At 65.2% G+C, this 112268-nt stretch carries 113 protein-coding genes, 4 pseudogenes and 1 riboswitch (2 of these 118 only partly in view); of the genes and pseudogenes, 45 read left to right on the forward strand and 72 right to left on the reverse strand.

What is annotated here, in order from left to right; translation table 11 throughout:
- Positions 1–790: the 5' portion of a ParB/Srx family N-terminal domain-containing protein gene (locus QCE62_RS25280; RefSeq protein WP_309924386.1), read on the reverse strand. It extends 386 nt beyond the left edge of the window; the window shows 790 of its 1176 coding nt (coding positions 1–790); it begins with the start codon at positions 788–790; its stop codon lies beyond the left edge, outside the window.
- Positions 791–1005: 215 nt separating this feature from the next.
- Positions 1006–1193, forward strand: a riboswitch (FMN riboswitch).
- Positions 1194–1280: 87 nt separating this feature from the next.
- Between QCE62_RS25280 and QCE62_RS25285 the strand changes: the two genes are divergently transcribed.
- A complete protein-coding gene (locus QCE62_RS25285) occupies positions 1281–1778 on the forward strand; it encodes a 6,7-dimethyl-8-ribityllumazine synthase (RefSeq protein ID WP_309924388.1) in 498 nt (165 codons plus the stop codon).
- A gap of 30 nt (positions 1779–1808) precedes the next feature.
- Here QCE62_RS25285 and QCE62_RS25290 read toward each other — a convergent pair whose 3' ends face one another.
- From QCE62_RS25290 to QCE62_RS25330, 9 genes are read right to left on the reverse strand one after another with little or no spacing between them, the layout of a single operon-like run.
- Complete coding sequence (locus QCE62_RS25290; RefSeq protein ID WP_309924391.1) at positions 1809–2603, reverse strand: glucose 1-dehydrogenase; 795 nt, start codon at positions 2601–2603, stop codon at positions 1809–1811.
- A gap of 19 nt (positions 2604–2622) precedes the next feature.
- On the reverse strand, positions 2623–4083 hold the full coding sequence (locus tag QCE62_RS25295; RefSeq protein WP_309924393.1) for an FGGY family carbohydrate kinase: 1461 nt from the start codon (positions 4081–4083) through the stop codon (positions 2623–2625).
- A gap of 10 nt (positions 4084–4093) precedes the next feature.
- A complete protein-coding gene (locus tag QCE62_RS25300) occupies positions 4094–5176 on the reverse strand; it encodes an ABC transporter permease (protein ID WP_309817168.1) in 1083 nt (360 codons plus the stop codon).
- A gap of 19 nt (positions 5177–5195) precedes the next feature.
- The gene (locus tag QCE62_RS25305; protein WP_309817171.1) at positions 5196–6731 is read right to left on the reverse strand and encodes a sugar ABC transporter ATP-binding protein; all 1536 of its coding nucleotides are present in this window, start codon (positions 6729–6731) and stop codon (positions 5196–5198) included.
- Positions 6728–7363: a DUF2291 family protein gene (locus QCE62_RS25310; protein ID WP_309817174.1), complete on the reverse strand. Its 636-nt coding sequence runs from the start codon at positions 7361–7363 to the stop codon at positions 6728–6730. Before QCE62_RS25310 ends, QCE62_RS25305 begins: the two co-directional genes overlap by 4 nt.
- Positions 7364–7420: 57 nt before the next feature.
- A complete protein-coding gene (locus QCE62_RS25315) occupies positions 7421–8365 on the reverse strand; it encodes a D-ribose ABC transporter substrate-binding protein (protein ID WP_309817177.1) in 945 nt (314 codons plus the stop codon).
- A 60-nt stretch (positions 8366–8425) separates the two neighbouring features.
- Positions 8426–9223, reverse strand: coding sequence for a GolD/DthD family dehydrogenase (locus QCE62_RS25320; protein ID WP_309924395.1), 798 nt, complete (start codon positions 9221–9223; stop codon positions 8426–8428).
- 18 nt (positions 9224–9241) lie between these two features.
- Positions 9242–10186 (reverse strand): transketolase C-terminal domain-containing protein, encoded by a 945-nt coding sequence (locus QCE62_RS25325; RefSeq protein WP_309924397.1) that lies wholly within the window; start codon positions 10184–10186, stop codon positions 9242–9244.
- Entirely contained in the window at positions 10179–11030 is an 852-nt protein-coding gene (locus QCE62_RS25330) for a transketolase (protein ID WP_309924399.1), read from the reverse strand. Before QCE62_RS25330 ends, QCE62_RS25325 begins: the two co-directional genes overlap by 8 nt.
- Positions 11031–11209: 179 nt before the next feature.
- Here QCE62_RS25330 and QCE62_RS25335 point away from each other — a divergent pair, with 179 nt between their 5' ends.
- Entirely contained in the window at positions 11210–11977 is a 768-nt protein-coding gene (locus QCE62_RS25335; RefSeq protein ID WP_309924401.1) for a DeoR/GlpR family DNA-binding transcription regulator, read from the forward strand.
- Positions 11978–11981: 4 nt separating this feature from the next.
- Here QCE62_RS25335 and QCE62_RS25340 read toward each other — a convergent pair whose 3' ends face one another.
- From QCE62_RS25340 to QCE62_RS25355, 4 genes are read right to left on the reverse strand one after another with little or no spacing between them, the layout of a single operon-like run.
- A complete protein-coding gene (locus QCE62_RS25340) occupies positions 11982–12710 on the reverse strand; it encodes a GGDEF domain-containing protein (RefSeq protein ID WP_309924403.1) in 729 nt (242 codons plus the stop codon).
- 2 nt (positions 12711–12712) lie between these two features.
- Positions 12713–13108, reverse strand: a complete 396-nt coding sequence (locus tag QCE62_RS25345) for a DUF1987 domain-containing protein (protein WP_309924405.1) — start codon at positions 13106–13108, stop codon at positions 12713–12715.
- 19 nt (positions 13109–13127) lie between these two features.
- Positions 13128–13691, reverse strand: coding sequence for a SiaB family protein kinase (locus QCE62_RS25350; RefSeq protein WP_309924407.1), 564 nt, complete (start codon positions 13689–13691; stop codon positions 13128–13130).
- Between the two features lie 12 nt (positions 13692–13703).
- Positions 13704–14819, reverse strand: coding sequence for a SpoIIE family protein phosphatase (locus QCE62_RS25355; RefSeq protein WP_309925304.1), 1116 nt, complete (start codon positions 14817–14819; stop codon positions 13704–13706).
- A gap of 471 nt (positions 14820–15290) precedes the next feature.
- Here QCE62_RS25355 and flhD point away from each other — a divergent pair, with 471 nt between their 5' ends.
- From flhD to QCE62_RS25405, 10 genes are all read left to right on the forward strand, one after another.
- Positions 15291–15608 (forward strand): flagellar transcriptional regulator FlhD, encoded by a 318-nt coding sequence (gene flhD / locus QCE62_RS25360; protein WP_309924409.1) that lies wholly within the window; start codon positions 15291–15293, stop codon positions 15606–15608.
- 12 nt (positions 15609–15620) lie between these two features.
- Positions 15621–16235 (forward strand): flagellar transcriptional regulator FlhC, encoded by a 615-nt coding sequence (gene flhC, locus QCE62_RS25365; protein WP_309924411.1) that lies wholly within the window; start codon positions 15621–15623, stop codon positions 16233–16235.
- Between the two features lie 156 nt (positions 16236–16391).
- Positions 16392–17138, forward strand: coding sequence for an SDR family oxidoreductase (locus tag QCE62_RS25370; protein WP_309924413.1), 747 nt, complete (start codon positions 16392–16394; stop codon positions 17136–17138).
- 74 nt (positions 17139–17212) lie between these two features.
- Positions 17213–18127 carry a transcriptional regulator GcvA gene (gcvA, locus tag QCE62_RS25375; protein ID WP_309924415.1) on the forward strand — a complete coding sequence of 305 codons (915 nt, stop codon included), beginning with the start codon at positions 17213–17215 and terminating at the stop codon, positions 18125–18127.
- Between the two features lie 155 nt (positions 18128–18282).
- Complete coding sequence (locus QCE62_RS25380; protein ID WP_309924417.1) at positions 18283–19302, forward strand: MoxR family ATPase; 1020 nt, start codon at positions 18283–18285, stop codon at positions 19300–19302.
- Positions 19303–19317: 15 nt separating this feature from the next.
- Positions 19318–20181, forward strand: coding sequence for a VWA domain-containing protein (locus QCE62_RS25385; protein ID WP_309924419.1), 864 nt, complete (start codon positions 19318–19320; stop codon positions 20179–20181).
- Complete coding sequence (locus QCE62_RS25390) at positions 20178–21038, forward strand: hypothetical protein (RefSeq protein WP_309924420.1); 861 nt, start codon at positions 20178–20180, stop codon at positions 21036–21038. The genes QCE62_RS25385 and QCE62_RS25390 overlap by 4 nt, the downstream gene beginning before the upstream one ends.
- Positions 21039–21042: 4 nt before the next feature.
- Positions 21043–22023: a vWA domain-containing protein gene (locus QCE62_RS25395; protein WP_309924422.1), complete on the forward strand. Its 981-nt coding sequence runs from the start codon at positions 21043–21045 to the stop codon at positions 22021–22023.
- Positions 22020–22568, forward strand: a complete 549-nt coding sequence (locus QCE62_RS25400) for an MxaL protein (RefSeq protein ID WP_309924424.1) — start codon at positions 22020–22022, stop codon at positions 22566–22568. The genes QCE62_RS25395 and QCE62_RS25400 overlap by 4 nt, the downstream gene beginning before the upstream one ends.
- Entirely contained in the window at positions 22565–23473 is a 909-nt protein-coding gene (locus tag QCE62_RS25405; RefSeq protein ID WP_309924425.1) for a vWA domain-containing protein, read from the forward strand. Before QCE62_RS25400 ends, QCE62_RS25405 begins: the two co-directional genes overlap by 4 nt.
- A 28-nt stretch (positions 23474–23501) precedes the next feature.
- On the opposite strand, the gene QCE62_RS25410 is transcribed toward QCE62_RS25405, so the two are convergent.
- Positions 23502–24467, reverse strand: a complete 966-nt coding sequence (locus QCE62_RS25410) for a hypothetical protein (RefSeq protein ID WP_309924427.1) — start codon at positions 24465–24467, stop codon at positions 23502–23504.
- Positions 24468–24701: 234 nt separating this feature from the next.
- On the opposite strand from QCE62_RS25410, the gene QCE62_RS25415 reads away from it, so the two are divergent.
- On the forward strand, positions 24702–25076 hold the full coding sequence (locus QCE62_RS25415) for a hypothetical protein (RefSeq protein ID WP_309924429.1): 375 nt from the start codon (positions 24702–24704) through the stop codon (positions 25074–25076).
- Between the two features lie 15 nt (positions 25077–25091).
- Positions 25092–25283, forward strand: coding sequence for a helix-turn-helix transcriptional regulator (locus QCE62_RS25420; RefSeq protein WP_309924431.1), 192 nt, complete (start codon positions 25092–25094; stop codon positions 25281–25283).
- A 17-nt stretch (positions 25284–25300) separates the two neighbouring features.
- Here QCE62_RS25420 and QCE62_RS25425 read toward each other — a convergent pair whose 3' ends face one another.
- The 3 genes from QCE62_RS25425 to QCE62_RS25435 are packed head-to-tail and all read right to left on the reverse strand — an operon-like array spanning position 25301 to position 26637.
- Complete coding sequence (locus tag QCE62_RS25425) at positions 25301–25816, reverse strand: zinc-binding dehydrogenase (RefSeq protein ID WP_309924434.1); 516 nt, start codon at positions 25814–25816, stop codon at positions 25301–25303.
- A gap of 57 nt (positions 25817–25873) precedes the next feature.
- Positions 25874–26182 carry a putative quinol monooxygenase gene (locus QCE62_RS25430; protein WP_309924436.1) on the reverse strand — a complete coding sequence of 103 codons (309 nt, stop codon included), beginning with the start codon at positions 26180–26182 and terminating at the stop codon, positions 25874–25876.
- Between the two features lie 14 nt (positions 26183–26196).
- A complete protein-coding gene (locus QCE62_RS25435) occupies positions 26197–26637 on the reverse strand; it encodes a hypothetical protein (protein WP_309924438.1) in 441 nt (146 codons plus the stop codon).
- Between the two features lie 62 nt (positions 26638–26699).
- Here QCE62_RS25435 and QCE62_RS25440 point away from each other — a divergent pair.
- Together QCE62_RS25440 and QCE62_RS25445 are read left to right on the forward strand one after the other, a co-directional pair.
- A pseudogene (locus QCE62_RS25440) lies at positions 26700–27083 on the forward strand (SDR family NAD(P)-dependent oxidoreductase); the annotation flags it as partial.
- Positions 27084–27452 carry a hypothetical protein gene (locus tag QCE62_RS25445; RefSeq protein WP_309924440.1) on the forward strand — a complete coding sequence of 123 codons (369 nt, stop codon included), beginning with the start codon at positions 27084–27086 and terminating at the stop codon, positions 27450–27452.
- Positions 27453–27499: 47 nt separating this feature from the next.
- Here the strand turns inward: QCE62_RS25445 and QCE62_RS25450 are convergent, their stop codons facing one another.
- From QCE62_RS25450 to QCE62_RS25500, 11 genes and pseudogenes are all read right to left on the reverse strand, one after another.
- The gene (locus tag QCE62_RS25450; RefSeq protein ID WP_309924442.1) at positions 27500–27853 is read right to left on the reverse strand and encodes a BON domain-containing protein; all 354 of its coding nucleotides are present in this window, start codon (positions 27851–27853) and stop codon (positions 27500–27502) included.
- 44 nt (positions 27854–27897) lie between these two features.
- Entirely contained in the window at positions 27898–28146 is a 249-nt protein-coding gene (locus QCE62_RS25455; protein WP_309924444.1) for a DUF4148 domain-containing protein, read from the reverse strand.
- A 178-nt stretch (positions 28147–28324) separates the two neighbouring features.
- Positions 28325–29344: a GntR family transcriptional regulator gene (locus QCE62_RS25460; protein WP_309924446.1), complete on the reverse strand. Its 1020-nt coding sequence runs from the start codon at positions 29342–29344 to the stop codon at positions 28325–28327.
- A gap of 14 nt (positions 29345–29358) precedes the next feature.
- A complete protein-coding gene (locus QCE62_RS25465; RefSeq protein ID WP_309924448.1) occupies positions 29359–30357 on the reverse strand; it encodes an alpha/beta fold hydrolase in 999 nt (332 codons plus the stop codon).
- A 2-nt stretch (positions 30358–30359) separates the two neighbouring features.
- Positions 30360–31469: a Zn-dependent alcohol dehydrogenase gene (locus QCE62_RS25470; RefSeq protein WP_309924450.1), complete on the reverse strand. Its 1110-nt coding sequence runs from the start codon at positions 31467–31469 to the stop codon at positions 30360–30362.
- A 7-nt stretch (positions 31470–31476) separates the two neighbouring features.
- A complete protein-coding gene (locus QCE62_RS25475) occupies positions 31477–32313 on the reverse strand; it encodes a phytanoyl-CoA dioxygenase family protein (RefSeq protein ID WP_309924453.1) in 837 nt (278 codons plus the stop codon).
- A 26-nt stretch (positions 32314–32339) separates the two neighbouring features.
- On the reverse strand, positions 32340–33542 hold the full coding sequence (locus QCE62_RS25480) for an alpha-hydroxy acid oxidase (RefSeq protein WP_309924456.1): 1203 nt from the start codon (positions 33540–33542) through the stop codon (positions 32340–32342).
- Between the two features lie 5 nt (positions 33543–33547).
- A complete protein-coding gene (locus QCE62_RS25485; protein ID WP_309924457.1) occupies positions 33548–34813 on the reverse strand; it encodes an MFS transporter in 1266 nt (421 codons plus the stop codon).
- A 233-nt stretch (positions 34814–35046) separates the two neighbouring features.
- On the reverse strand, positions 35047–36000 hold the full coding sequence (locus QCE62_RS25490; protein WP_309924460.1) for a dienelactone hydrolase: 954 nt from the start codon (positions 35998–36000) through the stop codon (positions 35047–35049).
- A gap of 166 nt (positions 36001–36166) precedes the next feature.
- Positions 36167–36586, reverse strand: coding sequence for an SRPBCC family protein (locus QCE62_RS25495; protein ID WP_309924461.1), 420 nt, complete (start codon positions 36584–36586; stop codon positions 36167–36169).
- Between the two features lie 9 nt (positions 36587–36595).
- A pseudogene (locus tag QCE62_RS25500) lies at positions 36596–37417 on the reverse strand (aldo/keto reductase); the annotation flags it as partial.
- Positions 37418–37751: 334 nt separating this feature from the next.
- Here QCE62_RS25500 and QCE62_RS25505 point away from each other — a divergent pair.
- Positions 37752–38144: pseudogene (locus tag QCE62_RS25505) on the forward strand (glycoside hydrolase domain-containing protein); the annotation flags it as partial.
- A 135-nt stretch (positions 38145–38279) separates the two neighbouring features.
- Here QCE62_RS25505 and QCE62_RS25510 read toward each other — a convergent pair.
- From QCE62_RS25510 to QCE62_RS25525, 4 genes are all read right to left on the reverse strand, one after another.
- Entirely contained in the window at positions 38280–39068 is a 789-nt protein-coding gene (locus QCE62_RS25510; RefSeq protein WP_309924463.1) for an SDR family oxidoreductase, read from the reverse strand.
- Positions 39069–39081: 13 nt separating this feature from the next.
- Positions 39082–40284: an alpha-hydroxy acid oxidase gene (locus QCE62_RS25515; RefSeq protein ID WP_309924465.1), complete on the reverse strand. Its 1203-nt coding sequence runs from the start codon at positions 40282–40284 to the stop codon at positions 39082–39084.
- 68 nt (positions 40285–40352) lie between these two features.
- Positions 40353–41657 carry an MFS transporter gene (locus QCE62_RS25520; protein WP_309924467.1) on the reverse strand — a complete coding sequence of 435 codons (1305 nt, stop codon included), beginning with the start codon at positions 41655–41657 and terminating at the stop codon, positions 40353–40355.
- Between the two features lie 70 nt (positions 41658–41727).
- Positions 41728–42867 carry an iron-containing alcohol dehydrogenase gene (locus tag QCE62_RS25525; RefSeq protein WP_309924469.1) on the reverse strand — a complete coding sequence of 380 codons (1140 nt, stop codon included), beginning with the start codon at positions 42865–42867 and terminating at the stop codon, positions 41728–41730.
- A 179-nt stretch (positions 42868–43046) separates the two neighbouring features.
- On the opposite strand from QCE62_RS25525, the gene QCE62_RS25530 reads away from it, so the two are divergent.
- Positions 43047–43985: a LysR family transcriptional regulator gene (locus QCE62_RS25530; RefSeq protein ID WP_309924472.1), complete on the forward strand. Its 939-nt coding sequence runs from the start codon at positions 43047–43049 to the stop codon at positions 43983–43985.
- Positions 43986–44225: 240 nt separating this feature from the next.
- Positions 44226–44858, forward strand: a complete 633-nt coding sequence (locus tag QCE62_RS25535; protein ID WP_309924475.1) for a dihydrofolate reductase family protein — start codon at positions 44226–44228, stop codon at positions 44856–44858.
- Between the two features lie 24 nt (positions 44859–44882).
- Here the strand turns inward: QCE62_RS25535 and QCE62_RS25540 are convergent, their stop codons facing one another.
- The 3 genes from QCE62_RS25540 to QCE62_RS25550 form a co-directional block, all read right to left on the reverse strand.
- Positions 44883–46250, reverse strand: coding sequence for a lipase family protein (locus QCE62_RS25540; protein WP_309924477.1), 1368 nt, complete (start codon positions 46248–46250; stop codon positions 44883–44885).
- Between the two features lie 346 nt (positions 46251–46596).
- Positions 46597–49125, reverse strand: coding sequence for an ATP-binding protein (locus tag QCE62_RS25545; RefSeq protein ID WP_309924479.1), 2529 nt, complete (start codon positions 49123–49125; stop codon positions 46597–46599).
- 160 nt (positions 49126–49285) lie between these two features.
- The gene (locus tag QCE62_RS25550; RefSeq protein WP_309924481.1) at positions 49286–49477 is read right to left on the reverse strand and encodes a hypothetical protein; all 192 of its coding nucleotides are present in this window, start codon (positions 49475–49477) and stop codon (positions 49286–49288) included.
- Between the two features lie 450 nt (positions 49478–49927).
- Between QCE62_RS25550 and QCE62_RS25555 the strand changes: the two genes are divergently transcribed.
- The 12 genes from QCE62_RS25555 to hutG all read left to right on the forward strand — a co-directional run bounded on the left by QCE62_RS25555 (position 49928) and on the right by hutG (position 63273).
- Positions 49928–52810 (forward strand): hypothetical protein, encoded by a 2883-nt coding sequence (locus QCE62_RS25555; protein ID WP_309924483.1) that lies wholly within the window; start codon positions 49928–49930, stop codon positions 52808–52810.
- 1008 nt (positions 52811–53818) lie between these two features.
- Positions 53819–54535 (forward strand): ABC transporter permease, encoded by a 717-nt coding sequence (locus tag QCE62_RS25560; RefSeq protein WP_309924485.1) that lies wholly within the window; start codon positions 53819–53821, stop codon positions 54533–54535.
- Positions 54532–55434, forward strand: a complete 903-nt coding sequence (locus QCE62_RS25565; protein WP_309924488.1) for a glycine betaine ABC transporter substrate-binding protein — start codon at positions 54532–54534, stop codon at positions 55432–55434. The genes QCE62_RS25560 and QCE62_RS25565 overlap by 4 nt, the downstream gene beginning before the upstream one ends.
- Before the next feature lie 19 nt (positions 55435–55453).
- Positions 55454–56107: an ABC transporter permease gene (locus tag QCE62_RS25570; protein ID WP_309924489.1), complete on the forward strand. Its 654-nt coding sequence runs from the start codon at positions 55454–55456 to the stop codon at positions 56105–56107.
- Entirely contained in the window at positions 56104–57309 is a 1206-nt protein-coding gene (locus QCE62_RS25575) for an ABC transporter ATP-binding protein (protein WP_309924491.1), read from the forward strand. Before QCE62_RS25570 ends, QCE62_RS25575 begins: the two co-directional genes overlap by 4 nt.
- Positions 57310–57478: 169 nt before the next feature.
- A complete protein-coding gene (locus QCE62_RS25580) occupies positions 57479–58234 on the forward strand; it encodes an IclR family transcriptional regulator (RefSeq protein WP_309924493.1) in 756 nt (251 codons plus the stop codon).
- Positions 58235–58276: 42 nt separating this feature from the next.
- Positions 58277–59047 carry a transporter substrate-binding domain-containing protein gene (locus QCE62_RS25585; protein ID WP_309924496.1) on the forward strand — a complete coding sequence of 257 codons (771 nt, stop codon included), beginning with the start codon at positions 58277–58279 and terminating at the stop codon, positions 59045–59047.
- Positions 59048–59064: 17 nt separating this feature from the next.
- Positions 59065–59733 (forward strand): amino acid ABC transporter permease, encoded by a 669-nt coding sequence (locus tag QCE62_RS25590; RefSeq protein WP_309817295.1) that lies wholly within the window; start codon positions 59065–59067, stop codon positions 59731–59733.
- Positions 59730–60494, forward strand: a complete 765-nt coding sequence (locus QCE62_RS25595; protein ID WP_309924498.1) for an amino acid ABC transporter ATP-binding protein — start codon at positions 59730–59732, stop codon at positions 60492–60494. The genes QCE62_RS25590 and QCE62_RS25595 overlap by 4 nt, the downstream gene beginning before the upstream one ends.
- Positions 60491–61039, forward strand: coding sequence for a HutD family protein (locus QCE62_RS25600; protein ID WP_309924500.1), 549 nt, complete (start codon positions 60491–60493; stop codon positions 61037–61039). The genes QCE62_RS25595 and QCE62_RS25600 overlap by 4 nt, the downstream gene beginning before the upstream one ends.
- Positions 61036–62436 carry a formimidoylglutamate deiminase gene (locus QCE62_RS25605; RefSeq protein ID WP_309924503.1) on the forward strand — a complete coding sequence of 467 codons (1401 nt, stop codon included), beginning with the start codon at positions 61036–61038 and terminating at the stop codon, positions 62434–62436. Before QCE62_RS25600 ends, QCE62_RS25605 begins: the two co-directional genes overlap by 4 nt.
- Positions 62437–62463: 27 nt before the next feature.
- Positions 62464–63273: an N-formylglutamate deformylase gene (gene hutG, locus QCE62_RS25610; RefSeq protein WP_309924505.1), complete on the forward strand. Its 810-nt coding sequence runs from the start codon at positions 62464–62466 to the stop codon at positions 63271–63273.
- Positions 63274–63288: 15 nt separating this feature from the next.
- Here the strand turns inward: hutG and QCE62_RS25615 are convergent, their stop codons facing one another.
- Positions 63289–64161, reverse strand: a complete 873-nt coding sequence (locus tag QCE62_RS25615; protein ID WP_309924508.1) for a LysR substrate-binding domain-containing protein — start codon at positions 64159–64161, stop codon at positions 63289–63291.
- Between the two features lie 97 nt (positions 64162–64258).
- Here QCE62_RS25615 and QCE62_RS25620 point away from each other — a divergent pair, with 97 nt between their 5' ends.
- Positions 64259–65455 (forward strand): YbfB/YjiJ family MFS transporter, encoded by a 1197-nt coding sequence (locus tag QCE62_RS25620; RefSeq protein WP_409017925.1) that lies wholly within the window; start codon positions 64259–64261, stop codon positions 65453–65455.
- A 6-nt stretch (positions 65456–65461) separates the two neighbouring features.
- On the opposite strand, the gene QCE62_RS25625 is transcribed toward QCE62_RS25620, so the two are convergent.
- Positions 65462–66655 (reverse strand): GGDEF domain-containing protein, encoded by a 1194-nt coding sequence (locus QCE62_RS25625; RefSeq protein ID WP_309924512.1) that lies wholly within the window; start codon positions 66653–66655, stop codon positions 65462–65464.
- A gap of 343 nt (positions 66656–66998) precedes the next feature.
- Here QCE62_RS25625 and QCE62_RS25630 point away from each other — a divergent pair, with 343 nt between their 5' ends.
- Positions 66999–67253 carry a hypothetical protein gene (locus tag QCE62_RS25630; RefSeq protein WP_309817314.1) on the forward strand — a complete coding sequence of 85 codons (255 nt, stop codon included), beginning with the start codon at positions 66999–67001 and terminating at the stop codon, positions 67251–67253.
- Positions 67254–67313: 60 nt separating this feature from the next.
- Here QCE62_RS25630 and QCE62_RS25635 read toward each other — a convergent pair whose 3' ends face one another.
- A complete protein-coding gene (locus tag QCE62_RS25635) occupies positions 67314–68303 on the reverse strand; it encodes a molybdopterin-dependent oxidoreductase (RefSeq protein ID WP_309924514.1) in 990 nt (329 codons plus the stop codon).
- A 140-nt stretch (positions 68304–68443) separates the two neighbouring features.
- On the opposite strand from QCE62_RS25635, the gene QCE62_RS25640 reads away from it, so the two are divergent.
- Positions 68444–68581, forward strand: coding sequence for a hypothetical protein (locus QCE62_RS25640; RefSeq protein WP_309924516.1), 138 nt, complete (start codon positions 68444–68446; stop codon positions 68579–68581).
- Between the two features lie 2 nt (positions 68582–68583).
- Here the strand turns inward: QCE62_RS25640 and QCE62_RS25645 are convergent, their stop codons facing one another.
- The 3 genes from QCE62_RS25645 to QCE62_RS25655 form a co-directional block, all read right to left on the reverse strand.
- Positions 68584–69342, reverse strand: coding sequence for an SDR family oxidoreductase (locus tag QCE62_RS25645; RefSeq protein WP_309924518.1), 759 nt, complete (start codon positions 69340–69342; stop codon positions 68584–68586).
- Positions 69343–69459: 117 nt separating this feature from the next.
- Positions 69460–72213 (reverse strand): ATP-dependent Clp protease ATP-binding subunit, encoded by a 2754-nt coding sequence (locus tag QCE62_RS25650; RefSeq protein ID WP_309924520.1) that lies wholly within the window; start codon positions 72211–72213, stop codon positions 69460–69462.
- A gap of 169 nt (positions 72214–72382) precedes the next feature.
- Complete coding sequence (locus QCE62_RS25655) at positions 72383–73219, reverse strand: helix-turn-helix transcriptional regulator (protein WP_309924522.1); 837 nt, start codon at positions 73217–73219, stop codon at positions 72383–72385.
- Positions 73220–73311: 92 nt separating this feature from the next.
- Between QCE62_RS25655 and QCE62_RS25660 the strand changes: the two genes are divergently transcribed.
- The 3 genes from QCE62_RS25660 (at position 73312) to QCE62_RS25670 (ending at position 75441) form a co-directional block, all read left to right on the forward strand.
- The gene (locus QCE62_RS25660; RefSeq protein WP_309924525.1) at positions 73312–74211 is read left to right on the forward strand and encodes an SDR family oxidoreductase; all 900 of its coding nucleotides are present in this window, start codon (positions 73312–73314) and stop codon (positions 74209–74211) included.
- A 66-nt stretch (positions 74212–74277) separates the two neighbouring features.
- Entirely contained in the window at positions 74278–74976 is a 699-nt protein-coding gene (locus QCE62_RS25665; protein WP_309924527.1) for an SDR family NAD(P)-dependent oxidoreductase, read from the forward strand.
- Between the two features lie 207 nt (positions 74977–75183).
- Positions 75184–75441: a hypothetical protein gene (locus tag QCE62_RS25670; RefSeq protein WP_309924530.1), complete on the forward strand. Its 258-nt coding sequence runs from the start codon at positions 75184–75186 to the stop codon at positions 75439–75441.
- Between the two features lie 84 nt (positions 75442–75525).
- Here QCE62_RS25670 and QCE62_RS25675 read toward each other — a convergent pair whose 3' ends face one another.
- On the reverse strand, positions 75526–76464 hold the full coding sequence (locus QCE62_RS25675; protein ID WP_309924532.1) for an AraC family transcriptional regulator: 939 nt from the start codon (positions 76462–76464) through the stop codon (positions 75526–75528).
- Between the two features lie 98 nt (positions 76465–76562).
- On the opposite strand from QCE62_RS25675, the gene QCE62_RS25680 reads away from it, so the two are divergent.
- Positions 76563–77306, forward strand: coding sequence for an SDR family oxidoreductase (locus QCE62_RS25680; RefSeq protein ID WP_309924534.1), 744 nt, complete (start codon positions 76563–76565; stop codon positions 77304–77306).
- Positions 77307–77333: 27 nt separating this feature from the next.
- Here the strand turns inward: QCE62_RS25680 and QCE62_RS25685 are convergent, their stop codons facing one another.
- The 4 genes and pseudogenes from QCE62_RS25685 to QCE62_RS25700 all read right to left on the reverse strand — a co-directional run.
- Entirely contained in the window at positions 77334–79229 is a 1896-nt protein-coding gene (locus QCE62_RS25685; RefSeq protein ID WP_309924536.1) for a hypothetical protein, read from the reverse strand.
- 98 nt (positions 79230–79327) lie between these two features.
- Positions 79328–80122 (reverse strand): hypothetical protein, encoded by a 795-nt coding sequence (locus QCE62_RS25690; protein ID WP_309924538.1) that lies wholly within the window; start codon positions 80120–80122, stop codon positions 79328–79330.
- Between the two features lie 60 nt (positions 80123–80182).
- On the reverse strand, positions 80183–80473 hold the full coding sequence (locus QCE62_RS25695; RefSeq protein WP_309925306.1) for a hypothetical protein: 291 nt from the start codon (positions 80471–80473) through the stop codon (positions 80183–80185).
- A gap of 12 nt (positions 80474–80485) precedes the next feature.
- Positions 80486–80734: pseudogene (locus QCE62_RS25700) on the reverse strand (helix-turn-helix domain-containing protein); the annotation flags it as partial.
- Between the two features lie 198 nt (positions 80735–80932).
- Here QCE62_RS25700 and QCE62_RS25705 point away from each other — a divergent pair.
- Positions 80933–82303, forward strand: a complete 1371-nt coding sequence (locus QCE62_RS25705; protein ID WP_309924541.1) for a DUF308 domain-containing protein — start codon at positions 80933–80935, stop codon at positions 82301–82303.
- 13 nt (positions 82304–82316) lie between these two features.
- Here the strand turns inward: QCE62_RS25705 and QCE62_RS25710 are convergent, their stop codons facing one another.
- From QCE62_RS25710 to QCE62_RS25720, 3 genes are all read right to left on the reverse strand, one after another.
- Positions 82317–83531: an NYN domain-containing protein gene (locus tag QCE62_RS25710; protein ID WP_309924545.1), complete on the reverse strand. Its 1215-nt coding sequence runs from the start codon at positions 83529–83531 to the stop codon at positions 82317–82319.
- 77 nt (positions 83532–83608) lie between these two features.
- Entirely contained in the window at positions 83609–83998 is a 390-nt protein-coding gene (locus QCE62_RS25715; RefSeq protein WP_309924550.1) for a cupin domain-containing protein, read from the reverse strand.
- A 95-nt stretch (positions 83999–84093) separates the two neighbouring features.
- Entirely contained in the window at positions 84094–84933 is an 840-nt protein-coding gene (locus QCE62_RS25720; RefSeq protein ID WP_309924555.1) for an AraC family transcriptional regulator, read from the reverse strand.
- A gap of 147 nt (positions 84934–85080) precedes the next feature.
- Between QCE62_RS25720 and QCE62_RS25725 the strand changes: the two genes are divergently transcribed.
- Positions 85081–87243, forward strand: a complete 2163-nt coding sequence (locus QCE62_RS25725) for a hypothetical protein (protein WP_409017914.1) — start codon at positions 85081–85083, stop codon at positions 87241–87243.
- A gap of 9 nt (positions 87244–87252) precedes the next feature.
- Here QCE62_RS25725 and QCE62_RS25730 read toward each other — a convergent pair whose 3' ends face one another.
- From QCE62_RS25730 to QCE62_RS25785, 12 genes are all read right to left on the reverse strand, one after another.
- Positions 87253–87660, reverse strand: coding sequence for a polyketide cyclase (locus QCE62_RS25730; RefSeq protein ID WP_309924561.1), 408 nt, complete (start codon positions 87658–87660; stop codon positions 87253–87255).
- Between the two features lie 7 nt (positions 87661–87667).
- Positions 87668–89317 (reverse strand): chromosome partitioning protein ParA, encoded by a 1650-nt coding sequence (locus QCE62_RS25735; protein ID WP_309924569.1) that lies wholly within the window; start codon positions 89315–89317, stop codon positions 87668–87670.
- Positions 89318–89550: 233 nt separating this feature from the next.
- Complete coding sequence (locus QCE62_RS25740) at positions 89551–89871, reverse strand: DUF4148 domain-containing protein (protein ID WP_309924578.1); 321 nt, start codon at positions 89869–89871, stop codon at positions 89551–89553.
- A gap of 193 nt (positions 89872–90064) precedes the next feature.
- Positions 90065–90445, reverse strand: coding sequence for a VOC family protein (locus tag QCE62_RS25745; RefSeq protein ID WP_309924585.1), 381 nt, complete (start codon positions 90443–90445; stop codon positions 90065–90067).
- A gap of 52 nt (positions 90446–90497) precedes the next feature.
- Positions 90498–91349 (reverse strand): amidohydrolase family protein, encoded by an 852-nt coding sequence (locus tag QCE62_RS25750; protein ID WP_309924593.1) that lies wholly within the window; start codon positions 91347–91349, stop codon positions 90498–90500.
- A 23-nt stretch (positions 91350–91372) separates the two neighbouring features.
- Positions 91373–93022, reverse strand: a complete 1650-nt coding sequence (locus QCE62_RS25755; RefSeq protein ID WP_309924601.1) for a class I adenylate-forming enzyme family protein — start codon at positions 93020–93022, stop codon at positions 91373–91375.
- A gap of 68 nt (positions 93023–93090) precedes the next feature.
- The gene (locus QCE62_RS25760) at positions 93091–94179 is read right to left on the reverse strand and encodes an ABC transporter ATP-binding protein (protein ID WP_309924623.1); all 1089 of its coding nucleotides are present in this window, start codon (positions 94177–94179) and stop codon (positions 93091–93093) included.
- Between the two features lie 34 nt (positions 94180–94213).
- On the reverse strand, positions 94214–95803 hold the full coding sequence (locus tag QCE62_RS25765; RefSeq protein ID WP_309924634.1) for an NAD(P)/FAD-dependent oxidoreductase: 1590 nt from the start codon (positions 95801–95803) through the stop codon (positions 94214–94216).
- Between the two features lie 17 nt (positions 95804–95820).
- Entirely contained in the window at positions 95821–96672 is an 852-nt protein-coding gene (locus QCE62_RS25770) for an ABC transporter permease (protein ID WP_309924644.1), read from the reverse strand.
- Complete coding sequence (locus QCE62_RS25775) at positions 96669–97502, reverse strand: ABC transporter permease (RefSeq protein WP_309924655.1); 834 nt, start codon at positions 97500–97502, stop codon at positions 96669–96671. Before QCE62_RS25775 ends, QCE62_RS25770 begins: the two co-directional genes overlap by 4 nt.
- A 16-nt stretch (positions 97503–97518) precedes the next feature.
- Entirely contained in the window at positions 97519–98598 is a 1080-nt protein-coding gene (locus QCE62_RS25780; RefSeq protein WP_309924665.1) for an ABC transporter substrate-binding protein, read from the reverse strand.
- Positions 98599–98634: 36 nt separating this feature from the next.
- Positions 98635–100128: an aldehyde dehydrogenase gene (locus QCE62_RS25785; protein WP_309924674.1), complete on the reverse strand. Its 1494-nt coding sequence runs from the start codon at positions 100126–100128 to the stop codon at positions 98635–98637.
- A 142-nt stretch (positions 100129–100270) separates the two neighbouring features.
- Here QCE62_RS25785 and QCE62_RS25790 point away from each other — a divergent pair, with 142 nt between their 5' ends.
- Entirely contained in the window at positions 100271–101167 is an 897-nt protein-coding gene (locus tag QCE62_RS25790; RefSeq protein WP_309924683.1) for a LysR substrate-binding domain-containing protein, read from the forward strand.
- 18 nt (positions 101168–101185) lie between these two features.
- Here the strand turns inward: QCE62_RS25790 and QCE62_RS25795 are convergent, their stop codons facing one another.
- Genes QCE62_RS25795 through QCE62_RS25805 form a run of 3 tightly spaced genes read right to left on the reverse strand, consistent with a single transcriptional unit; the run spans position 101186 to position 104063 of the window.
- On the reverse strand, positions 101186–102451 hold the full coding sequence (locus tag QCE62_RS25795) for a patatin-like phospholipase family protein (protein WP_309924691.1): 1266 nt from the start codon (positions 102449–102451) through the stop codon (positions 101186–101188).
- Positions 102452–102478: 27 nt separating this feature from the next.
- Entirely contained in the window at positions 102479–103261 is a 783-nt protein-coding gene (locus QCE62_RS25800) for a 3-hydroxybutyrate dehydrogenase (protein WP_309817389.1), read from the reverse strand.
- 25 nt (positions 103262–103286) lie between these two features.
- Positions 103287–104063 (reverse strand): acetoacetate decarboxylase, encoded by a 777-nt coding sequence (locus tag QCE62_RS25805; RefSeq protein ID WP_309924699.1) that lies wholly within the window; start codon positions 104061–104063, stop codon positions 103287–103289.
- 233 nt (positions 104064–104296) lie between these two features.
- Here QCE62_RS25805 and QCE62_RS25810 point away from each other — a divergent pair, with 233 nt between their 5' ends.
- Entirely contained in the window at positions 104297–104581 is a 285-nt protein-coding gene (locus QCE62_RS25810) for a hypothetical protein (protein WP_309924706.1), read from the forward strand.
- A gap of 70 nt (positions 104582–104651) precedes the next feature.
- Here the strand turns inward: QCE62_RS25810 and QCE62_RS25815 are convergent, their stop codons facing one another.
- The 3 genes from QCE62_RS25815 to QCE62_RS25825 form a co-directional block, all read right to left on the reverse strand.
- Positions 104652–105209, reverse strand: a complete 558-nt coding sequence (locus QCE62_RS25815; protein WP_309924713.1) for a hypothetical protein — start codon at positions 105207–105209, stop codon at positions 104652–104654.
- A gap of 11 nt (positions 105210–105220) precedes the next feature.
- Positions 105221–106072 carry an oxidoreductase gene (locus QCE62_RS25820; RefSeq protein ID WP_309924720.1) on the reverse strand — a complete coding sequence of 284 codons (852 nt, stop codon included), beginning with the start codon at positions 106070–106072 and terminating at the stop codon, positions 105221–105223.
- Positions 106073–106202: 130 nt separating this feature from the next.
- A complete protein-coding gene (locus QCE62_RS25825; RefSeq protein WP_309924728.1) occupies positions 106203–106817 on the reverse strand; it encodes a hypothetical protein in 615 nt (204 codons plus the stop codon).
- Positions 106818–107247: 430 nt separating this feature from the next.
- On the opposite strand from QCE62_RS25825, the gene QCE62_RS25830 reads away from it, so the two are divergent.
- Entirely contained in the window at positions 107248–108411 is a 1164-nt protein-coding gene (locus tag QCE62_RS25830) for a porin (protein WP_309924736.1), read from the forward strand.
- A 53-nt stretch (positions 108412–108464) separates the two neighbouring features.
- Here the strand turns inward: QCE62_RS25830 and QCE62_RS25835 are convergent, their stop codons facing one another.
- Positions 108465–109100, reverse strand: coding sequence for a TetR/AcrR family transcriptional regulator (locus tag QCE62_RS25835; RefSeq protein WP_309817410.1), 636 nt, complete (start codon positions 109098–109100; stop codon positions 108465–108467).
- An 86-nt stretch (positions 109101–109186) separates the two neighbouring features.
- Between QCE62_RS25835 and QCE62_RS25840 the strand changes: the two genes are divergently transcribed.
- Positions 109187–110305, forward strand: a complete 1119-nt coding sequence (locus QCE62_RS25840) for an MBL fold metallo-hydrolase (RefSeq protein ID WP_309924743.1) — start codon at positions 109187–109189, stop codon at positions 110303–110305.
- A gap of 1 nt (position 110306) precedes the next feature.
- Here the strand turns inward: QCE62_RS25840 and QCE62_RS25845 are convergent, their stop codons facing one another.
- Positions 110307–110915, reverse strand: a complete 609-nt coding sequence (locus QCE62_RS25845) for a TetR/AcrR family transcriptional regulator (RefSeq protein ID WP_309924745.1) — start codon at positions 110913–110915, stop codon at positions 110307–110309.
- A 14-nt stretch (positions 110916–110929) separates the two neighbouring features.
- A complete protein-coding gene (locus tag QCE62_RS25850) occupies positions 110930–111634 on the reverse strand; it encodes a glutathione S-transferase family protein (RefSeq protein WP_309924747.1) in 705 nt (234 codons plus the stop codon).
- A 150-nt stretch (positions 111635–111784) separates the two neighbouring features.
- Between QCE62_RS25850 and QCE62_RS25855 the strand changes: the two genes are divergently transcribed.
- Positions 111785–112243, forward strand: a complete 459-nt coding sequence (locus QCE62_RS25855) for an MEKHLA domain-containing protein (protein ID WP_309924751.1) — start codon at positions 111785–111787, stop codon at positions 112241–112243.
- A gap of 6 nt (positions 112244–112249) precedes the next feature.
- Here QCE62_RS25855 and QCE62_RS25860 read toward each other — a convergent pair whose 3' ends face one another.
- Positions 112250–112268: the 3' portion of an NmrA family NAD(P)-binding protein gene (locus tag QCE62_RS25860; protein WP_309924757.1), read on the reverse strand. Its footprint extends 842 nt past the window's final position; the window shows 19 of its 861 coding nt (coding positions 843–861); its start codon lies beyond the right edge, outside the window — the gene reads right to left on this strand; it ends in the stop codon at positions 112250–112252.

Here is a 112268-nt window from a genome sequence, read left to right on the forward strand (position 1 = left end):
GCGAGCGGTACACGTCGTTCTGCATGCCCTGCTTCAGGCCGAGACCGGTGGGCAACTGCGCCGCCGCGATGGGCGCGCCGTTGGCGTCCTTCAGGCGCGTGTAGCCGCGGTTCTGCATCTCCGACCAGAACGTCGTGCCCGAGTACGCGCTCAGGTTGTCCTTCACGATGACATGCACATGCAGCGTCGGACCGCCGTCGGGGACTTCGTAGTAGGTCGAGAGACCATGATGGCCGTCGGTCAGATACAGCGAGTCGCCGTTCGGGCCGATCACGACCGGGTTGAGGACCGTCGTGTCGCGCTGGGCGGTGTCGGTGGTCGTGCAGGTGAAGCTGGTGGAATCGGTCAGCTTCGAACTGGCCGACGAACCGTCCGTCGCCAGGCTGTCGAGACCTTCGTCGGCGCAGAAGTCATCGAACTTCTTGGTCGGATCCGCCTCGTAACGGCCGAGCTTGTAGTAGATCTGGTCATAGCCGAGCGCGGCCTGCGTCGGATGCAGTTCGCCGAGCGTGACGTCGAGCATCTGGCCCGCGCTCGCGGCGGCCCATTGGCCGGCTTGCGGCGGCGTCGAGACTTCAGGGGACGAAGCCGAGGTGGGCGCGGAGGCTTCCGTCAGCGCGGAGGCCTCGACGGGCGACGATGCGCTCGCGGGCGTCGAAGCGCTGGCGGGCGCGGAAGCCGTATCGGTTGCGGCGGCCCCGTTCGCGGTCGGGGTCGTCGAGTTGCCGCCGCAAGCGGCAAGCGCAATCAGCAGTGGCAGTGTGGTGCTCAGGGCGATCTTGCTATACACAGGTTGATCCCGGACGGAGAAAGTAAGCAGGCTTGTCAGAAACCCGCGAGCTTGCCGTAGGGATGTGAAAGACGCGTGAAACCAGCCGGATTGTCGTCCGATTTGTGTGGCCGATCCGGCAAAACGAAGCCCGACAAGCCCAAGGGGCATCCGGCGCACGCACGCGGATCATGATAAGGTACGCCTCGTTTCCCGAATCTCGATTCTTTCGGGGAACACGTTCTCGGGGCGGGGTGCGATTCCCCACCGGCGGTAATCGTTTCCTGTTGCGGGAGACGTAGCCCGCGAGCGCTCACCGGTTGTTCTGCCTGTCCAATCCCATTGGACCCGGCGCACCGGCGAGGTCAGCAGACCCGGTTGGATTCCGGGGCCGACGGTATAGTCCGGATGAAAGAGAACAGGACGGCTCGCGCCGCCCTTCGTCACGCTGCGCGCGTGCGGGGGCTAACGGCTGTCCTTCGCCCTGTTCACACCAAACAGGCTGAAGTCCATGAACATGAATCACTCCATCGAAGCACAGGCTGTCTCTTCCGCAGGTTCCAACCGTCCGCGCGTCGCCTTCGTCCAGGCTTGCTGGCATCGCGACATCGTCGATCAATGCAAGACCGCCTTCATCGAGGCCATGCTCACGAAAGGCTATACGCGTGAAGACATCGATCTTCATGAAGTGGCGGGCGCCTTCGAAATCCCGCTGCACGCCAAGCATCTCGCGCAAAGCGGACGCTATGCGGGCATCGTGGCGGCGGGACTCGTGGTCGACGGCGGCATCTACCGTCACGAGTTCGTCGCGCATGCAGTCATCGACGGCCTGATGCGCGTCCAGCTCGATACCGGCACGCCGGTGTTCTCCGCGGTCCTGACTCCGCATCACTTCCATCACGGCGAAGAGCACGTCCGCTTCTTCAGCGAGCATTTCCTTGTGAAGGGCGCCGAGGCCGCGCATGCCTGCGCCGACACCATCGCCAAGCTGAGCGCGCTGCCGGTCTGAGCATCGCGCTCCTGCCGCCGGTTGGCATGCTCAGGACATGAACATGCCGCCGTCGACGTTGACGGTCTGGCCGGTAATGTACGCCGCGTCTTCCGAAGCGAGGAAGGTCACGAGTCCGGCCACGTCCGCGCCGTTGCCCGCGCGCTTCATCGGAATGTTGGCGACCCACTCCGCCATCAGTTCGCCGGGCTTGTAGTCGCCGAGCAGCTTGCCCCAGGCTTCGTCGTTGTATGACCACATGTCGGTGGTGATGATGCCCGGGCAGAACGCGTTCACGGTGATGCCGGTGGGCGCCAGTTCCTTCGCGAGACTCTGCGTGATGCCGAGCACGCCGAACTTGCTGGCCGCATAGTGCGGCGTGTACACGAAGCCCTGCCGCGCCTGCCCCGACGCCGTATTGATGAGCCTGCCGGTCTTGCCCGCCCGCAGCATGCGCGTCGCCGCTTCCTGGCAGCACAGGAACACGCCCTTGGTATTCACGGCCATGACCTTGTCCCACTCGCCTTCGGTCAGTTCCGGCAGCTTCGCGATGGTGATGACGCCCGCATTCTGCACCGACACGTCCACCTCGCCGAAGGTGGCCGCCACTTCCTCGTAGAGCGCCACGACCTGCTGCTTGTCCGTCACGTCCATCTCGACGGCCAGCGCCTCGAAGCCTGCTTCCCGCAGGTGCGCGGCGGCATCGTGCACGCTTTTCTCGTTCGCGGTCACGCAGACTTTGGCGCCTTCCCGCGCGAACCGCTCCGCGATGGCGAGTCCGATACCCCGGCTGCCGCCGGTCACGACCACGACCTTGCCTTCGAAGCGCTTGGCTTGATAAGTCACGTTCCCTACTCCCAGGTTTTCAAAGTCGATTGATCCAGCGCAGCCATTGCGCATGATTGTCCGCGGCCGCCGCGACGCCGCTTCCCGGCTCCACGCGCCGCGCCACCACGCGCTTGGCCTGATACGCATCCAGCGATTCCGCCAGTCCCGCCTGACATCCCGCCAGCGCCGCCGCGCCCGCCGCCGAGATCTCGCTGACGGCAAGCGTGCTGACGGGCCGGTCCAGCGTGTCGGACAGGTATTGCAACAGGAACGGCCGCTGCGTCAGGCCGCCGTCGAGATACAGTTCGGCGAGCGGCACATCGGCGGCCTGTTCCATGACCGTGATGACGTCCTTGATCTGATACACGATGGATTCATACGCCGCGCGCGCCACGTGCTGCCACGACGTCGAGAAATTCAGCCCGACGATCTGCGCCCCGCCCGGATACTTCCAGTGCGGACAGCCGATGCCCGAGAACGCCGGAATCAGGAACACGCCGCCGTTGTCGTAGTCGGTGAAGGCCTGTTCGGCGTGGGCGAAGTCGTCGAAGAGATGCAGCTTTTCCTTGAGGAACGCGGGCGTGGAACCCGCGCTGATGACGATGCCTTCCAGCGCGTAATCCACGCGCTCCCCGATGGCGAAGCACAGCGTGGACACGAGTCCGTGCTCCGGTTCGTGCGCCTTCGCGCCGACGTTCATCATGATCGACGAGCCCGTGCCCATCGTCGCCTTGGCGACGCCCGGACGCAGGCATCCTTCGCCGACAGCGGCCGCGTGCGAATCGCCGATCATCGCGAGAATCGGCAGCGGGCGGGCGAGCAGGCCGTCGAAATCGGTCGAGCCGAAGTCGGAGGCCGAGGGCCGCAGTTCCGGCAGCCGCAGTCCTTCCAGCCCGAACAGCGCGACGAGTTCGCGATCCCATTCGAGCGCGCCGAGATTGAGCAGCATCGTGCGCGACGCGTTGGTGTAATCGGTGCGATAGGCCGCGCCCTTCGTCAGCCGGTACAGCAGCCAGCTGTCCACCGTGCCGAAGAACGCCTCGCCCGCTGCGATGCGCGCGCGGACGCGTTCATCGTTCTCGTTGAGCCAGACGAGCTTGGTGCCGGAAAAATACGGATCGATCAGCAGGCCGGTCTTCCGCGCGATCAAAGGCGCGAGCCCGTCGCCCTTCATGCGTTCGCAGATGCCGAGCGAGCGCTGGCACTGCCACGACACCGCCGGCACGATGGGCTCGCCCTGCCGGTCCCAGAGCACGACCGTCTCGCGCTGGTTCGAGATGCCGATCCCGGCGATCTCACCTTGATATCCGCTCAGGCATTGGCGCACCGCCACGAGCACCGACTCATACAACGCATTCGCATCCTGCTCGACGAAACCCGTGCGCGGCGTGTCGCAAGTCACCGGCGCGAAACCGCGCGCATGCACGTGGCCTTCGTTGTCGAAGATGAGCGCCTTGGTGCCGCTCGTGCCTTGATCGATTGCGAGAATGGTCTTCATCGTCCGGGCCTCATGCGGTGAGCGACACCATGCGCGACTGGAGACGCTGCTGCAACTGGTCGACGACCACCGCGAAGATGATGACGAGGCCCTTGATGACCATCTGCCAGAAATCGCTGATGCCGCACATCACCATGCCGTCGCCGAGAATGCTGATCACGCACGCGCCCACCACCGAGCCGAACACCGTGCCGCGCCCGCCCATCAGCGCGGTGCCGCCCAGCACCACTGCCGCGATGGCGTTCAGTTCATAGGTCTGGCCGGTCAGCGGATGCGCGGTCTGCAATTGCGCCGTGATGACCAGCCCGACAATCGCCGCGCAAAAGCCCGAGAACATGTACACGAACAGCTTCACGCGATTCGTGCGGATGCCCGAGAAGCGCGCGGCCTGCTCATTGCCGCCGATCGCGTAGATGCGCCGTCCGAGCGGCGTCTTGCGGGCGATGAAGATGGTGATGGCGGCGAGCACGATCATGATCCAGACGGGCATCGAGAGGCCGAGGATCGTGCCGTTGCCGATGAACTCGAAACCCGTGTTGCCGAGCGCCGGATTGCCTTCGAGGTCGGCGAAGGTGCTGCCGTTGTTGACCAGCAGCGCCGCGCCGCGCACCACGTAGAGCATGCCGAGCGTCGCGATGAAAGGCGCGACGTTGAGCATGGTGATGAGATAGCCGTTCACGGCGCCGATCAGCGCGCCAAGCAGACAGGCGATGAGCGCGACGCCCCACGGATTGAAGAAGACCACGTGATGCCCGATCTTCACGCCTTCGAGCAGCAGATAGCCCGCCGCCATGCCGCTGATGCCGACGATCGACCCGACCGACAGATCGATCCCGCCGGTGAGGATCACGAGCGTCATGCCGATGGAAAGAATCGCGACCACGGTGACGTGCTTCGCCATGATGAGCAGGTTGCCGGTGGAGAGAAAGCTTTCCGTGGCCAGCGAGAACACGATGATGATCGCGAACAGCGCGATGAAGATGCGCAGCTTGAGCAGGTTGACCGCGATGCGCGCCGCGGCGTAGGCGCCCTGGCGATTGTGCTTCGCGTGGACCGGCGTCACCGGCGGATTGCTGCTGTTGGGTGTATTCATGGTTCGGATCTCGTTCCTTTCACACTACGGCGGTCGCGGGCGTCGAGGCGCGCACGATGCGCTCGCTGTCGAACTGCCCGCGCTCCAGCACGGCGGTCAGCCGGCCGCTCGCCATGACGAACACGCGGTTCGACACCGCCATGGCCTCGTCCAGCTCGGAGGTCGCATAGATCACGGCAATGCCGGATTGCGCGAGCAGACTGATGGTCTTGTAGACGTCTTCCTTCGCGCCCACGTCGATGCCGCGCGTCGGTTCGTCCATCAGCAGCACCTTTGGCTTCGTCAGCAGCGCCTTGCCGATCACGACCTTCTGCATGTTGCCGCCCGAGAGCGACGTGATCGGCGCATCGACGGAAGCGGCCTTGATGGCGAGCTTCTTCACGATGTCGCCCGCCGCCTCCACTTGCCGGTCGCGCGTCAGCGCACCGACGAAGCGCCGCGTGAACTTGCCGAGGCTCGACAGCGTCATGTTTTCGAGGATCGTCATCAGCTGCACCATGCCTTGCTTCTGCCGGTCTTCCGGCACCAGCGCGATGCCCGCTTCAATGCGCTTCGGAATCGGCATGTCCTCGATGGCCTTGCCCGCCAGTTCGATCTCGCCGAGCGCGAGCGGATTGGCGCCCAGCAGCGACTCCAGCAGTTCGGTGCGGCCCGCGCCCATCAATCCATAAATGCCGACCACCTCGCCCGCCTTCACCGAGAACGACACGTGATCCACCGCGTAGATGCCGTTCGAACGCTTGAGCGCGAGGTCCTTCACCTTGAGCACTTCCGCACCGATGCTGTGCTGCTCGAAGGCGAAGCGCTTCTTCGAGGAGCCGACCATCGCTTCGATGATCCACGGAATGTCGATGTTGGCGATCTCGTCCTCGGCCACGAGCCGGCCGTTGCGCAACACCGTGATGCAGTCGCCGATGGCCATGATCTCTTCCAGCCGGTGCGAGATGTAGATGACCGTGACGCCTTCTTCCTTCAGCTGGCCGATGATCTTGAAGAGAATCTCCACTTCCGTCTTCGACAGCGCGGAAGTCGGCTCGTCCATGATGAGCACCTTGATGTGCTTGGACAGCGCCTTGGCGATCTCGATCAGCTGTTGCTGGCCCACGTAGAGATCGCCCAGCCGCGTGCGCGGATCGATGGCGATATGCAGGCGGTCGAGCAGCACCTTCGCCTGATGATTCTCCCGCTTCGACACGATCACGCCCGAGCTCGTGATCTCGTTACCCGCGAAGACGTTCTCGGCCACCGTCATGTCGGGAAAGAGATTCAGCTCCTGGAAAATGATGCCGATGCCGTGTTTCTCGGCGCTGCGCACGTCGCTGATCTGCGCGAGCTGTTCGTCGATCCAGATCTCGCCCGAAGTGGGCGTCTCCGCGCCGGCCAGCAGCTTCATCAGCGTGGACTTGCCCGCGCCGTTCTCGCCGATCAGCACGTTGACCTTGCCGCGCCGCACCTTGTAATCGACGTCGATCAGCGCGGCCGTGCCGGGATACTGCTTCGAGAGACCGCGCGTCTCGATCACGTTCACCGGGTTCAGGGTTCGGGGTTCGCTCATTTCCAGACCACCGGAATCGCGCGGATCTCGCCCGCAGGCTCGCTCCAGCTGCTGTAGACGGCGGCGGCGTCCACGCTGTCGCCGGCCTTGAGCTTCAACGACTGCTGCACGCGCGCCACGACCAGCTTGTTCAGCTCCTGGCCGAACGCGGCGAAGCGGGTCTGGTCGTCGAAGTCGCTGTACTTGACGCCGGGAAAGCCGTCGCGCACGCCGGTGCCGACCACCACCGGTCCCATCTCCAGCACCACGTTCACCGGCTCGCCGCCGCCCGCCGGCGCCACTTCGACATAGGCCTTGCCGACCCGCGAAGTCGAATCGATGCGCGTCACCTTGCCCTGCACGCGCAGCCAGAAATTGCACGGAAACGCATTGCTCTGACGGAAGCCGAACTGCTTGCAGGCATCGTCGAAATTCTGGTTCAGCGCGCCGATCACCTGCGCCGCCGGCTTCGCGTTCTTGTCGGCGTAGGGAATGAGCTGGTCGCTCAGCATCTTCGCGGCGTCCGGGCCCTTGTGCTGGCCCTGGCTGCGGATTTGCGCCAGCTCGGTATCGGTCACGACGTGACACGCGGCGAGGCTCAGCACGCACAGCGTCAGCAGCGCGCGCCAGCCGGTGGAAACGGGATGAACCATGACGACCTCACTTGACAAACCCTGGCAGCGGGCCGCGCCCGCTGCCGTTCACGCACCTTACTTCGTGTAGTAGAAGTCCTTGACCTTCGATGCGTTGTCTTTCGTGATCAGGATGCCGCGCGTCAGCTGGCGCTCCGGCTCGCCGGTCTTGCCGGTGGTGATGTACTTGTCGAGCAGGTCCACGCCATGGATCGCGATGCCCTGCGCCTGCAGCATCACCGTGGCCTTCAGCTTGCCGGCGAGGACCGAATCGCGCTCGTCATTGCTGCCGTCGATACCCATCACGACGACATCCTTGTGCCCCGCCGATTCCAGCGACGCAATGGCGCCCAGCGCCACCGGCCCGTTGCCGCAGATCACGCCCTTGATGTTCGGATGCTCCTGCAGGATCGAATCCATCGCCTGCTTGCCGGGCAGCAGCGCGCCCTTGGCGTCCTGGCGCGCGACCATCTTGAGATCGGGATATTGATCCAGCACCTGATGGAAGGCTTGCGAACGCGTGACGCAGTTCTTGTCGGCAAGATTGCAGGTCAGCTCGACATACTCGCCCTTCTCGCCGATTGCCTCGACGAAGCGCTGCGCCACTTCGGTACCCGCCTGCAGGTTATTGTGACTGAGCTGCGCGATGGCGATGCCGTCCTTCGGAATCTCGCGATTGATCAGCACGACCGGCACTTTCTTGTCCGCCGCCGCGCGCACCGTGGCGACGCTTGCATTCGAATCCGCGTTGTCGAGCACAATGCCCTTCACGCCCTTGCCGATCACCAGGTTCACGAGTTCGTTCTGCTTGTTCACGTCCTCGCCGTGCGAGAGCACGATGGTGTCATAGCCGAGCTTCTTTGCCTCGGCCTCCGCGCCCTTGGCTTCGGCGGCGTAGTAGGGGTTGTCGAGCGCGTTGACGAGAATCGCGATGGTGCCCTTGCCCGCTGCATACGCACTGCCGGGCATCACGGCGGCGCACGATACGGCCACCGCGGCTGCGACTGCAAGCTTCTTCCACATGTTGTTGTCTCCGGTTTGGTTTGTCTTTCTGGAACAGCGTGGTCTTGCTCGGGTAACGACTCAGGCGATCGTGTAGCCTCCGTCGATCATGATGTCGGCGCCCGTGATCATGTCCGCGCCGTTGGACAGCAGGAAGAGAATCGCGGCCGCGATTTCGTCGGTGTACGCGAAGCGTCCGACTGGAATCAGCTTCTTCATGTTCTCGCCCTTCTCGCCTTCCCAGGCAGCGGCGCCCATCGGCGTCAGCACGACAGTGGGCGATACCGTGTTCACCGTGATGCCGCGCGGCGCCCATTCCTTCGCCAGCACCTTCGTCATGCCGATCAGTCCGGCTTTCGCCGAGGTATAGGCGCAATGCTGGTCGATGGCGACCGTCGCCGCCTGCGACGCGATGTTGACGATCTTGCCGCCATGTCCGCTCGCGAGCACGATGCGCGCGAAGTGTTTCGAACACAGGAACGGCCCAGTGAGATTCACGCCGATCTGCCGCTGCCATTCGTCGAAGGTGATGTCTTGGGCGCGCGTCAGCGTGATGCAGCCAGCGGCGTTCACCAGCAGATGCAGGTCGCCGAAATGGTCGCGCGCGGCGGCCATCGCCTGCTCGACCTCGGCTTCGTTGGCGACATCGCAGGCAAAGGCGCATGCGTTCTCAGCGCCCAGTTCCGCCAGCGCGGCCTGCACGCGCGGTTCCTCGAAGCTCGGATAAAGAATCGCCACGCGCGCGCCCTTGGCGATCAGCGCGGCGTTGGTCGCCATTGCGATGCCGCCCAGGCCGCCCGTGACCACGGCCACCTTGCCGTCGAGGCGAAAGTCGAAATCGACGCCGTGGCGCAGCGACATGTCGTATTGAATGCTCATGTACGTGTCCCCCTGTTCTTATTGCGCGCACAACGCGCGCACGGCGTCGGCGATGCCCGCCGCGTCGATGCCATAGTGCTTGCGAATGCCTTGCCGCGTGCCGTACTGCGCGAACTCGCCTTCGGTGATGCCGAGCGTGGTCAGCGGGCGGTTGAGGCGACGGCGCGCCATCAGCATTGCCACGGTGGCGCCAATGCCGCCGTGCAGCGAATGCTCTTCCACCGTGACGATGGCTTCGTGACGCTCAACGATCGCCGCGAGCGCGTCCTGATCGAGCGGCCGCAGCGAGGACAGGTTGACGAGCGTCGGATCGAGCACGCCGTCGCGGCGCAACGCCTCGCACGCATCGAGCGCTTCTCCGACCACCGAGCCGAGCGCAATGACCGCGACCTTCGAACCCTCGATCAGCACATCGGGACGGCCCGGCTCGAAGCGGTACGACGCGTCGTGCACCACGGGGAATTTGGCGTTGTCGAGGCGGATATAGACCGGCCCGTCCACCGACACCGCATGATCGATCACCTGCGCCGTTTCCATCTCGTCGCACGGCGCGAAGATCTGCACGGTGCCGAAGCCGCTCATGATGGAGATATCGTCGATCGCGTGATGGGTCGAGGCCAGTGGACCGTAGGCGACGCCCGCGTTGAGTCCGAGCATCTTGACGTTGGTCGCGCTGTAGCAGACGTCGTTCTTGACCTGCTCGTTGGCCCGGCCGACGAGAAACGGCGCGGCGTTTGCCGTGAACACGATGTGCCCGCCGAGCGCGAGGCCCGCGGCCATGCCGACCATGTTCTGCTCCGCGATGCCCACGTTGATCACGCGCTCCGGAAAGCGTTCGAGATAAGGACCGATCTTCGAGGTCGAAGTGGAATCCGCCACCACGACGATGATGTCGCGTCCCGCCGAAGTCAGCCGGTCGATTGCGCTCACCGCGCCGTCACGCAAGTCCGCGTAGTCACGCATGGTCGAGCTCCTGCAACGCCTGCTTGAGTTGATCTTCAGTGGGGAACTTGTGATGCCACGCCGGCACGTTCTCCATGAAGGAGACGCCGCGTCCCTTGATGGTGTGCGCAATCACCACCTTCGGCTTGCGATTGTCGTAGTCGAGACTTTCCAATAGTTTCCAAATGGAATCCACCTGGTTTCCATTGACGTCGTGAACCTCGAAGCCGAACGCGCGGAATTTCTCGTCGAGCGGATCGAGATCCATGATGTTGTGGGTGAAGTCCGCCAGTTGCAGGCGATTGCGGTCCACGATCACCACCAGGTTCGAGAGCTCGAAGTGCGCCGCCGCCATCGCGGCTTCCCAGTTGGAGCCTTCCTCGAGTTCGCCGTCGCCGGTCAGCACGAACACCCGTCCCGTGCCGCCGCTGCGCGCGGCGTGGCGCTGCTTCGCCATCGCCAGGCCGGCGGCGATCGGGAAGCCATGGCCGAGGCCGCCGGTATTCACCGTGACCCACGAAGGCAGCTTCTGCCGCACCGGATGGCCCGGCAGGCGGCCATCGTCCTTCAGATAGGTCAGCAACTCGCGCTCCGGCAGCCAGCCCAGTTCCGCGAAACACGCATACAGGCCGCCCACGCCGTGCCCCTTGCTGAGAATGAACTCGTCATGCCAGCGCACGCGCTGTCCTGCCTCGACCTCATAGCGCAGCACATGAAAATACAGCGCCGCCAGGATGTCCGCCTCCGACATGTCGCCGCCCGTGTGACCGCTCTTCGCGGTGGCGTTCATCACGCAGATCTTCTTGCGGATGTCCTGCGCCCGGCGGTGTAGCGCGCCGCCGGACTGCTTGAAAGGGTTTTCCATTCCTGCTCCCAGACTTCCCGTTTGCCTGAAAGCAAGTTTCTTTTACTTTCTTTCGAAAGTCAAAGGGAAGCAAAGCAAAGAAGGGAAAACACCTAAGCGGGGCGCGGCGGCGGGCTTGATGAGGCAGAATAGCGCCTGTAGACGCGCGTGCTGGGCGACGTGTCGGCGGGAATACAAAAATGGATCAACGGACCCGAACAGAAAAAATTTTCGAACGCGTGCAGGCCGCGAAACTGGTGAAGCTGTCGGAGCTTTCCAGCGAATTCGGCGTGTCCATGCCGACGATCCGAAAGGACATCGACGAGTTGCAGCGACTCGGCCGCGTGGAACGCGTGCATGGCAGCGTGCGGCTGACGTCGACGCAACCCGAACCCGCGCGCCGCGCCGACCACGCGCCCGTGCTGCCCACCAGCCCGGAAAAGGCGTTGATCGGCAGGAAGGCGGCGAGCCTGATCTCGAACGGCGACTCGCTGATTCTCGACTGCGGCGCCACCACCACCGAACTCGCGAAGAACCTGCTCGACCGGAAGAACCTGCGGATCGTGACGAATGCGCTGAACATCGCCATCCTGCTCGGCGCGGAGCCGACCAATCGCGTGATGCTCACCGGCGGCATCTTCAAGGCGGAAACGGTGGCGGTGTCGGGCGAGAAAGCGTCGGCGTTCTTCGAAGGCATGTTCGTCGACAAGCTCTTTCTCGCGGCAGGCGGCGTGTCGATGGAGTCGGGCATCTCGTATCCGGACTTCATCGACCTGCATGTGAAGCGCGCGATGATCGACGCCGCGAAGACCGTCTATCTGCTCGCGGATTCGAAGAAGTTCGGCAAGCGGGAGTTCGCCGCGTTCGGCGCGATGGAGAGCATCGATTGCCTGGTGACGGACGAAGGCCTCGGCGACGAGTTCGTCACCTGGCTGAACAGCAGCGGCACGCGCATTCTCTACGCGTGAGCGGTCACGATTGCGCAGCGAATTCCACGCGATTGCGTCCCCCGCGTTTGGCGCGATACAGCGCCTCGTCGGCAAGACCATAGGCGGTATCGAAGCCGGTTCCGGCGCGGTTATGACTGACGCCGAAGCTGACCGTGATGCGCCGGTCCAGTGACGGCACCACGCGCGCCTCGCTGATTGCCGCCCGCATGCGTTCGGCGAGCGAGGCAGCGGCGGCGTGATCGTCGCCGGGCACCAGCACCGTGAACTCCTCCCCGCCCACGCGGCCGATGAAACCGCGCTCGCCCACGATCCGGCGCAGGCAATCGACGACACCCAGAATCACGGCATCGCCGGTCGGATGACCGAAGTCGTCGTTGACGCGCTTGAACTCGTCGATGTCGAGCACGATCATCGTCGCGCTGCGCTCCTTCAGCGTGCGCGTGGCCTGCTCGATCACGGCGCTGCGATTGAGCACGCCGGTCAGCGCATCGTGCGAAGCGCGGTGCGCGAGTTGCTGGGCCAGCACCTGCATCTCGCGTTCGGCGCGGTCGCTGCGGCCGATCAGGCGGCGCGTTTCACGCATCAGGCGCTCGAAGTGATCGATCAGCGCGCCCAGCGACTGATGCAAGGCTTCGGCATCGGCACCGTCCGCTGCATGCACGCCGCGCGCTTTCTCCAGCGCGGCGGTCTCGTTCTCGAACAGGTCGGGGGCGTGGGCGGGCGTCGTGTCGCCGGAGGAGTTCGAAGTCATCCTCAGCGTCCCGGGTAAGCCACCGGACGATCGGTGAACTCGATGGCGTCGAAATCCGCCTTCAGTTCCTCGCCGAACTCGGCGATCGTCTCGTCTTCTTCGTCGTGATACCAGTTCATCAGCACGCGGCAGCCCGACTGCGCGGCCTCGTTCAGCGCATCGAACATGCTGAACAGCATCTTGGTGCTCGAACTGTTGAAGTACGTGAGCGCGACGTCGATGGTGACGGCCGCGTCCGTATTCACCGCGAGATACTTGCGCATCCGCTCGATGACGGGCGCATAGAAGGCCGCCGCGTTCTCCGGATACGACTCACCCTTCAGCAGCAACGCATGCTGATCGAAACGAAAATCGACCTCGGGCGACGTGGTCGTGGCGGCAATAAAGAAGTTATCCATGATTTCTTGCGCCTTGTGCTCAGATGATGGCCATGAGGCAAAACAGCGTGGTTCCGGGTTCGTCGGCACGCGGATGAAAAGCGAATTCGAGCGGCGCGCTGGCATCGCGCGCCATCGTGAGGAAGCCCATGCCGGCGCCCTTGCTGTCCTCCGGCGTCTCGGCGCGCAGCGATTCCTTGTAGGCTTGCTTGATCTGCTCGAGCGACATGTGACGCAAGGGCTCGAGCCTGTTGCGCAGGCTTTCCACTTCGGCGCTCGATATCGGGTTGACGCACAGCATGACGTGACGATCGCCGTCGCGCGAGATGCAGACCGCGCCCTCGCGAATGGAGCCGTCTTTCTCGCCGTCGCGCGCCAGCGCATTCGACGAGTAATGCACGATGTTCTGCGACAGCTCGACGAACGAAGAGAACAGCTTGCGCCGCGTCGGGCCGTTCACGCCGGCCACTTCCAGCTGCAGTTTGACGACCTCGCCCATCGCCGCGACGATGTTATGCGAGAAGTAGCCCTTGTGATAGAAGAGCACGTTGCGTCGCTGCGCCAGGTCGAAAAAGGCGCTGTCTTGATCGAGTAGTTGGGACATGCCTGGGAAGAGCTAGAGTCGCACACAAAAGAACGTTACGTCGTCGCGCCGGGGCTGCACGCTCTGCCAGTCCGCAAGCGTCAGACGCAGCCGTTCGCAGAGGGCCGCCGCCGGTTCGGCCCGATGTTCGCGAATCACATCGAGCGCGCGGCGCCGGCCAAAGGAAATGCTGCGCGGTCCGCCGATCTGGTCGGTCAGCCCGTCCGTGCAGATGAACAGCAGGCTGCCGGGCGGCACCGCCACCGAGTGCAGGTTCCACGCATAGTCCGCGTGGCTGTCCACGTAGCCGACGCCCATGCGGTCGGCGGCAAGCGTCTCGAATTCGGCCGCGTCCGGCCGCAGGATATGCAGTGCGATCCGCGCGCCCGCGAAATGCAGCACGTTCTCGCGCGTGTCGAACCAGAGGAACGCGGTATCGAGGCCGTCGTTCGAACGGGCTTCGCCGGGCGCGCTGTTCACCTGACCGAGCAAACCCTTGACGTTGCGGTTCACCGCCGAGAGCAACGCGGCGGGATCGCGCGGACCCATCTGTTCGAGCGCCTGCGACAGCGAAGCCGAAGCCAGCAGCGTCATGAATGCGCCGGGCACGCCGTGGCCGGTGCAATCGGCGATGGCGCCGAACCAGCCATGCGGAAACGCGGCGAAGTGGTAGAAGTCGCCGCCGACGACATCGCGCGGCTCCCACTGCAGCGCGGCGCCCGGCAAATGCATGGCCAGCGCTTCGTCGGAGGCGCGCAGCATCGCGCGCTGGATCACGCTGGCGTACTCGATGCTCTGCATGATCTGGCGGTTTTTCTCCGCCTGCATTTCCGCCACGGCGCTGACCAGTTCCAGACCGCTGCCCACGCCCGCAAAGCGCCCGCCGCGCGTCACGATGAAACCGTCCACCAAGGCTTTCTCGCCGGCTTCGACCGTCCTGAACGCAAGCGTTTCGATGCTTTCATCCGCATCGACGATCAACGGCTCCTTGTCCATGAAAGCGATGCAGCTTTTCTTGTCGTAAAGCTCGCGATGAAAAGGCTTGCTCATCTGCGACATGAAAATATCGCGGTTGATCAGTCCGATCGGGCGCAGATTTTCAATCACGGCCAGACTTCCCATATCGCGGCGCGCCGAGAAGATTTCCATCACGAGGGAATTCGAATCCTCGGCGTCCACGAATGGAACTTCCTGGGATAAATCTCCCGCGACGCGTAAATTGCGCTGGCCGGAGAAGCGGTGAAACCTTGAAAACGCAGGGTGCATCGGACGTCGAAGGTAGAGAAAACAGAGCACGCTAAGGCTTCTGTGTGAAGTTTCGGTGACAAGAACACAGGTGATGCTTTCACCACACCGTGCAAACGTTTGCAGGATACGACCCTTTGTCTTCGCCTTGCTTTCTTTCCGCATCCGCGAAATTTGCCGCCAATTTCTCCAACAGGCAGAAATAAATCCCGAAGCGCTTCTTTGCATCAAGCGGATTCTATTGATTAATACTATTCGTCTGAGTATTGAAACGGTTTCAGCGAGTGTCTAAACTGAAGTTAATGATTCTTCACGGAGAAGCGTGAATGAATCGACTGGCAACAGCCCTCTTATAAATCTCAAAGGCTGAATACCATGGACAATCAGGACACACAGGAAATCATTCGCGAAATCAATCTTTCCTATCTCATTCTTGCGCAGAGGCTGTTGCGCGAAGACCGGGCCATCGGCATGTTCCGGCTCGGCCTGTCCGGAGACGTCGCGGATCTGCTGAGCGGCCTCTCGCTGCCGCAGGTCGTGAAGCTCGCATCAGCGGACCAGTTGCTGTGCGCATTCCGCTTCAACGACCGCATGCTGCTCTCGGCGCTCACGCAGGCGCCACGCCATGCCGACGTCGCCTCCACGCATGCCGCCATTCTCATGGCCGGGCAATCCGCCCGCCAGTTCGCCTGACGCGGGGACTGCATGAATACGCCAGCCAAGAAGACCGTCACCGAGGACGCCCAGGAAGTGTTTCGCGCCATCGCGCTGATTCAACTGGGCGCGCGCATGCAGGTGCTCGAAAGCGAACTCAAGCTGTCGCGCGATCGCCTGATCCGGCTGTATCGCGAAGTGCGGGGCGCATCGCCGCCCAAGGGCATGCTGCCTTTCTCCGCGGACTGGTACATGCCCTGGCTGCCCAATATTCACGCGTCGCTGTTCTTCAATACCTACCAGTTCCTCAAGAACGATGCGAAATGCTCGCACCTCGATGCGCTCACCAAGGGGTATCGGCTGTATCTCGAACATTGCGCGCGCACCGGCACCGAACCCGTGCTCGATCTCACGCGCGCGTGGACCCTGGTGCGCTTCTTCGAAGCCGAATTGCTGCAACTGACGCCCTGCTGCCGCTGCACGGGAAAGTACATCGCGCACAAGCACGACTTGCAGCATGGCGTCGTGTGCGGCGCATGCCAGCCGCCGTCACGGGCGGGCAAGACGCGCAAGGCAGCGGCGCGCGCCGCGGAGCAGACCTTCGCCGCGGTGGCCGAAGACGAGCTTGCGGCATCGCCGGATTTCATTCCGCCGCAGGCCGCGTGAGGCTTTCCGGCGCCTTTCACGGGGCGGCGTAGATTTTCTTCTCCGCCCGCACAGATCATCTCGTTTGTCGGGGACGGACCGTTCGTCGATAGTGAAGTCACGGGCAACGCAACACAGCGAAGCCCTTCACCTCACCCACTATCGAAGGAGTCGGTCATGAAGCTCAACGACAAGGTTGCACTGATCACGGGCGGAACCTCGGGCATCGGTCTGGAAGCCGCCAAGCTGTTTCAACAGGAAGGTGCGAAGGTCATCGTGACGGGCACGCATCTGGGCCGTCTCGAAGAAGCCGCGCAGCTTCTCGGCGACTCCGCGATGACACTCAACGTCGATCTGCGCGACCCGGCTCAGCTCGACCGGGCGATCGTCGAGATCGTGGAAACGCATGGACGCATCGACGTCGTGTACGCCAACGCGGGCGCCGCCACCGCCGCGCCGCTCGAAGCCGTGACGCCCGAGCAGATCAGCGAGCAGTTCGCCCTGAACTTCAACGGCGCGTTCTTCACCATTCAAAAAGCCGTGCCGCATATGCCGAAGAGCGGTGCGATCGTCGTCACCACGTCGTTCCTGAATGAAACCGGCACGCCGGGTCTGTCAGTGCTCGCGGCGACGAAAGCGGCCTTGCGCTCGCTGGTCCGCTCGGCCGGCGCCGAACTCGCACCGCGCGGCATCCGCGTCAATGCCGTGAGCCCCGGACCGATCGCCACGCCCTTTCACGGCAAGCTCGGTCTGTCGGACAAGGAACTGGCCGCCGCCGGCGAAGGCATTCAGGCCGCCGTGCCGCTGAAGCGTTTCGGCGAAGCGCGGGAAGTGGCGCAAACCGCGCTGTTCCTCGCCAGCGACGACGCCGCCTTCATCACCGGCACGGAGATGGTGGTTGACGGCGGCCTGACACAGTTCTGACGGCGCGCGTCGCGCTCTGGCCGGGCGCAGCGCATTTCGGTAGATTGAGCGCACTTCCCTACGCAGGAGTCGTGATGCGAGCGCCCGGCAACCTGAACGCGCTGCGAGCCTTCGAAGCGGTCGCACGGCATCTGAGCTACACCGCCGCAGCCAATGAACTCAACGTGACGCCCGCGGCGGTCGGTCAGCTGATTCGCGGGCTTGAGGGCACTCTCGATGTCGAACTGTTTCATCGCTCGACATCGGGTGCGTCGCGGCTCACGCTGACCGACGCCGCCCGTGCCGCCCTGCCCGACCTGCAAGGCGGCTTCGATCTGCTTTCCAACGCGATGGAGGCGCTCAAGGCCAGCAAGTCGCGCATCGTCTTCACGGTGACCGTGCCACCCGCCTTCGCGGACAAGTGGCTGTTGTGGCGGGTCGAACGCTTTCAGCGCCGGCATCCTTATTACGATCTGCGCATCGACACGAGCGGACGTCTGACGGACTTCACCGCCGAACGTATCGATGCCGGCATCCGCTACGGCGCGGGCGTGTGGCCCGGTCTCGATGCCACTTTCCTGCTGCGCGACGAGTTCTTCCCGGTGTGCAGTCCGGCCCTGCTGCACGGCCCCCACGCGCTCAAGTCTCCGCTCGATCTGCAACATCACGCGCTGATACACGATACGTCGATGAGCGGCTTCGGCGTCTTCCCGACCTGGCGTTCGTGGCTGCTGCATGCGGGTTGCCGCGACGGCGTGGACACGCGGCGCGGCTTGCAACTCAACGACTCCGCGATGGCGCTTCAAACGGCCATCTCCGGCAACGGCGTCGCGCTCGGCAGGACCACGCTGGTCGAGCGCGATCTCGCCGAGGGCCGCCTCGTCAAGCCCTTCGATACGGTGCAGAGCTGCGAGCTGGCTTACTTCCTGGTGCATCGCAAGGGCGGCGGCGAACAGGCGCCAGTGCTCGCGTTCAAGGCCTGGCTGCTCGAAGAGGCCGGCTTGCGCTGATCCGCTTTGTCCGCGACACACTGTCATCGCGCAAGGACACTGTGCTCCCTCGTGCCGCGCCCGAGCGGCTTTGCACTGTGGGCATGTCTTATGCATCCCCTGACGCCGGCTCGATCAAGACACCCTTCATTCGAAGCAAGGCGCGGCGCGACTTCATGGCATCCGAAACCGAACTCGAAGACTGGCGCGGCGAAGCCCGCAACATGGAGGCAGCGGTCGCGAACGCCGTCGTCGGGCAGGAAGCGATCTCGCATCTGATCAACATCGCGCTGTATGCGCGGGGCCACGTGCTGCTGGAAGGCGGCGTGGGCGTCGGCAAGACCACGCTGCTGCGCGCCTTCGCCCGCGCCACCGGAGGCGACTTCGAGCGCGTGGAAGGCACCATCGACCTGATGCCGGGCGATCTCATCTATCACACCTTCGTCGATGCCGACGGCAAGCCGCGCATCGAACCCGGTCCCCTGCTGCGTCACGGCGAAGGACTCAGCACCTTCTTCTTCAACGAGATCAACCGCTCGCGTCCGCAAGTGCAGTCACTGCTGCTGCGCGCGATGGCCGAGCGCACGGTGTCCGCATTCGGCCGTGACTACCGCTTCCCGCATCTGACGGTGTTCGCGGATCGCAACAAGGTGGAGAAGGACGAGACCTTCGAGCTGGCGTCGGCGGCGCGGGACCGCTTTCTCTTCGAGCTCAACATGCCGACGCCGCAGGACGACGACGTGCGCCGCGCGCTGGTCTTCGAGCCGAGGTTCCATGACGTCGATGCCCTCATGGAAAGCGTGCCGCGCGCGGTGATCGACGCCACGCGGCTCAACGCCATCGGCGCGGCGATCCAGCGCAGCGTCACGCTGAGCCCGCGCATCGAACGCTATGTGCTCGACATCTGGCAGGCGACCGAAACGCCGCAGCGCTTTGGCATCGAGTTGCCGGACGTCGACATGGACCGCCTGATTCTCGCGGGCGCCAGTCCGCGCGGCATGAGCGCGCTGGTGCGCGCGGTGCGCGTGCGTGCGTGGTTCGAAGGACGCCTGCATGTGCTGCCCGAGGACGTTCACGCAGTGCTGCTGCCCGCGCTCGGTCACCGGGTCTTCTTCACGCCCGTCTATGAAATGCGCCGGCAGGAACTCGCCGATGCGCTGACCGCGATGATCGTCCGCACGATCGCGGTTCCCTGATCTGCACGCCGGGTCATGAAGGATCCCGTCGAATTCCACTACCGGCTGCCCGGGCGGGCGCGCGGCTTCCGGCCCGGCTCGCATCCGGGCACGAGCTTCGGCGCGGGACAGGAGTTCGCGATGCACGCGCGGCTGTTCGATCACCCCGATCCACGCCGGCTCGACCTGCGCGCCAGCCAGCGCGCCGTGCCGCAGCAATGGCTGGTGCGCCTGCATTTGCAGCGCGTCGCGGTGCCGGTGCAGGTGCTGGTCGATGTCTCCGCGTCGATGCGCTTCGGCGCGCGGCGGCCGAAGCTCGATCTCGCCGCCGAGTTCGTCGAGGCGCTGTGCTACAGCGCGTTCCGGGCCGGCGATCAGGTCGGCCTGCTCGGCTTCGACGAAAACGTGCGCGAAGACCTGTTCATGCCGGCGCGCCATGGCCGGGGTGTCGGCGATGAAATGGCGCAGCGGCTGCGCACGTGTTCCGTATCCGCGATCTCCGCGAAGCCGGCGGCGGGACTGGTGCGCGCGCTCGAACGTCTGGCGGGACGGCGCGGTCTCGTGTTCCTGGTGTCCGACTTCCACTGGCCGCTGACGGCGCTCGACGCCGCGCTCGATCGGCTGGTCCATGCCCGGCTCGTGCCGATGGTCATCTGGGACAAGGCCGAAACCGAGCCGCCGGCCAGCGGCCGGTTCCTCCAGGTGCGTGACATCGAAGACGGCAGACGCCGTGCGCTGTGGCTGCGGCGTTCGATGGCGCAGCAGTGGCGCGACAACGTCGCGAAGCGCCGCGCCGAGTTGAGCGGCGTGTTGCGCAAGCGCGGCGCGACGCCGTTTTTCATCGAGGGTGCATTCGATGCCGAAGCGCTCTCGCGTTACTTCCTGGAAACGACGGCATGAGCCGCGGCACAGGCTCGATCGGCGCGGCCGCGTTGCTGCTGGGCGCGATGCTCGCCCGCGCCGAACCGGCCGTGACCGCCGCCGTCGCGCAGCCGCGCGCGTTCGGCTATGCGCTCGGCGACGTGCTGACGCAGCGCGTGCTGCTGTCCTCCGACGGACACGCGCTCCACGGTGTGCCGCTGCCTTCGGCGGGCCGCGTGGGCGTGTGGCTCGAACGGCGTCCGGCGCGCATCGAGGAAGACGCGCAAGGGCAGCCGTGGATGGTGATCGAGTATCAGGTCATCAACGCCGCGCAGACGCTCACGCAAACCGGTCTGCCGGCGCTCGAACTGACGCCCGCCGAGGGCGCGTCGTTGAATGTGGCTGCATGGCCGATCAGCGTCGGGCCCTTGACGCCGCGCAATGCGTTCCGCAGCGGCGCGCTCGAAGCGCTGCAACCCGACCGCATCATCACGCCGACGGATGGACCGGCCGCGCGACGCCGCATGATCGCGATGCTCACGCTGTTGGCGCTGACCGTGCTGGCGTGGGCGGCTTGGTGGACATGGCGGACGCGCAAGGACGCGAGGACGCTGCCGTTCGCGCGTGCGTGGCGGGCGATACGCCGCATCGAAAACGACGGTGACGCCCCCTGGGTCCACCTTCACCGCGCCTTCGATGCCGCCGCCGCACAGGTCGTCCATACCGCGTCGCTGCCCGCGCTGTTCGCGCGCGCGCCCTATCTCGAAGCGCTTCGACCGCGCATCGAGCTTTTCTACGCGCACTCGCAGCGGCGCTTCTTCACGCCCGACGCCGCGCCGCCCGAAGACCTGCGCGACCTCGCCCGGGCGCTGCAGCGTGCGGAACAGAGGCGCTGACGCGATGCCCGTCGATTTCCTCCGGCCCTGGCTGCTCCTTCTGCTGCCGCTCGCGCTGCTGCCGTTGCTGCCGAAACCCGCCGATTCGTTCGCCTATTCGTTCGTCGACTGGCTGCCGCGCGATCCGCTCGGCTCGGCCATCGATCACGCCCGGCGCCTCTGCGCGCTGCTGGCGATGGCGGGCATCGTCATCGGGCTGGCGGGTCCAGGGCGCTCGCACGTGCAGGCGATGCGCACCAGCAGCGCCGCCGAAATCCTCATCCTGATGGACCGGAGCGCGAGCATGGACGCGGTCATGTCGAAGACGCCGGTGAGCGAGCCGAGCGGGCAGTCGAAGAATGCGGTGGCGCGCCATGCGCTCGAACACTTCGTCGCCGTGCGGCCCGACGATCGCCTCGCCTTCATGATGTTCGGCATCAGTCCGATTCTCGCCGTGCCGTTCACCGCCGATCACCGCATCATCGACGCGGCGCTCGACGGCACCGGCATCGGGCGCGGCATGCCGGATACGCGGCTGGATCGCGGCCTGATCGCGGCAATCCGGCAGTTCGACGGACGCGCGTACGCAGCCCGCCGCGCCATCGTGCTGGTCTCCGACGGCGGCGCGAATCTCGACGCCGCCGCGCGCGAGGCGATCCGCAGCGGGTTGGCGCGCAACCGCATCGCGCTGTACTTCGTGTACTTGCGCAGCGGCGTGTACAGCCCCGATCTGACCAAGCCCGCATCCGCCGACGATCACTCCGAGGAAGCGGAGCTGCATCGTTTTTTTCAGGGGCTCGCGACGCCCTACCGGCTCTATCAGGCCGAGGACGCCGCCGCCATGGCCGCCGCGATGGCGGAGATCGACAAGCAGCACAGCACGCCGCTGTCGTTCTCCGAACGGCTGCCACGGCAGGACGACAGCGCGTTCTGCTTCGCCGCCGCGTTGCTGGCGAGCGCGCTGCTGCTGGCTCTGCGCGGAGTTCAGGTGCGGAGCTGGACATGAGGCGCGGCGCGATCCATCTCGCCTTCGGGACCGTCGCCATCGTCTTTGCGGCGCTGGCCTTGTACGACTGGAGCGTGTTCCGGCACGCGCAGACCGTGACGCGCGAAGTGCATGACATGACGATCAACAAGTCAGACACGCAAGACACGCCGGACGCAGCGGGCGAAGTGCGGCTGGCGCGTGCGGCGGCGCTTGCGAAAGCCGGACGCGTCGATGACGCCCAGCACCTGCTCGACCCGCTCGCGGCGCAATCCGCCGATCGCACGCTGCAGACGGCCGCCCTCTTCAATCTCGGCAACCTGTATCTGCGCGAAGCGGCGGGCAGCGAGGCCACCGGCCCGATCCGCTCGCTGCCGCTGCTGGAACAGGCCAAGGACCGCTACCGCACGGCGCTGCGCATCACGCCCGGCGACTGGGACGCGCGCTACAACCTCGAACGCGCGCTGTGGCTCGCACCCGAGATACCCGGCGATCAGGATGAACTCGACATCAAGCATCAATCCACCGTAAGGCTGCGCGGCGCTCAAAGCGAGGATCTGCCATGAGCGCCGCCCTTGCCCTGACTCGAGCGCCGGGCGGACGACGCAACTGGGCGCTCGCCGCCGCCGCGCTGCTGCTCGCCGCCGCGGTCTGGATGCCACCGCTGATGCTGCCGAGGAATGTCGTCAGCACTATCGTCACCTTCGACATCACGCAGAGCATGGACGTGGAGGATGTCGGCATCGGCAATGCGCCCGTGAGCCGGCTCGAGTTCGCGCGCGCGGCCATGCGCGATACGCTGGAACGCCTGCCGTGCGGCTCGCGCATCGGCTGGAGCATCTTCACCGGACAAGGCACGCTGCTGCTCATGCCGCCCGTCGAGGTGTGCGGCAACTTCGACGCCTTGCAGGCTTCGCTCGACGGCATCGGCGGCGACATGCGCTGGACCAACTGGAGCCGCATCGCGGAAGGCGGCGTGTTCGCCGCCGTGCGCACGGCGAAGACCATCGGGCACGAGACGGGCGTGCTGCTCATCACCGACGGTCAGGAAGCGCCGCCGGTCCTCGCCGACGAACCCGTTCGCGACGTGCCGCGCGGGCAGGTGAAGGGCTGGCTGATCGGCGTCGGCGGGGATCAGCCCGCGCCCATTCCGCGCACGAACGCCGATGGCCGGCGCGTCGGCTACTGGCAGGCGGATCAGGTGATCCAGGTGCCCGCTCATTCGAACCCGGGCGTCAGCGCGCAGAGTCACGAGGAGCTTTCGGCCTTGCGCGGGGAGTATCTGGCGTCGGTGGCGCAACAGATCGGCTTCGATTACCGGCGCCTGCGCACGCCGCAGGATCTGTTCGCGGCCATGACCGACCGTCGCTACACCCATCGCGACAGCGTGCCGACCGACATCAACTGGCTTCCCGCCGCGCTCGCATTGATGTTGCTGACCTGGCGCTTCCTGCCGCAACGCAATGCATGAGCGGCCGACGTCACGCCGGTCACGCCCGTCACGCCGCCTTGCCGCCCACGGCCTGTTCCTGTTCGATCCAGATCTGGCTGTCGGGAAACCAGAATGCGTCGGGACGCGGCGGCACGGCAAGAGTGATGGGCAGATCGGGATTGAAGATCTTCGACCACGCCGACAGATAGGACGGCGTCTTCACGAGGTGCCCGCAACGGGCCAGCAGCAGGCTCGACACCAGCGCTTCGCGGCCGATCGCAAGGCCCGGATAGCCGCTGAAATGTATCGCGGCATCGCCTTTCGAAAGCAGCTGCGCCGGCGCCACGCTGATCGGGCGTTTGAAGGGCCAGGCAAGAAAGAAGTCGATGAAGGCCTGCTCGTCGCTCGACACATAGAGATTCGTGAGATGCGGATTGAGCGCGAGCGTCTGTTCGACGAGCCGGCAGAAGTCGCTCCACGCCACCAGGAACGCTTCGAACTTCTTGTCCGTGCCGCGGAAGTGGACGCCGAGCGTGCTGGCGGAGATATCGAGCGTCGCGCACGCCGCCGCGACTTCTTCGCGAATCGATGCAGCCGGCCGGTAATATGAATTGAACAATTCGCTCGCACTGCGCAGGCGCAGCGCGCTTTCGTAGCGCCGCCTGAAACCCAGTTGCTCCAGATCCCGCACGACGGATGTGCGGACCCGGCGCGGCGGCATCGCGCCCGCGGACGCGCGCACGTTCTCGAACAGCGCCGCGAACCAGTCGATCCTGCCTTCCGCGTCGCCATACAGCCCGCCGCGCGCGGACACTTGCGGCGTCAGCCGCTTTTCCTCGCAATGCACGAGGATGAACAGCACCATCTGCATCACGGAGAAGAAGCCCGATGTCTCCCTGATCTCGATCGCAAACACACTGCGATTCAGCCGCTGCCGCGCATGCAGCGAAAAGCGAACCGGCGTGGCCAGCGAATGCTTGAAGCCTTCGCTGCGCCGGAACTGTCTCACGCGCTCCACCACCCTTCGCAACATGTGCGGCCCCGATTGATTTTTGTTCGCTTCGTGTTCGCTTCGATTGTGCTGACGATCAGGCGGCTGCGGTAACTTTGAGCGCCAAGCGTAGCATCGGAGGCCGCCGGCAAGAATAAATTACGCGATCGTTCTGTTGGCTAACAAACGCGGTCATGGTCATGTAAAGCACGCTTTACATGACCACAACGGTTCGCTATGCTGTAAAGCATCCTTTACACGCAGAAAGAAGCCGTCATGAACCGATATCGCAAGGAAATGACCGCAGCCATGCTGGCCTATGTGGTCTTGCTGATGGCTTCGGTGTGGTGGCTGCGCTCCGGCACGCTCGACAACCCGACGGCCCGCATCGCGGTCGCGCTGTGTCCGATGATCGCCGGCCCGTTCATCTGCTGGGTCGTCTTGCGGCAGTTGCGGCGCGTGGACGAACTGTTCCGGCGCGTCCAGCTCGAAGCGCTCGCCATCGCGTTCGCGGGCACGGCGCTTATCACCTTCAGCTATGGCTTTCTCGAAGGCGTCGGCTTTCCGAAGCTGTCCCTGTTCGTCGTGTGGCCGGTGATGGCGGTGCTGTGGATCCTGGGCAGCGTGTTCAGTGCGCGCCGCTATCGTTGAGCGGATGCGGCGCTCATGAAGAACCGCATCCGTGCGCTACGCGCCGAACGCGAGTGGTCGCAGACGGATCTCGCCGGCGCGCTCGGGGTGTCGCGCCAGACGGTCAATGCGATCGAGAACGGCAGGTACGATCCGAGCCTGCCGCTCGCGTTCGCCATCGCCCGGGTCTTCGGGCTCAGGATCGAGGAGATCTTCGAGGACGCGTGAAAAACCCTCAGCCGTGTTCAGAACTTCATCACGGCCCGGCCTACTACGTCGCCCACGCGCAGGCGGTTGATGTAGTCGTTCAGTTCCTCGAAGCCGAAGGTCTTGACCGTGTGACGGATCTTGTCCTGCGCGGCCAGCGCCATCACTTCGCCGAGATCGGTGTTGTTGCCCCAGAACGACCCATGCAAGGTCTGCTCGCGCGAGACACGCGGAAACAGCGGAAGGTCGATGCGATCGCCCACCAGACCCACATCGGCATAGTGGCCGCCGATCGACAGAAGACTCATGGCCAGTTGCACCATCTCGGGGGCGCCGGCGCAGTCCATGGCGGCGTCGATGTCGTTGCGGCCCACCAGCTGATGCAATTCACGGCCGATATCGGCGGCTGGTTTGCCCTTGATATCGACGATGTCATCCGCGCCATATTCACGCGCGATGGCGAGCTTCTCCGGATTGCGCGCGAACGCAATCACCCGCGCGCCCGCGCCGAGGATCTTTGCGTACTGCACCGCATAGCATATGACGGCACGCATGCGATCGGAAGTCTGCTCGTCACCATTCGACGAGTGTGACAGCGCGACGCCTGCGAATCAGGCGTCGCCCGGAAAGACATCCAACGCATTGACGACCACCGCCGTGCGCTCCGCTAGTTCGCCGATACGCGACAGATAGTGCTGGAAATGCGCCGTGCTCCGGTGCGATGCGATGGCATCATGGCTCAGATAGAGTTCGTCGAGCACGAACTGGCCGGCGTTGTCGACGTCCCGCCAGAGGTCATAGCGCAGATTGCCGGCTTCCGCGCGCGATGGGCCGGTCATGCCGTGCAACAGCGCAGCGAGTTCCTCCTCTCGTCCCGGTTTCGCTTTCAGGATGGCGACGACTTTCACATTCGAGGTCACTGGAGTGGTCTCCTTCAGGTTGAGCGCGCCTGCGCGCACGAGGTTTCCGCTTCAATGTACCCGATGCGCGGCCAGAAATTCATGAACCTGCGCGACGACGGACACGCCCTCTCCAGGCCGCCGATACCCGCTTGATCGAGCCGAAGCGCGCATCGCCGATGGCGAACACGCCGTTTCACGCTGGTTTCGACCAGACACGGCTGCTGTTCGAGACCGCTGCGCGCCGCATTGCCCGTCAGCACGAAGCCCTTGTCGTCGGTGTCGACGCTGCAATCCCTGAGCCAGCGCGTATTGGGTTCGGCGCCGGTGAACAGGAACAGATGCCGGACCTTGAAGCTGTGCCCGCCCTGCGGGCCGCGCGTGTTGACGCCCGTAAGTCCGGCGCTGTCGCTGGACAGCGAGAGCACCGCGGTGTCCGAGAGGCTCGCGATGCGATCGATCAGGTACTGCGACATGTGCTCCTGGAGACTATGCCCGCAAATCAGCAGATGCACCGGCTGGGCCCGCCACGGAAGGGGCGCAACTGCTGATCGCCGGGATGAACCCGGCACGCCTCGAACACGCCGCGAAAGAACTCGCGGGTCACGCCTCGCGCGTCGAGATCTTCGAATGCGACGTGACGGACCGCAATCAGGTCGAAGCGCTCGCGGACTTCGCATGGAGCAAGTTCAGGCAGGTGGATGTGATCGTCAACAACGCGGGTGTCGGTCCCGTGCCGTCGAGCGTGATCGACGCGCGCCCCGAAGACGTGCAGAGCGTGCTGGCGGTGAATCTTTTCGGCGTGCTGCACGGGGTCTCGGTGTTCAGGAAGCGCTTCATCGCGCAGAAGACGCCGTGCGCGATCTATAACGTCGGCTCGGAGAACGCATTCTTCTATGCGATTCCGGAAGGCGCCGGATAGGTGGCGAGCAAGCACGCCGTGCTCGCCGTGACGGTGGCGCTGCGCGAAGAAGCGCCCGACTTCATGGATGTCGCGCTCATCTGCCCGGGACTGGTCCGCTCCGAACTCGCCAAGGGAACCCAGGAAGGCATGGACACGGACAAGTACGCGGCCATCGTCATGAAACAGATCAAGGCCGGCGAGTTCCACATCATGTCCCACGCGTACAACTTCGTGCGCATCAGCGCGCGCTGGCGCGAGGTCGAGGCGGCCTTCAGGAAATATGCGCCGCGCTATGAAGGCGACATCGAGTTCGACGTGCGGACGCTCGGCGTGAAGAACGGCTGGTATCCGCGCTATCCGGATGCATCGGAGAACCTTCCTGTGTAGCAAGCAGGCGCGGCGAGGCACTCATGTCCTCGCCGCGCCGCTTCCGCTCAACCGTTGCCGCCGTGGAACAGGCCGAGCTTGTTGTTCACGGAGGTCACGCCCTTCACCGAGCGCGCGACATCGCCCGCCACGGGGATCTGGTCGCCGCTCCTTACCGAACCCGACAGCGTCACCACGCCGCTGCGCGCGCGGACGAACACGCCGGAACTGTCGAAGCCCGGCGTCTTCCCCAGCGCGCGCCGGACCGCCTTCGCCAGCGCGCGGTCGGCGCTCTTCTGATTCGTCACATTGGTGCCCGCGGCGCCCTGATTCATGGGTGCATCCGTGGTCTGCGCCATGAGTGCCGGCGGCGCCAACAGGCAGGCGCAGGCGAGCATCATCGATACGGTTCTGACTCTCATGCCAATCTCCTTCAGGTTGAGCGCCACGCCGGTCCAGGTGTGGATCAGCGCTTCCCACTGATGCGCGCGGCTTCCTGACGCCGCTTCTCCGCGACACGCGCCTCTGCGTCCTCGATGTCGAAGGGAAACCGGTGACTCGATGCCTGCGCCGGGTGGTAGCCCACCGCAGCCAGTTCCTCGAGCTCCTTGCGGGCCTGCGCGCGCGTCATCGGCTGGTCCGGCGACTGCGCGTACGCACCGGATGTCATCAGCATAGTCATCGGAAAGCCAAACGTCAGTTGCGGGAACCCCATGGTCGCCTCCGTGCTGCTTTGGAGACGACGATACGGGCAAGCCGTGCGGGTCGCGCGATGCCGTGGGTTTGTATAACGAGCGTCGGGGTATCGGGGAAGGGCGAACTTCTGATGAATGCATTTGGCAGGCGTTCGTTAGCTCCGGCGAGACATCGGAGACGAGCACGTCCGCCGTTGGTCAAGCCGCACCGAGCGCCGTCAGATACGCAGGAAAGTCCGGCTGCTTCATGCGCCGGATGATCTCGAAACGCAGCACCCAGCGGGTATTCGCTTCGCGGATATGTTCCGTCAATGCCTGCGCTGCGCGCTCAGGCTGGCCAGCCAGTATGTCGTCCACGATCTGCAGATGCTCGGTGAACGCATCGCTGATGAGCTGATACGGGATCTCGAGGTAGGGGTCGCTCAGATAGCGTGTCGGCACGAACAGGACGTGCGTGCGTGAGAGGGCAAGCACGATCTCCTTGTTCGGGCAGTGCGACAGGAGATCGATATGCAAATCGGTTTCGGCGGCGTCCATCTCGGCACCCCCGCGATGCCCCGCCTCGATGACACCGACGAGACGTGCGCGCACCGCTTCGAGGAACTCGCGCGGCACATGCTGCGCGGCGTGCAGCAGCGCGGTCGGTTCAAGCAGGCGGCGTATCTCGAACAGGTGCTCGATGCGCTCACGCGTCACCTGCTCCGCAATCCAGTGCCCGTTGCGGTCCTGCGACAGCTGCCCGACGCTGTGCATGCGCGCCATCGCGCCGCGGGCGACGGTGCGGCTCACGGCGAAATGTTCAGCGAGCGCTTCTTCCGTGATGCGCACCGAACCGAACAGCACGCGAGTGCATAGCTCGCGCTCCAGTTCGGCGTACATGCGCTGCCATTGCGGCGCGCTCGTGATTTCCAGCTTGTCGAGCACGGCCGGCTTGCCGGCACGATCGCCCGAAGCCGCACCGGCCACGCGATAACCGCGCCCCTCGCTTTCAACGATGATCCCGTCCGCGCACAGCGCGGCCAACGCAATGCGCGCAGGCGAGCGGCTGATACAGAACGATTTCGCGACCTGCGCTTCGAGCAGCCGTTCACCCGGCGTAATGCGCCCGTCTTCGATCATCTCGCGCAACAGCCGATACGTGCGATGCTGAATGGAACCGCCCGCCTCGGACGTGGAATGCGAATTCGTCGGTGCGATGTCCTCGACCTGAGGATTCATGACACGGGCCTCTGCTAATACGCCATGAACGAAGCGATCTCCGCATTCAGCCGTGCGGCGGAAGTAGGATCGGCCTCCGAGGCCATCATATGGCCGCTCGTCGAAGGCACCCGCAGCAGTCTGGCGTTTCCGATCTGCCCGGCCGCGCGTATGCCCTCTTCCACGGGATTGTAGAGGTCCAGCGCCGGCACGCCAATCAGCGTGTGCGCCTCGATGCTCGCGAGCGCGCGTGCCGTATCCCCTTCGAAACCCGGCGTCGTGCCGACGTCGTGAGCATCGTAAGCATGCGACTGCCAGATCCAGTCGAGCGGATCGAGCCGCTGCGTGCGAAACCACGCGGCGCGCTTCTCGAACCACGCCTGCGTGCCGCCCGCCTGTGTCGCGTCTTCCTCGAAACGCTCCGGCGTGCGCATCGCCAATACATGCATGATCCCGAGCCACGCACTCCAGTCGCCGCCCGAGGTTTCGAGCGCGCGCCGGCCCGCCTGATTGACCGCCTGCGACCAGGCCGTGGTCTTCGCCATCGGCACGAGCGCGACCAGCTTCTTCATGAAGCGCGGATACGACACGCCCCATTGCAGCGCCTGCATGCCGCCCATCGATGCACCCACCACTGCGTCGAGCGTCGCGATGTTGAGGTGATCGAGCAGCGCCTTCTGGCTGCGTACCATGTCGCGAATCGTGAAACGCGGGAAGGCCGCACCGCCCTGCGTCGGTGAATTCGACGGCGAACTGGACAGGCCGTTGCCTAGCGCATCGGCGACGATCACGGTGACGCGCGCGGGATCGAACGCGCGTCCCGTACCGATCAGGAAGTCGAGCCGGTGATGCGTGCTGCCGATGGCACACACGCCCAGTACGACAGGGCGCGTACGATCATCGAGATCGCCGTGGACGACGTAGGACATCAGCAGATCGTCGATATGTTCGCCCGATTCCAGCCTGAAGCGCCCGAGCGATGCGCAGCGATGCGGCGTGTCGATCCAGCCGGGTTGCAGGTCGGGATGACTCATGATCAGAACTCGATCACCGAGCGGAGCTCGACACCTGCCGCAAGACGTCGCATCCCTTCATTGATTCCATCGAGCGTGATGCGCGAGGTCACGTATTCGTCGAGCCGCAACGTGCCGTCGAGATAGGCATTGGCGAGCATCGGAAAATCCCGTGCCGGGTTCGCGCCGCCATAGCTCGAACGCACGATGCGCTTCTCGCCCATCAGCGCGCCCCAGCGGAACGACGCTTCGTCGTCGGCGGGGAGTTTGCCGAGCCACACCACCTGACCGCCCGGACGCACGATTTCAACGCTCGCCCTGAGCGCCTGACGATTGCCCGCGGATTCGATCACGCAATCCGCGCCGCGTCCGCTCGTCAGGTCCGCGACGGCCGCCACCAGCGATTCATCGGCGCACAGTGCGTGGCTCGCCCCCAGCGCACGCGCCGTCTCGAGCCTGTCCGGCGCGCGATCGACCGCGACGATCCGCGCGGCGCCCGCGTGCCGCGCGCCCTGTATCGCGGACAGACCCACCGCCCCGCAGCCGATCACCGCAACCGTGCTGCCGGGCTCGACCTTCGCGATGTTGGTCGCTGCGCCAAAACCGGTCATGACGCCGCAGCCGATCAGACAGGCGCGGTCGAACGGCATGGCTGCGGGAACGGGCACCGCGCACTCCTGCGACACGACGCAGTATTCCGCGAAGCTGCCCATGTAGGCCAGTTGATGCACAGGCGCGCCATCGTCGAGAAAGAGACGCGGCGCGCCGTCGAAATGAAACGACTGCGCCATGTGACTGCGATACGGCTGGCACAGGATCGACTGTTGCCGCGTGCAATAGAAACACTGGCCGCAGTGCGGATTCCACGACATCACGACGTGATCACCCTTCGCGACTCGCGTGACCGATGCGCCAGTCCACTCGACGATACCGGCCGCCTCGTGTCCGGGCACGAACGGCAGCGGCGTGCCCAGGTCGCCGCGCATCGCTTCGAGATCCGTGTGACACAGGCTCGCCGCCTTCACCCGAACGACGACGTCGGTCCCGGCGAGATTGCGCAGCGACACGCGCGCGATGCGCAGCGGCTCGCCGGTGCGCTCCATGAGTGCGGCATCGAAGGTCAACGCATTCATGCGCGGTTCAGCGCTGGGCCGACGCATTCTGCGCCGCGCCCTTGTAAAGAATATTCAGGTTGCGTTCGCCGATCTGCTGATGCAGCGCGACGAATGCAGGATCGAGATCCTGTGTCGGACGCGGCTCGTGCTCGAACGTGTTGAACGTATCGACACCGCGTACGAGCGTGGCGCTGTCGGCGCCTTCGAGCTGACGCACATAGGTCGGGATGTAGCGGATCGCATACCCGATGCGCCGGTTCGGCGATGCGTTCGGCGGCGAGCCGTGCACGATCCGCACGTGATGCAGGGACATCTCGCCCGGCTCGAGTTCGATCGCCACCGCCTGGGATTCGTCGACGTCCACCGCGACTTCCTGCCCGCGCGTCAGCAGATTGCTTTCGTTGAAGGTGTCGCGATGCGGAATCTGGTCGAGCAGATGCGTGCCGGGGACCACCTGCATGGCGCCGTTCGCGCGGTTGCTCTCCGACAAGGCGACCCAGGCCGTCACCACATCGGGCTTCGAGAGTCCCCAATAGGTCGAGTCCTGATGCCACGACACATACGCCGGATCATTGCCGTTCTTGATGAAAAAGCTGCTCGCCCAGACCAGCAGATCCGGTCCGTACAGATCCTCGATCGCATCGACCACCTTGTCGTTGCGCACGAGTTCGTTCAGCCACGAGAACAGCAAATGGCTCTTCACGTTCAGCGCCTTCTTCCTGAGCGGATTGCTCGATTGCTCGAAATCTTCGAGACGTTTGCGCAACTCGAGGGCGGTCCGCTCCGACATGACGCGGATCGGCGCGACATAGCCGTACTGTCTGAAATGTTCGAGCTGATGGGGCGTCAACGACTTCAACATGATGCAAATCTCCCTGTATGAGGCCGCTAGGCGACCTGGATGCGAACCGGCGCCGTACCGTGGTTCACTGGCTTTCGCTCCCGGACGAAACCGCCCGAGCGGAGCACGGCGCCGTCCACGTGACGAACGTCCGTGACGCCCGCCAGCGCCATCGTCGTGTCCAGTTCGTCGCGGATGATTTCAAGGCAGCGCGTCACGCCGGCCTCGCCTTCCGCACCGAGCCCGTAGAGAAAGGCGCGCCCCGCGTAGACCGCCTGCGCGCCGCATGCCAGCGCCTTCAGCACGTCCTGTCCCGAGCGGATGCCGCCGTCCATGTGCAGCTCGATCTCGCCGTCCAGCACGTCGGCGATGCGCGGCATCATCGAAATGGTGGACGGCGCGCCGTCGAGCTGACGCCCGCCATGATTCGACACGATCACCGCATCGGCGCCGACATCGCGTGCGATGCGCGCATCTTCCTCGTCGAGGATGCCTTTCAGCACCAGCTTGCCGCCCCAGCGCTCCCGCACCCAGTCGATGTCCTTCCAGGTGAGTGTCGGATCGAACTGCTTCGCGGCCCAGTCCGCCATCGATGCGATTCCGGTCACGCCCGGCGCATGTCCGACGATGTTGCCGAAGCTCCTTCGCGACGTCCCGAGCATCCCCGCGCACCAGCGCGGATGGCGCGACAGATGGGCGAGATTGCGCAACGTCAGCTTCGGCGGCGCCGAGAGGCCGTTGCGTTTGTCCTTGTGACGTTGTCCCTGGATCTGGAGATCGAGGGTCAGCACGAGCGCGGAGCACTGCGCGCTTTTCGCACGCGCGATCAGATCGGCGATGAAGCCGCGGTCCTTCATCATGTAGAGCTGGAACCAGAACGGCTTCTGCGTGAACGCGGCCACGTCTTCGATCGAACACACGCTCACGGTGGACAGCGTGAACGGCACGCCGAAACGCTCTGCCGCACGCGCCGCGAGCATCTCGCCGTCGGCGTGCTGCATGCCCGCGATGCCCGTGGGCGCGAGCGCGACCGGCATCGATACGGGTTCGCCGAGCATGGTCGTCGCGAGATTGCGCCGGCTGAAATCCACGGCGACGCGCTGACGGAACTGCAGGCGGGCGAGGTCGTCGCTGTTGGCGCGATAGGTCGACTCGGTCCATGAGCCTGCATCGACATATTCGTAGAACATGCGCGGCACGCGTCGTCTGGCGGCAACGCGCAGTTCCTCGATGGTGGCGTAGTGACGCATGTCGATCAGGCCAGCTCGGGTTGAAGTTGCAGCTCGGCGGTCGGGGCCCGCACGAAGATCGCGACGAGCAGCGCGCCCAACGCCGCGATGATGCCCGTCAGCACGAACGCGCTCTTGAAGCTGCCGGACGATTGCACGAGAAAGCCCGTCAGTGCCGGCGCTACGATGCCGGCCAGGTTGGCGATGAAATGCACGAAGCCGCCGACCGCGCCCACGCGGCGTTTTTCCACCGTGTCGAGCACGATCGCGAAGTAGGTGTTGAAGGACGCGTACATGAAGAACACGGCCACGGCCATCAGCGCGACGGCGCTCGTCAGCTCGCTCACCGCGCCCGTCAAGGCGATGCATACCGCGCCCGCGCCCAGACTCGTGATCAGCACGATCTTGCGCGAGAAGATCGCGCGTCCCGTCCTGCGCACGAGCCAGTCGCACGCATAGCCGCCCGCAACCAGCCCCGTCACGCCCACCGCCCACGGAATCACGCTGACGATCGACATCTTCTGGATGCTCAGGTGATGCGCCATCGTGAGATAGGACGGAAACCACGACAGGAAGAAATAGAGAATGTACGCATAGCCGAAGAACGCGAAAGCGGTGGCGAGGATGGCGGGCCGACGCAGATAGGTCGAGAGCGGCGCGGGCGCGGCGCCGTCATCGGCTGCCTCAGGAAGCTGTGCGTTCAACTGCTCCTGCCCGGCAATCGGCGTGGAGGGCTTGTCCTTCGCGAGCCATAGCCACGCAACAACCCATAGCACGCCCACTGCGCCGATGATGACGAAGGATGCACGCCAGCTCGTCGCCAGGGCGAGAAAGCCGACCACCGGACCTGCGATTGCCGCGCCGATGGATTGCCCCGAGTTCGCGAGGCCGAGCGCGCTGGCCTGTTGATCGCGCGGATACCAGTTCGACACCAGCTTGTTGATGTTGGCGCAGAAAGGTCCCTCGCCCATGCCGAAGATCACGCGCACCAGCAACAGACTCGCGATGCCGACCGTCGCCGCCGTCAGTCCGCAAAACAGCGACCACACGAGCATCGACACGCTGAGTACGACCTTGGGGCCCCAGCGGTCCGCCGAGTAGCCGCCGACGAAACAGAACAGCGCATAGCCCACGAAGAAGCTCGAGAACACGATGCCGAGCTGCGCGGGGTCGAGGTTGAGCTCCTTCGAGATCAGCGGCGCGGTGATCGACAACGCCGCCCGGTCCAGGTAACTGATCATGCCTCCAGCGAACAGCAAACTGACGAGCGTCCAGCGAGCGCGTGTCTCCATCACTTTCTCCGGTGGTCTGCTTCAGGCCTCAATCGCGGCACATCCTTCAGCGGCAACCAGAATGTTCAATGGATCCACTGTACATAAAGCGTAGTGGATGCTTACGACCGATGTCAACGCGCGTCTTGCCGGTGTTAACCCTCGACCGGGGCGCGTGGGTTCGCGTGCGCGCTCAGTGGGCATATCGTGGAGTTGACCGCTATTGTCGGAGGCGCAAGCAAGGCGCCCGGGGTCTATCGGAGTTGCGTCCGGAAGAACTGCAATACAGCCTCGTTGAGTCTGGCGTGAAATGCGACGCGGTCGAATCCACCCTCGTCGACGCACAGGCGAGGAAGCCTCGCAGCCTGCTTTGGCGCACACGGTGCGAGAAACGCGAAATGGCCAGCGCCTGCGACCAGGTGGTACTCGGTCGTCCTGGGCAGCAGTTTCGAAAGCGCGGGGGTCGTCTCCGGCAACACACCATCGCCACCGTATTCCGAGGCCCATAGTTGAATGGGGGCGTTGATGTCCTGAACGGTCGTGGCCGTCGGAAAAGCGTCGAGCGGGTCCGCCAGGACGAATGTCTTGATGCGCGGATCGCGAATCCAGTGTTGCGGTGGCAGTTTCCCCTCGCGGATGGTTTCGCAAACGGGAAGCTCGTCAGGGCACGGTATGTCAGCATGCTGAAAGTCAGGCACGCCTCCAGCCAGAACAAGGCCGGTATAGCCGCCCCGGGAAAAGCCGAAGAACCCGATGCCGCGAGCGTTGATCTTCGACGCTTCCGGCGATGCATCCAGCATGTAGTCGATGAGCCGCTTGATGTCCATCGGGCGTTCGACAAACTCCGACGGCTCCGACGCGCGCGACATGTCCGATGATGTGTCGCCGGGGTGACTGATCGCCGCAACGATGAATCCTGAATCCGCGAGCTTTTCGGCAAGGTCGTGGTGACCGAGGCGCGAACCGCCGTGCCCGTGCGATATCACGACCAGAGGAAGATGGTCGCCGGCAACCGGGCAGTTCTTCGTCCCTTGCAAAAGGGTGGTTCCTACTTCGATGGGTTCGGGTTGCTCAGCACACGGCGTCCACACGGCTGCGTGGAGCGCGGGCCCGTTGGCGTCCGCCGGGATGTCGAAGAGTCTCACTCCCGCACCATGACAAGTCGAAGCCAGGAGACAAAGAGAGACCGCCGCAATCAGCGCCTTCATGAGCTTCTCCCTTCATGCCAACGTGGCCGCACCCGATGTTAGCAAGCATGGAAGACGCGGGAAACACTTCTGCTTGAAGTTCACAAAAGGCTTTCGCTCAAGCAAGCATCTGTTCAGGTTTGGATGCCACCTGCCCCGCTCACCGTCGAAGCAGGCGGCGCTCCCCTCACGTCCTCTTCGCCACTTCCGCAGCAAGCGCCTTCAGCCCATCCTCATAGATGCCCTGAAACAAGCGCGACACTTCCGCGTCGCTCACGCCCTTGGGCTGGAACCGCCCCGACCATTCAACGCGCGAACCTTTCGCGCCGAGGTCCACGACCTTGATCGTCGAAAGATAGTCAGTCACCGGAAACGGCGCCTGGAGAATCGCATAGCTATAGCTCTTGCCGGCGTGATCGAAAGCGATGAGCCGCTCGACAATCGCCTCGCCTTCCGGATTGGCGAGATGCCTCACGCGGCCGCCTTCGCTCAGTCCGCTCTTCGGTATGTAGGGCAGCCAGTCAGGCAGGGACCCGAAGCCGCCGATCAGTTGCCAGGCCTGATCGGCCGGAAGATTGATATCGATGCTCGTGGATGCTTCAGCCATGACGCCTCCTTATTTCTTGTCGATGGGCAAGGGAGCGAGCGGCGACACCAGGCCCTGCTCGCGCATCTCGCGCCAGAAATCGTCGGGAATCTTCGTCTTGAGCGCCGCTGAATCTTCGGCGATGCGTCCCGGATGACTCGCGCCCGGAATGACCGCGGCCACCGCCGGATGCGCCAGACAGAACTGCAACGCGGCTGCCTTGACCGGGATGTCGTATTGCTCGCTCAGCGTCTTGATGCGCTCCACATTCGCGAGGATCTTCGGTGTCGCGGGGGCATACTCGAAGTGCGTGCCGCCCGCCAGCACGCCCGAACTGTACGGACCGCCGATCACGATATCCACCTTCTTCTCCTGTGCCGCCGGCATCAGGCGCTGCAGGCCGGCCTCGTGGTCCAGCAACGAATAGCGGCCCGCCACCAGCATGCCGTTCGGATGCGCGTGATCCAGTCCGAGCGTGAGTTTGATCGGTTCGACCCGGTTCACGCCCAGACCCCATCCCTTGATGACCCCTTCCTTCTGCAAACGGGACAGCGCCTTGAACGCACCGGTCCGCGCGGTCTCGAACTGTGCGAGCCACGCGTCGCCGTGGAAGTCCTGGGCGATGTCGTGAACCCAGACGAAATCGATCCGGTCGGTCTGCAAGCGCTTCAGACTGTCCTCGATGGATTTGAGCGTGCCGCTCTCCGTGTAGTCATAGACGATCTTGTTCTTGCGACCGTACTGGAACAGCGTGCCTTTCTCGCCGAACTCCTGCGCGCCTTCCACCACTTCATCGAGGATGATGCGGCCTACCTTGGTGCTGAGCACATACGTCCATGACGGATCACTAGACCACTATTCACTTGTCAGAGTGAAGGCTTCGGCTCGGCAGCCGGACGCAGACAACATGCAGATCAACCGGGGAATGGCAGGCGCCTTATTGGCGCTGTGCGTGACATTGGCGTCTTGCGGGGGCGATTCAACTTCCCTGAGTGCCACAAGCGCGGCACACACGACGCAAAGCGCCCCGCCTCCCGCTTCAGCGCCGATTGCTTCGTTATCGCCCGTATCGGCTCCCGTGAATCTGCCGTCTCCTCCCACTTCCACCAACGCTGCCAGCATTGCCACTCCGCCCGCCGCGACCGCATCGGCATCCGTCGCCCCTGGCCCCGCGATTCCACCGGACATGCAGCTCGCCCGATTCGTCAACCCGTTGATCGGCACGGATTACGCAACCGACAAACCCGCCGCGGTGCCCTGGGTCCATGCATGGGCCGGTGCGCCGACTCACACGCAGCAGGTCCTGCACACTGCGCTCACGACCGAGTTCGGCACCGGCGCGAGCGGTCTGCCCGGCAACGACGATCTCGGCGCGATCTCGGCCTGGTACGTCTGGGCTTCGCTCGGACTCCATCCGGAAGTGCCCGGTGTGAGCGGCGTCGTGCTGTCGAGCCCGCAGTTCGCGCAGATCGACGTGCGCGTCGGTCAGCTGGACGGCAGCCAGAAGCTGCTGCATATCACGGCGCCGGGCGCGGGCTCGGGCGATAGCGCGTCGTACTACGTGCAGTCGCTGCAACTGAACGGCGCGTCGCACGCTTCCACCTGGATGCCGCTTGATGACCGCCAATCCGGCGGGCAGCACATGGGGCACCGATGTGTCGGCGTTGCCTTCGTCTGCTCCCACGCCGGCCACTCACTAGCGGGACAAGCAGCTTCAGAACGTGCCAGGATAGGCGCCGCCATCCATCAGCACGTTCTGGCCGGTGAAGTAGCCCGCATGCGCGCTGCACAGGAACGCGCACATCGCGCCGAATTCCTGCGCCGTGCCGAAACGCGCCACGGGAATGGCCTGCCGCTTCGCGTCGAGCACGGCGTCGAAGCTCTTGCCCTGCGACGTGGCCGCCGCTTCGGTGGATTGCTTCAGGCGGTCGGTATCGAACAGGCCGGGCAGCAGGTTGTTGATGGTCACGTCATGAGCGGCAATGCGCTTCTGCCGCGCCAGACCCGCGACAAAGCCGGTCAGCCCGGAGCGCGCGCCATTGGAGAGGCCGAGCACGTCGATGGGCGCTTTCACGGCCCCTGACGTGATGTTGACGATCCGCCCGAAGCCGCGCGCGGCCATGCCGTCCACCGTGGCGCACATCAGTTCGATGGCCGTCAGCATGTTCGCGTCGAGCGCGGCGATCCAGTCGTCGCGGGTCCACTCGCGAAAATCGCCCGGCGGCGGGCCGCCCGCGTTGTTCACCAGTATGTCGATGTGCGGCGCCGCGCCCAAGGCCTGCTCGCGTCCCGCGTCCGTCGTGATGTCGCCGGCCACGGCAATCACCTGCACGTCCGGGTTCAGCGCCCGCAGTCCGGCAGCGGTGGACTCCAGCGCCTCCTGGCCGCGCGCCGTGACCACCACGTTGACGCCTTCGGCCACCAGCGCCTCGGCGCAGCCTCGGCCCAATCCTTTGCTCGCGGCGCACACCAGCGCCCATTTATCCTCGATCTGCAAGTTCATTGCGTGTCTCCCATCAGATGACCGGTTCTTCGAATGGCGCCACGGCCTCGGCCGCGCGTGCGTGGCGAGCCTGCGTGACACGCGGCTCATGAAAGTTATGCAGCCCGATCTCGCCGATGGAACGCACGCCGGTGAGCGCCATCGTCACGTCGAGCTCGTTTCTCAGGATCTCGAGCATCCGCGATACGCCGGGCTCGCCCATCGCGCCGAGCGCATACATGAAGGCGCGGCCGATCATCGTGCCCTTCGCGCCCAACGCCAGCGCCTTCATCACATCCTGGCCGGTGCGGATGCCGCCATCGACCCAGACTTCGGCGGCATCGCCCACCGCGTCCACCACGGCGGGCAAGGCCTCGACCGTCGATGGCGCGCCGTCCAGCTGCCGTCCGCCATGATTGCTGACGACGATGGCATCCGCGCCCAGCGAAGCCGCCATGCGCGCATCCTCGGCGCACATGATGCCCTTCAGCACGAGTTTGCCGGGCCACAGGCTGCGGAGATGTGCGATGTCGTCCCAGTTCAGGCTCGGATCGAATTGCGATGCCACCCACTTGCTGATCGCGATCACGTCGTCGCCGCCCTTGATGAAGCCGGCAAGATTGCCGAAGTTACGCCGGCCCGATGCCGCTCGCAGCGCCCAGCCCGGCTTGCGCAGGAAGTCCAGCAGGTTCGCGGCTGTCAGGCGCGGCGGTACGGTCATGCCGTTCCTGAGATCCTTGTGGCGCTGGCCGTTGATCTGCAGATCGAGCGTGACCACCAGCGCCGAGCAGCCTGCGGCCTTCGCCCGCTCGATGAGCGACTGGTTGAAGCCCCGGTCGCGCATCACGTACAGCTGGAACCAGAATGGCGCAGTCGTATGCTGCGCGACGTCCTCGATCGAACAGATGCTCACGGTCGAGAGCGTGAACGGCACGCCGAAGCGCTCCGCCGCGCGCGCACCGAGGATCTCGCCGTTGGCCCACTGCATGCCCGTCAGGCCGGTCGGCGCGATGGCCACGGGAATCGCGACCGGCTGGCCGAGCATCGTGCTTGTGGTGCTGCGCCCTTCGACGTTCACGCCCACGCGCTGCTTCAGCGTCAGCCGCGCGAACGCGCGGCTGTTCTCGCGATAGGTCGATTCCGTGTACGAGCCGCTGTCGACGTAATCGTAGAACGCCTTGGGCACCCGCTTCTTCGCGATGAGGCGAAGGTCTTCCACACACGTGACTGTCCGCATTGGAACTCAAACTCCGACAGAAGATCTTTTCAAAAGGCCCGCAGGCCCGGCATCGCGTCGCGTGCGAATCAGGAAAGCGCGCCGACGGCGCTTTGCTCGACGTCATCCGCTATCGCGACGGGCCGATGCACGAGCAGCAGATACGCGACGGCCGAGAGCAGCGCAATGACCGCGCTCACGATCAGCGATGCGACGAACGAATGCGTCCGGTCCACGACGATGCCGGTGACGATGGGCGCAGCCGAGCCGGCGAGGAAGCCGCCGAAGTTCTGGATGCCGCCGAGCGAAGCCACGGCCTGGCGCGGCGCGGCAATCGAGATCAGCGACCATGCGCCGCCCGAGGCGAGATTGATGAAGAACATCGCGCCCGAGATGTAGATCACGGCAAGCAGGGTGGAAGGCGTCAGCGCCGCCGGCACCGTGAACGCCGCCGCGCCGATCAAGCCGACGCAGATCGGCCACTTGCGACTCGTGATGGCCTGCATGCCGCGTCGGTACAGGCGGTCTGCCGCGAAGCCGCTGCTCAGCATGCCGAGCGTGCCGAAGACATAGGGAATCGAGACGACCCAGCCTGCCTTCGCGATGCTCAGACCGCGTTCGTGTTCGAGATAGGCCGGCAGCCACGTCAGATAGAGCCACACGGTGTAAATGACGCCCATGAAGCCGAAGAAGATGCCCCACGTCGTCTTCTGCCGGAACAGGCTGCGCCACTGCGCGCCGCTGAGCGGCTGGCTGTTCGCATCGTCCTGCGAGTCCTGGTCCAGGTAGGCGGTTTCCTCCGCCGCGAGCTTCACTTCGTCGCGATTGCGATAAGCCACATACCAGCCGATCGCCACGAGAATGCCGAACACGCCCGTCGCGAAGAACATGTTGCGCCAGCCGAGCGCGAGCATCATGCCGGTGAGGATCGGCGGCGCGATGGCCGGGCCGACCGTGGTCGAGGCGACGAAGATGCCGGTGGGCGTGCCGCGGTCACGCACCGCGAACCATTCGCCGATGACCTTCGCGCCGGCGGGAAACTGCGGCGCTTCGCCGACGCCCAGGCACACGCGCGCAATGAAGAACTGCTGGAGGTTGCCGACCAGTCCGCAGCATGCCTGCGCGACCGACCACAGGATCATGCCCCAGCCCAGCATGACGCGCGCACCGAAGCGGTCGAGCATCATGCCGACCGGCAGTTGCGCGAACGCATAGGCCAGCGAGAACGCCGACAGCAGCAGTCCCATCTGCGATGCGCTCATGCCCATCTCGCCGCGAATCACGCTGTTCGCGATGGACAACGCACTGCGATCGAGATAGTTGATGCTGCCGGCCAGGGTCAGAAAGAAAATGGAAATGCGCTGGATCCGTACGATCCGTTTGCTCTTGTTCATGCCGTGTCTCCGTGCGTGTCATGCGCGGACGCCTCTTCGCCGGGCGTCCGTTCGTTGATCCGTTGCTTCGTCAGTACGACGCTTCCAGCAAGCCGAGATAATCGGCTTCCGATGCCTCGCGCGGATTGGTCTTGTGACTGTGATCCCTGAGCGCGCCCTGCGCGATGCGCGGGAACATGTCGCGCGTCACGCCCAGCGCCCGGAGACCGGTCGGCAAGCCGAGGCGCGCCGTCATGTCGCGCAGCGCCGCGGATAGGTCCGCGTCGTGACGCAGGCGCATGGCGTTCGCCATGCGCGCCATCTTGTCTTCGTCGCGCATGGACGGCGCGCTGCGGTTGAACTCCACGACTGCCGGCAGGAAGATCGCGTTGAGCGTGCCGTGGTGCAGGCGCGGGTCCATGCCGCCCAGCGCATGACTCAGGCTGTGCACGCAGCCCAGTCCTTTCTGGAACGCGAGTGCGCCTTCCATCGAGGCCATCATCATGTTTTCGCGCGCGGCCTGATCGGTGGGCGCGTGCGTGGCCCGCTCGATGTGCGCCCATGCGCGCCGCAAGCCGTCGAGCGCGATGCCGTCGGCCGGCGGATTGCGCAGCGGCGACATGAAGGTTTCCAGGCAATGTGCAACGGCGTCCATGCCGGTGGCGGCGGTGAGCAGCGGCGGCAGGCCGATCGTCAGGCCGGGATCGCAGATCGCGACCTTCGGCACGACATGCGGGGAGATCACGCCCACCTTGCGGCCATCGTCGAGGATCAGGATGGCGCCGCGTCCGACCTCGCTGCCGGTGCCGGCGGTGGTCGGCACCGCGATCACAGGCGCCGTTTGCGCGGTGATCCGGCTCGCGCCGCCTTCGATCACGGCGAAGCTTTGCAGCGGGCCTTCGTGCGTCGCGCAGACTGCGACGCCTTTCGCAAGATCGATCGACGAACCGCCGCCCACCGCGATGATGCCGTCGCAGTCCGATTGCCGGTACAGCGCGACCGCATCGCGCACGGCGGCTTCATTGGGATTCGGTGGGGTGGCGTCGTAGATCATGTCGCCGTCGGCGCGCTCCAGCACCTTCAGCACGATGTCGAGAATGCCGGCCGCACGGATGCCCCGGTCGGTGACGATCAACGGGCGTCGGATCGCGAGACGCTCGCATTCGCTCTTCAGCAGATTCACCGCGCCGAAGTCGAACTGGATCTGGGTTACGTAGTTGATGAGAGACATGATGGATGACCTTCGGTTATAGTTGACCGACGCTCGACGAGCCTTTGACTCATCTGGCTCGCCGCCTCGAAATGGCCAAAACGCACTGTTTCATGGGTTCTTTTGCCGAAGTATAGAGAGCCCCGCCGAGGAGCAAAATTGAGAAGTTCTCATGCTGGTATAACTCGCTCTCAAGTCACATGACGCCCACGCTCAACTCCATTGCCTCGCGCCTCCACCTCAAGCAGTTGCGGCTGCTGGTCGCGCTGAGCGACCACGGCTCGCTGCTGAAAGCGGCCAATCAGGTCGGACTGACCCAGCCGGGCGCGAGCAAGGCGCTGCAGGAAATCGAAACCACGTTCGGCACGGCGCTGTTCACGCGCACGCGGCGCGGACTGGAAGCGAATGAAGTGGGACACTGCGCGATCCGCTATGCGCGGCTGATCTACACGGACCTGTCGCACATGCGCGAGGAAATCGCGGGGATTCTGCGGGGGCATGGAGGACGCGTCGCGGTCGGCGTCATCATGGGCGCCGTGCCCTTGCTGACACGGGCCGTGTCCGCGCTCATTGCGCGTCAGCCGGAGATGTCCGTCGAGATCATCGAGGACGCCAGCGAGACGCTGCTCGGTCTCATCGACGCGGGAAGGCTGGACCTCGCGATCTGCCGGACCTCGGTGAGCCAGAATCCGGACATGTATGAAAGCCTCGTCCTGCAGGAAGAGACGCTCGCGGTGGTCGCGAACGTGCAGCATCCGTTACGCAAGGCGAAGAAGCTGACGCTCAAGGAGCTGGCCGTGTACCGATGGGTCGTCTACCGCGCCAACATGCCCATGCGCGTGCTGCTGGAACGCGAATTCCAGCAGGCCGGGATCCGCTTTCCATCGAGCCTGCTGGAAACCACGTCGGCTTTCGCGACGCTGAGCCTGCTGCAGGACAATCCTTCGTTCGTTGCGCTGGTGTCCATCGACGTCGCGCAGTTCTTCGTGCGGCACGAAGCCACGCGCATCCTGCCGCTGTCGTTCGCGTCCCGCAGCGAACCCTATGAACTCGTCACGCCGCGCGGGGCGCCGCTGTCGCCCGGCGCGCGGCTGTTGCGGGACGAACTGGTCGGCAAGGCCGAGGTTCAGTCCCGCTGAAGGCGTGGTCAGAGCGGCCCTTTCGCGGGATTGCAAATGCAGGAATTGAATTGAATCGCAGGCGGCGGGTTTATTCAGGCAAATGGATGCCTCATTCAATCAAGCGCGTGAATCACAATAATGAAATTCTCGTTATTCTTGTTTCCCTCTGAGTAACAGTACCGCGCGCCGAAGGCTCGCGAGTGCATGTCGATTTGCCGCGGCCTCGTTCGTCGTATCGGCATCACCCTGGAGAACACGATGCGCACACTCACGGTTTCGTTATTCAGCAGTCTGGACGGCGTGATGCAGGCGCCAGGCGGTCCGAACGAGGACCTCAGCGGCGGTTTTCGCCTGGGCGGCTGGATCGTTCCTTTCGCCGATCCCGCCATCGGCGAGAACTTGCAGCAATTGCTCGCGAAGCCCTTCGAACTGCTGCTCGGGCGGCGCACCTACGACATCTTCGCGTCGCATTGGCCGCATGTGGCGCCTGACACCCCGAGTCATGCGCTCGCGGAGAAATTCAATGCAGCGGCGAAGCACGTGGCGACACATCGGCAAAGCGGGCTCGACTGGCACAACAGTCACGCGCTCGATGGCGAACTACCCGATGCGGTCCGCGCGCTCAAGACGCAAGAGGGTGCGGACCTTCTGACCTTCGGAAGCGGCGACATGGTGCGCCAGCTGCTCGCGGCCGGCCTCGTGGATGAGCTGAGCCTGCTGACCTTCCCGGTCATGCTCGGACGCGGCCGGCGCCTGTTCGACGACAACGCAGAGGCACGGGCGTTCGAGTTGACGCACATGACGCGCACACCGGGCGGCGTGGTGATCGCGCGTTATGCGCGCGCGGGCGAGGTCCGGACAGGCTCGTTCAATGAACCTGGCCGGACTTGAACCCGCACGGTCTCACGCGTTGCTTCAATTCACCCGCAACCCCTGGCCGGGGTACTGTCCAGCGGGTGCCGACTTGAGCATGGCGAAGGTCGTGCAGTCGTTACGGCCCGCGTAGGCCTGGCCTGTGTAGTACTCGAAGAAGCGCTGCGCCAGGAACTGAAAGGGATAGTTGACGGGCGCCGTGAACGCGGCAGCCGCGCTTGAATGCACCTGTTGACTCGGGAACAGGCTGACCTGGCTTTGCAGCACCTGCACACTCGCTCGTGCCTTGCAGAAAGACTGGATCATCTGGAAGCTGGCCGACGCCGGGATCAGCGTATCGCCGACGTCGTAGTACACGAGCGTCGGCACATCGGGTGCGTAAGCCGTGCCGGCCACGCTGTTGGCCGCCAACATGGCGTTCAGGGATCCCAGGCCGCTCGCGCTCAAGGTCGGCAGGAAGGCCGGATAGAGTCCGGCGGTATAGCAGGAATACGGCGCGGCGGAGGTCTCCATGCACGTGAACACGTTCGCAGCAGCGCCGCTCAAGGCGCGCTTGAAGGCTGCATAATTCACCGGATCGTGCCGTCCCATGGCGACGATCGCGGCATAAGCAAGGCGTGCCGCTGCGGTCCCATCAAGTGCGGTGATGATCGTCGCAAGATCAGAACTCGAACTCGCTCCGAGCGCGGCGCCGACCACGTTGAGCCTCGGCGCATAACTTCCGCGCAGCACCGCCGCCCAGGTCGAGGCGCCGCCGCCGCCCGAATATCCGAGCAAGCCAACAGGGCTCGTGCCTGCGAGCCCGCCTACGTTTGCCGGCGTGACTCCGGTGCAGGCGCCGTAACCTTGAGCACAGTTCAGGATGGCTTGCGCCCCGTCCAGCACTGCCGGCCCCATCTGCTGACCCACATTGAACTCGGAGTTCGGCCCCTGATGATCAGGAAAGGCTACCGCGATACCGTTATTGAGCATCGGTGCGGCCATCGCGGCGTAATCGCTGGCCAGGCTCGTGGCGTTAAGAAGCACATACGACGGCTGGGTCGTCGTGACGAGATCATCCTGCGGATACTGAACGGAAACGAGTGGCGCGCCCTTGTTCGATGTCAGGCTGCTGAGCGCACTGGCCGCAGCCGGCGGGGGCAAAACCAGGGTAGTGACGACCGTGACAGGCTTGCCGCCGTCGGTGCTTTTGTAGAGCAACTGGTAACCGGTTGAACCGCTGGGAAACCCGGCGGGCAGGTTGATCGGCTTGGCGGCCAGCGGGGTCCCGTTCGCCTGACTCATCCACTTCGGCTGCCAGGTTGCGAAGTCCATGGCGGCGTACGCAGCCGGCACGGCAAAATAGGGATCCCTGTTTGATTGCGCATTGACCGCCGCGCCATAAAAAAGGCTCTGGCCGAGCAACAACATGGCCAGGCATCTCGAAGATATCGAGCGTGCTTTCAAGCGTTGCAAAAAGTCCATTTTTCACCCATGAAAGAGCTTCTCGCGTCATGTACACGCACAACTCGCGAAAAGCGTGGCCAGCATACGAGCGGAAACCAGGGGGGTGCAAACGGATTAAATCGAGATGAATAGTCCGGCCGACTGTTCAGGAAACAGCGCCATGACGGTCGGCGCGCAGCCCGTTATCCGGCTGAGCAGTTGATCCCCGCAGACAGCCGGCGCGGGCATCCCGGTAGCGTGTGCGGCGGGAACGCGCGCGGGCCGCTGATGCCTCAAGAAGGCGGCGCGCTCACACGTTGCCCGTCAATCGTCAACTGTCAACCAGTTGCCTTACTTTCTCGGCGAGCGTTTCCAGCGCGAACGGCTTGGTGAGGACCTGCATGCCGGGGTCAAGGCGGCCATTGCCGATCACCGAATTCTCCGCATAGCCGGTGATGAACAGCACCTTCAAACCGGGCCGCGACGCGCGCGCCGCATCCGCCATCTGCCGGCCGTTCATGCCGCCCGGCAGACCCACGTCGCTGATGAGCAGGTCGATGCGCACATTCGATTGCAGCACCTTGAGACCCGCCATGCTGTCGGCCGCTTCGATCACGGTATAGCCGTGCTCTTCCAGCACGTCCGTGATGAGCATGCGAACGCTCGGTTCGTCATCGACGATCAGCACCGTCTCGCCGCTCTCCGCGCCCGAGATGGGCGCGGCGTCGTGATCGGGCAGGTCGCTCGCGACATCGCCGTAGAAGCGCGGCAGATAGATGCACACCGTCGTGCCCTGCCCCGGCTCCGAATAGATGCGCACCTGGCCGCCCGACTGCTTGGCGAAGCCATAGATCATCGACAGACCGAGTCCGGTGCCCATGCCGATGGGCTTGGTCGTGAAGAACGGATCGAAGGCCTTCGCGACGATGTCAGGCGTCATGCCGATGCCGGTGTCCGTCACGCAGAGCGACAGGAACTGTCCTTCGGGCATGTCGTGGGTGTGCGCGGCAGCGTGGTCGATCCACTTGTTGGCCGTCTCCATCGTGATGGCGCCGCCGTCCGGCATCGCATCGCGCGCGTTGATGCAGAGATTGAGCAATGCGTTCTCGAGTTGCCCGGCATCGACGAGCGCGGGCCACAACCCGGCAGCGCCCACCGCTTCCACCCGGATGCCCGGTCCAACCGTGCGCTGGATCAGGTCGGTCATGCCGTTGACGAGCGCGTTGACATCGGTGGGACGCGGATCGAGCGTCTGACGTCGCGAGAACGCCAGCAGGCGGTGCGTCAGCGCGGCCGCGCGCCGCACCGCGCCCTGCGCGGCCACGACGTATTTGTCGACGTCGGCGACACGTCCCTGGCTCAGGCGAATGCTCAGCAATTGCAGCGAGCCCGATACGCCCGCCAGCAGATTATTGAAGTCGTGCGCGAGGCCGCCCGTGAGTTGACCCACGGCTTCCATCTTCTGCGCCTGACGCAGTTGTTCCTCGGCGCGCATCAGTTCGGCGGTGCGCGCGGCGACGCGCTGTTCGAGCGTTTCGTTCAACGCGCGCAACGACGCCGCCGCGCGATCGCGTTCCGCTTCCACGGCGCGGCGCTGCTCGGCGTCCAGCAGCACGCCCGGGAATCGCAGCGGCGTGCCGTCCGCGCCGTGATCGACGCGGCCATTCGCCTCGATCCAGTAATAGCGCCCGTCCGCGCGCCGCACGCGGTATTGATACGCATAGTGACCGCCGCGCTGGAGCGCTTCGGTCAAAGCCTGCGTGAGACCGTCGCGGTCGTCGGGATGCACGTTCGCGATCACCTGCGCGAGACTCAGGCCGTCATGTCCTTGCGCGGGATCGAGACCGAATGATTGGGCGAAGGCTTCGTCGACGGTAAAGCGGTCGCTCGGCAAGTCCCAGAACCACGTGCCGATGATCGCGCCCGCCGCGAGCGCCAGTTGCACCCGCTCGATGTTCTGCCGCGCGAGCGCCTCGCTGGCGCGCAATGCGGCGTCGGCCTTCTTGCGCGCCGAGATGTCGCGAAACAGCACCGACACTTGCCGCAGGCTGGGCGGTTCGACGCGGGTCGCCGACACTTCGATATGCCGTCCCGCACTGATGAAATAGCGCTCGAAACGCGCGGGAACACCGGTACGCAACACGCCGCCATACAGTTCGATCCATTGGTCCGCATCGGCGGGATCGACTTCGCGCAAGGTCTTGCCGACGATGTCCGCAATGCCCGTGTGCCGCTGATAACCCGGGTTCGCCTCGATGTGCGTGTAGTCGCTCAACGGGCCTTGCGGACCGTCGAAGAACTCGATCGTGCAGAAGCCGTCATCGATGGCATGGAACAGCGCGCCATAGCGCACGCGATACGCCTCCGCATCCTTTGTCGCGCGCTTCAGTTCCAGCGCCGTCATGGCCTGGCGCGCCAGCATGCACAGCGCCTGCTGCTGCCTTGCATCGAGACTGCGCGGCGCATGATCCATCACGCAGAGCGTGCCGAGCGGGAGACCTTCGGCGGTGGTCAGCAGTGCGCCCGCATAGAAGCGCACGTGCGGCGCACCGGTAACGAGCGGATGAGCGGCGAAGCGCGGATCGTCGAGGACGTCGGGGATCTGGAGAAACTCGCCTTCCCGCAGCGCCTGTGCGCAGAACGGGCTTTCGAACGAAGTCGCACGCGCGCCGAGTCCGGTTTCCGCCTTGATGAACAGGCGATCCGCGGCGATGAGGTTGATCAGCGCAATGGGCGCGCGACAGATCGAGGCAGCGAGGCTGACGATCTCATCGAAGGCAGATTCACGCGGCGTGTCGAGCACGTCATGGCGCACGAGCGCGGCCATGCGTCGGGCATCAAGGTCGAGAGGGTCGGTCATCAAATGAGTTCTTGTTCCAGGCTTGATCCGGCGTCGCGCGCGGCGGCGAACGGCCGTCTAGTTTAAGGCAGTCATGGCCGTTCGCGTGCTGGAAAAGCAGGGATATTCCGCATATGGCGCGGACAAAGAGTGGACGCGCTGCGCCTGTGAGGCGCTGCGTTCAATTCACGCCGGCGATCGCATCGATGTCCGGCCGCGCCGCGCTCCTGAACACCTCGATCCGGTTGCGGCCGCGCTTCTTCGCGCCATAGAGCGCGATGTCGGCGCGCGCGAGCGTTTGCGCCGCTTCGATATCCGTGCCGAGCATCGAATCGATGCCGATGCGCGCGACGATGGCGCCTGGTTCCACCACCGCGCGCAGCAGTGCCGCGAAATGCGCGAGCGCGCGGTCGCCGAGCGAGTGTCCCTAGCGATCGTTCAGAACCTTGAAGTTGTCGAGGCCGGGCAACAAGGTCGGTCAGTTGACGTGAGACGCATCGGGCGACATCTTTGCTTGCTTCCGGAGATCCCGAAATGGCGGTATCAAGCGTCAATTCACAATCGTCGGTTTCCACGCAGCAGTATGGCGGCAGCGACGACGACCCTGCCTTGCTGGAAGAGATCTCGAACTCACCACGCACCAGATGGAAAAAATCGCGGAATGCCTGGGACCATGAGTGCCCTTCATTTTGCCCGGCAGCAGCCTCGGCACGTAATGATCCGTGCACAACCTTCATCGAGACACGTCGGAAATATCTGCTCACCACCTCGAGATATTGGCTGAAGGTAACACTGGACGCGAACGGTGCTCGGATGCATCGACATGACATCCCTCCTCGCTTCCGGAGAACCCGATATGGCCGTATCAAGCGTCAATTCACAATCGTCCACTCCCGTAGAAACGTATGACGGCGACGATAACGACACCCCCGCCACCGGCAGCGCTCCGCCGGACGGCTCGCCTGCCGCTCCGATCCGCAACGAAGCAGACGACGCTCCTGCCGGGCAGACCGGCACGCCCACGTCTTCTTCCACGCTGGCGCAAGTTCAGTCAGCCGATGCGGCCGCGCCTGGCCTGTCGTCCGCCGAAACCCAGCCACTGCTCGATCGCCTCGACAAGGACCCCACCGTTCCCAACGACGCCGGCAACGCCAACAGCTTGGCGGCGCTCCAGGGCGAATCGCTGCGTGGCGCTCCACCCGATGCCATCTCGTTCGAACAGCAGGCCACCCAGACGAACCAGCAAATCGAGGCCCTTCCGTCCGGTCAGCGCGACTTCTATCGCGGCGCGCTCGCCGCGGGCTCGACCTACTACAACGCAGCCACCACCGGGGATCAACGCGCGAAGATCGCGCAGTCCGTGCGAAGCGATGTCATCGATCCGGTCAGCAAGGCCTATCAGCAGGCCATGAGCGACCCCAACGCCCGCGTCCAGCAGGCCTTCGGCAAGCCCTTCGGTGCCGTCTATCTCGGCGCCGCCGGCCAGCAGCAGAGCGATCTGCTCGCCGAAAAGGGACAACAGTTCAACCAGGCCACGACCCCGGATGAACGCGCGCGCATCTTCGGACAGGCCGTTGACATCCGCCACACCATGCAGACGCAGATCGGCTCCATGATCGATCAGGAACACAGGCGCGTGCATGACCAATGGAAGCAGGCCGATCAGCAAATCGATCAGGCCATGCGCGATGCCTCATCGCTTCAGATTGCCTCGCTCGGTTCGCTTGACGACACCCGTTCCTTCCAGCGCCTCCAGTACTTCATCAACCACGGCCTGAACTCCGAGCGCAATGCGCAGCAGTTCCAGTATCGCCTGGAGCACACTCCCGACGACTTCAAGCCCCTGCACCAGTGGTCCGATGAAGCGACCGGGAAGGCTCAATGGGCCATCGATCACATCCAGAGCGATCCCTTCCGCCGTTCGGCCGAGCTCCCGCCGCTACCGTCCGACCCCACGCACACCACCGCCGAAAACCTGCGCATGGGCAACTTCGGCGCCGATCTGCTCCATCGCTACCAGACGGAGAACAGCCGCATCAACGAGGCCGGCATGCTGTATCACGCCGCCTCCCAACGCGGTCCCCTTCGCTACGAGTATCTCGATGCCCACACGCCGCCCCTGCCGCTCTGGCAGCAGCAACTCCAGGACGGCCTTGGCCGCTTCTTCGTGGGGCTCGTGCCGGGCGTGAACCTGCTCACCGACTACATCGTGCCGGCCAAGTCGCTTCCCGAAGCAGCCAGACAGGGTATCGACTTCTTCTCCGGCGTAGCGGGCGGCATGCTGGGGGAAGCGAGATTGCCGCGCTTCGGTCGCGCCGCAGAAGAACAGGTGCCGGCATCCAGGACAAAGTCCGAGGAAGCAGGCGTCGCGCAAGAAGTCAAACCTGCCGATGAAATCAAGCCCGTCACTGCGCCGGACGGTGGACCCGCCGTGCTCGCTGCGAGCACCGCAGCCGACGCGCCGGGCATTCCGCTGGTGGCGTCGGAATACGCACGACAACCCTCCGGCAAACTGGTGCCCGATGCGGACTACCGTGGCCTGTATCACGATGGAACCGGCCAGCACTTCATCCAGCAAGGCGGACAAAGTTATCCGGTGCGCTTCGACGAAACCGCCGGCAAGTGGCAAATGGAGCCGCGCGACGGTGCGCCCAATGCGCCCCACATGTCCATTGACACGAGGGGGAACTGGCAGGTCGATCTCGACCACGGTCTGGTGGGGGGAGGGAAGGGAGAGGCCCGTTGGGCATTTGAACTGTATGAACAGGGAAACACTCTTGAGGAAATATCCCGAGAACTTCACGTCCGTCCGGAGACCGCCAAAAACCTCATCAATCAATATATCGCGGAGAGCGGGGAGGTAAGGCTGGCGCGTGCATACAATCGGGGCGAAGCGCCCCGTGATGGAAAGAGGTTGTCGCTCTTGTACACGCGATTGACCAGCGGTGAGTCGCTGTCAGCTGTCGCACACGAACTGACGAGCGGTGACGAGTTCTTGGCTTATATCGGCGCGCGGCGCTATGCAAGGATCCACGGTCGTCCGATCGACCGGCTCCCACAGGAGCTACCCTGGAGAACCCGGCCAGACGGTCCGGCAGCGGCGTCCCAGCCCGCTCCTGCGGCGTCGTTGACAAGCTATCCCATGGCCTATCAGCAATACGCCGACATCATCGAAGGGAACGAACAGTTGAAGCCGGCCTGGCAGATCAGCCAGGAAACCGGCGTCCCGACAGCGTGGATCGAGCGAATCCGGTCCGGAGACGGGTACTGGTCAGAGCGGTCGCAAAAATGGGTCGCGCTCGACATGCCTTCCGAGCCCTCCGGAGCCGGCGTTAGCCCCCCGGAACCGCCGCTGAAGCGCCCAAGCGCATATGCCGGCCAATCCGACCCTCCACCCGGAACCAGCGACCCCACACAACCACCGCCGCTCAAGCGACCGCGCACGGATGGCGGTGAGCCTTCGTGGGGAAGCAAGGAGCTCAGACAGTTCTCCGAGGACTATTCGAAGCTGAAAAGTCCCGATGCAAATTCGATGGATGAATGGTTTGAAGGAAACACCCAGGCGCCGCGGAGTCTACAAGTGGAACTGACGGCACGAGGTTATCAGGACATCACGCCAGACATGGTGCGCACCTTCATGACCGGCAAGGGTCGGGAACTCACCACCACCCAACTGCAAAGAATCGCAGAATTTCTGGGCGTGTAGATACCGTTCACCCACAGTGGGTCCGGCAACACGCTGATACCGCCCGGAGAAGTCTGGCAAAGAAGACACTGGACACGAGCAGTGCTCGACGTGCGCATGACAGCACGCGCTGCCGCAGCGTGTCGAGCACAGCCCCGCTCCGGCTCACGAATTCACGCCGGTTCGACAACTGCGTCAGATGGTCCGTGGTTGCCAGCGACTGCAGCTCCGCCTCGATGCGCTTGCGCCCGGTCGCATCCATGATGAAGCCGTGTCATACGGTGCCGCGTCCGCGCCGCGTTGCGCTGCGGCCTTGCTTCGCCTTCGCGCCAGCGCGATTCCCGGTGCCGAAGATCGACGCGATATTCGAGCCGCCACTGCGTCAAACTGGCGGCGGAGGCCCGCTGCGACGCCCGGGATCCGGTTGCTCAACTCATGCGGTTCATAGCCGGTCAGCGCATGCCAGTCGGGCGGATAGTGGAGCTCGCCGGTACGGCGTTGCGGTCCCGCATGCCCGTCTCGCTGCCCGAGAGCGCAAGGCGAGTCAGCTCGCCGTCCTCCTTATCCTGCCGATCCGGCGGTGCCGCCTCTCAGCTTCATCCCACGCGGCGATCGCGTGTTCGGCTAGCCTGGCGAGATCGCGAAGGAAAGTCGTGTGGGTTGTGTCGAAGTTGCGCGGCGTTGGACCGATCAAGGCCAGCACGCAGACGGGGGGCCCAAGGCATCGGTCAGATCGCCTGACGGGCACATGGCTTGCTAAGGGCTTTCTGTTTGCCGCCTTGCGAGGAGGCTCATTGACTGCTCAAACGGAGACGCCGACACCCGACCTTCCTGTTTCAACCCTCGCCCGTCCTTGCTGAGCGGCGAGTGGCCAGCGCTTCCGGCGCGCGCATTTGCGCCACGCCTTCGCGCCCATCCTTTCCATTCCGGCTGTAACCAGCTCCCATTCGGCGCCCGCGTCTGTCGGCAGCGGCGCACGACGCAGCGTGGATCCATCGCGCTCGCCCTTCGAACAAGGAGACCTTTTCCATGTCCCGACGAACTGTCCAGATCCTCGGCAGCCTGCTGGCGGTAATCATCGTGGCCGTGCTGCTGACGCGCGCCATCGACGCCAGTACATGGCACAAATACTCCGGCGATCTCATCTACTATACGGGCCGTCATCTGCTGCTGGTGGGCATTTCGATGGCGCTTGCCATCGTCATCGGCATTCCCGCGGGCGTGGCGCTCAGCCGCCCCGGCCTCGCGCGGCAGGCCGAAGGCTTCATGCAGATCTTCAACATCGGCAACACGGTGCCTTCGCTCGCGGTGCTCGCCATTGCGCTGGGCATCTTCGGCATCGGCGATACGCCCGCCGTCATCGCGCTGTTCCTGGCCTCGCTGCTGCCGATCACGCGCAACACCTACGAAGGCATGAAGAACGTGCCTGCCTCGCTGCTCGAAGCGGCGCGGGGCATCGGCATGACGGGCATGCAGTCGCTGATGCGCGTGGAATTGCCCGACGCGATGCCGATCATCGTGGGCGGCGTGCGCACCGCACTCGCGATCAACGTGGGCACGGCGCCGCTCGCCTATCTGATCGGCGCGGACAGTCTCGGCACGCTGATCTTCCCCGGCATCTATCTGAACGACAACCAGATGCTGCTGCTCGGCGCCGCAGGCACCGCGATCCTCGCGCTGCTGCTCGACGCCATCGTGTCCGCGGCAAGCCGGCGCTGGACCAACGGCAGCGAGGTGACGCCATGAAGCTCTCTCGCTTCCTCCGCAAAGCGTTCGCCGCCGTTGCACTCAGCGCTTGCGCGAGCGTGCCGGCGCTCGCCGCGAATCTTGTCGTCGGCGGCAAGAACTTCACCGAGCAGTACGTCCTGGTCGAGATCACGACGCAGTATCTGCGTGCGCGCGGCTATTCGATCGACGCGCGCACCGGCCTCGGCAGCGTGCTCCTGCGCAGCGCGCAGGAAAACGGCCAGGTCGATCTCACGTGGGAATACACCGGCACGGCGGCGCTGGTCTATCACAAGCTGAAGGACAAGATGTCGCCCGACGAGATGTACCAGCGCGTCAAGGATCTCGACGCCAAGGAAGGGCTCGTGTGGCTCAACAAGTCGCCGCTCAACAACACCTACGCACTCGGCCTTCCCGCCGAAGCCGCGCGCAAGTCGGGCATCCGCACGATCTCGCAGTTGTCGGAGAAGCTCAGGAGCGACCCGAAGGGTACGCGTCACGTGTTCGGCATGGATGCGGAGTTCGCGAACCGTCCCGATGGCCTGAAGCCGCTGGAAGCCGCCTACGATCTGCACTTCAGCCGCGCCGAGACCAAGCAGATGGATTCGGGGCTGGTCTATACGGCGCTGCATAACAACCAGTTGACCATCGGTCTCGTCTACACGACCGATGGCCGCGTGAAGGGCTTCGGCATCGTGCCGCTCGAAGACGATCTTCATTTCTTCCCGCCGTACAACGCCACGCCCGTGGTGCGCGCGACCGTGCTCCAGCAGAACCCCAAGCTGGCCGAACAGCTGAACGCGCTGTCCGCCGTGCTGGACAACGACGCGATGCTGGAGATGAACAAGCAGGTCGATATCGACGGCAAGTCGGTGCAGGCGGTCGCGAGCGAGTTTCTGCGCGCGCACAAGCTGCCTTGATGAAGGAGGAACCCGAACGATGAGTCTGACCGACTACCTGAGCGCCAATTGGCCCGAGTTGCTGCAACTGACCTTGCAGCATTGCTATCTGGTGGGCTTGGCCGTGGGCTGCGCGATCCTCGCGGGCGTGCCGCTCGGCATTGTGATGAATCGCTATCCGTGGCTCGCCGGCCCGCTGCTCGGCCTCGCGACCATCATCCTGACGCTGCCGTCCATCGCGCTGTTCGGGCTGATGATCCCGGTGTTTTCGCGCTTTGGCGCAGGCATCGGCGCCGTGCCGGCGATCACCGCCGTGTTCCTGTACTCGCTGCTGCCGATCATGCGCAACACCTATCTCGCGCTGCGCAACGTGGAAGCGGGCATCAAGGAAGCGGGGATCGGCATCGGCATGACGGCGTGGCAACGGCTGCGTCTCGTGGAACTGCCGCTGGCCGTGCCGGTGATTCTCGGCGGCGTGCGCACCGCCGTGGTGATGAACATCGGCGTGATGACGATTGCCGCCGTGATCGGCGCGGGCGGACTGGGCTCGCTGATCGTGCGCGCGATCGGCCAGAGCAGCATGATGAAACTGCTGGTGGGCGCCGTGCTCGTGAGCCTGCTCGCGATCGTCGCCGACTTGCTGCTGCAGGCATTGCAGCGTGTACTGACACCGAAGGGAGTGCAAAAGACATGATCGAACTCGACCGCCTGACGAAGACTTTCACGCAGAAGGACGGCCAGAAGGTGAACGCCGTCGACTCGGTGAGCCTCAAGGTCGAAGAGGGCGAAATCTGCGTGTTCCTTGGCCCGTCCGGTTGCGGCAAGACCACGACGCTCAAGATGATCAACCGTCTGATCGAGCCGACCTCGGGACGCGTGCTGATCAACGGGGAGGATACGTCCGGGCTCAATGAAGTGGACCTGCGCCGGCATATCGGCTACGTGATCCAGCAGATCGGCCTGTTTCCGAACATGACGATCGAAGAGAACATCGTGATCGTGCCGCGCCTGCTCGGCTGGGACAAGAAGCGCTGCGCCGAGCGCGCGACCGAACTGATGTCGATGGTCGCGCTCGATCCGAAGCTGTATCTGAAGCGCTATCCGCGCGAGTTGTCGGGCGGGCAGCAGCAGCGCATCGGCGTGATCCGCGCGCTGGCCGCCGATCCGCCCGTGCTGCTGATGGACGAGCCGTTCGGCGCGGTGGATCCGATCAACCGCGAGTCCATCCAGAACGAGTTCTTCGCGATGCAGCGCCAGTTGAAGAAGACCGTCATCATGGTGAGCCACGATATCGACGAAGCGATCAAGCTGGGTGACCGCGTGGCCGTGTTCCGGCGCGGCAAGCTCGTGCAGTACGATCATCCGGATACCTTGCTGGCGCATCCGCGTGATGATTTCGTCGGCCAGTTCGTCGGCGCCGACAGCACGCTGAAGCGTCTGTTGCTCGTGAAGGCGGGCGATGCGGCGACGCAACCCGATACCGTGCGCGCCGAGACGCCACTGGCCGATGCGTTCGCGCTGATGGACGAGAGCGACAGCCGCTATCTGACCGTGCTGGATGGCGAGCGGCACGCGCTGGGCGTGGTGTCGCGACGGGCGGCGCGCGGGGCGCAAGGCGTGTGCGGCGACAAGCTCACGCAGTTTCAGGCGACTGTTTCGCCGGATGAGAACCTGCGGATCGTGCTCTCGAAGATGTATCAATTCCGATCGTCGTGGATGCCGGTGCTGGATGCCGATGGGCACTATGTCGGCGAGATCACGCAGGATTCGATCGCGGATTATCTGAGTTCGGGGAGGTCGCGGCATCAGACCGGACAGGGGCCGGTGGCGCGGGTGGGGGAGACGGCGGGGGGGTCATGCTGGGGGGCCAGCCCAGCCCGCCACACCGCTGCCTGACGTCCTGACGGGCCCGCGCCATCGGCGAGCGCCCCTTTCTTTTTTGCTGTCCGGATAAGCGTAAACCCTACATCTAAATTTCCCACCCACCGAGAAACCGATTTTTGTCCAGCGGGAGCCGCATGGCATTCTCTGTCCATCGACATCGCTTCAAGCAACGACCAAAATCGTGAACAAGGAATCCAGCGTCATTGGGGCCGAGCGCCTGCTGCTCGTGCTGAGCGCACTCGCCAGCCACGGCAAGGCCATGTCCGTGAAGGACATGCTCGGCGCCACCGGTCTCGCGCAAAGCACGCTCTACCGGCAAGTCGCGCTGCTCAAGCGCTGGGGCTTCGTCTCCGAAGACGCCGGCTACTACGCGCCCGGCCCCATCAGTCTCCAGCTCGCGCTCGGCTTCGACGTCAACTCGATGCTCGTCGAAGCCAGCCGCGACAGCATGCTGCAACTCTCCCGCGCGACGCAGGAAAGCGTCGGTCTCATCGTCGCCGTGAACGACCAGGTGATCTGCCTCGAAATGATCGAGAGCACGCACTCGCTGCGCTGCTCCTTCGAGAAAGGCCGCGCCGTGCCGCTGCGTGCGGGGGCATCGGCGAAATCGCTGCTCGCCTTCATGGCCGACAAGACCCGCGCCGAAACTCTCGAACGCCAGTTCGCCGACAACCCCGCCGCGCGCGCCGCCCTCGAAGCCGAACTCGACGCCATCCGGTCCCGCGGCTACGCGGTCAGCGACAGCGAGATCGATATCGGCGTGTGGGGCGTCAGCGCGCCCGTCTTCCGGCGTCCGACGCGCGGCAGCGGCGGCGGCGCGGCTGCGTCGATCACGCTGATGGCGCCCTCCTCGCGCGCCGCCGGCCGCGAACAGCAACTCGCCGACTGGACCGTGCGCACCGCCAACGCCATTTCCACCCAATTGCAGTCCACCTGACCGCTTCAAAACCACGACCGAACCACACCCGGAGCCCACACGATGAAACTCAAGAACCTCTTTACCGCCGCGAGCCTCGGCTTTGCGATCATGGCCGCCGTGCTGCCCGGCAGCGCCGCCGCCGAAGACTCGAAGGTGCTGAACGTCGCCACCGACGCCACCTTCCCGCCGATGGAATTCGTCGACAAGGGCCAGCGCACCGGCTTCGACATCGACATCATGAACGCGCTGGCGAAGGCAATGGGCAAGACGGTCCAGTGGACCGACATCGACTTCAAGGGGCTGATTCCGGGTCTCGTCGCGCGCCGTTTCGATGCCGCCATCTCCGGCATCTACATCACGCCGGAACGCTCGCAGGTCGTCGACTTCACGCAGTCTTACTTCGCGGGCGGCCTCTCGGCGCTGGTGAAGGCCGATTCGCCGATCAAGACCCTCGCCGATCTCAACGGCAAGAAGGTGACGGTTCAGGTGGGCACGAAGTCCGTGAACTTCCTGCGCGACAACTATCCGCAGGTGCAGCGCGTGGAAGTGGAAAAGAACCAGGAAATGTTCGATCTCGTCGGCATCGGCCGCGCGGACGCCGCCGTCACGGGCAAGCCCGCCGCATTCCAGTTCGTGCGCACCCGCCCCGGTTTCCGCGTGCTCGACAAGGAGCTGACCACGGAAGCGTATGGCATCGCCGTGCGCAAGGACGAGCCGCAACTGCGCGACCAGATGAATGCCGCGCTCGCCAAGATCAAGGCCGACGGCACCTACGACGCCATCGTCAAGAAGTGGTTCAGCACCACTGCCACGACCGCCAGCGCCAAGTAAGCCGACGGACCTGACCCATGCAACTCGACTTCACTCCCGCCTTCGCCGGCTGGGCCGACATCGCGCACGGCGCGCTGGTCACGGTGGAAGTGACCGCCGCCGCGCTCGTGCTGTCGTGCCTGCTCGGGCTTCTGATCGGCATCGGCCGGCTGGCGCCGCAGCGCCGGCTGGTCTACGGCTTCTGCACCGGCTATCTGATCTTCTTCCGCGGCACGCCGCTGCTCGTGCAGTTGTTCCTGCTGTTTTTCGGCCTGCCGCAGTTCGATATCCTGCTGCCCGCGTTCGTGTGCGGCATGCTCGGCCTCGGGCTGTATTCGGCAGCGTATGTGTCGGAGATCGTGCGCGGCGCGATTCAGTCGGTGGACCGCGGCCAGACGGAAGCGGCGCGCTCCATCGGCATGTCGTCCGGACAGGCGATGCGCGCGATCATCCTGCCGCAGGCCATCGTGCGCATGATTCCGCCGCTCGGCAACGAGTTCATCGCGCTGATCAAGAACTCGGCGCTGGTGTCGCTGCTGACCATCCACGACCTGATGCACGAAGGACAGAAGATCATCAGCGTCTCTTACCGGTCGCTGGAGGTGTATATCGTGATCGCGCTCGTCTATCTCGTGCTCACCCAGACGACCAACTACATTCTTCATCGCGTCGAGCGTCGGCTGCGCGCAGGAGGCATGGTGCAATGAACAGCGCTCAACCCATCGTCAGCATCCGCGAACTCACCAAGTCCTTCGGCACGCATCGCGTTCTGAACGGCATCGACTTCGATATCCAGCCGAGCCAGGTCGTCGTCGTGATCGGGCCGAGCGGTTCCGGCAAGAGCACCTTCCTGCGCTGCTGCAACGGTCTTGAACAGCCGGAGCGCGGCACCATCGACATCTGCGGGCATCGGCTCGTCGATCACGGCACGATGCTCAAGGAGCGCTCGCTCAACGCGTTGCGCACCGAAGTCGGCATGGTGTTCCAGTCGTTCAATCTGTTCCCGCATCTTTCGGTGCTGCACAACATCACGGTCGGCCCGCGCATGCTGCGCGGCATGTCGAAAGCCGATGCCGACACCGCCGCGCTCGCGCTGCTCAAGAAGGTCGGCCTCGAACACAAGGCGCATGCGATGCCCGCAAGTCTCTCGGGCGGACAGAAGCAGCGCGTCGCGATTGCCCGCGCGCTGGCCATGCAGCCGCGCGTCATGCTGTTCGACGAACCCACGTCGGCGCTCGATCCGGAACTCGTCGGCGAAGTGCTGCAAGTGATGAAGCTGCTCGCCGCCGAAGGCATGACGATGCTCGTCGTCACGCATGAAATGGGCTTTGCGAAGGAAGTGGCGGATGTCGTCGTCGTGATGGACGGCGGCGAGATCGTCGAGGCGGGTCCGCCCGCGCAGATCTTCTCGACGCCCACGCAGCCGCGCACGCGTTCGTTCCTGCAAGCCGTGCTGACGCGCGCATGAACCTCGCTCTGATACGCGGCGACGCGCTCGTCGCCTCACCCTGGAAGAACGGCGGCGGCATCACGCGCGAAGTCGCAGCGCAGGCCCAGGCGTGGCGCGCGAGCGTCGCGGATATCGACCGGCCCGGGCCCTTCTCGCGCTTCGACGGCATCGATCGTGTGCTCGTATTGCTCGACGGCGCGGGTCTCGTGCTCGGCGAACAGGTCGTCGGGCAGGCGTTGGAGCTGGCCCGGTTCGCGGGCGAAACGCCCATCGACGCGCAGCTCACCGACGGCCCCGTCCGCGTGTTCAACCTGATGACGCAACGCGATGCCGCGCGCGCATCGGTGGATATCTGGCACGCGCCGGGCACGCGCGTCGTGCGCGGCGACACCGTGCTGCTGCACTGCGCGCGCGGCACGCTCGACGTGCGCGTCGGCGAGACGCATATCAGTCTGACGAAGATGGACACGCTGCGCATCGAAGACGCGCGCGCCATCGAAGTCGGGATGCAGGGCGACGGCGCGTTGCTGTGCGCGTCGCTCGAAACCCAAGTCCGATCATGAACTCATCGAACTCAATGCTTTTTGCGGCGCACGCGCTGCTGCCGGACGGCTGGCGCACCAACGTGCTGCTGGAGTGGAATGACGCGGGTACGCTCGTCGCCGTGACGCCCGACACGCGCGAGATACCCGCGAACGCGGCGCGCGCGGCAGGACCGGTCGTGCCCGGCATGCCGAACCTGCATTCGCACGCGTTCCAGCGCGCGATGGCGGGCCTCACCGAGTATCGCGCGAACCCCGCCGACAGCTTCTGGAGCTGGCGCGACCTGATGTACCGCTTCGCGCTGCGCATCACGCCCGAGACGCTCGGCGCCATTGCGCGCTGGCTCTATGTCGAGATGCTCAAGGCGGGCTACACGTCCGTTTGCGAGTTCCACTACGTGCATCACGCCGAAGACGGCACGCAGTACGCGCAACCGGCGGAACTGGCGCTGCGCGTCGTGGATGCGGCGCGCGAGACCGGCATCGGCATGACGATGCTGCCCGTGCTCTATCAGCAAGGCGGCTTCGATGCGCAGCCGCCGCGCGCCGACCAGCGCCGCTTCATCAATTCCACGGCAGGCTATCTCGACCTGCTGCGCAGCCTGCGCACGGCGCGTCCGGAAGACGGCGCGCTGCGTTACGGTGTCGCGCCGCACTCGTTGCGGGCGGTGTCGGAGGCTTCGTTGCGCGCGTTGCTCGAGGGCCTCGACGCCATGTCGCCCGGCGCGCCCGTGCATATCCATATCGCGGAGCAGACGGCGGAAGTGGACGCATCGCTCGCGGCGCTCGGCGCGCGCCCGGTGCAATGGCTGCTCGATCACTTCGACGTCAACCCACGCTGGTGTCTCGTGCATGCCACGCACGTCGATGCCGGCGAAACGCTCGCGCTCGCCCGCAGCGGCGCGGTCACCGGGCTGTGCCTCACGACCGAGGCGAATCTCGGCGACGGCTTCTTCCCCGTCGCGGAATATCTCGACGCACAGGGCGCGTTCGGCGTCGGCTCGGACAGTCATATCGGCGTGGACTGGCGCGCGGAACTGCGTCTGCTCGAATACGGCCAGCGGCTCCAGCGGCGGCAGCGCAACGTGCTCGCGTCGCCGGACACGGCGCAGGTCGCGGACCGGCTGTTCCACGACGCGCTCGAAGGCGGCGCCCGCGCGACGGGCCGCACCACCGGCAAGCTCGAAGCCGGCGCGCGCGCCGACTGGCTCGTGCTCGACGCCGATCATCCGAATCTCGCGGAACAAACGCCCGCGACGTGGCTCTCTTCGGTGGTCTTCTGCGAACATGGCGAAACGCCGGTGCGCGATGTTTTCGTCGGTGGAGAATGCGTGGTTCGCGAGCGTCGTCATCGGGACGAAGCGCGGCACTACGCGGACTATCGCCGGGCGCTCTCGCAACTGCTTGCCGACGCCTGAACGTCGGCCAACCCAGGACGCAAGCTCATGAACGATCTCTTTTCTCTCGAACGCGGCGATGCGCCGCTGCTCATCTCCATCCCGCACCTCGGCACGCAGATTCCGGACTCACTGCGCAGCCAGTACACCGACGTCGCGCTGACGGTCGCGGATACCGACTGGCATCTCGACCGCCTTTACAGCTTCGCCCGGACGCTCGGCGCGACGATTCTGGGCGCGCGCCTGTCGCGCTATGTGATCGACCTGAACCGGCCGCCGAGCGACGAAAGCCTGTATCCCGGACAGACGACGACTGGCCTGTGCCCCGACCTGACCTTTCGCGGCGAGCCGGTGTATCGCGAAGGCTGCGTGCCCGATGCCGCCGAGAAGCAGCGGCGCGTCGCGGCGTACTGGCAGCCGTATCACGACACCCTGCGCGCCGAATTGAAGCGTCTGCGCGAGCGGCATGCGAACGTGCTGCTGTGGGAAGCGCATTCCATCGCGAGCGTGCTGCCGCGTCTCTTCGACGACAAGCTGCCTGATCTCAACATCGGCACGCAGGACGGACGCACGGCGGCGGCTTCGGTGCAGCAGGAAGTGGAACGCGCGGCTGCGGCGGGTCCGTTCACGTGGATCGCCAACGGCCGCTTCAAGGGCGGCTATATCACGCGGCACTTCGGCGCGCCCCAGGACGGCGTGCACGCGGTCCAGCTGGAGATGTGCCAGTCGACCTACATGAACGAGGCCGCGCCGTTCGAGTATCGGCCCGAGGTGGCGCAACAGGTCGAGCCGGTGGTCGAGAACATGGTGAGCGGCGCGCTGCGGGCGGTGGTCGCGCTGAGCACGGCGGCCGGCTGAAAAAGCGGGCGTGATTCACGCGCCATCGAGGAGCAGGTCGCGGAGCGCGTCGAGCGCCGCTGAGTAATGGCCCTTGCGCCAGACCAGCAGCGTATCCACCTGCCCCAGTTCGCCGAGCGGATGGACATCGACGTCATCGTCGAGACGCGCCAGTTCCAGCACCGAGCGCGGCGCCACCGCGACGCCCGCGCCCGCCGCCACGCACGCGATGATCGCGTGGTACGAGGCCAGTTCCAGCACCCGCGCGGGACGGATGCCCTGCTGCTCGTACCAGCGCATCGCATAGGAGCGATAGGCGCAGCCGCGTTCGAACGCTACCAGCGTGAGGCCGGCCGGCTCCTGCGCCAGGGCTGTCGGATCCTGTCCGCGCGGCGTGACCAGCGTCAGTTCTTCGCGGAACACCGGCACGGTGTCGAACTGCCCGGCGCCGAGCGCGTCCGGTTCGATCGGCCGCGCCATCACCGCCGCATCCACGTCGAAGGTGCGCACGCTTTCGATCAGCGCGCGCGTGACGCCGGTCGCCAGTTCCAGCGTCACCTGCGGCCAGCGCCGGTGATACGCCGCGAGCACGCGCGGCAGACGGCTCGCCGCCGTGCTTTCCATCGTGCCCAGGCGCAAGCGTCCTTGCGGCCGGTTCTCGCTGATCGCATGACGCGCTTCCTCGGCCAGCGCGAGCAGGCGTTCGGCGTAGGGCAGCAAGGTCTCGCCGGCGGGCGTCAGCACGAGGCGCCGGCCATCGCGGACGAACAACTCCGTGCCGAGCGTTTCCTCCAGCTGGCGAATGCGCGTCGTCACGTTCGATTGCACGCGGTTCAGCTTGAGCGCGGCGCGCGTCACGCCGTTTTCGCGGACGACCGCCCGAAAGATGGTGAGCGCAGCCAGATCCATGATCTTTCCTGAAGATTGATTCCATCTCGATTATTCATTTTTCAAGATGGATAGGTCAAGGTAGGATCAGCGGACCCTCGCTCTGACTTTCATGCTCATGGCATCGCCGCTGCCCGTCTCGTCCGCCTCCGCTCAACCCGCGGGCCATGCCGCGCTTGCCTGCGCCGTGGTGCTGGCCGTTGCGCTGGGCGTCGGGCGCTTCGCGTTCACGCCGTTGCTGCCGCTGATGCTGCACAGCGGCGCGCTCGACATCCGGCACGGCGGCTGGCTCGCGTCGGCCAACTACGCGGGTTATCTGATCGGCGCGCTGTCCTGCGCGGCGATTCGCATCGATCACGCCCGCATGGTGCGGTTCGCGCTCGCCGCGACCATCCTGCTGACCCTCGCGATGGGCGTCGTTCATCTGTTCTGGCTCTGGACGGCGATCCGCTTCGCGGCGGGCGTCGTCAGCGCGTGGGCGTTCGTGTTTGCATCGCAATGGGGCCTGCGGCGGCTCGCGGAACTCGACGCGCACGGCTACGGCGGCGTGATCTATGCCGGGCCGGGTGTCGGGATCGTCGCAACCGGACTGCTCGGTGCAGGTGCCGCTGCGCTCGCCGTGCCGACGCCGTGGGTGTGGGATGGCTTCGCGGTGTGCTCGGCGCTGGCCGGCCTGGCCGTCTGGAAGACCTTCACGCTGCAGGCATCGGCCGCGCATGGCCGCGCGACGCATCACGGCGGCAGCGAGACCGGCGTAGCGCGCGCCGATTCGATCGGATTGATCGGCCTTTATGGACTCGCCGGGTTCGGCTACATCATCTCGGCGACCTTCCTGCCCGTCATCGCCCGGCAAGCCTTGCCCGGTTCAGCGTGGCCCGACTTGTTCTGGCCAGCCTTCGGACTCGCGCTGATCGCCGGCGCGCTGCTCGCCGCGCGCCTGCCGATGTCTTGGGACAACCGCCTGCTGTCGGCCGGGTTGTATCTGATTCAGGCGCTGGGCATCGCGTCGGGGATCGTCTTTCCTACCGCGCTCGGATTCGGCATCGGCAGTCTGCTGCTGGGGTTTCCGTTTACCGCGATCACTTTGTTCGCGATGCGCGAGGCGCGCCGCCTGCGCGGCGATGCGGCCGCCGGATTGATGGGCTATGCCACTGCTTCGTATGGATTGGGGCAGATCGTCGGGCCGCTGGTCGCGGCGCCTATCGCCGAGCACACGGGTTCGTTCTCGGCCGCGCTGTGGATCGCGGCGGCGGCGCTGGCGGCAGGGGCTATCGGATTGGTCTGGCTGGGGACGCGTGCTTCGGCCCGGCGCTAGAAGAGATCAGCAGGCCACGCTGTCGCGCGGCGCTTGAGAACGCGCCGCGGGTTGCGCGAGTTCCACCCGGTTGCCGCCGAGCGACTTCGCCCGGTACAACGCGCGGTCGGCGATGGTCAGCAGATCGGTCAATGCAGCGCCGGCCGTGCCGCATTGCGCCAGACCGATGCTCACGGTCGCGCGGATCTCCACCCCCGCCCCGCCGGGCGTGCCCGCTTGCGCGAAACGCCGGACCACGGCTTCCGCCGTCGCGCGGGCGCGATTGCAGTCGCGTCCCGGCAGCAGCGCGGCAAATTCCTCGCCGCCGATGCGCGCAAAAATCGCCTCGGGCCCCAGCGCGTCCTGTGCGATCGACGCGAAGGTCTTGAGCACGGCGTCGCCCGTTTCATGACCGTGGCGGTCGTTGATGGCCTTGAAGTTATCGAGATCGAGCGCGATCAGGCAGACCGGCTGCCGTGCATCCGCGCGCCGGATGATGCGCATGCCTTCCTCGAAGAACCAGCGGCGGTTGCCGAGCCCCGTCAGGTAATCCGTCCGCGATTCCTTCAGCAATTCACCATGCGCCTCGTCGCGCACGAAGCGCAGCAGGGTCATCGGCAGAATGACGGAATAGAGCACGCCTTCGTACATCGTCGCCTTGGCGATCGCCGACAGCATGCCCGGCCCGAGCGACGCTGCCAGCCACGGCAGGATCAGCGCGCGCGCGGCATAGAAGAGCCCGTGAAAGCCCGCGACGAACGCCGCGATATCGCGCGACTGCAGGCGCCGGGCGCGATCGCCACGCAGCAGTTCGCGGGCCGTCATGCCGCTGGCGAAAGCGATCGGGATGGCGCTGACGTAGTTCCACATCGGCACTTCCCAGCGCACGCCGGCGATGACCCACGCGAGCGCCACGCCGGCCAGCACGCCAATGGACAACGCCCCATGACGCCGGTCGTTCATGATGGCGACGCCGCGCAGCAGCAGCAGATAGCCCGAGACCATGATGAGGTTGCTCAGCGCCGATCCGATCGCGCCGGGCAGCGCGTGGCGCACGGCGACGGCCGCGCAGCCGGCGGCGAGCGTCGCGTAGCCGGCGGCCAGCGTGGCCAGCTCCTGCCTGCGTCCGGCATGACCGCGGCGTTCCCACAGCGTCATCCCGCAACTGGCGAGGAGCGTGCCGATGGCAAGCAGATAGATGGTAATGAGATCGACATGCATGCTGTCGCGTGCCTGATGTGCCCGAAAGACTTTTCCGTGCGACTGTTAACGGCAGGCAAACGTCAAACTTGAAGTGAATCGCTGATCCGTTCTTCACGCGGCCCGTGGGCTCGCACTGTTGGATCGGCGGCAACGCGCCACGCGCGCCCGTTCTGTCGCCGCCAATACCTCGCCGCATGACGAGACTCGTGGCAGGTACCGCCGAGTACCGCCTTTCCCTTTCTCATCAACGGCTTGCACGATCTTCATGCACGCGAAACGTCTCCTGGCACGGCTCTCGCAATGAATGTCGCGAGCGCAACGACACGCGCTCCCCACCCAACCGGAACCCAGGAGATTCACCATGAAGATCGACAACCTCGCTGTCAGCAAAGACCTCGCCCGTGAAGAGATGGAAGCCATCGTCGGCGGCAGCGTTTTCCAGAACAACGGCGTCAACGCCAACCTCGAGGCCGGCGGCGTCTCTTTCGCGAGCCCGCAGACCAACGTCGCGCCCGTGACGCAAGTGGATGCCTCGACGCACACGGACGTCGACCTGAAGAACATCACGAAGTCGGTCTCTTCGGTGGGCAGCCTGATTCAAGGCATGAAGATCTGAAGCACGCAATCCGGCGAGCGAAGGATTCGGGGATCCTTCCCTCGCCGGACGCGGCGTCGCTCAGCGCGGCGCCGATACCACTTCCAGCGCGAGCAGATTCGATACGTAGCGGCCCGCCTTGCCATCGCCGGGAATGACGAGCCGCGCGAAACCGGTCGTCGTCAGGGGCGCACCGTTCATCTCATACGCGACGATGTCCGGCTGATTGCCGAAATCGGGCGACAGCTCGGCCAGCGACAGGATCACGCGATAACCATCGCTGCCCGTCGCGATCAGGTAGAAACCCAGCAGATCGTTCTTGACCGTCGAACTGGTCTGGATGCCCGCCGCATTCAGCAGATTCCACAGGCTCACGCCCGTGTAGGTCGTCGTGCCGACCGTGCGCGTCACCGCGGGAAGCGCCTGAAGCGCGGCGAGATCGAAGCTTGCCGGCGTCGCCACCGCGCCGGACAACTGGAACTGCGTCGTGGTCCCGCCGCCCGCGACATGAACCGCCGACACCGCCGTGCCCACCTTGAGCGTCACGAGGTTCGACACGTAGCGGCCGCCCTTCACGTCGCCCGGCGCGGTGACGCGCAGCGGGCCGTCGGTCGGGGACAACGCGGCGCTCGTGCCGTTGATCGTCTCCGCATACACCACCTGATTGCCGCGATTGCCGAAGTCCGGGCTCAGCTCGCCCATCGCGAACAGCGCGCGGTAGTTGTCGCTGCCGGTCGCGATCACGTACTTCGCGAGGACATCGTTCTTGACCGCCGCGTTCGTCGTGATGCCGATCTGGTTCAGCATGCTCCAGAGGCTTGCTCCGGTGTACACATGCGTCTGCTGACCCGTGCCGCTGCCGAAGGACACGGTTTGACTCGCCGCGGTCTGAGCCTGGATCTGCGCCAGCGTGAACTGGGTCTGCATCGTGACGTCGCCGGAAACCGACAGTACGGTCTTCGGCGGCGGCGTATCGTCGTCACCGCCGCCGCAGGAAGCGGCTGCGAACGGAAGCAGGCTGAGCAGGATGAGCGGCGATGCCAGCCGCTTCAGAACAGGGGAAAGCGTCATTGTCGGTACTCCCTCCGGTCAGCGGATCGACGCCCGTCGTGCAGCGCAGTGCGCGCGATATCCCGCTCGTTATGTTTATGCGGATACAGCGGCGATCACATTCGCAGAATCGCGTGCAAAAGGCAAGACGGGGTCGTGCGATGAACGGCTCGGCGCGTCGCGCGGCCTTCATGTCTGGCGAATGGACGGAAGACTTCGAGCGCCCGGTCGAAGAAGGCGCGCGGGAGATCGCGAAGGTGGCGACCGTCCTTACCGACGGCGGACAGCCGCAGCCATGACGTCAGATCGCCATGCCGCCCGACACCTCGATGCGCTGCGCATTGATCCAGCGATTGTCCTCCGACAGCAGCGACGCGATCATCGGTCCGATGTCGTCGGGCAGGCCCGGGCGGCCGAGCGCCGTCATCTCGGTGACGCGCCGGTTGACCTCGGGGTTGTCGCGCACGATGCCGCCGCTGAAGTCGGTCTGGATCGCGCCCGGCGCCACCACGTTGACCGCGATGCGGCGTGGCGCCAGTTCCTTCGCCATGTACTTGGTCAGCACTTCCACCGCGCCTTTCAACGAGCCATAGGCCGCGCTCTCCGGAATGATGATGCGCGTGAGGCCCGACGAGATATTGACGATCCGGCCGCCGTCGTTGATGAGCGGAAGCAGCTTCTGCGTGAGAAAGAACACGCCCTTGAAGTGGACGTCATAGAGCGCGTCGAGTTCGGCTTCCGTCGTCTTCTCGATGCTGTTGTGATGCGACGTGCCCGCATTGTTGACGAGATAGTCGAAGCGTTCCGCCTGCCATCCGGCGAGCGTGCGGCGCACATCATTCGTGAAGGCGTCGAACGCCGCGACCTTGCCGGTATCGAGTTGCAGCGCGGCCGCCTTGCTGCCCGTCTCGGCGACGAGCGCCAGCACCTTGTCCGCTTCCGCGCGATTGCTGTGATAGGTAAAGATGCAATCGACGCCGCGTCGCGCGAGATTGAGCACCGTGTTCCGACCGAGCCCGCGGCTTGCGCCGGTCACGATCGCGATCTTGCTGGCAGACATGGATGACCTCTCTGTGAAGTGAATCCACAGGATAGCCATTCGAGTGCGTTCGAATAATCCATGCAACGTTGCACGGGCTGTGCTGGCATGCGAACAATGACGCATGCCAGCATGAGATCAAGGCGTAGGCGGCGTGCCTTCGCCCGGCTGGTTGGCGAGACCGGCGCGCGTCACGTCGAACGCCAGCTTCTTCCTGCTCTCGTCATAGCGGCAGCGCACCTTCGCGCCTTCGCCGACCTCGCCGCCAAGCATTTCCCTCGCGAGCTGGTTCTCGATCGACTGACGAATCTGCCTGCGCAACTCACGCGCGCCGAACTCGGGCCGATAACCGACTTCCGCGAGATGATCGACGACGGATTCGTCGAACTCGAGCGCGATGTCCTGGCTATGCGCGAGACGTTGCACCTGATCGAGCATCAAGCGCACGATCTGCCGCACTTCGTCGCGGCCAAGGGACTTGAACAGGATGATGTCATCGATCCGGTTCAGGAACTCCGGCCTGAAGTGCTGTTGCAACACCTTCATCACGCCGCTTTGCAACGAAGCATCCGCATCCGACGCCGTGCTCGTGAAGCCCAGCACGCCGCGCTTCTGACCGGCGATCACATCGGAACCGAGATTGCTCGTCGCGATGATCAGCGTGTTGCTGAAGTCGACGACGCGGCCCTTGCCATCGGTGAGGCGTCCGTCGTCGAACACTTGCAGCAGCACGTTGTAGACATCCGGATGCGCCTTCTCGATCTCGTCGAGCAGGATCACGCTGTAAGGCCGGCGACGCACGCGCTCGGTCAGCTGGCCGCCTTCGTCATAGCCCACATAGCCCGGCGGCGAGCCGATCAGCCGCGACACCGCATGGCGCTCCATGTACTCGCTCATGTCGACGCGCAGCATCGCGTCTTCGTCGCCGAACACGACTTCCGCGAGCGCCTTCGCCAGCTCGGTCTTGCCGACGCCCGTCGGCCCGAGGAACAGGAACACGGCGATCGGCCGATTGCGCCCTTGCAAACCGGTACGCGCGCGGCGCACGGCGTCGGACACGGCCTCGACCGCTTCGTCCTGGCCGATCACGCGCTTGTGTAGACGCTCTTCCATCTGCAACAGGCGCGCGCGCTCTTCCTCGGTCAGTTGCGCGACCGGAATGCCCGTGAGCGTCGCGATGATCTCCGCGATCTGCGCGACCGTCACCGTCAACGTATTCGTGCCGACACGCTTCTTCCACGTGTCGGTGGCTTCGTCGAGTTCCTTTTGCTTCTGTTCGAGTTCGCTGTCGAGCGCATGCGCGCGGTCGAACTGCTTGCGCGATGCCGCGTAGTCCTGCTCGCGCCGCAACTGCGCGTGCTCCGCTTCCAGTTCGAGGATTTCGGCAGGACGTGAAGTGGCCGAGAGATTGACGCGCGCGGCGGCCTGATCGACGAGATCGATCGCCTTGTCGGGCAGGAAGCGTCCGGTGATGTAACGGTCCGACAACTCCGCCGCACCGACGATCGCATCGTCCTGGATGGTCACCTTGTGATGCGCTTCGAGACGGTCGCGCAGGCCGCGCAGGATGTTGATGGTCTGCGCGACGGTCGGCTCCGCCACCAGCACCGGCTGGAAGCGCCGTTCGAGCGCCGCGTCCTTCTCGATGTGCTTCTGGTACTCGGCGAGCGTGGTTGCGCCGATCAGGTTCAGCTCGCCGCGCGCCATGGCCGGCTTGAAGACATTGGCGATGTCGAGCCCGCCTTCGCCGCCGCCCTGCCCCGCGCCGACGATCGTATGCACCTCGTCGACGAACAGCAGCAGCGTGTCGCGATTCGCGCCGATTTCATCGACGACCTGCTTCACGCGCTCCTCGAACTCGCCGCGAAACTTCGCACCCGCGACCATCGAATTCACGTTCAGTTCGACGAGCCGTTTCTCGCGCAGCGACTCGGGCACGTCGCCGTTCACCATGCGCTGCGCCAGCCCCTCGACCACCGCCGTCTTGCCGACGCCCGGTTCGCCGATCAGCACCGGATTGTTCTTGCGGCGGCGCGCGAGCACTTCGACCATCGTCTCGATCTCGCGTGCGCGCCCGATCACCGGATCCAGATGTCCTTCGCGCGCGAGTGCGGTGAGGTCGCGGCTGAACTTGTCGAGATTCGGCGTACGCGAAGGCGGCGTATCGCCGCCGCGCGGCGGTGCGCCCGCGCCGACCGTCTGCGCGGTCTGCTGCCTGAGCGCCTGCGGATCGACGCCGAGCTTGCCGAGCAGTTGCCCGGCGAAGCTGTCGGGCACGTCGGCGAGACCAATCAGCAAATGCTCCGGCGCGACATAGCTGTGCCGCAGTTGCCGCGACGCGAGCAACGCGCGGTCGAGCGCGCTCTTCAGACGCGGCGACACGCCGATCATGCCGTCCGCCGGCGGCGGCGACGTGCCGTAGCAGCCTGGCGCGTTGGCATCGATATAGGCGCGGATCTGCGCGGGATCGAGCCCGAGGCTCTTCATCAGCGACTCGATCACCGCATTGTTCGCGAGTTCGTAGAGCAGGTGTTCCGTATCGACCTGCGAACATCCGGATTGCACGGCGCGCTCGGCCGCGCGCATCAGCATCTCTTTCGCGCCGTCGCTGAAATAGCGGTCGATGTTCGCGCCTTCGGCTTCGTTGCGCCGGGCGCTGGGGGTTGGCGCTGCATCGGCGGACGGGGGCGGCATGGCTGCGCCGGATGGATCAGGCTGCTCCGGCGCGCCACCGAGAAACAGCGATTCCAACGGCGAGAGCGCACGCTGATGCCGTGTCAACTGGGCATAGTGAAAGTCGCATACGTCGATGACATGCCGCTGCCCGTTGCGCAAGACGGCCAGCCGCACCGTGGCGGGACGCGCGGCGCAAACGTCGCACAGATGAGCCATGTTCGGTTTCCTTACATGAGGGCATGCGCCCGGCCAGGCATCGATGCAACCGCTATTCCTGATCCCTGGCCTTGCAAGTGCCGTGAACAAGATCGGGCAGTCATGGTACTGCGCAAGCCGCCCTGCATGCGGGAACGATGTTTGCAGTAGGCCGTGCCGATTGCGCGATCTACGCGGACCTTGCTTGCTCGCCCGCCGCCAGCGTCTTGATACGCCCGGCCACTTCGGCATCGAGCGGCGTATAGACGATCATGCCGAGGTCAGGCCGGCCATCGACCGCGAAGGCCGAATACTCGAGTTCGACGGGACCGAGCAGCGGATGCTGCAGGCGCTTGATGGCATGCACGTCCGAATGACCGAGCACATCGTTGTCGCGCCACAGGGCTTCGAACTCGGGACTGGCGCTGCACAGTTCATCGACGAGATCAGCGGCTTCCGACACGATCCCCGCGCGCGCCACGTCCGCCCGAAACGCGCCGACGACAAAGCGCGCGACGTTCTCCCAGTCGTGCTGCTTCGCGCGCACGGCGGGATGGCGGAACAGGAACTTCAGGATATTGCGCTGGCCCGGCGGCAATGCGCCGTAGTCGGTCAGCACAACGGCCGCCGCGCGGTTCCACGCCACCACATCCCACGTGGCTGTCTTGATGAGCGCCGGACTGGCTTCGAGCGAGTCGAGCAGGCGCTGCAAGCGCGGATTCACGCCTTCCACGCTTTGATAGCGAACTTCCGGCGGCCTGCCGAGGCCGAGCATGAACAGGTGCTCGCGTTCGGTATCGGTCAGCAACAACGCGCCGGCGATACGTTCCAGCACGTCCGGCGAAGGCGCGCCGCCGCGTCCCTGTTCGAGCCACGTGTACCAGGTGGGGCTGATGTTGGCACGCTGCGCCACCTCTTCGCGGCGCAGTCCGGGCGTACGGCGGCGGCCCGTGAAGCCGAAGCTGGCCGGATCGAGACGCGTGCGCCGGCTTCGCAGGAAATCGCCGAGTGAGCGCGGTGTGTTCAAGGTGTTAGTCGGTTTACCATGATGTCGTCACTACTTTAACGGGATAAGAAAACGCAGGATAGTGCATGGGTTCGATCAAGGAGAACCACACCATGCGAATCTTTCTGACCGGCGCGACCGGTTTCATCGGCTCGGCGCTCGTTCCCGAACTCATCGCGGCGGGTCATCGAGTCATCGGCATGACGCGTTCCAATGCCGGCGCGCAAGCCCTCAAGGATGCCGGCGCCGATGTGCATCACGGCACGCTCGAAGACCCGTCGAGCTTGCGCGAGGGCGCAGCCGACGCCGACGCCGTTATCCACACCGCCTTCGACCACGACTTCTCGCGCTTCGTCGAGAACTGCGAGAAGGACAAGCGCGCGATCGCCGCGCTCGGCGAAGCGCTCGCGGGTTCGGACCGGCCGCTCGTCATCACGTCGGGCACGGGGATCGGCATCGGCGAACAGGGTGGACTGGCAAGCGAGGACATCGTCAACCTGAAGCACCCGAATCCGCGCATCGCGTCGGAGATCGCGGGGCAGGCGTTGCTCGATCAGGGCATCAACGTGTCGGTTGTACGGCTGCCGCAGGTCCACGATCCATTCCGCCAAGGGCTCATCACGCCGCTCATCGGCATCGCGCGCGAGAAAGGCGTATGCGCGTATGTGGGCGACGGCGCCAATCGCTGGCCGGCGGGGCATCGTTCGGATGTCGCGCGCGTGTACCGGCTCGCCATCGAGAAGGCCGAACGCGGCGCGCGTTATCACGCGGTCGGCGAGGAAGGCGTCAGCGCGCGCGACATCATGGAGTCGCTCGGGCGCGGCATGCAGCTGCCGGTCGTATCGATCACGCCCGCCGAAGCACAGGATCACTTCGGCTGGATGGCGATGTTCATGGCCCTCGACATGCCCGCCTCCAGCGCGCAGACACAAGCTCGACTCGGCTGGCAACCCACAGGGCCGACGCTGCTGTCCGATCTCGATCAGGCGCGTTACCTGGAACAGTCTGCCTGAGCGTCGGGCGAGGAAAGTGGCTTGCGTTTATGATCGATCGGCGCCCACCCTTTCGAGCAAACATCCATGAGCGACTTTCCTTATCGCAGTGCGCTGATCGTCGGCGCCGGAGCGGGCATCAGTGCTTCGCTCACGCGGCGCCTGCGCGCCGAGAACATTCCTGTCGTGATCGCGGCGCGCAACGTCGACAAGCTGGCCTCGCTGGTGGATGAAACCGGCGCCGTCGCCCTGCCCGCCGATGCCGCCGATGCCAGCCAGATCGACGCGCTCTTCAGCGAGACTGAAGCGCGCATCGGTGCGCCGGAGATCGTCGTGTACAACGCCAGCGGCCGCGTGCGCGGGCCGCTGGCCGAACTGGATGCGGCGGCGGTGGAACGGGCCGTCGCGGTCTCCGCGCTGGGCGCCTTCCATGTCGTGCAGCAGGCGGCGCGGCGCATGATGCCGGCCGGTCACGGCGCGATCCTGCTGACCGGCGCGACCGCCGGCGTGAAGGGCTTCGCACTGTCCGCGCCGTTCGCGATGGGCAAGTTCGCGCTACGGGGTCTTGCGCAAAGCGCCGCACGCGAACTGATGCCGAAGGGCATTCACGTCGCGCACTTCGTCATCGACGGCGGCGTGCGCGGCGCGCATCCCGAAGCCGCCGACGCGCCCGACAGCATGCTCGATCCCGATGCGATCGCGCAGTCCTATATCGATGTGCTGCGCCAGCATCGCAGCGCGTGGACGTGGGAGATGGAACTGCGGCCATGGGTGGAAAAGTTCTGAGTCGGCGCTGCACCGACAGGTTTCTCTGCTTCGTCGGGCGCACGCCGACATATCCGCCGCGCCCGCAAGCTCGCCAAAACCGCGCTTTCCTTTGCTGACAAGGACTTCAACGTTCTCCACACAGCGCTGGCACAGCTCTCGCATAGGTAGCTGCGAGCGCAACGAATGATGCTCAACCAACCCAACCAGCCATTCAGGAGAACCATCATGTTGAAGATCGACAACCTCGCCGTCAGCAAAGAACTCGACCGTGCCGAAATGGGCGCCATCGTCGGCGGCAGCGTGTTCCAGAACAACGCCATCAACGCCAACGGCCAGCTCGGCGGCGTGTCGTTCGCCAGCCCGCAAACCAATGTCGCGCCCGTCACGCAAGTGGATGCCTCCACGCATACGGACGTCGACCTGACCAACGTGACGAAGTCGCTCACCGCCGTCGGCAGCCTGGTTCAGGGCATGAAGCTCTGAGCATCGCTGCAACAAGAGCACGGGCACGAGATGGGACGGACTGCTCCGTCTCCTCTCCCGGAACCTTGGCCCGCCTCGCCTCGATCACGCCGAGGTTCCCGGAGAGGACTGCTGGCTTGCCGGCGGCCTCTCGTGCTGCTGTGCGTAGTGCGTCGGCGGCACGCCGACATGACGCGTGAACGCGACGCTGAACGCACTCGCCGATCCATACCCCACGCGCTCCGCCACCTTCGCGACACTGCCTTCCTTCTGGCGCAGCAGCTTCCTCGCCAGCGCCATGCGCCACGACAGCAGATATTCCATCGGCGCCACACCCACCGCACGGCTGAAGCGTTCGAAAAACGCCGAGCGCGACAGCGCCGCCGCCCGCGCCAGCTCCACGACAGTCCAGGCACGCTCGGGACGTTCGTGCATCTGCCGGATGGCCTGCGCCAGACGGGCATCGGCGAGACCGCGCACCAGCCCCGGCGATGCCGCCGTGCCCGTGGAGCGCAAGGCCTCGATCAACAGCACTTCCAGCAGGCGCGCGAGCACCATGTCGCGCGCGGGCCGCTGCGCGCGCGATTCTTCCCGGACGAGCTTGACGAGCGTAGCCAGCCGGCGCTCGCCGCGCACATGCACGAGTTCCGGCAGCAAGGAAACCAGCAGCTCCGCATCCGGCGAACCGAACACGCAATGACCCACGAGAATCTGGATATCGCGCGGAGCGGTTTCCGCGCCGATCCGGAAGCCGCCGTCGGCCAGCGCGACCGGAACGGCATCGGCTTCGTCGGCTTCGGGCGGTTCGAGACTCGACATCGTGAATTCGTCCAGTTCCGGGACCAGCACGAAGTCGTCGGTCTGCAGGGTGACGGGCTCGCGGCCGTTGGCCACGAGACGGCACGCGCCTTCGAGCACCACGCAGTAGAACGGCAAGTGCGCGTCCGAGCGCCGCACGCGCCACCGGCCACTGCCGCTCACTACCTTCGAGAACGCCGCGACCGGCTGCAACAAGGTGACGACGTCCGCGAACGGATCGATCATGGCCGGACTTCCTCGAATGAAAACTGGACGTTCGATTGTAGCAAGTCCGGCCTGGTCGACTTATCGTGAGAACTCATTCACTCACCTGCGGATTTGCCATGCCCACCGTATTGATCACCGGATGCTCATCCGGTTTCGGCCTCGAAATCGCCCGTTATTTCCTGGAGCAGGACTGGAACGTCATCGCGACGATGCGCACGCCGCGCGAAGACATCCTGCCGAAGTCCGACCGCCTGCGCGTCATCGCCCTCGACGTGACGGATCCGCACAGCATCAGCCAGGCCATCGCGAGCGCGGGGCCGATCGACGTGCTCGTCAACAACGCGGGCATCGGCTTTCTCAATGCGGTCGAAGCCACGCCGATGGCCACGGCGCGCGAGATCTTCGAGACCAACACGCTCGGCACCATCGCGATGACGCAAGCCGTGCTGCCACAGTTTCGCGAGCGCCGCTCAGGCGTGATCGTCAATGTGACCTCCACCGTGACGCTGCGGCCGCTGCATCTGCTGTCCGTCTATACGGCCAGCAAGGCGGCGGTCAACGCGTTCTCGGAATCGCTCGCGCTGGAGCTGGAACCGTTCGGCGTGCGCGTGCGGATCGTGCTGCCCGGACGGTCGCCTGAAACGAAGTTCGGCGACAACGCCCGGACGCGCATGCAAAGCGGCTTCCCCGAGCCTTACGCGAAGCTCGCGCAAACGGTGTTCGAGCGCTTCGAGAACGACCCGACCGTCACCTATTCGCGCGATGTCGCCGAGGGCGTGTGGCGCGCGGCCACGGACCCGTCGAGCCCGATGCGCATTCCCGCCGGCGCGGATGCCGTCGAATGGGCGAAGGCGGGTTGAGGCAGGCGACGTCTTGGCACGCCGCTTTTATTGGCCTGCGCCCGTGCGCCGCATGTGCATCAGCAACTCGTCGGTCGATAGGGTCGGCGGCAAATGCTCGCGGCGCTCATAGTCTGAAATGGCGGCGCTCGTGCGCGGACCGGGCCGGCCATCCGCATCGCCGCGCAGGATCTTCCTGCTGATCAGGATGCGCTGCACTTCCTGCAGGGTCTCGCGATGCGTCAGCGGCACCGGGGCGGGCGCATCCGCGCGGGGCGCCGCGAGACGGATCAGATAGCGGTTCGCCATCGAGCCCGGCTCGGTGTGGCCGACGACGAAGCCGGTCGCAGCCTGCGCGGCCTGTGGCACGGTCGGCAGCCAGCCCAGCGCGCCGCCGAGGCCCACCATCACGCCGGTCAGCGACATCGCCATCGTGAAGCCGCAGGCCCGCTTCAACGGCGCCCAGTTGCGCACACGCTGGCGATACTCCCGGGGTACCCGCAGCCGCCATGCGTAGCTCACCAGGCTGCTGAGCAGCCAGCCTGCCGGCGAGACGATCAGCATGGCGCACAGCGCGCCAATGAGCGTCACGAAGAACGGAAGCACCGCCGACCACGGCGCATGCAGCGAGAAATGATTGAACAGGCGGGCCGCATAAAGGAACGACGCGCCCGCCGGAACCAGCGCGACGAGACTCCACGCGAGGTGCGAATGCGTGGGCGAGACCTTGTCGAGCACATTGCAGGCTGCGCGGCCGAAGGCCTCGGCGGCCGTCGGCGAGATGAACCCTTCGGCGACTCCAACGATGGCGGACGCGGGTTCCACCGGCCCTTTCCGGTCGAGCTTCGCGACCGCGCGCAGACCGGCGTCCAGCACCGGAACCGCCCGAAACGCGGCGAACAGCGCTTTGGCCTGCCGTTGCACCTGCGCTTGCCCGCGCTTGCCGGTGGCGACCGCCGCAAGCCGCGCCATTTCCGCCGACAGCAATTGATCGAACACGGGCGGCGTGACGATCGGAACGGGCACCGCGCCCGCCGCCGCCACGCGATACCGCTGCTTCAGCACGGTCAGTTCGAGCGCCACCACTTCGGCCGTGCCGTCGTACTGCACGACCCAGTTGTCGCGCTCGTCGTAGCCGGTCCGGCATAAATCGAGCGCGACGAGTGCCGGCGCGCCGGCGGACCCTCGGGCACGCAGCGACGCGGCGAGCGCATCGCCCGCCAGGCCCGTCGCGGCCGGAACGCTCCACACCGGACGGGCGACGGCCTGGACCCGCGAGACATCGGTGAAGAAGCCGTGGCCGGCGCATGAACCGCATTGCCGATGCCCCGATCCGCCACATCCGGTACAGACCACGCGTCCGCCGCCCAGGCATCGGACGCATCGCTCCCTGATGTGCTGCGAACAGGTTTCGTTGTTTCGTCCGTTCCAGCGCGTATGCGTGACGGTGCGGTTATGGCCGCCCGCGCCTCCGCATCCGCCGCAGGTGCTCTTGCCCGCGCCGCCGCAGCCGCCGCAACGAACCTGCCCGCGTCCGGCGCAGGTGCCGCACTGGCGGAACACGGACCAGGCGCCGAAGTCGTGGACAGGTTGGGCCGCGTTCGACCATGCCAGCGCCTCCTTCCTCGCGGCGTCCACACGCTGCATGAACGGACCGCGAATGGCGCGGTCCCGCTGGGCTTGCTGGAAAAGCCGCTGCAAGTGAGCCTGGAAGTCACCGGTCCGGTAATCGAAATGGCCGCCCTTCACGGCGGCATTGCCCGCGCAGGACTGCGTCGTCACGCTGTGATGGAACTGCCAGGATACGAACGCCGATACTCGGTAGGCATCGTTTTCTTCCGCGACGGACTGGATATCCGCCGGGTTGCAATGATTGCCGCCGAAGAGTCGCCGCAGATTGCCAAGCAGCCGCTGGCCTCGATTTCCAGATGGTTGGTCGTGCATGGTCCGATGCCGTGAAGATTGTCCGCTCCGTAGAGCGCTCCACGCATATCGGCAATTGTAAGAACCTCTTTAATTCGCGCCGGCTGCGTCGGACGGCCTCACTCGGCGGCCGCGACCGCCGTTTCAACGCCCTTCGGCCGGCGCATCACGGCAAGCCGCTTCGTGCAGGCCTGAACAAGCATCGCCAGCGCCGCCGACTCCGCGAAAGCGAGCGCCGTCGGCTGGCGCGTCAGCGAGAACGACAGCAGCAGGCAGAACGCGGCGAACGAGAAGCGGCCGAGCACCATCCCGCGCAGCAGCGAGATGACGAAGTCCGGTCCATGCGCGCGATGCGACGACACCGACAACACGATCCCCAGCAACGGAAACACCGCGAGCAGCCCGCTCCACGAGGCGCCGGCCCAGCCGGACAAGGCGGTCACCGCCAGCGTCAGCAAGGCGCCGGCGGCCATCCGTCCGATCAGGTCGCCCCGTCCGAGCGGGACGCCCGCCGCAACCGCCGCACTGTGCGGCAGGAACGACTGCCCGAAGCAGACCGCGCCCAGCGCCACCGCCGCAGCCCATACCGGCGACGCGGGCAGCATCGACAAGCCCCACGCCGAGACGAACCACGCACTCAGCCCGGCGCTCAACGCGACCGGCCAGGCGCGCGAACGGCAGGTCCACGCATAAGCGAAGTTGAAGGCTTCCGACGCGAAGATCGCGGAAAGAGAAAGGATCGCGGCGTGCGCGCCGAACGCGGGTCCATGCGCGAGCACGAGCAGCCAGAGAATGGGGCCGGCGACCACCGGCAAGCCGGCGAGCCATCCCGCAACGGACGGGCCCCACCATCTTCCCGACATCGACACGATCAACAGGAACAGCGGAACCAGCGTGAGCTTGAGCGCGAGCATCGCAAGGCCGTGCGAAGGTAAAGCCGGATCATACCTTTGCGCCTGAGCCGTGCGTGGCGCTTATCGCGGCATCGCCTGGTCGAGCACCGACGCCAGGATCATCGCGCCCGCATTGGACGGCACCGGCCGCGAGTTCGGCGCATAGACCGGATCGCCGTAGCTGCCACGCGTGACGTCGTGCCATTCGATCGTGGCGGTGGCCTTCGACTGCCGCTCGATCAGCTTCACGGCCGCGCGCCGTTCGCCCGCCTGCGCCACGTTGCGCCGGAACGGCGGCGCCTCGATACGCAAGCCGTTCAACTGAAAGATCGTACGTGCCCCATGGATTGAGGCGATTGCCGGTGCGGCCATGGACCGTCGTGAATGCGCCTGCGAGCGGAATCCGGCGCGACGTCGAGCATGCTGTGCCGCGACGTGCGCAACAGCGCCTGCGCACACTCGACGCGCTTCTGCAACAGGAACTCATGCGGGCGCATGCCCGTCGCGCGCCGGAACTACGCGGCGAAATGCATGCGCGTGAGGCCGGTGCTCGACGCGATATCGGCCCAGATGCGCATCGACGAATTCGGCAACGCGCTTGATGCGCCATTGCGGCAACGCCGACGGCACCCGTCCTTCGGCAGCCGAGGCACGCTGAACCCTTCCGATCGAAACCGGAACCGATTGCCGCCGTCATCGAAGACGCGTTTTCCTCTGCGCATTCGCCGCGCTTGCCGCCTGCACCTTCGATGCCTTATATAAGGAGTGGCCGCGCCTGCCCTACGCGCGGCCGCCCCGTACAGGACATGAATGATCAGACGGAGGAACGCGATGGTTCGTCTCGTGATGATTCTGCTTGGCGTCGACTATCTGCGCTCCCGCTGGCGTTCGCTGCTGACGCTCGGCTTCCTCAGCATCCTGCTGGGCGGCGTCATCTTCACCGATGCGCTCGACGGCTCGCTCTACTTCCCGATCATCCCGTTCGCGCTGCTGATGCTGCTGGAAGGACTCGCGACGCTGGCCGTCGCGTGGACCGGCATGGGCGGACAGCGCACGCTGCGCTACGTCAAGGGCGCGACCTTCTGCCTGTCGGCGCTGCTCGTGCTGATTGGCGGCGAACACGGCAACTTCGCGCTCTCGCTCATCTTCGGCACGCTGTTTCTCGTCGATGGCGCGTTGCAGATCATCTCCGCGCGCGTAGTCCGGTATCGCCGCTGGCGGCTGGCAGCCGGTATCGGCGCCGTCGAGATCGCCATTGCAATCTTTTTCTATCAGCCCTATCCGGATCACTATGCGGGCACGGTGGCCTATTGCGTCGCGTTCGGACTGTTCTTCGCGGGCTGGAACATGATCCTGCTCGCATCGCGGGTGCGCGGCATGGCGGCGAACCCGGCCGCCGAAGGCGCCGTGCAGCGCGCGACGCAGAAGCCGACAAGCACGCCCTCGTTCGCGAACGCCGTCTACGACGGTCCGCCCGCGGCCGACGAAGCGGCCTTGACCGTGCATGTGTGGACGCCCGTCGGCACGGCGAAGACGCAGGCGAAACGGCAATTGATCGTGGACCGCTACATTGCCGCCATCGACAGGAACGGCACCATCTCCACCGGCCACGCCGCGCTGGAAACGCCCGAGGGCGTGTACATCAGCCTGTATCCGGCGGTGGAGATCGATCGCTCGCCGAACGAATTCTCGCGCACGCTGCGGGCCACGCGCGAGAACGATGTCCCTGGACTCTTTCAACCCGACTACGCGACCGAATCGACGGCCTGGTGTCCTTCGACCCAGCAGGTCCGCATCCGCAATTACGATCCGCAACGGCTGGCGCGTTTCTGGGACGAGTATCGGCGCGACGCAACCTACAACCTCACTTATCGCAACTGTTCGAGCACGGTGGCGCGGGCGCTGGAGGCGGCGATCGAAGGGGCATCGGCGCGCGTGTGGGGTACGGGCGGCGGATGGCGGCCGCTGGTGCGCATCATGACGACGCCCGAGCTATGGGTGGCCGCACAGGTGCGCAAGCGCGCCGCCACGATGGCCTGGACGCCCGGCCTCACGCTGGACTACGCGCGGGCGCTCAGCATGCTGGCGGATCCGCGTCCGTCGGGCTGGGTGAAGATGGCGCGCATCGCGCTCGCGACGATGTACCGCTCGCGGCAGCGCTGGCGCGCCGAGGAACATGCGGCGGCGCGCCACGGGTCGTGACTCGGCCCGATGCTTATTGCTCGACGGGCTTCTCTTCGGACTTGCGCGAGCGTCGCGCGCGTGACGGCGCACGAGACGACGATTTGCGCGAAGACTTCTTGGCGGGCGCGGGTTCCTCGACGGGCGCGTCAGTCGCCGGCGCGCTGGCTTCGGGTGCTTGTGTTGCGATTGGCGCTTGCGGCGCTTGCGGTGCTTGCGGCGTTTCCGCCACCGCCTGCCGCGCGGCGCTCTTGCGCGCGCGACGCGGCGCTGCCGCCTTCCTTTTCTTCGCCTTGCCTGCGCCTTCGGCCGATTCAGCCTCGCTGACCGGAAGCGCTTCGTCCGCTTCCACCGATACGTGCGTCACCGGCGACGGCACCACCACCGGCTCCGCCTGCGTCACTGCCGGAACCTCTGCCGGACGGACATCGGCGGAAACCGCCACCGCCGAACGGAACACGAACGCGCCGGACTTGTCGTCGCGTCCGACTTCCAGCAGCCCGCGCGATTGCGCTTCATCCAGCAGATTGCCGAAGGCCTTGAAGCCATACTGGGTTTCGCTGAAACCCGGCTTGCGGCGCTTGATCGCGCTCTTCAGCACCGACGCCCAGATCTTGCCGCTCTCGCCGCGCTCGGACGCGAGCGCCTCGAAGGTTTCGACCGTGATGGCGATTGCCTGCGATTTGCGCGCCTCCGTTTCCTGTTTCGGCTCCGATGCGCGCTTCGGCTCGCGCGTTTCGCGCGACTCGCGCCGGGCGGCCGCACGTTGCTGCTCGCGGACGAGGTCGTCGTAAAAAATGAACTCGTCGCAGTTCGCGACCAGCAGGTCCGACGTGGAATTCTTCACGCCGACACCAATCACCTTCTTCGCGTTCTCGCGCAGCTTCGAGACGAGCGGCGAGAAGTCGGAGTCGCCGCTGACGATGACGAAGGTATCGACGTGCGACTTCGTATAGCAGAGATCGAGCGCATCGACGACCAAGCGGATATCCGCCGAATTCTTGCCCGACTGCCGTACGTGCGGAATCTCGATCAGCTCGAAACTGGCTTCGTGCATCGACGCCTTGAAGCTCTTGTAGCGATCCCAGTCGCAATACGCTTTCTTGACGACGATGCTTCCCTTCAGCAACAAGCGTTCGAGCACGGGACGGATGTCGAACTTGTCGTAATTCGCATCGCGTACGCCCAGCGCGACGTTCTCGAAATCGCAGAACACCGCCATGCTGACGCTTTCCTGAGGTCCAGCCATATGGTTCTCCGGCCTGTGCGGCACATTTTGCAATGCGCACATGATAGCTTGCCGGCGCGGTTCCAGAGGCGGGCGCGTCAGATCCAGAGATCGTTGGGCACGGTGCGGTCGCTGGGTGCATCGCCGGTGTTCACCACGCCGCGCGGTTCGATCAGCATGATCTTCACCTCGCTCGCGGCAAACGGCTTGTGCTCCACGCCCTTCGGCACGACGCCGATTTCGCCCGCGCGCAGCGTCATCGCACCGTCCCGGAAGTCGATACGCAGTTCGCCTTCGAGCACGATGAAGGTCTCGTCGGTATCCGCATGACGATGCCAGACGAACTCGCCTTCGAGCCGCGCGACCTTGAACTGGTAGTCGTTCATTTCGGCGATGACGCGCTGTTGCCAGAAGCCGTCGATGCGGCGCGCCTTGTCGAGCGGATCGATGGCGATGCCTTGTCCGCGTGTGGAGGGAATGGCCTGCATGATGTGACTCCGTGCTTTCGTGAATATGAACGGAGCCTACTGTGCGCGCATCCGGCGGCGAGGTCTTGAACGATCGTGCAGGCGTGCGATGCCCGTCAACGCTGCGCTGCGATGGCCCGCCAGCGCGCGGGCGGCATGCCGTAGGCGCGCGTGAACTGGCGCGTCATGTGGCTTTGGTCCGCGAAACCCGCCTGCGCGGCGACGTCGGCGAGCGGCGCGCCGGCGAGCATCAGGCGGCGCGCGAGATCGAGCCGGCGCAGCGTCAGATAGCGATACGGACTTGTGCCGTAGAACTTGCGAAAATTGCGCGATAACGCGAAGCGGTCGCGCCCTGTCACGCGTTCGAGTTCATCGAGTGTAATGATGCGGTCGCAATGCGCGTGCAGGAAGTCATGAGCGCGCACGGCGCTTGCGTAGTCACCGGTGTCGTCGGCGAATCGCGTGCCGGAAGCCTGCGCGAGCGCCAGCGCCAGTTCGGTGAGCGCATCGTGCCGTTCGAGCGGTTCGAGCGGTGGCAACGCGCCTTCCGTACGCTGCAAAAGGGCTTCCGTGGCGCGGGACACGCGCGGGTCGGTGGTCAGGCCGCCGTCGATGAACGGCAGCGCGCGGCCGCCCAGCACGGCCTGGATGAGCGCCGGATCGACATACAGCATGCGATAGCGAAAACCTTCGCCGGTGCCGGCCTGGCCGTCGTGCGCTTCGTCGGGATGCAGGACCATGGTTTGTCCCGCGATGCTGTTGCGCAGGCCGCGCCGGTAATTGAAGCTCTGCACGCCGGCCAGCGTGCGGCCGATCGCGTAGGTATCGTGCCGGTGCATGCCGTACGCCTTGCCGCCGAACCAGGCTTCGATGCGCTCGATGCCCTCGCCCGGCACGGCCCGCCGCACCCAGTCCGACCGCTTGTCCTTGCCGCGTCCATCCATGTCCATTCCCATCTCAACGCTCGCGCCGATGTCCGGTCCAAATCCGAGTCGAATACTAGCCGATGCGCACCGGATCCGTGCTTCGGCGTCTCTGTCTCAAGCATCGCTTCAGCGCGCCGACAAGCAGACTGGACGCGACATCGAGCAAAGGAACACGCAATGAAACGCTTGACTCTGCTTCTGGCCTGCCTCGTGGCGAACTCTGCGCTTTCCGGCCCGCTCGCTTATACGACCTCATGGCTCGGCAACACCTGGGGCTACGGCGACGGCAAATGGATGCAGCAGGACATCCAGGCGCTGCACGTCGCCGCCGACGGCACCGTCTACACGAACTCGCCGTGGGACGAAAGCGGCGCCGAGATCGCGGCGTATCGCAACGGCGACCGCCTTGCGGTTGCCGGCGCGACGCATGGCTGGGGCGCAGCGGGCGGCGACGCCGTGACGTCCAACGGCGCGTATCTTTACGCGGCGATGTCGATCGGCAATCAGAACGGCGGCCTCACCGGCGCGGACTATCCGCCGAATGGCTATACCTGGTTCGGCATCACGCGCCGGTCGACCGGCAATATCGCGCAGGGCGCGCCGTTCGCGGGCGGCGTGGGCAACAGCGCGAATGCGTCGAAGAACAGCTTCCTGATCGTCGATACGGTACCCGCCGGCACCGATGCCGGCATTCGCGGACTGGCCGCGAACGACACCGAGCTGTTCGTCGCCGATCAGTACGCGAACCGCATCATCGTGTTCGATGCCGTGACGATGCGCCGCAAGCGTTCATTCGACGTGCCGTCGCCGGGACGCATGGCGCTCGACAGCGACGGCTCGCTCTGGGTCATCGCCGGCGCGCTGACCGGGCAGCCGGCCATCGCGCACTATGCGGCGAGCGGCGCCCTGCTCGGCGGCGCGCCCGTGCTGCCGGCAGGCACGGTGCCGGCGGATATCGCGATCGCGCCATCGGGCGATCTGTATATCGCCGACATCGGCCCCGGCCAGCAGATTCTTCCGTACCGCAGGACCGCATCGGCGTTTCATGCGCTGACGCCGGTCGGCACGCTGAACGGCGTGAGTCATGCCGTGCCCGGAACCATCGAGCCGGGCCGCTTCAACTTCATCACGGGCATCGGCTTCGACGCCGCGGGCAACCTGTACGCGGGCCAGAACGGCGAAGGCCCGCGCGCGCTGAATTCGGCGTCGGTCGGTTCGGGCGCGGTCCTGCAAGCCTTCAAGGGAACCTCCCGCGCGTTGCTGTGGGAACTGGACGGCCTCGTGTTCGTCGACGGCGCCGACTTCGATCCCGGCGCGCCCGACACCATCTACACCGGTTCGAAGATCTTCACGATGGACTGGATCCAGGCGCCCGGCAAGCAGTGGAAATACGCGGCCTACACGGTGGACCGCTTCGCGTATCCCGACGATCCCGAACTGCATATCGGCCGCGACGTGCGCGGCGAGCCGATGGTGCGGCGTCTCAACGGCAACCGCCCGTATCTCTACACGCTCGATCCTTACTCGCACGAGTTGTACGTGCATCGCTTCGACGCGGCTCACGGCAAGATCGCGATTCCATCGGGCATGTTCGCCGAGAGCTTCATCTCCGGCGGCTATCCGGCGAACCAGCCGGCCTATGGCGAATGGCTGTGGCGCGACCTGAACGGCGATGGCCGGATGGACGATGGCGAATACACCGGCAATCCGTCGACGGGCAGCACGGTGGGCAACAGCTTCATCTGGGTCGATGCAGCGGGCGCGGTGTGGTTCGGCACGCCGACGAGCGGCATCCGGCAGATGCCGATACAGAGCTTCGACGCGTTCGGCAATCCGGTCTATGCGTACGCCGCGTCGAAGACTTACGCGATGCCCGCGCCGTTCACGCGCATCGGGCGCGTGCTGTATGTCGCGGCCACCGACACGATGTATGTCTCGGGCTTCACGCAGAACATCCCTTACGATGCTTCGCGCTGGAAGGAAGCCGGCCCGGTGCTCGCGCGCTACGACAACTGGAGCGGCGGCGCGCCGGTCATGACCTGGTCGATCGCGCTGCCATGGAACACCGCGAGCACGCCGCCCGTGACGACGGTCGGTCTCGCGACGGCGGGTGACTATGTGTTCGTCGCGGAGCTGTACACGCAGAAGGTCGATGTCTACGATGCGCGCACCGGAGCGGCGGTCGGCGTGATGACGCCGGGCGGCAATGTCGGCGGGACGAGCGGCTATGTGGACGTGGAACTGGGTATCAGCGCGACGCGCCGGGCCAATGGCGAATATGTCGTGCTGGTGGAAGACGACGCGCGCGCGAAGATTCTTGTGTACCGGTGGACGCCTTGAGGATGAAGGCTATGCCGAACCATGACGCGCGGCGAGCGTGGCGAGGTCGCGGCGGACCCAGTCGGCATCGGCGGCGAATTGCTCGTCGGACATGCCGGGCTGCTGGAACAGCGTCAGCAGCACTTCCGCGCCCGCGCCGTTCGGAATCACGCGCAAGGGCATGGTGATTTCGTGGCCGTCGGGCAGCGTCACCTGATGATCCATTACGCCGAACGCATTGTGCGCGGTGAAGCGGATCAGGACGTCGCCCTCGGGGCCGCGTGCGCGCCAGTGATCGCCCTCGGCTTCGAGCGTCGATTGCGCGAGTCCCGAAGCCCAGGTCGGAAAGACTTCGGGACGCCAGATCGCCTCGTAGAGTTCGCGCCAGTCGCGCGCGATGGACACACTAAGCGTCGTGGCGTGCATCGTCGCGCTCATGGCCGTGTCAGCCTTCGATCTTCGACATGACCGCCGTCGCCGGATCGTAGCGATAACCCTTCTGCGCGAGCTGTTGCGACATCTTGTCTCCAATCAGCTTCTGCTGCGCCTCGCGGAACACGAGTTCATGATCGGGTTTCATGCGCTCCAGTTCCACCGCGAGACGTCGCATGAGCGCGACTTCGCCGGTGCTGCGGGCATCGATGAAGAGGATTTTTTCGTTGGCCACGTCGAGACGCTGACGCAAGTCCTTGGCGTACGTGACCCACTGCTCCGCGTTGCTGCGCAGTTCGTCGTAGGACTTCGAATGCGCCTTGGCCTGCGCCGCGACCTGACGCTGCAGCGACGCCAGTTCCGACTCCTCGCCCTGCTCTCTTTCGACGAGACGCCGCGCGAGTTCGGTGGCGTTCTTCTCGGCGGTTTCGGCGCGCTCGCGCAGGGCCGTGACCTCGTTCGACACGCGCGCGAGTTCGGCGCTTTCCGTCGCCCGCTCTTCGGTGATGCGGTTGAATTGCGTGCGCGCTTCTTCGAGTTCGCCTTGCAGGCGGCTCACCTGCTCGCGCTGCGCCGAGGCATCCTCGCCACGCGCGGACGCCGCTGCGCGTTCCGCCGTCAACGCGGCGCCCGCTTCGCTCAGTTCGGCTTCGAGGGCGGCGATGCGCTGGAGCGTTTCGCTGGCGCGCGCTTCGGCGGCTTGCAGCTGGGCGCTGGCTTCGTCGGAACGGACTTGCGACGACTGGCTGAGCGTCGCGTGGTCCTGGCGAGCCGTGTCGCGTTCCTGCGCGATACGCGTCAGTTCTTCGTCCTTGCCGGAGATGAGCGCTTGCAGGTTCGCATGCTCCTGACCGATGCGAGCAATTTCCTCGTCCTTGCCCGATACCAGCGCCTGCAGGTTCGCATGCTCCTGAGCGATGCGCGCGATTTCCTCGTCCTTGCCCGATACCAGCGCCTGCAGGTTCGCATGCTCCTGAGCGATGCGCGCGATTTCTTCGTCCTTGCCCGACATCAGCGCCTGCAGGTTCGCATGCTCCTGACCAAGGCGCGCGATCTCGTCATCCTTGCCCGCGAGCATCCCGCTGAGTGTCTCGTTCGCGCGGCGCTGTTCTTCGAGCGATTCCTTCACCGCCTGCAATTGCGACTGCTCCATCGCTGCGCGCGCCTCGATCGCCTGCAAGCGCGCGCTCGCCTGCGAAAACTCTTCCTTCAGCCGCGCCGCCGCTTCCTCCGAAGCACGCAGGCGGCTGTTGGCTTCCTCGGCTTCCCGTCGATAGTTCGCGGCTTCGTCGCCGGATTTCTGAATTTCGGCGAGCGCCTCGTCGCGGTCCGAAAGGGCTGTCGCGAGCCGCTGGCTCACCACGCTCAGATGCTGCCCGGACAGGCGTTCGGTTTCGTCGCGCGAGACCGTCCACAGCCGCCGCGCCACGTTGACGAGCGTTTCGGCGAGGTCGTCGGGCAGGCCGCTCGGGTCCTGCTGCGGCGGCACCTCGGGCTGACGCGCCTCGCGCCAGCGTTGCAGGCCGGCCGCGATCGCGACGATCGACGCGCCGGGCAGCTCTGCCCGGACGGTCAGCGGGGAAACCTTGCGGCCTTCTTCGGTGAGCCGAGCGGCGATGGACGCGATCTGCTCGTCGGTGATGGTGTCTACGTCGTTGGGCATATGCGCCTCGAAAATCAGTGGCGTCGCACGCAAGAGTCTGCGATGCGTTGTTACATTTGGCGAATTCGCCGCCGGAGGACATGGATGATACCGATTTTCCGTGAAGCGCTTGCGGTGCGGACCCGGTTCGGCGGTGCGCAACGCGGCTTTCTGCTGGTCCCGACATGCATCGAGCCCGGACGGCATAGGCCGCCCGGGCTCGAAGAAGAACGCCTGGATACCGCCAGGAACGCTTACGGCCTGGCGTACACCGAACCGAGGCCGATGACCGTCGTATCGCCCGAAGCGGCATTGGAGCGCGCGCCCGACACCACGCCGGTATCCGCCACCGCGCCGTATGCCGAACTGCCTTTCGCGGCGTTCAGCCGTGCTTCGGCCGCCTGGATGTTCTGCGGATATTGCGTCTGGTCGCTTGCCGGATCGTAGCCGGCCTGTTGCAGTTCGACGAGTTGCGCCCGGACTTCGGCACGCGTCAGCGGCTGGTTCGACTGCGCGAACGACAAAGCGGGAAGCGCGACAGCGGCGGCGACGATCAGCGACGAGATGAGTTTCATGACTTACCTCCAATGGATTTGTTGGGAAGAGCCTGTTGTGATCCGCTGTGTGTTTCGGATCGTTCGGGCCTGGAGGTATTTGAACTGCGGGACGTATCTGCCGTGTTTCGCCGACGGGCGGTTGTGAATCGACGTGTATCGTCGCGACGGGCGGATACAGTGAGATACAAAAGGACGGCGGCGATTCAGCCGTTCACTGCGTCGCCACCCACCAGGTAGTGCCGGCAGCGTCGCGAAAACCGCCGCGCAGATCATCGTCGTCACGCTTGCGGCCGGGCGCCTGCACGCTTTCCGCGCCCTGCCGCAGCGCGCGCTCGTAGACCGCCTGCGCATCGCGCACGTACACATGAACATGCGTTCCCGCCGACACCTGCCCGGCCGCCCCGCCGCCGATCATCACGATACTGTCGTCGATGCGCACTTCCGCGTGCATCAGCGAGCCATCGGGCCGGTCGAAGCGGCGCACGAGCGCCGCTTCGAACACCTGTTCGAGGAAGTCGATGACTTTCTCCGCCTGCTCGCACACCAGATACGGGCTCACCGACGGATACGACGCGGGTTTCCATTCGCTCATGACTGCTCCTTTCGCGCGAAGAAGAGCCGTCAGCGTAACGCAAAAACCGCCGTCACAAACCGAGATAAGCCAGCGCGTTATGGCAGCGCCAGTCCTCGCGAACTTCGTCGGCCATCTCCAGCGCATCGAACTCTTCCAGAGCGCGTTCAACAGGCATCATCGGAAAGGCGGAGCCGAAGATCATGCGCTTCTTCAGCACGGTCCGGCCGTATTGCAGCAAGGCTTCATAGCCCGAATGCGCGGTGGCCAGCAGCTTCGGACGCACCGCCACCGTGCCGATCCACACGCCCGGATGCCGCCACGCCACCGCCAGCAGTTCCTGCACCCATGGCCAGCCCGGCGGCGACGCGCACACGCGCAGGCCGGGATACGCCATCATCACCCGGTCGAGCGCGGCCGGATGACCGTACATCATCGACGTATGGGTGGAAAAGTTCGCGCCGCAGTGTATGTTCACCGGCACGTCCAGTTCCACGCACTTCGCATACAGCGGAAACAGCAGCGGGTCGTCGATGGCCAGCCGGTGTTCGAAGCCCTGCACATTGAGGCCGCGCAGGCCGAGCTCGCGCACGGCGGTCTCGAACTCGGCGACGGCCGTCGCGCCCGCATGCGGATCGACACCCGCGAAACCGATATAGCGCTCGCCATGCTTGCGGCAGAACGCGGCCACATCCTCGTTCGATATCTTCACGCCGAACGTGCTGGTCAGGTCGCGCGCCTTGAGCACGACGTGCCGCGCCTGAAGCCGCTCGTAGATCGCGAGGTAGTCGGCGAGCGGATCGTGACAGACGGTGCTGGCCGCCTGCGCCTCGGTGCCCTGATACACGCGCCGGTAATTCGACAGATGGTCCGCAGGCCCGTTGAACTGCAACACGGGCGGACGACTCGAAAAGTCCACGAACATGAGAGACTCCTGCACAAATCAGGTCACCGCCAGCGCGCTTCCTGGCGGTCGTAGGTGTTCACGAAGGGATCGGCCGTCTCGGCAATCAACCGCTTCTTGGCGATCTTCCTCGAAGGCGTGCGCGGAAAATCGCCTTCCATGTACTGGAGATAACGCGGCACCTTGAACGCCGCGAGATGCCGCGCGCAATGCTCGAACACGGCAGCGGGCGTCACCTCCGCGCGCGTGAAACCTTCGCGCAGCTTCAGATACGCCTTCACTTCCTCGCGACGCAACGGATCGGGCACGGGCACGACGGCAGCTTCGTCGATGGCGTCCATGCTGCGCAGCACGGTCTCCACTTCCGTCGCCGAGACGTTCTCGCCCGCGCGCTTGATCATCTCCTTGATGCGGCCGACGATGTAATAAAAGCCGTCGGCATCGCGCCGGAACAGGTCGCCGGTGCGGAACCAGTCGCCGTCGAAACTTTCGGCGTTGGCTTCGGGCCGCTTGTAGTAGCCCCACAAAATACCGCGTCCGCGTATCCACAATTCGCCGACTTCATCGACCTGCGCGGGGCTGCCGTCTTCCCGGCGAATCTGCAGCTCGCGGAACGGCGCGGGCAGGCCGCAGGTGCGTTCCAGCGCTTTCTCGCCCGCCCACGCCGGCACCAGCGCGCCCGTCCCGACCTCGGTCATGCCGAAGCCTTCACGCGCGATCACGCCAAAGCGCGCCTGCACTTCCTCGCGCGCCGGCCGGGTCCAGCCATAGATGCTGATGTACTTCAGGCACACGGCGGCATCGCCCGGACCGCGCGGATGCTGGCTCAATGCCGGCTCCGGAAAGATGCAGTAGTGAATGCGATAGTCGATCAGCCAGGACATGAAGCGCGTCAGGCTCATGCGCTCCGCAATGTAGGCGGTGCCGCCGAGCTTCAGCGTCATCAGGAACTGCCACAGCGGGTCCATGTAGAAGAACGGCGCCCAGATCAGCACGTTCTCGATGCCCGCGTCCGCGCCCCGGCGATGCCGCGCCGCGCCGTGGCAGTGGATCATCCAGTAGTCGTGGCTCAGCATGCAGCCCTTCGGGAAACCCGTGGTGCCGGAGGTGTACTGGAGGTTCAGCAGATCGTCGCGGGAGACATGCGCCGGCGCCGCGAAGTCCGCGCGCCCCGAAGCCAGCAGCGTTTGCCATTGCAGCAGGTCGGCGCGCGCGCCGTACGCTCCGCTCACGATCACGCGTTCCCATGCCAGCAGTCCGGGCAGTGCGTCGAAGCCTTCCAGGCGCGGGACGTATTCCTCATCGATCACGAGATACTGGACGTCGGCGTCATCGAGCACGAAGCGCATTTCATCGCGCGTGTAGGCGGTATTCACCGGCACCATCACCGCGCCGATGCGCCCGAGCGCGATCCACGTCACCGGGAACTCGGGCGCGTTCTTCAACATCAGCGCCACGTGACAGCCCTTGCGCACGCCGCGCCTGACGAGCGCATCGGCAAGCTGCGACGCCGCGCGATCGAGTTCGGCGTAGGTCATGCTGACCCCGCGCTCGAACCACACGGCCGCGGTCTTGCCGCCGTAGAGCGCGGCCTGCTCGCGCACGAACTGCCCGAGCGACTCGGGCAACGCGAGCTGTTCCTGCCGTTTTCGACGGACGAGTTCGTCCTCCACGGTCGGCGACTGTGTTGTCATCGTGTTCTCCTGAAACCCATCCTCGTAGCGCGGCGCACTGCACGCCGCGGGTCTGGCCCTGGCTGACGCTAGTCCTGCGCGATCACCTGACAATCCTCCGGCGCCCAGTCGAGCATCACCGGCGCGCCCCGCGCATGAGCCGCGCCGTGCCTGCCGCCCTGCTGCTGCACGACGATCTGCATGTCGCCCGGCAGGCGCACGTGATGGCGCACCACGCTGCCGAGCGTGATCGAATCTTCGAGCGTGCCGGCGTGGCGCGGCTCCCGTTGCGCCTCTTCGCCGGATGCGGCCGGCATCATCCGCACGCTCTCCGGACGCACCAGCAACTTGACCGCCGCGCCGCGCGACACGCCGTTCCCCCCGCGCGCCGCGCGCAGCATGCCGAGCGCGGTCGACACCACGATGTGCTCGCCGCCGCTCTCCTGCACCGTGCCCGCAATCAGGTTCGCCGTGCCAATGAAGCTCGCCGCGAACGCCGTCCGTGGCGCGCGATACAGCTCGTCGGGCGTCGCGATCTGCTCGACGCGTCCTTCGTTCATCAGCACGATGCGGTCGGACATCGAAAGCGCCTCGTCCTGATCGTGCGTCACGTTCAGCATCGTGATGCCGAGCCGCGCATGCAGCCGGCGAATCTCGAACTGCATCTGTTCGCGCAGCTTCTTGTCGAGTGCGCCGAGCGGTTCGTCGAGCAGGATCAGCGCCGGGTTATAGACGATGCAGCGCGCCAGCGACACGCGCTGCTGCTGTCCGCCCGAGAGTTCCTTCGGCTTGCGCGCGGCCAGGTCCGGCAGGCGCACCATGTCGAGCACCTCGTGCACACGGCGGCGGATCTCGTCCTTCGGCACTTTGCGCACGCGCAGCGGAAACGCGATGTTGTCGAACACGGTCATGTGCGGCATCAGCGCATAGTTCTGGAACACCATGCCGAGGCCGCGCGCGCTCGGCGGCGCGTTCGTGATGTCGACGCCGCGCACGAAGATCTGCCCCGACGAAGGCTTCACCATGCCCGCGATCAGATTGAGCAGCGTCGTCTTGCCCGAGCCGCTCGGCCCGAGCAGCGTGACGAATTCGCCCTGCTTCACGCTGAAGTCCAGCGGCGCGAGCGCCTGCACGTCGCCGTAGCGCCGCGAGACCTGCTTCAGTTCGATCATGTTCATCGTCGGAATCCGCTGTTCGTTGCTTCGTTGCCGCTCAATGCCGCTCGCAGCGCATCACGACCTGCGCCGCGTTGTGCCCCGGCACCCCCGTCACGCCGCCGCCGGGATGCACCGACGCGCCGCATTGGTAAAGCCCTTTGACCGGCGTCCGATAGTCCGCCGCGCCGCGCACCGGGCGTCGGAAGAAGATCTGGTCGGCGCTGAGTTCGCCGTGATGCACGTGGCCGCCCGGCAGCGCAAAGATGCGCTCGAGATCGACGGGCGACAGCACCTGTGCCGCGTCGATGCATTCGCGAATGTCAGGCGCGTACTGCGCCAGCGTATCCAGCACGATCTCGACCAGCCGCTCGCGCTGCGTGTCCCACGATCCTTCGCGCAACGCATAGGGCGCGTGCTGGCCGAAGATGCTCATCAGATGCTTGCCCTCGGGCGCGACACCCGGATCCACCACGCTCGGACTCATCACGACGAGCGGCGGATGCGGCGCGATCTCGCCATACTTGGCGGCGTCCCACGCGCGTTCGAGATACTCGACCGACGGCCCGATGCGCACCTGCGCCGGGTAATCGAAGCCGGCCGCGCGTGCGTCGAAGTCCTTGAAGACGGGCAGGCGATTCAGCGCGAGATTGACCTTGAACGCCGTGGAACGGTCGCGGATCTGTGCGACGCGCGTGCGGAATTCCGCCGGCACATGCTCCGCGCCGACCAGTTGCTGGAACAGCACCTTGGTCGCCACATTCGAGATCACGCAGCCCGCCTCGATCAGTTCGCCCGATGCAAGCCGCACGCCGGTCGCGCGCTCGCCCTTCACTTCGACCGAGGCCACCGGCGCATCGCAGCGCACTTCCATGCCGTGCGCCTTGCCCGACGCGGCAATCGCCTCCGAAATCGACCCCATGCCGCCGCGCACGAAACCGGCAGGACCGGCGGGCGTCGTGTGATCGCGGATGAAACCGCGCAGCAGCACATACGCCGATCCCGGCGAGCAGATGCTCGTGGCCGCGCCGCCGCAGGAGGCGTAGAAGCCCATCGCAGTGATCATCTCGTCGGATTCGAACCAGCGCGCGAGGTAGTCGCGCGCGGAAAGCGTCAGCACGTCGTAGAGGTCGTAGAAGCGCTCGCCCATGTCCCGGAAGCGCCACGCAAAGCCGAGCAGACGGCTTCGTGCGGCGAGCGCGCCATCGGCGGGATCGGGCGGGATTTCCCACAGCATGTCCGCCACCAGCTTGCCGAGCTTCGTCATGTGCGCGCGATACTTGCTGTAGGCGTCGGCGTCCTTCGCGCTGAAGCGCGCGATGTCCTCGAACAGACGCGGACCTTCCGCACGCACGATCAGGCTGCGCCCGCCGCCGTACAGGTGTGTCATCGGCGGCGGCACGATGATCTCGTAGCCATGCTTCGCCAGTTCCAGTTCCTCGATGATGCGCGGTTGCAGCAGCGCCATCGTGTACGACGCCACCGACACGCGATACCCCGGCCACACGGCCTCGCTGACCGCCGCGCCCCCCGCCAGCCCGCGACGCTCCAGCAGGCACACCTTGAAGCCCTTGCGCGCGAGATAAGCGCCGCAGACCAGGCCGTTGTGGCCCGCACCGATGATCACCGCGTCGTACTGGTTCGCCATGATGGTTGTCAGAGAGATTATTCGGCGGGCGCGTCGCGCCGTTGCAGGGCCATGATGCCGAGACACACGGCGAGCGAGACAAGCGTCAGCAGCGTCGATACCGCCGCCAGCACCGGCGACACTTCCCAGCGGATCGCGCTGTACATCTTGACCGGCAAGGTGGTTGTCTGCGGGCCGGAGATGAAGTACGCGACCACGACTTCATCGAAGGACAGCAGGAACGCGAACAGCACGCTCACGGCCACCGACGCACGGATCTGCGGCAACACCACCTGGAAGAAGATGCGCACGCGGCTCGCGCCCATCAGCATGGCGACCGCTTCGAGCGCCGGGTCCGCGTGCTTGAGCCCCGACCCCACCGCGATCACGACGAACGGCACCACCAGCACCGCATGCGCCAGCGCGATGCCCCACACCGTGTTGACCAGCGCCAGCATGGAAAACTGCTTGTAGATGCCGAGGCCCAGGACCACGACGGGAATCAGCATCGGCGTGATCGCGAAGGTTTCCAGCACGCGGCGGCCGGGGAAACGTCCGCGCGCCAGCGCATACGCGCCCGGCACGCCCACTGCCACGGAAATCGCCGAGGCCAGCAGCGCGACCATCACGCTCGTGAGCGCCGAGCCCCACCACGCGGGATCGGTCAGGAAGCGGTGGAACAGTTCCAGCGAGAAGGTCTTCGGCGGAAAGCTCAGTTCGTTGCCGCCGCCGAACGACACCGGCACGACCACGAGACTCGGCAGCAGCAGGAACAGATAGCCGCACCAGCCGCCGAGCGCGCCGAGCACGCGCCACATGCCGCGAAAATCACGGCGGCGCGGTTCCGGCACCGCAAAGTCCTTGCTGACACGGGCGGCGGTGGACGTCATGCGAAAGCCTCCTGGCCGCGCTGCACGCGTCCGAGCAGCGCGATCAGCACGCCGGACAGCACGAGCAGCATCATCGCGATGGACGCGGCGAGCGTCCAGTCGAGCGTCTGCCGCGTGTAGAAGTCGATCAGGTTGGCGAGCATCATGTCGCGCGGTCCGCCGAGCAGTGCGGGCGTGATGTACATGCCCATCGAGAGCGTCAGGCACATCAGCACGCCGGCGATCACGCCGGGCATCGAGAGCGGCAGCGTGATGCGCGCGAAGATCAGCCACTGGCCCGCGCCCATCATCTCCGCCGCGAACTTGAGGTTGCGGTTCTGCGCGGTGAGGCTCGTCAGGATGGGCAGCACCATGAAGGGCAGCAGATAGTTGCTCATGCCGATCACCACGCCCGTACGGTTGAACATCAGGTCCGGATGCCAGGCGTCGCCGCTGATCCATCCCGCCAGCTTTGCGATGATTCCCGCGCTGCCCAGCACCACCGTGAACGCATAGCTCTTGACGAGGATGCTGGTCCAGAACGGCAGCATCACCATCACGAGATACGGCGTGCGCTTCGACGCGGGCAGCCGCGCCAGATGCAGCGCGACGATATAGCCGAGCACGAGACTCGCCACCGTCGCGGTCACGCTGATGACGAGCGTATTGCCGAGCACGCGATGAATCAGCGGATTGCTCAGCACCTGCGCATAGCCGCGCAGGGTAAAGCCGTTCTCCCAGATGCTCGACCAGCCCACCAGACCGAGCGGCCAGAGAAAGAACACCGCGAGCAGCCCGTAGAGCGGCAGCAGCATGACGATGACGGACTTCAGGTTCAGCGAGTAGTTCATCGCGCGCGCCGGGGGCTCAGGTCAGCATCCAGGTGGTGAAGCGGTTCTGCAGCGCATCGTAGTGATCGCCCCACCACTGGTCGTTGATGACGATGCTGTTCGCATCGTGCATGTCCGGCATGCGCGCCTTCGCGGCGGCCGAGACCAGCGGCATCGCGGCGGCCGTGTTAGGCGCAAATTCCACCATCTCGCAGAACGCCGCCTGCCGGTCCGGACGCAAACAGAACGCCACGTACTGCATCGCGGCCTGCGTGTTCTTGCCGTACTTCGGCACCGCAAGATATTCGAGGCTGTTGAGGGTTTGCTTCATCGACATCTGGATGGACGTGCCCGCGCGCTGGGCCGGCAGCACGCGGCTCAGATAGGTGTAGGTGAAGTCCAGTTCATTGCTGGCTATGAGCGTCACGGTTTCCGGCGTGGTCTCGATCCACTTGCGCACCGCCGGCTTGATGCGGTCCATCGCCTTGAAGGCGCGTTCGACGTCGAGCGGATAGAGTTTGTCGGGCGCGACGCCGTCGGCCAGCAGGGCCATCTCCAGATTCTCGCTGACGCGCGGACGCAAACCGCGCCGCCCCGGATAGCTCTTCACGTCCCAGAACTCGGCGTAGGTGGTCGGCGGCTTGCCGCTGCGCTTCGGATCGAAGCCGATGCCGCCGGCATACGAATACGTGCCGACAAAATCCGCCCCGGTCTTCGTGATGAGGCCATCGGTCTTGACGATCGCCGGATCGAGCCTTTCCCACATGCCCTGGCGCGAGCCGGTGACGATCTGCGGCCCGATGCTGTCGAACACGTCCCATGAGACGTTCTTCGACTCCACCTGCACCTTCATGCGCGCGAGGTCCGCGCTGTTGACGAGCGTCACGGCGATGCCGGTCTCCTTCGTGAACGGCTCGGCGAACGCGCCGCGAATCGCGGCTTCGTAGGCGCCGCCCCAGCAGGTCACGGCGATGCTCTTCGACTGCGCGCGCACGATGGCCGGCGCGCCGAGCAGCGCGGCCCCGGCGAGCGCGCCCGCCTGTTGCAGGAATACGCGGCGCGCGGGCGCCGGGGCGTCGGCTTCGGCTTCGGGTTGCTGCGGGACTTGCGCTTTCATGTCGGTCTCCCAGAGTGGTCGGGTCGGGGCGATGCTTTATCCGGCGATCCAGATGGCCTTCCAGTCCATGTATTTGTCGAAGGCGTGCATCGACTTGTCGCGGCCGAAGCCGGATTGCTTGAAGCCGCCGAACGGCGACGACATCGTGCCGCGGTCGAAGCAGTTGACCCACACCACGCCCGCCTTCAGCTGACGCGACACCTGCTGCGCGCGCGTGATGTTCGAGGTCCAGACGGCGGCGGCTAGGCCGTAGATGGTGTCGTTGGCGATGCGCACGGCTTCCTCCGGCGACTCGACGGTGATCGCCGCCAGCACCGGCCCGAAGATCTCCTCGCGCGCGATCCGCATGGTGTTGCTGACCTGGTCGAAGACGGTCGGCTCAATGAAGAAGCCGCCCGATTCCGCCCGCGCCGCGCGGCCGCCCGCGATGACCTGCGCGCCATCGGCCCGGCCGGCGTCGATATACGACATCACCGACTCGTGCTGCACCTGGCTCACGATCGCGCCCATCTTCGTGGCGGGATCGAGCGGATCGCCGGGCACGAGATCGCGCGCGATGGCCGCGACCTTCTCCAGCAGTTCATCGCGCACGGCGGCGTGGACGATCAGACGCGAGCCCGCATTGCACACCTGTCCGCTGTTGGCGAAGATGCCCGCCGCGACGGCGCGCGCGGCGGCGTCGAGGTCGGGACAGTCGTCGAGCACGATATGCGGGCTCTTGCCGCCGCACTCGAGGCCCACGCGCTTGATGTTCGACTGTCCGGAATACTGCATGAACAGCTTGCCCACAGCCGTGGAGCCGGTGAAGCCGACGGCATCGACGTCCATGTGCAGGCCGAGCGCACGCCCCGCCGTCTCGCCGTAGCCCGGCAGCACGTTGAGCACGCCGGGCGGCAAACCCGCTTCCGCCGCGAGCGCGGCAATGCGGATGGCGCTCAGCGGCGACTGCTCGGCGGGCTTCAGGATCACCGAATTGCCCGCAGCCAGCGCCGGGCCGAGCTTCCAGCTCGCCATGGACAGCGGATAGTTCCACGGCACGACCGCCGCCACCACGCCGAGCGGCTCGCGCACGATCATCGTGGTCATGTCGGGGGCGGCGGGCGCGGTTTCGCCATAGAGCTTGTCGATGGCCTCGCCGTACCACTGGATGCAGGTCGCCGAACTGACGATGTCGCCGTTATAGGCGTTCGCGATGGGCTTGCCGACATCGAGCGATTCGAGCAGCGCCAGTTCCTCGCGATGCTCCATCATCAATTGCGCGAAGCGCAGCATCACGGCCTTGCGCTCGGCAGGCGCGCGGCGCGACCAGACGCCCGTTTCGAACGCGCGCCGCGCGCTGGCGACCGCCACGTCCACGTCCTCGCTGCCGCACTCGGCAATCTCCGCGATGACCCTGCCCGTGGCCGGATTCACGGTGGCGAAGGTCTTGCCGGAGAGCGCGGACACGTATTGCCCGTCGATGAACGCCCGCCCCTCGGGCCGGAGTGACTCGGCGCGTGCGCGCCACACCGTTGCGTCGGGAATGCTCACAGCAAGGCTCCTTGAATGTCAGTTCGATTGGCTCATGCGTTCATGCGACTGAAATCAGTGTACGGTTTCAAAAGTATGAAAACCAATACATTCTGCTAAGCTTGTTCCTGCCGAAAAGTTATACCTTTTCCCGGTGCCCGCCATGCTCAAAGTGCGTCATCTCGAGATCTTCCGTGCGGTCGTGAAGGCCGGCAGCGTGTCGGCGGCCGCGCGGCTGCTGTATGTGTCGCAGCCCGCCGTGACCAAGACGCTGCGCATGCTGGAAGAAGAGATCGGGCTCACCCTCTTTCTGCGCGTGAAAGGCCGGCTGGTCTGCACGCCCGAGGCCGAGGCCATCCTGCCGGAGATCGAACGGCTGTTCGGCAGCGTGCAGTCGATTGCGGAAACGGCGCGCGAGATCCAGCAAGGACAGCGCGGCTCCATTCGCGTATCCACCGTGTCCATGCTCGCCACCACCATCGTCGCGCGGGCGGTCGGCGAGTTTCGCGAGACGCATCCGTCTGTCGAATTCGATATCCGCGCGCTGCCCACGCGGCATGTCGTCGAATACGTGAACAACAATCAGGCGGACTTCGGCATTCTCGATGTGGCCGCGCCGTCAGGCACGCTCGAAGTGGAAGAGTTTTGCAGCGCGGAGCTGCGCTGCGTGATGCGCGCCGGGCATCCGCTGGCGGATCGCAAGACCGTGACGCCGCGTCTGCTGGACGCCGAAATGCTCGCCACCTTCGGCGAGGACACGCTGACCGGCTGGCGGCTGCGCGAGGCGTTTCGCGCGCAAGGCAGGAGTTTTTCGAGCGCGTTCGTCTCGAACAGCACGCCGGTGCTGTGCGCGCTGGTGCGGGAGGCCAATGCCGTCGCGCTGGTCGATCCGTTCGCGCTGATGGGCCGCTCGTTCCCCGATCTCGTCTCGCGACGCTTTTCGCCGGCGGTGCCCGTGGAGCCGCGGTTCCTGTTCGCGCCGGGCAGGCCGAGATCGGTGATCGTCAATCAGTTCGTCGCACAGCTGAAGGAGACCGCCGCGCGCATGGCGGCGGGCTGAGGCGCACTTTCTCGTGGTTCAGGCGTCGGCCGGAATGTCGTCTTCCAGCGGCTTCGACACCGCTTTCGGCAACTCGGCCACGGCTTGCGGCGCGGCCTCGAAGCGATGCACGTCGTGCGTGACGAAACCCAGGTCGTGACTCGGAATCTCGAACCATTCCGGATGGCCGAACGACCGCCGGATATCTTCGAGTCCGCTCGCCCAGTGCTCGTCCATTGTGTCGTTGCTGAACTCGTAGTCCTTGTAGTGGCCTTCGAAGAACTTGTTCTTGTAGATCAGATGCACGATGTTCACGGCGCCGCCGTCCGCGACCTTCTGCGCCTCGCGCAGCAGCGGATGCGAACGCCGCACCTTCTCCGGCACGTGTTCGAGCAATTCCTTGATGAGCCGCGCGTGCTTCTGATTGTGCGAGACGAAATCGGTAATGGCGCGGGTGCGGCTCGAATACTGGATGTCCTTGGTGCGCTCGCTCACGTCGAGGAAATCGCCCGGCAAGGTGCCGCGCGCGCTCCACAGATCCACCTGGAACACGAGCGTGTCCTTGTGCTGGCTCTCGCGGATGATCTCCGTCAACGGCGTGTTCGAGACCAGCCCGCCGTCCCAGTAGAACTCGCCGTCTATCTCCACCGCCGGAAAACCCGGCGGCAACGCGCCCGAGGCCATGAAGTGCTCGGGCGCAAGACGCATTTTGGTGTTGTCGAAGTACACGAGATTGCCCGTGCGCACATTCACCGCGCCCACTGACACGCGCATGTTGCCGTCGTTGATGCGGTCGAAGTCGGCGAACTTCAGCAGCGTCGCGCGCAATGCCGAGGTGTCGTAATAGCTGACATTGCTCGGGAGCTTCGCCTGCGCGTCCGGAACGAGCGCCGGCACCTGCACGCGCGGCGAGAAGAAGCCGCGCTGGCCCTCGGTCAGCGCACGCGCCGCCGCCCACATGCTCGAAAACGTGCGGCCCATGTTCGCGAAGCCGAACGCGGCGGGCACGAACGCGCCCACGTGCCCGATCAGGTCCGCCGGCTGGCAGATGGTGTTCCAGAAGCCGCGCAGCGCCGCCACGCGGTGTTCAGGCGCATTGCCCGCGACGATCGCCGTATTCAGCGCGCCGATGGAAATGCCCGAGGTCCAGCTCGGCTCGACGCCCACCTCGGCCAGCCCTTCGAATACGCCCGCCTGGTAGGAACCCAGCGCGCCGCCGCCTTGCAGCACGAGACAGACCTCGTCGTAGTCCGGCAGCGCGACGTGGTTCGCCTGCGTGAGTGAGTTGCGTTGACTGCGGCGCATGGATTCTCCTTGTCGTTGTGCTCGTTTTTATTGCATGAACCAGCCGTGACTCACGACCACCGACTGCCCCGTCAGCGCGTTCGATTCGAAGCCTGCGAGGAACGCGACCGTGTTCGCGACATCGGCGACGGTGGTGAACTCGCCATCGACGGTTTCCTTCAGCATGACGTTCTTCACGACTTCTTCCTCGGAGATGCCGAGCGCCTTCGCCTGTTCGGGAATCTGCTTCTCGACGAGCGGCGTACGCACGAATCCGGGGCACACCACGTTGGCGCGCACGCCGCGCGGGCCGCCTTCCTTCGCGACGACGCGCGCCAGACCCAGCAGGCCGTGCTTCGCCGTGACATAGGCGGACTTCAGCTTCGATGCTTCATGCGAGTGCACCGAACCCATGTAAATGATCGAGCCGCCCTTGCCCGACGCGTACATGTGCTTGATGGCGGCCTTGGTCGTGAGGAACGCGCCGTCGAGGTGAATGGCGAGCATCTTCTTCCAGTCCGAGTACGCGTACTCCTCGATGGGCGCGACGATCTGGATACCCGCGTTCGACACCAGCACGTCGATGCCGCCAAGCTTGGCCACCGTGTCTTCGATGCCCGCGTTCACCGCTTCCTCACTGGTGACGTCCATGGAGACCGCGATCGCCTTGCCGCCTTCCGCGACGATGCTGTCCGCCACCTTCTGCGCGTTCGCGAGGTTCAGGTCGGCGATGACGACAGCCGCGCCGTCGGCGGCGAGCTTGCGTGCCGTCTGTTCGCCGATGCCGCTTGCAGCGCCCGTGACGAGCGCGACTTTTCCTTGCAGTGCCATGTGCCTGCTCCTTGTTCGATGAGAGTTATTGATTGACCGCGAGCTTCAGTTCGCCGGGGGCGAGATAGTCGTAGGCGACTTCGCCGATGTCCAGCGTCAGGTTCGCGATCACGTGCCGCGCGCCGACCACCTTGCGCACCGGCAGATCCGCGACCGGCGCGAGCGCGTGCGCGTTGAGTTGGAGCGCGGCGGGGCCTTCCCATGCGCCGAGCACGCTGACGTCGCGTAGGAAGAAACGCACCAGTTCGCACACGCGCGCCGTGCCGTCGACGTGCGGCAGCACTTTCAGCAGATAGTTGGGCGTTTCGGCGAGCTTCTTGCGTTCGGTTTCGGGATCGAGCGGACGATACTTGTAGCCCATCGTGCCGGTGGCAATGCGCTGCGTGCCGTAGTCGAGGGTCCCGAGCAGCGTGTCCTTGCCATCCACCGAAAGACGCGGCGACGCCAGCTTCTTCGGAAAGCCCCAGATCTCGCGGCCGCCCGCGATCGGGCCTTCATCGTCGAGATACATTGCATGGGTGTAGCTGGCCTTGGCGCCGTCCGGATCGATCACCGAGATCACCTGGCCACTCTCGGTGTAGTCGCCGAAACCGGATGAATCCGGCATGCGAATGAATTCGTAATGCACGAGGGCGCTGTCGACTTCGAGCGGCTCCGGCACCACGGCGCGCAAGGCATCGAGGTCCGTCTCGTACGAGATGATGAAGTACTCGCGATTGAGGAAGCGGAACGGCGGACGCGGATACGCCGGGTTATGCACCGGCATGGCGAAAGCGTTTCGGCGGATGTCGTCTTCTTTCACTGGATCGTCCCTGAGTTGAGAGCAGGCACGATAGTAGATGCAGAACATGACAGTTGTCGCGGACCACCGGCAGCTTGATGACCCTCAGGCCAGCAGTGCGAACCGACAAAAGTTTTGTCGCTTCAAGAGCTTATGGATACCTACTGGATGATTGCATTTTTTTGTGCAATATACTGTTGCCTGAGCGCGCGGCCATCTCCAGGCGCCGCGCGGTCGCATGAGCGCCGGATTTCATGGTTGCGGTAGTGCTTGTGGTCTTGTATTTTTCGGAACGCAACGCGGCGGGACATGCGTTGCATGCAGGTTCAGGCCATCTCCTAAAAAGCGAGTCTCCGATGAAAACGTCTTTGAAGAAGTCCCTCGTGCTCCTGGTGCTGGCGGCTTTTGCGGCGCCTACTCTGACTTACGCTGCTGCGGATTACCCGGACAACAAGCCGCGTCCCGCGTATCACAAGAAGGGACAAAAGCATAAGCACCACAAGAAGTCGTCGACGCCGCCCGCCGCGCCGGCACAGTAAAGCTTCATTTTTGTCATGGAAGCACGCACGTCCGCATCAGGACGTGCGTGCTTTTTCGTTTCTGCCGGTTTCAATCGTTCGACCTGAGCCGGGCGCGCATGGCATCGAGCCGCGCGGTGTCGATACGGCCGCGCGTCGCCATCACTTCCAGCGCCTGCAACGCCAGCGATGCGCCGTGGATCGAGGCCGCTTTGGCGTCGGCATCGAGTTCGAGGGCCGTGCAGCGTCTCGCGGCATGCGTGCGCCAGATTCTCCGCGACGCAAACAACGCCAGCACCACGCCGATGCCCGGCGCACTCACGCGCCACAGCTCTTCCTCGGGCGAGGCCGCGAACAACACGCACGGCACCGACATCAATGCCGCCATGAGCAGCATGGCCCGCGCGAGGTCGAAGAGCATGGTCCTGCGCTGCGTCGCATGACCGACTTCATGCGCGATCACCACATTCAGCAGCGGCTCGGGCAAGGCGAGCGTGGCGGCGTCGATCTCGATGCGGTTGAACAGCGCCTCGTAGCACGGCCCGCCGCCGCGCGTCACGAAGCGCACGCGCGGCGGTGCGACGTGCAGCACGGCGGCGTCGGCGGCGATCAGCGCGCGGACATGGGCGCGGGCTTCGTGCGGGTTCATCGGCGGGTGCTTCAGCTCGGGTTGTCGGTCCAGGCGCTGCGTTCGTGCCACGTGTCGATCTCGGCCGTGAGGCGGGCAAGCTTGCCGCGCACCAGTTCGAGACCCGGACCGCCGAGCACCAGATGTCCCGGCGGCTCGGCCGCGGTCACCGCCTCGATGATTACCTGCGCGGCGCGCGCCGGATCGCCCGGCTGCCTGCCGCTGCGTTCCGCGATCGCCGCGCGCCGCGTGCCCGCGCCTTCGGCGTAGTCGTCGATGGGATGACGCGTCTGCTTCAGCGAGCGCCCCGCCCAGTCCGTACGGAACGGACCGGGCTCGACCGCCGTCACCTTGATGCCGAGCGTCTCGGTCTCGCGTGCCAAGGCCTCGCCAAGACCTTCGAGCGCGAACTTGGTCGCCGCGTAATAGCCGCTGCCCGGATTGCCGACCAGCCCGCCCACCGACGTGATATTGACGATGTGTCCCGAGCGCCGCTCGCGCATGCGCGGCAGCACGGCGCGGATCATCGCCGCCGCGCCGAAGAAGTTCGCTTCGAACATGGCGCGGACTTCGTCATCCTCGCCTTCTTCCACCGCCGCGAGATAGCCGAAGCCGGCGTTATTGACGAGCACGTCGATCCTGCCGAAGGCTTCATGCGCCTGCGCGATGGCGGACTGGATTTCATCGGCACGCGTGACGTCCAGGCGCACCGCGATGGCGCGGTCCGCGGCACGCGCGACGAGATCCGCGACGCTGTCGGGGTTGCGCGCCGCGACCACCGCGCGCCAGCCTTTCTCGATGACCGCGGCGGCCAGTTCACGGCCGAAGCCGGTCGAGCAGCCGGTGATGAACCAGACAGGGGTATCGCTTGACGATGCGGACATTGCGCTTCTCCATGGGATGCGCGCGGCGCGGTCAGGGTGCGGTCATGCAAGTGCGCGCACGCGGCTTGAACGTTGAACACCTTCAACGCCATCTTGAAGGAAATGACGCAAACGTGCTGCGCGCCGAAGTTCAGCCCGCATCGCCCGAACTGATCGCGCTCTGCATGCTCTTCAGCAGCTTCGTCAGGTAACGCAGCAGACCCACCGTATCGCCGAACTCCATGAAACCGGGCTTGACGCCATCGCTGAAGAGCAGCGTGCCGTCGAGCGTGGCATCGACGATCAGGCCGGCATAAGCGGCGTGCGGCATGTATGTGTCGGCGATGGCGAAGGTATTGCCGTTCACGGCCGCGTCGCGCACCCGCATCAGGAACTGCACCTCAGGCGCGCGCGACGCCGACAGCCGATGCACATCGAAATACTCGGCGACCGCGAGCAGCGCATTCGTGCACGGCACGATCAGCGCGAATGCAATGCGCTGGTCCGGGGTATCAAATGACGGCCATGCAAGATCTTCGTCAGGCGGCGGCGCTTTCATCGGCGTGCCGGCCTCGCTATGCGTATGAGCCTCGGGATGCGAACGGCGACGTGTTGTCAACGGAGCCGCCTTGCTGAAGTCGGGCGGCGGCGCACCGCGCTCGATCCAGTCCGACAACAACGCGGCATAAGCATGCAGCATGGTCAATTGCCCTTCAATGAACGCGACGCCGATCCGGCATGCATCCGGGTGACTGTGCTCTGACATTTCATCTCCTCCTGATAGCCGCTGATAAAAAGCATGCGTCTGGTGTTGCAACAAGCGCGCCTGTATAAAGACGCAAGAAAAGTCGACGGTTAGTTGCCTGATAACTTCGGAATAAACGTAGCTTTGTGACAGCCATGTGGAAGAAAGACTACAAACTGCATGGGAGATATTTACCGGACGCTGACGATCCGCTATATTCCGTTCGCTACAGCGTCAGTCATCGGCGGCAAGGCGCCGGGGCAACGCCATCCGCCTGCTTCCATCGGGAGCGGGACATCAGCCCCTTCGTTTGACGATCATTTTTTTCTCAAAGCACTCGACCTTCGCAGGCATGTCTTGCGAAGCCGGGAAGGTCGCGTTCGCGCGCTGAAAACGTCGCGCCGTGTACTGCCCACACCGTGTCGAGCGGACAACCTCAAGGAAAACAACAATGAAGAAGCACATCGTAGCGGCGGCCGCGCTCGGCCTGTTCACGCTGTTCGGCACGGCGGCCCATGCACAAAGCAGCGTCACGTTGTACGGCATCATCGATGCCGGCATCACCTACGCCAACAAGGTCGCCACCACGCGCGGCCATGACAGCGTCGTCAAGTACGGCGACGGCGTGGCGCAAGGCAGCCGCTGGGGCCTGCGCGGCGCGGAAGATCTGGGCGGCGGCCTGAAGGCGATCTTCGTGCTCGAGAGCGGCTTCAACAGCGGTGACGGCACGCTCGGCCAGGGCGGCGCGGAATTCGGCCGTCAGGCCTATGTGGGCATCTCGAAGAACGAGATCGGTTCGGTGACGTTCGGCCGTCAGTACTCGTTCTCCACCGACTACCTCGGCGGCAGCTATACGATGGGCAGCCAGACGCCCGCCGGCAACTACGCGTATCACATCAACGACCTCGACCAGCTGACGGCGAGCCGCATCAACAACGCGGTCAAGTTCAGCAGCGCCGACTTCCACGGCATCACGTTCGGCGCCATGTACGGCTTCTCCAACTCGACCAACTTCGCGGGCTCGCCCACGACGGGCACCGGCGCGAACGCGGTGCAGGGTTCATCGAGCGCCTACAGCTTCGGTTTGAACTACAAGCAGGGTCCGCTCGGCGTCGGTGCGGCGTACACCAACATCCGCTTCCCGAACGGTGCGACGCCGGCATTCAGCGTGAGCATCGCGAACATCAACACGACGGGCCTGCGCGACCTGGAAACCTTCGGCGTCGGCGCGCGCTACACCATCGCGGCCGCGCTGATCTGGGCGAACTGGACGCACACGAAGTTCGAGCCGATCACGGCCGGTTCCTCGACGCTGAACAACTATGAAATCGGCGGCAAGTACACGTTCACGCCGGCTTTGAGCGCGGGCCTCGGCTACACGTTCTCGGACCTCGACGGCAACTTCGACGGCCGCTGGCACCAGGTCAACGGCGTCGTGGACTACGCGCTGTCGAAGCGCACCGACGTCTATGTGATCGGCGCCTTCCAGAAGGCATCGGGCAGCAACCGGGGCGTGCCGGTGCAGGCGGAAATCGGCTCGTCGTCGTCGTTCGTCGGCAATGCGGGCGCGAATACGCAGCTCGTGACGCGTGTGGGTCTGCGTCACCGCTTCTGATCGAAGTCTGGTTCAGCGAAGCGCGATGCCCTTGCAAAACGCATCGCGCTTTTTTATTGGTCGGACGCCGCGCGTGCGTAACGCGCGAGGAACATGTCTGCGGCGGCTTCGGCGACCTTCTTCTGCTCGTGCTTCGTCAGCGTGGGCTGGCCCATCGCCACTTGCGGCCAGAAGGCAAAGCCCTTCACGATGCCATGCAGCTGCTGACCGGCGAACACGGGGTCGGTAACGCTAAGGCGGCCATCGGCGGCGGCCTTTCTGATCCACACGGTCAGGTCCTCTTCCCGTTCGCCGATACGCGCGACGATATCGCGCGCCCGTTCCGGCGAGTGAATGCCCGCCGATATCGCCATGCGCGCCACCGACAGGAACGACTCGTCGTTCATCAGCCGCAGCTTGCGCGCGAGCAAGGCCAGCAACTGCGCGCGCAAGGGTTCGCTGCTGCTGTAGGCGGGGGCGTCGCCGGCATCGCTTTCGTCCCAGAGACGCAGCAGGATGGCCGCGAACAAGGCTTCCTTGCTCGGGAAATGGTTGTACACCGTGCGCTTCGAAACGTCCGCGCGCGCGGCGATGCGGTCCATGCTGGTGGCGTCGTAGCCGGCCGCAATGAACTCCTCGACCGCCGCGTTCATGATGGCGGCGCGCTTGCGATCCGTCAGGCGCTGGGGAATGTCGTCGTTCGAACTCATCCGTTTATTTTACACCGCACGGTTTACTTTCCTGACGAGATTAAACTACACTGTGCAGTGTACATTTTGCGTCGGATGCCATTCTCATGAGTTCCTTTACTGATCGCATCAATCGTGCCCTCGGACTGGCCGCCGCACGGCGTGGCCGCGAGATGTCGAGCGCGTCGCCGCAGCATGACGGCGCGCGCTTTCGCAACGTGAAGCCGCGTCCGTCCGAAGGAATCGGCAAGACCCTGCGCATCATGTGGAACATGCTGTTCAACAAGCCACGCAATACGGTGCCTGCGCAGGCGCCTGTCGTCGAGTCGCTCACGCGTGAACAGCTGGACGCCGCGCCGGATCGCAGCCTGTATCGGCTGGGGCATTCCACCTTGCTGTTCAAACTGCGCGGCGCGTACTGGCTCACGGATCCGGTATTCGGCGAGCGGGCGTCGCCGTTCAAGCGCGTCGGTCCGAAGCGGTTTCATGCGCCGCCCATCACGCTGGAAGATCTGCCGCCCCTGCGCGGCGTGATTCTCTCGCACGATCACTACGATCACCTCGACCGCGACACCGTGCTCGCGCTTGCCGCAAGCACCGAAGTATTTCTGACGCCGCTCGGCGTCGGCGATCGTCTGATTGAATGGGGCATCGATGCCGCGAAGGTCCGTCAGCTCGACTGGTGGCAGAGCGCGGAAATCGACGGCCTGACCCTGACCGCCACGCCCGCGCAGCATTTCTCGGGGCGCAGTCTGTTCGATGGCAACAGCACGCTGTGGGCTTCATGGGTCATCGCCGATGACGCACTGCGCGTGTTCTTCAGCGGCGACACCGGCTACTTCGAAGGCTTTCGCGCCATCGGCGAGAAGCTGGGTCCGTTCGATGTCACGTTCGTCGAAACCGGCGCCTATGACGCGCAATGGCCCTACGTGCACATGCAGCCGGAACACACGGTGCAGGCGCATATCGACTTGCGCGGACGCTGGCTCGTGCCGATCCACAATGGCACCTTCGACCTCGCGATGCATCCGTGGCAGGAGCCTTTCGAACGCGTGACCGGGCTCGCATTGGCGCGCGGCGTCGCGGTGGCTACGCCGCGCATGGGCGAGCGGCTCGATCTGGAAGCGCCGCATCGCGGCGAGCGCTGGTGGCGCGAGACGGCGGCTGAAGAACCCAATGCACCTGCATGGCGGATGTGCGCGTCGCGCACGCAGGACGCCAAGTAAGTCAGTGCTTGCGGCGCGCAACCGCGTCCACGCCGAGCAACGCGAGCACCGGCCGCAGCGCGCCTTCGAGCAGCTTGCGCTGCGGATTGACCCGCGCGAGCACGCGCAGCCCCATCAACGAGGCGAGCAAGGTCTTCGCGAGGTCGCCGGCCTCGAGATCGCGCGGAATGGATCCGTCTTTCTGACCCGCGCGCACGCAACGCAGGAAGAACCCTTCCATGTCCTTCAGCACGCCGTTCAACGCGTGATGAAACGAATCGTCGTGCGGCGCGAGCTCCAGCGCCGAGTTGACGATCATGCAACCCCGCCGATGCGGATCGTTCACCGAGAGCTTGATGATCTCGTCGAAGAACATCGCGATGGCATCGCGCGGCGGCACGCTGTGCTCCAGGCGCTGCACCCGCGCGCGAAAGCCGCGTTCCACATAGCGTTCGAGCACGCGTTCATAGAGCGCGCGCTTGTCGCCGAAAGCGTTATAAAGACTCGCCGATGTCAGGCCCATGGCCGTGGCGAGATCACGCACCGAACTCGCCTCATAGCCGCGCGACCAGAATTGCGTCATGGCCGCATCGAGGGCGGCATCTTCATCGAACTCACGCGGACGCGGCATACGCTGGCTTCCTCTCAGGCCGTCTTCGGAAAGTTCGACGGAAACAGCGAGCGCTTCGTCTCTTCGTCGTTGACGCTCTTGAACGCGTGTGTCTTGTTGACGGCGCGCGCACGAGCGACGGCGGGACGCGCGTCGATTTGCGCGAACCAGCGCTTCAGTTCGGGATAGGGACCGAGCGGATCCTCGCTGTTCTTGAGCACCCGCGACGCGCGATCCAGCCAGCCCCACGCCGACATGTCGGCAATCGTATAAGCATTCCCGACGATGAACTCACGCCCCTTCAAGTGATCTTCGAGCACCTGATAATGCCGGTCCACTTCGCGGCGATAGCGGTTCACCGCGTAATCGAGGCCTTCGGGGGCGGCGTACTGGAAATGGACCGCCTGCCCCGAGAACGGGCCGAGGCCGCTGGCGATGAACATCAGCCATGAAAGCAGTTGCGGCCGGTCTTCCGGCGCGCCGATGAACTGACCGCTCTTCTCCGCGAGATAGAGCAGGATGGCGGTGGAATCGAACACGACAGCGCGCGTGCCGCCGGGGCCTTCCGTATCCACGATGGCCGGCACCTTGCCGTTCGGATTGATGGCGCGGAACGCGGGCAGATGCTGCTCGCCCTTGCTCGTATCGACCGGTTTCAGCGTGTAGGGAAGCCCCGACTCTTCGAGGAAGAGCGCGATTTTTGCGGGATTGGGCGTCGGGTGGAAGTAAAACTCGATCATGCCGGTCGTCTCCTGGAGTGCGCTTGATGGGTCAGCCGGCGTATTTTAGATCGACCGATATAAAACCTGCAATCCTCTGCCTCTGTGCTGCGCGAATTCCTGCGAACGGGTATGGTTGCGACTTCGGCCTCAACCCTGCTTTCAAGCACAATGCAGCCCACCGATTCCAACTTCTTCACGCTTCTCAGCGAAAGCTACGCGCGCCTGCTGAACACGCCGCTGGTTGCCGACACAAGCCTGACGCCCGCCGAAGCCGCGCGCTGGCTCTATGAAGACGCGCCTTTCGGCATCCTTGCACACGACACGCAATCGGACCCGGTCTTCGTGTACGGCAACCTGCGGGCGCAGCGGCTCTTCGGCTATACGTGGAACGAGCTGACCGCGCTGCCCTCGCGTCTTTCCGCCGAAGCGCCCGAGCGCAGCGAGCGCCAGGCATTTCTCGAACAGGTGACGCGCAATGGTTATGTCGATGGCTATCGCGGCGTGCGTGTCAAGAAATCGGGCGAGCGCTTCTACATTGAACGCGCCACGGTCTGGCAGTTGTTCGACCGCGATGGCGACTATCGCGGACAAGCGGCGATGATTCCGCAAGTCAGCGATATCGCCTGAGCTCGCTCAGACCGCGCTCAGCTTG

The sequence above is a fragment of the Caballeronia sp. LZ033 genome (assembly GCF_031451265.1).
GTDB lineage: Bacteria > Pseudomonadota > Gammaproteobacteria > Burkholderiales > Burkholderiaceae > Caballeronia.

Excerpts from the sequence above, each read along its gene's own strand:
- QCE62_RS25285 (WP_309924388.1), top strand. The coding sequence starts at position 1,281 with ATGAACATGAATCACTCCATCGAAGCACAGGCTGTCTCTTCCGCAGGT.
- QCE62_RS25295 (WP_309924393.1), bottom strand. The coding sequence starts at position 4,083 with ATGAAGACCATTCTCGCAATCGATCAAGGCACGAGCGGCACCAAGGCG.
- QCE62_RS25300 (WP_309817168.1), bottom strand. The coding sequence starts at position 5,176 with ATGAATACACCCAACAGCAGCAATCCGCCGGTGACGCCGGTCCACGCG.
- QCE62_RS25305 (WP_309817171.1), bottom strand. The coding sequence starts at position 6,731 with ATGAGCGAACCCCGAACCCTGAACCCGGTGAACGTGATCGAGACGCGC.
- QCE62_RS25310 (WP_309817174.1), bottom strand. The coding sequence starts at position 7,363 with ATGGTTCATCCCGTTTCCACCGGCTGGCGCGCGCTGCTGACGCTGTGC.
- QCE62_RS25315 (WP_309817177.1), bottom strand. The coding sequence starts at position 8,365 with ATGTGGAAGAAGCTTGCAGTCGCAGCCGCGGTGGCCGTATCGTGCGCC.
- QCE62_RS25320 (WP_309924395.1), bottom strand. The coding sequence starts at position 9,223 with ATGAGCATTCAATACGACATGTCGCTGCGCCACGGCGTCGATTTCGAC.
- QCE62_RS25325 (WP_309924397.1), bottom strand. The coding sequence starts at position 10,186 with ATGCGTGACTACGCGGACTTGCGTGACGGCGCGGTGAGCGCAATCGAC.
- QCE62_RS25330 (WP_309924399.1), bottom strand. The coding sequence starts at position 11,030 with ATGGAAAACCCTTTCAAGCAGTCCGGCGGCGCGCTACACCGCCGGGCG.
- QCE62_RS25335 (WP_309924401.1), top strand. The coding sequence starts at position 11,210 with ATGGATCAACGGACCCGAACAGAAAAAATTTTCGAACGCGTGCAGGCC.
- QCE62_RS25340 (WP_309924403.1), bottom strand. The coding sequence starts at position 12,710 with ATGACTTCGAACTCCTCCGGCGACACGACGCCCGCCCACGCCCCCGAC.
- QCE62_RS25345 (WP_309924405.1), bottom strand. The coding sequence starts at position 13,108 with ATGGATAACTTCTTTATTGCCGCCACGACCACGTCGCCCGAGGTCGAT.
- QCE62_RS25350 (WP_309924407.1), bottom strand. The coding sequence starts at position 13,691 with ATGTCCCAACTACTCGATCAAGACAGCGCCTTTTTCGACCTGGCGCAG.
- QCE62_RS25355 (WP_309925304.1), bottom strand. The coding sequence starts at position 14,819 with ATGGAAATCTTCTCGGCGCGCCGCGATATGGGAAGTCTGGCCGTGATT.
- flhD (WP_309924409.1), top strand. The coding sequence starts at position 15,291 with ATGGACAATCAGGACACACAGGAAATCATTCGCGAAATCAATCTTTCC.
- flhC (WP_309924411.1), top strand. The coding sequence starts at position 15,621 with ATGAATACGCCAGCCAAGAAGACCGTCACCGAGGACGCCCAGGAAGTG.
- QCE62_RS25370 (WP_309924413.1), top strand. The coding sequence starts at position 16,392 with ATGAAGCTCAACGACAAGGTTGCACTGATCACGGGCGGAACCTCGGGC.
- gcvA (WP_309924415.1), top strand. The coding sequence starts at position 17,213 with ATGCGAGCGCCCGGCAACCTGAACGCGCTGCGAGCCTTCGAAGCGGTC.
- QCE62_RS25380 (WP_309924417.1), top strand. The coding sequence starts at position 18,283 with ATGGCATCCGAAACCGAACTCGAAGACTGGCGCGGCGAAGCCCGCAAC.
- QCE62_RS25385 (WP_309924419.1), top strand. The coding sequence starts at position 19,318 with ATGAAGGATCCCGTCGAATTCCACTACCGGCTGCCCGGGCGGGCGCGC.
- QCE62_RS25390 (WP_309924420.1), top strand. The coding sequence starts at position 20,178 with ATGAGCCGCGGCACAGGCTCGATCGGCGCGGCCGCGTTGCTGCTGGGC.
- QCE62_RS25395 (WP_309924422.1), top strand. The coding sequence starts at position 21,043 with ATGCCCGTCGATTTCCTCCGGCCCTGGCTGCTCCTTCTGCTGCCGCTC.
- QCE62_RS25400 (WP_309924424.1), top strand. The coding sequence starts at position 22,020 with ATGAGGCGCGGCGCGATCCATCTCGCCTTCGGGACCGTCGCCATCGTC.
- QCE62_RS25405 (WP_309924425.1), top strand. The coding sequence starts at position 22,565 with ATGAGCGCCGCCCTTGCCCTGACTCGAGCGCCGGGCGGACGACGCAAC.
- QCE62_RS25410 (WP_309924427.1), bottom strand. The coding sequence starts at position 24,467 with ATGTTGCGAAGGGTGGTGGAGCGCGTGAGACAGTTCCGGCGCAGCGAA.
- QCE62_RS25415 (WP_309924429.1), top strand. The coding sequence starts at position 24,702 with ATGAACCGATATCGCAAGGAAATGACCGCAGCCATGCTGGCCTATGTG.
- QCE62_RS25420 (WP_309924431.1), top strand. The coding sequence starts at position 25,092 with ATGAAGAACCGCATCCGTGCGCTACGCGCCGAACGCGAGTGGTCGCAG.
- QCE62_RS25425 (WP_309924434.1), bottom strand. The coding sequence starts at position 25,816 with ATGCGTGCCGTCATATGCTATGCGGTGCAGTACGCAAAGATCCTCGGC.
- QCE62_RS25435 (WP_309924438.1), bottom strand. The coding sequence starts at position 26,637 with ATGTCGCAGTACCTGATCGATCGCATCGCGAGCCTCTCGGACACCGCG.
- QCE62_RS25450 (WP_309924442.1), bottom strand. The coding sequence starts at position 27,853 with ATGAGAGTCAGAACCGTATCGATGATGCTCGCCTGCGCCTGCCTGTTG.
- QCE62_RS25455 (WP_309924444.1), bottom strand. The coding sequence starts at position 28,146 with ATGGGGTTCCCGCAACTGACGTTTGGCTTTCCGATGACTATGCTGATG.
- QCE62_RS25460 (WP_309924446.1), bottom strand. The coding sequence starts at position 29,344 with ATGAATCCTCAGGTCGAGGACATCGCACCGACGAATTCGCATTCCACG.
- QCE62_RS25465 (WP_309924448.1), bottom strand. The coding sequence starts at position 30,357 with ATGAGTCATCCCGACCTGCAACCCGGCTGGATCGACACGCCGCATCGC.
- QCE62_RS25470 (WP_309924450.1), bottom strand. The coding sequence starts at position 31,469 with ATGAATGCGTTGACCTTCGATGCCGCACTCATGGAGCGCACCGGCGAG.
- QCE62_RS25475 (WP_309924453.1), bottom strand. The coding sequence starts at position 32,313 with ATGTTGAAGTCGTTGACGCCCCATCAGCTCGAACATTTCAGACAGTAC.
- QCE62_RS25480 (WP_309924456.1), bottom strand. The coding sequence starts at position 33,542 with ATGCGTCACTACGCCACCATCGAGGAACTGCGCGTTGCCGCCAGACGA.
- QCE62_RS25485 (WP_309924457.1), bottom strand. The coding sequence starts at position 34,813 with ATGGAGACACGCGCTCGCTGGACGCTCGTCAGTTTGCTGTTCGCTGGA.
- QCE62_RS25490 (WP_309924460.1), bottom strand. The coding sequence starts at position 36,000 with ATGAAGGCGCTGATTGCGGCGGTCTCTCTTTGTCTCCTGGCTTCGACT.
- QCE62_RS25495 (WP_309924461.1), bottom strand. The coding sequence starts at position 36,586 with ATGGCTGAAGCATCCACGAGCATCGATATCAATCTTCCGGCCGATCAG.
- QCE62_RS25510 (WP_309924463.1), bottom strand. The coding sequence starts at position 39,068 with ATGAACTTGCAGATCGAGGATAAATGGGCGCTGGTGTGCGCCGCGAGC.
- QCE62_RS25515 (WP_309924465.1), bottom strand. The coding sequence starts at position 40,284 with ATGCGGACAGTCACGTGTGTGGAAGACCTTCGCCTCATCGCGAAGAAG.
- QCE62_RS25520 (WP_309924467.1), bottom strand. The coding sequence starts at position 41,657 with ATGAACAAGAGCAAACGGATCGTACGGATCCAGCGCATTTCCATTTTC.
- QCE62_RS25525 (WP_309924469.1), bottom strand. The coding sequence starts at position 42,867 with ATGTCTCTCATCAACTACGTAACCCAGATCCAGTTCGACTTCGGCGCG.
- QCE62_RS25530 (WP_309924472.1), top strand. The coding sequence starts at position 43,047 with ATGACGCCCACGCTCAACTCCATTGCCTCGCGCCTCCACCTCAAGCAG.
- QCE62_RS25535 (WP_309924475.1), top strand. The coding sequence starts at position 44,226 with ATGCGCACACTCACGGTTTCGTTATTCAGCAGTCTGGACGGCGTGATG.
- QCE62_RS25540 (WP_309924477.1), bottom strand. The coding sequence starts at position 46,250 with ATGTTGTTGCTCGGCCAGAGCCTTTTTTATGGCGCGGCGGTCAATGCG.
- QCE62_RS25545 (WP_309924479.1), bottom strand. The coding sequence starts at position 49,125 with ATGACCGACCCTCTCGACCTTGATGCCCGACGCATGGCCGCGCTCGTG.
- QCE62_RS25555 (WP_309924483.1), top strand. The coding sequence starts at position 49,928 with ATGACATCCCTCCTCGCTTCCGGAGAACCCGATATGGCCGTATCAAGC.
- QCE62_RS25560 (WP_309924485.1), top strand. The coding sequence starts at position 53,819 with ATGTCCCGACGAACTGTCCAGATCCTCGGCAGCCTGCTGGCGGTAATC.
- QCE62_RS25565 (WP_309924488.1), top strand. The coding sequence starts at position 54,532 with ATGAAGCTCTCTCGCTTCCTCCGCAAAGCGTTCGCCGCCGTTGCACTC.
- QCE62_RS25570 (WP_309924489.1), top strand. The coding sequence starts at position 55,454 with ATGAGTCTGACCGACTACCTGAGCGCCAATTGGCCCGAGTTGCTGCAA.
- QCE62_RS25575 (WP_309924491.1), top strand. The coding sequence starts at position 56,104 with ATGATCGAACTCGACCGCCTGACGAAGACTTTCACGCAGAAGGACGGC.
- QCE62_RS25585 (WP_309924496.1), top strand. The coding sequence starts at position 58,277 with ATGAAACTCAAGAACCTCTTTACCGCCGCGAGCCTCGGCTTTGCGATC.
- QCE62_RS25590 (WP_309817295.1), top strand. The coding sequence starts at position 59,065 with ATGCAACTCGACTTCACTCCCGCCTTCGCCGGCTGGGCCGACATCGCG.
- QCE62_RS25595 (WP_309924498.1), top strand. The coding sequence starts at position 59,730 with ATGAACAGCGCTCAACCCATCGTCAGCATCCGCGAACTCACCAAGTCC.
- QCE62_RS25600 (WP_309924500.1), top strand. The coding sequence starts at position 60,491 with ATGAACCTCGCTCTGATACGCGGCGACGCGCTCGTCGCCTCACCCTGG.
- QCE62_RS25605 (WP_309924503.1), top strand. The coding sequence starts at position 61,036 with ATGAACTCATCGAACTCAATGCTTTTTGCGGCGCACGCGCTGCTGCCG.
- hutG (WP_309924505.1), top strand. The coding sequence starts at position 62,464 with ATGAACGATCTCTTTTCTCTCGAACGCGGCGATGCGCCGCTGCTCATC.
- QCE62_RS25615 (WP_309924508.1), bottom strand. The coding sequence starts at position 64,161 with ATGGATCTGGCTGCGCTCACCATCTTTCGGGCGGTCGTCCGCGAAAAC.
- QCE62_RS25620 (WP_409017925.1), top strand. The coding sequence starts at position 64,259 with ATGGCATCGCCGCTGCCCGTCTCGTCCGCCTCCGCTCAACCCGCGGGC.
- QCE62_RS25625 (WP_309924512.1), bottom strand. The coding sequence starts at position 66,655 with ATGCATGTCGATCTCATTACCATCTATCTGCTTGCCATCGGCACGCTC.
- QCE62_RS25630 (WP_309817314.1), top strand. The coding sequence starts at position 66,999 with ATGAAGATCGACAACCTCGCTGTCAGCAAAGACCTCGCCCGTGAAGAG.
- QCE62_RS25635 (WP_309924514.1), bottom strand. The coding sequence starts at position 68,303 with ATGACGCTTTCCCCTGTTCTGAAGCGGCTGGCATCGCCGCTCATCCTG.
- QCE62_RS25640 (WP_309924516.1), top strand. The coding sequence starts at position 68,444 with ATGAACGGCTCGGCGCGTCGCGCGGCCTTCATGTCTGGCGAATGGACG.
- QCE62_RS25645 (WP_309924518.1), bottom strand. The coding sequence starts at position 69,342 with ATGTCTGCCAGCAAGATCGCGATCGTGACCGGCGCAAGCCGCGGGCTC.
- QCE62_RS25650 (WP_309924520.1), bottom strand. The coding sequence starts at position 72,213 with ATGGCTCATCTGTGCGACGTTTGCGCCGCGCGTCCCGCCACGGTGCGG.
- QCE62_RS25660 (WP_309924525.1), top strand. The coding sequence starts at position 73,312 with ATGCGAATCTTTCTGACCGGCGCGACCGGTTTCATCGGCTCGGCGCTC.
- QCE62_RS25665 (WP_309924527.1), top strand. The coding sequence starts at position 74,278 with ATGAGCGACTTTCCTTATCGCAGTGCGCTGATCGTCGGCGCCGGAGCG.
- QCE62_RS25670 (WP_309924530.1), top strand. The coding sequence starts at position 75,184 with ATGTTGAAGATCGACAACCTCGCCGTCAGCAAAGAACTCGACCGTGCC.
- QCE62_RS25675 (WP_309924532.1), bottom strand. The coding sequence starts at position 76,464 with ATGATCGATCCGTTCGCGGACGTCGTCACCTTGTTGCAGCCGGTCGCG.
- QCE62_RS25680 (WP_309924534.1), top strand. The coding sequence starts at position 76,563 with ATGCCCACCGTATTGATCACCGGATGCTCATCCGGTTTCGGCCTCGAA.
- QCE62_RS25685 (WP_309924536.1), bottom strand. The coding sequence starts at position 79,229 with ATGCACGACCAACCATCTGGAAATCGAGGCCAGCGGCTGCTTGGCAAT.
- QCE62_RS25690 (WP_309924538.1), bottom strand. The coding sequence starts at position 80,122 with ATGCTCGCGCTCAAGCTCACGCTGGTTCCGCTGTTCCTGTTGATCGTG.
- QCE62_RS25695 (WP_309925306.1), bottom strand. The coding sequence starts at position 80,473 with ATGGCCGCACCGGCAATCGCCTCAATCCATGGGGCACGTACGATCTTT.
- QCE62_RS25705 (WP_309924541.1), top strand. The coding sequence starts at position 80,933 with ATGGTTCGTCTCGTGATGATTCTGCTTGGCGTCGACTATCTGCGCTCC.
- QCE62_RS25710 (WP_309924545.1), bottom strand. The coding sequence starts at position 83,531 with ATGGCTGGACCTCAGGAAAGCGTCAGCATGGCGGTGTTCTGCGATTTC.
- QCE62_RS25715 (WP_309924550.1), bottom strand. The coding sequence starts at position 83,998 with ATGCAGGCCATTCCCTCCACACGCGGACAAGGCATCGCCATCGATCCG.
- QCE62_RS25720 (WP_309924555.1), bottom strand. The coding sequence starts at position 84,933 with ATGGGAATGGACATGGATGGACGCGGCAAGGACAAGCGGTCGGACTGG.
- QCE62_RS25725 (WP_409017914.1), top strand. The coding sequence starts at position 85,081 with ATGAAACGCTTGACTCTGCTTCTGGCCTGCCTCGTGGCGAACTCTGCG.
- QCE62_RS25730 (WP_309924561.1), bottom strand. The coding sequence starts at position 87,660 with ATGAGCGCGACGATGCACGCCACGACGCTTAGTGTGTCCATCGCGCGC.
- QCE62_RS25735 (WP_309924569.1), bottom strand. The coding sequence starts at position 89,317 with ATGCCCAACGACGTAGACACCATCACCGACGAGCAGATCGCGTCCATC.
- QCE62_RS25740 (WP_309924578.1), bottom strand. The coding sequence starts at position 89,871 with ATGAAACTCATCTCGTCGCTGATCGTCGCCGCCGCTGTCGCGCTTCCC.
- QCE62_RS25745 (WP_309924585.1), bottom strand. The coding sequence starts at position 90,445 with ATGAGCGAATGGAAACCCGCGTCGTATCCGTCGGTGAGCCCGTATCTG.
- QCE62_RS25750 (WP_309924593.1), bottom strand. The coding sequence starts at position 91,349 with ATGTTCGTGGACTTTTCGAGTCGTCCGCCCGTGTTGCAGTTCAACGGG.
- QCE62_RS25755 (WP_309924601.1), bottom strand. The coding sequence starts at position 93,022 with ATGACAACACAGTCGCCGACCGTGGAGGACGAACTCGTCCGTCGAAAA.
- QCE62_RS25760 (WP_309924623.1), bottom strand. The coding sequence starts at position 94,179 with ATGAACATGATCGAACTGAAGCAGGTCTCGCGGCGCTACGGCGACGTG.
- QCE62_RS25765 (WP_309924634.1), bottom strand. The coding sequence starts at position 95,803 with ATGGCGAACCAGTACGACGCGGTGATCATCGGTGCGGGCCACAACGGC.
- QCE62_RS25770 (WP_309924644.1), bottom strand. The coding sequence starts at position 96,672 with ATGACGTCCACCGCCGCCCGTGTCAGCAAGGACTTTGCGGTGCCGGAA.
- QCE62_RS25775 (WP_309924655.1), bottom strand. The coding sequence starts at position 97,502 with ATGAACTACTCGCTGAACCTGAAGTCCGTCATCGTCATGCTGCTGCCG.
- QCE62_RS25780 (WP_309924665.1), bottom strand. The coding sequence starts at position 98,598 with ATGAAAGCGCAAGTCCCGCAGCAACCCGAAGCCGAAGCCGACGCCCCG.
- QCE62_RS25790 (WP_309924683.1), top strand. The coding sequence starts at position 100,271 with ATGCTCAAAGTGCGTCATCTCGAGATCTTCCGTGCGGTCGTGAAGGCC.
- QCE62_RS25795 (WP_309924691.1), bottom strand. The coding sequence starts at position 102,451 with ATGCGCCGCAGTCAACGCAACTCACTCACGCAGGCGAACCACGTCGCG.
- QCE62_RS25800 (WP_309817389.1), bottom strand. The coding sequence starts at position 103,261 with ATGGCACTGCAAGGAAAAGTCGCGCTCGTCACGGGCGCTGCAAGCGGC.
- QCE62_RS25810 (WP_309924706.1), top strand. The coding sequence starts at position 104,297 with ATGGTTGCGGTAGTGCTTGTGGTCTTGTATTTTTCGGAACGCAACGCG.
- QCE62_RS25815 (WP_309924713.1), bottom strand. The coding sequence starts at position 105,209 with ATGAACCCGCACGAAGCCCGCGCCCATGTCCGCGCGCTGATCGCCGCC.
- QCE62_RS25820 (WP_309924720.1), bottom strand. The coding sequence starts at position 106,072 with ATGTCCGCATCGTCAAGCGATACCCCTGTCTGGTTCATCACCGGCTGC.
- QCE62_RS25825 (WP_309924728.1), bottom strand. The coding sequence starts at position 106,817 with ATGTCAGAGCACAGTCACCCGGATGCATGCCGGATCGGCGTCGCGTTC.
- QCE62_RS25830 (WP_309924736.1), top strand. The coding sequence starts at position 107,248 with ATGAAGAAGCACATCGTAGCGGCGGCCGCGCTCGGCCTGTTCACGCTG.
- QCE62_RS25835 (WP_309817410.1), bottom strand. The coding sequence starts at position 109,100 with ATGAGTTCGAACGACGACATTCCCCAGCGCCTGACGGATCGCAAGCGC.
- QCE62_RS25840 (WP_309924743.1), top strand. The coding sequence starts at position 109,187 with ATGAGTTCCTTTACTGATCGCATCAATCGTGCCCTCGGACTGGCCGCC.
- QCE62_RS25845 (WP_309924745.1), bottom strand. The coding sequence starts at position 110,915 with ATGCCGCGTCCGCGTGAGTTCGATGAAGATGCCGCCCTCGATGCGGCC.
- QCE62_RS25850 (WP_309924747.1), bottom strand. The coding sequence starts at position 111,634 with ATGATCGAGTTTTACTTCCACCCGACGCCCAATCCCGCAAAAATCGCG.
- QCE62_RS25855 (WP_309924751.1), top strand. The coding sequence starts at position 111,785 with ATGCAGCCCACCGATTCCAACTTCTTCACGCTTCTCAGCGAAAGCTAC.